Consider the following 115,343-nt stretch of genomic DNA (forward strand, 5'->3'; position numbering starts at 1 on the left):
GCCGGCCTGGGTGGTCCGCGCGCGATCAAGCGGCACTTGCACCAAACGCGTTGGCTTGCCGATGAACTCACTGACCCAGGCACCCGCCGCATCGCCGGCATCGGGAACGCGCAGGGTGTCGCGCCAGATGGTCACCCCGCGCAGATCGGCCTCACCGTCAGGCAACGCAATATCGATCGGTGAATGGTCCGGAGCACTGAGGGTCAAGCCGCCATCGGCATTCCACAACGCCGACAGCTGACTCATTTTCGCGACCGCGCGCTGGGTCAGAAAACGCCCACTGGCCTCATCCACCAACATCCAGCGTCGATCACCGTCCAGTCCCAGCTTGTCCAGGCTGACCTGATTGAGGGTCTCACCCTTGCCGGATTTCAACGGAAAACGATAAAGCGCGCTCAGACGCATGGCCAGCTCCCTGGTGGGTAAAAACGCCACCCTATACGAGCTTGATTGCCGAATCAAAGGCTGATGTCAGACCAGCCCCCTAGTGATGTCAGGCAGGGACTGCGTCGAGCATCAGGCGCTGGCGCACGACGTCGACGAGTTTGTCCGGCTGGAACTTGGAGAGAAAGTTGTCGCAGCCGACCTTCTTGACCATCGAGTCGTTGAAGCTACCCGACAGCGAGGTATGCAAGACCACATAAAGGCCGCGCAAACGGGGGTCATTACGGATTTCGGTAGTCAGGCGATAGCCGTCCATTTCCGGCATTTCCGCATCGGTAAAGATCATCAGCAGCTTGTCGGTCATGACTTCGCCCGTATCGGCCCAGGCCTTGAGCATGTTCAGCGCCTTCAAGCCATCGCTGGCGATGTGCATCTTCACGCCCAGTTGACCCAACGTGTCGCGCAATTGCGACAGGGCCACGTTCGAGTCATCCACCAGCAGCACTTCACGGCCACGAGCACGCTCCAGAACCGGATCGTCGAGTTTGTCGCGCGATACCTTGGCGTTGTATGGAACGATTTCGGCCAAGACTTTTTCAACGTCGATGATTTCCACCAACTGGTCATCGACCTTGCTGATGGCGGTCAGGTAATGCTGGCGACCGGCACTGGTCGGCGGCGGCAGAATGGCTTCCCAGTTCATGTTGACGATGCGGTCCACGCCACCGACCAAAAACGCCTGCACCGAACGGTTGTACTCGGTGACGATGATGGTACTGGTGGGGCTTGGTACCAGCGGGCGCATGCCGATGGCCTGGGACAGGTCGATCACCGGCAGCGTCTGGCCACGCAGGTTGACCACTCCGCAAACAAAGGGATGGCGTTGGGGCATCAGGGTCAGCTTCGGCAGCTGCAGCACTTCCTGGACCTTGAAGACATTGATCGCGAACAATTGTCGTCCGGCCAGCCGGAACATGAGAATTTCCAGGCGATTCTCACCCACCAGTTGCGTGCGTTGGTCTACCGTGTCGAGAATGCCGGCCATTAATGACTCCTGGGCTTGTTCTGATGAATTCACTAAAGGAAGTTATCGGCTGTTTTTGCCGGACCTTGACCCCCAGACAAAATGTCACGATCAGGCATTGATGTCACATTAACATCATGTTTTACTGAGTCCGTGATTTCTCATCTGCTTTTATTCCCTGCGGCGCGACCTCGGTTTGCACGTTAGGTTCCCCTGCGTAAGGGATTCCCCTAGTAACAATCAGGCCCAACCTGATATTCGCAATATCCAATAGCCATTAATGTGACGCCATTCTCATTGCATGAACGGAGTCAGGCTTTTGTGTGCGATCGCAGGTCAGTGGCCATCCACCCTCTCGAGTTCCCCAGCTGGCGCTCAAACCTGCCAGAGCGCGATCTCACGAAGGCTTGCCAGCGCCGAGACACTTATGGTTCTCGTCGGCACACACGACATTCCCTCATTTGACATGACGTTGTGGAGATAAGCATGCCGAACGACACCAAAGAGTGGGCTCAGCGATTTCCGGAGTTTCTCGTCGAGGCTGAAACACTCTTGGCCAAATCCGAGGAGTGCCTGAGTCATTTGCAATTGATCAGCAATGACAAGGACGCCATCGATTGCATGCTCAGCACCCTTCTCAAGCTGTCCAGCAAGGCCGATGCCCTGGCACTGGTGGCGGTCTCGGAGTTCTCGTTGCATATTCATGGATTACTGAGCCAGGCGCAGAACCACATGGACTTGCACGACCAAGCCCTGGACGCGCTCCAGGACTGCTTCACATTAATGGCCTGGCAACTCGAACTCATCGATCAGGCTACCGGCCAGCTCGGTCTCGATGACAGTGAACAGACCTCGCTGATTGAAGCGTTTGCGTTTCAAGTGGGACAAAGTCAGTTTCAGCCGCCCAGCCACTCTAGACCGTTCAGGCTCGTTTTGTTCTCGGAACGGCAAGCTTAAAATTCACCAGCACCTGGCCGTGCTGCGCTGTTTTATCGCCATGACGCTGCCTTATAACTTGATGCGCTCATGTCGCGATTGAATATTCATACCAGTCGACGACCGCTCGAAACACATAGTTATTTCTGTCTCGCCTTCAGGTAGTGCCAGTCAATAAAAACAAAATACTGGCAAACGATATGTTCCTACGATAAGACTCGAAAGTTTTTTCCATTATGGAGCTACCGTCCACACACCCTATTTACTGCCTGTACAGAGCTATATATCCGAACGCGACCAACGGTATCTTAAGTGGTATTATGCCGACCATTAGTTGACGTCAATTAATGACAGAGTGACTCCAGGCGAGCCCATTGAAGGCTGTATTTCGAATACTGCACCGCAGCCATTGAAGGCGACTTTCACACAACGACTTCCACACAGAGACCCGTCAGCCCTTATGGCCGGTCTACCCGCAGCGAACATCCATTGGCTCCATCCGCTATGTACGCCAGCCTCAAGTCAATTACCCAGTGGCCACCCTCCCGAAAAAACGCGCGCCGGTTCACGCTATTACTGTGCATCTGCTCGGCGCTTGGCAGCCTGCTGGTCTACAGCTTGTCCATGCCACTGCCAGTGAGTCTGCTGGTGCTCAACAGTGCAGCGCTGACCTGTGTCTGGGTGGGACATTGCCTCTCGCGCAAATCGATAAAGTTTCAACCTCAAGAACTGGCTGACCGTCTGCTGGAAGTGCAGGAAAACGAACGCCACCGGCTCAGTCGGGAACTGCATGATGACATCGGTCAATTGTTGACCGCCGCAAAACTTCAAAGTGAATGGCTCAAACGTCGACTGCCCGAAGAACTGCAGGGTCAGTGCTCGGTACTCTGCGATACGCTGGACGAAACCCTGACCAAGGTTCGTGACGTCTCGGCCATCCTCAATCCGCGGCAACTGACCAGTCTCGGGCTGGAAGCCAGTCTGCGTGCACATTTACTCAGGACCCTGGCCAATACCTCCGTGAACTGGAGCCTGGAATGCCATCAACGCCTGACGGGCATACCTGAGGAAATGGCGGTGGCAGCCTTTCGAATCACTCAAGAAGCAGTTACCAATATACTGCGTCACGCCGAGGCCAAAAATCTGTTGGTTCGCCTGCAACGCCTGCCTCAGGGCCTGACGCTGTTGATCAGCGACGATGGCCTGGGTTTCACGCCAGCGGCAGATCCTGCTCGCGAGGGGCAACGCGGAATGGCCGGGATGTCTGAACGGATCGATCAGTTAGGTGGCACACTGACCGTGACCAGCGAACCAGGCAAAGGCACTCAAATAGAAGCACTCCTCCCCTGGGCGCCCCGTGCGCTAGAACGGGCCAGTACGAATAAGGTTATGCATTGATTTGTAACTTACTTCTGGTGGACGACCACTCGCTGATCAGGGCTGGCGTGCGCGCTCTGGTGCTGGATATTCCCGGCTATGCAGTAATCGGGGAGGCTAATGACGGCTCGCAGTTGGTCGAGATGGTCGAGCAGCTGTCCCCGGACATCATTCTGCTGGATATTTCCATGAAGGAAACCGGTGGCCTTGAAGCCTTGCAGCGACTCAAGCGAGTACGCCCACAGTGCAAAGTACTCATCCTGTCGATGCACACCGACCCGGCGCTCATCATGCAGGCACTGGAATCAGGGGCTCATGGCTACCTGCTCAAGGACACCACGGCCACCGAACTCGAACATGCCCTGGATGCCTTGCGCAATAACGAACGCTACCTGAGCCCGGCCATTGCCCATACGGTCATCAACCAGGCGCTGACCCGAACCCAGAAAAATCAGACGCAAACCCAGGATTCGCACAACCTGACGGCACGCCAGCTGGAAATCCTGCGACTGATTGTTCGCGGAAAATCCACCCGGGAAATCGCCAATGGGCTGGGTCTGAGTATCAAGACCGTCGAAACCCACCGCTCGCAAATCATGAAACGCTTGCAGATCTACGATGTGGCCGGCCTGGTGCTGTTCGCCGTGCGCGAGCAAATCATCAGTCTGGACGATTAGCTGGATTCGAGACACTCAGCAGCGGCGAGCCCTCGGGCAAATGCACACGCAATGCCGCCGGGCGCGCCGAGAAACGCAGACTATCGCCCTCCAGAGGTTCACCATCAAGGTTGATATAAAGGCCCTCCGAGACTTTGATCTCGACCCATGGCAAGCGAGCTCGCACAAACATGTTGTCGATTCCGAAGCCATCGGTCAGCAAGTCTTTCAAGGTGCCGACCACTTCCTGTGGCGCGGGCAAAATGCTGATATCCAGCAAACCATCGTCAGCCAGCGCCTGTGGGCACAACACATGACCACCGCCAGCCTGTCGGCCATTGCCAATGCCCAATGCCAACAATTCGCCGCTCCAGTGAAAATCCGGCCCCTGCAACTCGCCATAGGCCGCATGCAACTCACTGAAGCGCGATAAACCCGTGAAGAGATAAGCGGCGCCTCCGAGAATTTTTTTCAGATCCTCTGAGGTATTGGCCGTGACCTGGCTGCCAAAACCGCCAGTGGCCATGTTCAGAAAAACCTGCCCGCCGACTTCTCCCAGATCGATGGCTCGCGGGGCAGCCTCCAGTAGGTCCAACGCCTGAGCGGGTTCCAGAGGCACACCGGCAGCGCGAGCAAAATCGTTGGCGGTGCCCAAGGGCAACAGCACCAGACTGGCCTGCGTCGAATGCGCCGCCATGGCTTCGGCGATATCACGCAAGGTACCATCGCCGCCGCCGGCAATCAGCTGCGTATAGCCTGCCGTCAGCGCTTCCTCTACCAACCGCTGCGCATCACCGGCCTCCCAGGTCAGTCGAACAGCCAGTTTCCAGCCCTGCTGGCGCTTGCCTTCGACGGCTGCACGGACCTCCTCGTTGAGTGCCTGCTTGCCATGCAGAATCAACAGCGCCTTGCGCTCGCTCATTTGTGCCACTCCCATATCCGTAATTCCATGGGATATGTTGACCTCGCAGCCCCTCATAAAAGTCGAATTATTTCCAAGGGCAGGAAACGTGAGTCCTACAGAGCGGTATTTTTTCTTACAAAACGTGAGGAATCGGCTCAATTGACCCACCCGGGTAATTGGTACACCGTTGTGCCTCGGTTATCAGTCATCACCCGTTAAATTTACACAGGGATGTGAAAACAATGAATGGAACCCGCTTAAGGGCCTCAAAAAGCGCGAGCAACAACGGCATCGACCACTCGAATGGTTTTAACGCGAGGAGCCAGTTACTCCATGCAAAGCCATGACCTCAGACTACCGGTAACTCCGGTCGCGCCGTTCACCGAAAATCGCGCCAATCATCAGGCTGAACTCAAAAACAGTGCAAAGCCCGCCGGAGAAGTTGATATGGAACCTCGCGTCATTGAATTGGAAACACACCTCAAGTACATCCGAAGAGACATGGATGAAGTCCGGGGCGACGTCAAGTCCATCAAGCACAGGCTTGCCTATTCAGCTGGCGGAACAGCCGTGATCCTGGGACTTCTGGCCTGGATCGCCAACAGCCGCTTCGACCAGGTCGTGACACTTCTGGCACATTAAGGAATGGTCATTGCACGCAGGCCCAATGCGATCAACCGGGCTTGCGTGACAAAAACCAGAGCCTGTATCAGCTCAAGACTTCACTCAACGGGATGAAGCTCACACAATCACCCTCGATCAGCGTACGGTCCTCCAGCACTTCAACCAGACCGTCAGCCCAGGCAGCACTGCGCAGCACGCCAGAGCTCTGATTCCTGTAGAGGATCGCCCGGCCATTCTCCAGACGTCCGCGCAAGTATTCACGTCGGTTGCCAGCCTTTGGCCAGACAAACCCTGCCGACACCTGAAACTTCATGGGCTCAACCTCTTTTACGCCTTGGCGGCGCAAGAGGTAGGGCCTTGCCAACAGAGCAAAAGTCACCAGGGTCGATGCCGGATTGCCGGGTAAACCAATCACAGGCACGCCGCGAAAATGCCCGAACGTCAGCGGCTTACCTGGTTTGATGGCAAGCTTCCACAGAGTCAATTCACCCTCTTCCCGCAAGGCAATGCCCAGAAAGTCGGCCTCTCCCACCGATACGCCACCGGTCGAGAGAATCAGGTCGACATCCTTCAAGTCACCAAGGCGGGCACGAGTAGTCGCTAAATCATCGGGAAGAATGCCGGCATCGATCACCTCACAACCCAAGCGCTGCAGCCAGCTGCAGAGCAGTACTCGATTGCTGTTGTAGATCTGCCCCGGCCCAAGGGCCTGGCCTGGCTCAATCAACTCATCACCGGTAGACAAGACCGCAACACGAACCTTGCGAACCACGTCCAGCTCAGCGCATCCCAGCGATGCCGCCAACCCCTGCTCGATAGGCCCCAAACGCGTTCCGACGGGCAGGATCAGCTCACCAACGGTGGCTTCCTGACCTTGTGGACGGATGTTCTTTCCTGGGGTCATGGTCTCGGTGAAACGTACCCGCTCATCCGCCTGAACCTCGGCGTTCTCCTGCATCTCGACACAGTCGGCACCTGCAGGCACAGGCGCGCCGGTGAAGATTCGCGCACAGGTACCCGGCTTCAAGGGCTCCGGGGCCTGGCCTGCAAAAATCTTCTGACTGACCACCAATGGCTCTCCCGTCCAGTCGGCCAGGTGCAAGGCATAACCGTCCATGGCGCTGTTGGGCCAAGGCGGCAAATCCAGTGTCGAGACCAGGTCAGTGGCCAGTACACGCCCCTGAACCTGCGCCAACGGCAAGCGTTCGTGCTCATGAATCTTCGAGGCGTCAGCCATTTCCAGTAAGCGTGCCAGTGCCACCTCGACAGCCATCAGACTGCCAGTCTTGCCTGGCTTACCCACGGGATTCACAGGGTGCCGCCTGTTTCAGGTGGGCCACGAAATTGCACGGACGGTGACGCGAATCCAGTTGCTCGGCGAGAATGCCGTCCCAACCGGTGCGCACCGCATTGGTCGAGCCCGGCAAACAGCAGACCAGCGTGCCATTGGCCAGACCGGCCAAGGCCCTGGACTGAACCGTCGAGGTGCCGATATCCGCTACCGATATCTGCCGGAACAATTCACCAAAACCATCAACCTGTTTATCCAGCAGGCAACTCACGGCTTCGGGCGTGCTGTCGCGACCGGTGAACCCGGTACCGCCGGTGATCAGCACCACTTGCACGACCTCATCGGCAATCCAGTTGGCGACTTGCGCGCGAATTTTGTAGAGGTCATCTTTAAGCAGTACACGGGCCGCCAGGTTATGACCGGCAGCGCTCAAACGGTCGACGAAGACCTGGCCTGAGGTATCGGTTTCCAGGGTACGGGTATCGCTGACAGTCAGCACCGCGATGTTGAGCGGTGCGAAAGGTACATCAGCCTTGGCTTTCATAGGCTCGTCCAGTTGTAGGAGAAACAGCCCGGTGTTATATCACAGCGCCTCATTTTTTCGCCGCCCCCATGGAGAAGTGCGATGACCTCGAATACACCTCTGGCGCCTTGCTCCATTCTGCTCCTGGCCGGCGGTCGCGGCCAACGTATGGGCGGTCAGGACAAGGGTTTGCTGGATTGGCACGGCGAGCCGCTGATCGCGCATCTGCACCGTAAGACGCGCCCGCTCAGTGATGACCTGATCATCTCCTGCAACAGAAACCTGGAAAAATATGCGCCTTATGCCGATCAGTTGGTCCATGACGACGAAGGCGACTTTCCGGGGCCGTTGGCGGGTATTCGCGCAGGCCTGAAGGCCGCCCGCCACACTCACCTACTGGTACTGCCCTGCGATGTACCACGCATCGATGCCGCGCTGCTCCAGAGCATGCGTGAAACCGCCGGACAGCATCCGGACAAACCGTTGATGCTGCGTCATGGCGAACACTGGGAGCCCTTGCTGTGCATGATTCCCATCGCCCTTTCAGCGGCTTTTGAGACCGCCTGGAACGAAGGTGAGCGCAGCCCGGGGCGCCTTATGCGCAAACTGGGCGCCACAGCCCTGCAATGCCCGGACAACGACGCTCGCCTGGCCAATCTCAATACGCCGGAACTGTTAAGCGCACATCACATTGTGTCAGACTGACACGCGAAGGAACTTGCGCGCGTTGTATACGTCTCAAGCTCAGCAACCAAAAGAATTCCCATTCGGAGACACACTCATGACTCAACGGACCCTCGCCACTTTCATGCTCGCACTGGGCCTTGCGACCCTCGCCGGTTGCGCATCGCCTACAGTGATCACCTTGAATGACGGTCGAGAAATCCAGGCCGTCGACGCGCCTAAGTACGATGAAGAATCGGGCTTTTACGAATTCGAACAACTGGATGGCAAGCACACCCGCGTCAATAAAGATCAGGTCCGTACCGTTAAAGATTTGTAATCTTTACGGCTACAACCAGATACAGAAAAGCCCGCTTTAAAAGCGGGCTTTTTCGTGGCTGAAGAAAAGCAGAGTCGTTAGCCCTGTGATCACCACTGCAAGGTGATAGTGCTTTCGAATTCTCTTTCCTGCCCCGTGACCGGATCGACAAATCGCAGCCCCTGGGCCAACAGCTTCAAGGGGTTGGCATAGTCATCTTCTACGTCCTTGAGCACCTGCGGATAGAACGGATCATTGCAGATGCTGGCTCCCAGGGCTGTCATGTGAACGCGCAACTGATGTTTCTTGCCCGTTACCGGGTACAGCGCATAACGCCAGAGTTCACCGTTTTTTTCCCTGACCTCGACAGCCGTCTCGGTATTGCTGACGCCCGGACCTTCCTGCATGCGAAAAAACGGTTCGCCATCGATAAGTCGACTTTTATGGACCAGCGGGAAGGAGTGTTCCGGCAATGCCCGGGCGATTGCTTCATAGCGCTTTTCGATCTGGCGTGTAGGAAACAAGGATTGATACGCCGACCGACTCTGAGGGTTGGCTGAAAACAGCACCAGCCCCGCCGTATGCCGATCGATACGATGCAACGGCACCAGATGCGGGTTATCCAGTCGACGGATCAGCCGTCGCAGCAATGTCTGCTCAACGTATTCACCCGCGGGAGTCACGGGCAGAAAGTGTGGTTTGTCTGCTACCACCAGATGCTCGTCGGCATAGAGGATCGACTCCACCACCGGGATCGGTTTTTCGTCCGGTACTTCGCGGAAATAATGAATCCGCAGACCTTCCTTGTAAGGCAGGTCCAGGGCGATCGGCAGGCCTTGTCCATCGAGGACACGACCGCGAGCAATTCTGTCCAGCCACTGTTCACGACCGATGGCGCTGAAGTGTTCGCACAGGCAATCGAGTACGGTCTGCCACGGCCCCGGCGGCAAATAAAGCGTGCTGGCCTGGTTATGTGCAGCAGAAAAAGATGAAATGGACATACGGAAAGCTCTAACCCTCAATGCAGGGCGGCATTATCCAACAGTGGCCGGAACGAACCTAGAAGAGAATCCTCAGGCCGGTATCGATTGTGTGCGAGCGGCCGCTTCGGTGAACTCCTTGAGCCAGCGCAGCACATCGACCGCTTCCCAGCGACCCGGATCATAAAGCGCGTACAACAAACCCTGATAGCCCACGACATCCAGCTGTCGGTGATAGCCCGCACGCTGGAACAAGGCTTCGATTTCGGCGAAACAGGTATTGAAATGCAATTTGTTGAAAGGCGTTTTTCCCTCCGTGACCAGGCCATCCAGACGCAATTCGAGGACGGCCTCGCGCACCACGTCCGCCGACATCCGGTTCACGCTGTTCTTCAATTGCTCGACATTGACCAAGGTTCATCCCTCTGACGTCCGGGATCGGCTGCCAAACCCGAAACAGGGAAAAGCATGGCAGGCAATCGGAATAACTGTATACACATACAGTAACCGAATAACCAACCTTTCGCCAATGGATGAAACGAGGATCGCGACGGGTGGGACGTCTTCAGCTGGCGTCACGACTCAGGAACGCTACGACCTGATCCGCATCGAAGGGCCAATCGAGCTCAGCGCCGTTATCAAGACGCCGCAGCACCGGTATACGCAAACCATAGTCTTCGACCCAGTCTTCGTTTTCCGCGATGTCGACCAACTCCACCAACAACCCGTTTTCGACAAAGGGCATCAGAAGTGCTTCGGCGACTTCACAAAGATGGCAACCAAGGGTGCCGAATAGGCGACATTCAGGAGGCATGACGACAAGATCCATCGAAGTAAGCGCTCATTCTAGGCCCGCTATCAAAAGCAGTCGAGCCGATGCCCCATATGTCTGAGCAATGGCTGATTTCAAGAGATTTCGGCAAACTCCTGACGCACATCATTCGCCTCAACTGCCACTTGCGCGATGCTCGCGTTTTTTTTGCCTCTACGCTTGAGTAGTCAGAACCCTCACCGGAGTTTTTTGTGTTCGCCAATCTGTTGATCATCTTCACCTCCTCTCTGGTGGTAATTGCACTGTTCCAGCGTCTGCGCTTGCCACCGGTGCTGGGCTACCTGTGCGTGGGGCTGATGATCGGGCCGACCGCGTTCAACTGGGTGAATGAAAGCGAAGAGTTGCCCGACCTTGCCGAGTTGGGCGTGGTGTTCTTGCTGTTCTCCCTCGGGCTTGAGTTTTCCCTGTCGAAAATGCTCGCACTGCGCCAGGTGGTATTTGGCCTGGGCAGCCTGCAGGTGCTGGGTTCCGGGATGGTGCTGGGAGGGGTGCTGATGCTGTTCGGCATGCCGACCATACCTGCACTGTTACTCGGTACCGGTTTGGCGCTGTCGTCCACCGCCATTGTCAGCAAAGAGTTGGGCAGTCTCGGTGAGCTCTTCAGCCGCCACGGCCAGAATGCCATCGCCGTGCTGTTGTTCCAGGACGTGGTCGCGGTGTTGCTACTGACCCTGGTGCCGGTGTTCGCCGGCAGCAGCGACCAGGCCTGGTATTGGGCGCTGCCATTGACGCTGGGCAAGACCATAGTGCTGTTCGTCGGTCTGCTGCTGGTCAGTCGCTGGTTTCTGCCACGGCTGTTCCATGAAGTCGCCGCATCCCGGTCCGCGGAGCTGTTCGTGCTGTTGGCGCTGGTGATCGTTTTGCTGACAGCCTCGCTGACTCACCTACTCGGCCTCTCCCCGGCCCTGGGCGCCTTTCTCGCCGGCATGCTGCTGGGCGAAAGCCACTACCGACATCAGATCGAGGCGGACATCCGTCCGTTCCGCGACATTCTGCTCGGGGTGTTCTTCGTCAGCATCGGCATGCTGATCGACTTGCGGTTGTTTGCCAGCCACGGCCTGCTGGTTCTTGGCCTGACGCTGGGGTTGCTGCTGATCAAAGGCACCGTGGTCGCGCTGCTGGTCAAATGGCGCGGCAGCGATGTCGAAACCGCCTGGCGCAGCGGCCTGGCATTGGCTCAAGGGGGCGAGTTCTGCTTTGCCCTGATGACGCAGATGCAGCAGAACAAACTGATGCCCGCCGATTTCGGTGGCCTGCTGCTGGCCGCCACGTTCTGCTCGATGCTGGTGACGCCTTTACTGCTGCGCGCCGCTCCCCACCTCGCCACACGCCTGCACCACAAGCCCAACGAAGAAGCCGAACTCGAAGAAATCAGCGCGCTCACCGCAGGCTTGCACAATCACGTAGTGATCTGTGGCTACGGTCGCGTAGGCCAGTCCATCGGGCGCGTCCTGCGTAATATAGATCAACCTTACATTGCGCTGGATACCGACCCGGTGCGGGTTCAGGAAGCAGCCGTCAATGAAAGCTGTGTTCATTACGGCGACTCACGTCGCGGCGAGCTGCTGGTCGCGATCGGGCTGGAACGCGCCAGACTGTTGGTGGTCGCCGTGGACAAGACGGACATCGCACTGTTGATACTCAAGGAGGCACGCCGGTTCAACCCGAGCGTGTCGATCCTGGTGCGCACACGGGACGACAGTCAGTTGGCCGAGTTGAAGGCCGCTGGCGCCAGCGAAGTCGTACCCGAGTTGCTGGAGTCCAGCCTGATGCTCGCCTCCCACGCGCTGATCATGCTAGGCATACCCGGCCAGCAGGTGCGAGACCGGGTCGACCAGGTACGGCGTGACCGCTATCGCCTGCTGCACGGTTTTTACCCCGGTGCCGACGATGAGGAACGGTGATTCAATCCTGACTCACGGCGCCGATCTTATGCACCGACAAGTCCGCGCCGTAATACTCCTCTTCCTGGCTCAGGCGCAAACCAAACAACGCATTGATCACGCCATACACCGCAAAACCGCCGGCTAGCGCCACGATCACACCCAAAGAAGTGCCGATCAACTGGCTGATCAAACTCACGCCCCCCAAACCACCCAAGGCGGTTTGACCAAAGATGCCGCAAGCGATCCCGCCCCAGACACCACACAGTCCATGCAGAGGCCAGACGCCCAGCACATCATCGATATGCCATTTGCCTTGAGCTGCGGTAAAACACCAGACAAACAGTGCCCCGGCGATGGCCCCAGTCACCAACGCGCCCACCGGATGCATCAGATCCGATCCGGCGCAGATCGCCACCAACCCGGCCAATGGGCCGTTATGCAGGAAGCCCGGGTCATTGCGCCCGACAATCAACGCCGCCACGGTGCCGCCGACCATGGCCATCAGCGAGTTCACCGCCACCAGCCCGCTGACCCCTTGCAGGGTCTGAGCGCTCATCACGTTGAAACCGAACCAGCCGACGATCAAAATCCACGAACCCAACGCCAGAAAGGGAATGCTCGACGGTGCGAATGCCACGAGTCGCCCATCGCGATAACGACCTTGCCTTGGGCCGAGCAACAACACCGCCGCAAGTGCCAGCCAGCCGCCCATGGCGTGAACCACCACGGAGCCTGCGAAGTCATGGAAGCTGGCGCCAAAACGCTCCAGCAACCAGGCTTGCAGGCCAAAGTTGCCATTCCAGATCATGCCTTCGAAGAAGGGATAGATGAACGCCACGATCAGCGCCGTCGCACACAACTGCGGCACGAACCGGGCGCGCTCGGCGATGCCTCCGGAAATGATTGCCGGTATTGCTGCAGCAAAGGTCAGCAGAAAGAAAAATTTCACCAGCCCATAGCCATGATCGGCAGTAATCACCGCCGCCGGTTGCATGAAAGTGACCCCGTAAGAAATCCAATAGCCTATAAAGAAGTAGGCCAGGGTCGAAATGGCGAAGTCACTGAGGATCTTCGACAAGGCGTTGACCTGGTTCTTTTGTCGAACCGTACCCACCTCGAGAAAGGCAAAACCGGCGTGCATGGCCAGGACCATGACCGCACCGATAAGGATGAACAACGTGTTGGAGCTATGGACCAGACTGTCCACAGCACTTTGCAGATTTTCCATGGATTGGCAGACCTGAAGGCTGAAAAAAAGCACCAAAGCAGTTCGCGCAGATGGCTGACGCACCAAGTTGCAGCTCATCCAGACCACAGCGCTGATCTGGATGAACCGGTTTGGCGCACAAGACCGCAGCCTCCGCGCGAGTTTTGATTATTTGAGTTAAGGTTTTCCTGAAATCATGCCCAGCAACAGCGCAATGGCGCAGGCTGACGCACCACGACATAGCAAAAGTTGTACCAGTCATTTGTACTGAACCTTCACGCAAGGCTCATACTCGAACGCTTCAGAAGCCACTTACGGAGATCACCAATGGCACGCACCACAGCAAAGACTGCTCAAGAAGTTCTGATGGAAGATTTTCAGACGCTGGTCACCGACACTGAAAGGTTGCTGGAACACACCAAATCCCTGGCTGGCGATCAAGCCGATGAGTTGCGCCAGCAGATCCATGACAGTCTGCTGCGCGCGCGCGAAACCCTGAGATTGACCGAAGACTCTGTGCGCGAGCGCGGCAAGGCCGCTGTCACCGCCACGGAAGATTACGTCCAGGCCAACCCATGGCAATCGGTCGGAATTGCGGCCGGCGTGGGTTTCCTGATTGGCCTGCTAGCCACTCGGCGCTGATATGGCGATCGGCGAATCCGGCCCGTCCGCGACGGGCACCGGCTCATCACCGCGGCGCCTCGGTGCCGCGTTTCTTGGACTGCTGCACAGTCATGTCGAACTGTTCGGCATTGAATTGCAGGAACAAAAAGCACGCACCGTGAGCCTGTTGCTGTTTGCAGGCCTGACGCTGGTTTTTGCCTTGTTGTTGCTGGTGGGCTTGTCGACGCTGGTGTTGATCCTGTTTTGGGACACTTATCGCCTGGCAGCAATTATCGGGCTCTGTGTGTTCTATACCCTCGCCGCGTTGTTCTGTGCGATGCGCTTGAGAGCAGCGATTTTCGATGAATCCTCGCCCTTCCATGGCACCCTGGAAGAGTTGGCCAATGATCGGGAGCGTCTGTTGCCATGAGCATGTCTGAACTTCCCCGCAACAGCTCACGCACGGAAATGCGCAAGGCGCTGATCCGCCTGCGCATGGAAATGCATCGCCAGGAAATTCGCCACGAATCCCAACACCTGTTGCACCCCCTGCAACGGATGCGTGGCATGACGCAAAACCTGCAAGACGGTCTCGGCATCAAACACGCCCCGCTCTGGGGCATCGCGGCCGTGATCGGGTTGGGCTTTCTGACCGGCAAAGGTGCCAAGGGTGGCGGTATCGGCAGCCTGACTCGGCTGGCTCGCCTGGGCGTCACGCTGGGGCCACTGATCAAGCTGATCATGCAGAACTCTTCGCGCAAACACTAATCAGTCTTGTTTGGCTGCATTCTTGCAACACCACCAGGATTAACCTCTTTATCGAGAGGTTAGTCCTGCGTGCCTGTCTGGCGCCCAGGTTTACCCAGAACAAAACCTCACTAAGGAGGTCTCGTGATCGACGGGCAACCGCTCGCCTGCTTTCAGCCGTTCATCGATACCGCCACGGGCCGCATCGCTGGCGTCGAAGCGCTGGGTCGACTGCGTCAGGCCGACGGCCAACTGACCTCGGTAGGACCGCTGTTCGCCGACCCCCGAACCCCCGCCATCGCTTTGCGTCGTCTCGATCGCCAGATTCGCGATGATGCCCTGAGCCGTCTACACGAAGCGCCCCCGGACTGGTTTCTCAGCCTGAACATATCGCCCCGCTGGATCAGTCGCCTGCGCCGGGACCAGGCACTGCCAAGCCTCAAGCAGCTGAGCAGGTATGGCGTCGACGCCCAGCGAATCGTCTTCGAAATCACCGAACTGGGCGGCGACAGCCAGCGTCTGGCCGAAGTCGTGGCCCGCTATCGACAAGCCGGGGCACGGATCGCCATCGATGATTTCGGTGCCGGTTACTCTCAGCTCGATCGCGTGCTGGCCCTGCAACCGGACATTCTCAAGCTCGACATGCGATTGTTCCAGGCCGCCGCGTTGGGTGGCCCCAGCAGCGATGTGGTGAAGGCACTGGCGCAAATGGCGGAGAAAACCGGTTGCTGGATTATCGCCGAGGGCGTGGAAACCGAAGCTCAACTGAATTTTGCCCTGGAGTGTGGTTCACGCTACGTACAGGGCTTTCTGTTCGCCCGTGCGCAAGCTGATTTCTTCGCCACAGATGCCTTTGTCGAGCGCTTCGCGCAATTGCGTCAGCGCTATGTTCAGCAAAAACTGGCTGAGCGCGCTCGCCTGATGATCATGCGCCAGCAACTCAGCGAACTGATGACCATCCTGCAAGCCTGGGCTCAAGCCAGCGCGCCCCTCAGCACCTTGCCGCAACTGGAAGCGTTTCCCTGGTTGTTGCGCTTTTATCAATGCGACCGCCACGGCACGCAGCTGACCCCCAACCTGGAATGGCGCAACAACGGCTGGGAAGCCGATAACCGCTACCTGGGCCATAACTGGTCATGGCGCCCCTACTTTTATCACTTGCTGACCGAGGGTTGGGATGAGCGCCGACTGACGCTTTCCAACACCTACCGCGATGCCACCAGCAATCAGTACTGCCTCACCGCCGGGCAATTTTTCGACAATGGCGAGCGATTGCTACTCATAGATATCGATGCCGCAGGGCTGTAGTTCTTCTTGCAGGGACCGGCGCGAACCGGGAAGCTAGGGCATCAGTCACCTGACGGAGAAACCAGCCTTGGATTGGCAAACCCTGCTTACCCGCGAACGCCTCGGAAAGCCTGTGCATAGCCCGGAAGAACTCGGCCGCAGCCCTTTCCATAAAGACCACGACCGCATCATTTTTTCGGGCGCGTTTCGCCGTCTCGGGCGCAAGACCCAAGTCCATCCGGTCTCCAGCAACGATCACATCCACACGCGCCTGACCCACTCGCTGGAAGTCAGCTGCGTCGGCCGTTCGCTGGGCATGCGCGTCGGTGAAACCATCCGCAGCGCCCTGCCCGACTGGTGCGAGCCGAGCGACCTGGGCATGGTGGTGCAATCGGCTTGCCTGGCCCATGACATTGGTAATCCGCCCTTCGGTCATTCTGGTGAAGACGCGATCCGCCACTGGTTCCAGCAGGCCGCAGGCCGTGGCTGGCTGGATGCCATGAGCGAAGCCGAACGCAATGACTTCCTCAATTTCGAAGGCAATGCCCAAGGTTTCCGGGTGCTTACCCAGCTTGAATACCACCAGTTCGAAGGGGGAACCCGGCTGACCTACGCCACACTGGGCACCTACCTGAAATACCCGTGGACTGCTCGGCACGCCGACTCACTGGGCTACAAGAAGCACAAGTTCGGCTGCTATCAGAGCGAACTGCCGTTGCTGGAACAGATCGCTCATAAACTCGGCCTGCCCCAGCTGGAAGAACAGCGCTGGGCGCGTCATCCGCTGGTGTACCTGATGGAGGCTGCCGACGACATCTGTTACGCGCTGATCGATCTGGAAGATGGCCTGGAAATGGAGTTGTTGGAGTACGCCGAAGTCGAGTCCCTGCTGCTGGACCTGGTGGGCGACGATCTCCCGGAAACCTATCGCCAGCTCGGTCCCCAGGATTCGCGTCGGCGCAAACTGGCGATCCTGCGGGGCAAAGCCATCGAACACCTGACCAACGCGGCAGCCCGAGCCTTCGTCGAGCAACAGGACGCGCTGCTGGCCGGCACGCTGCCTGGCGACCTGGTGGAACATATGCATGGCCCCGCCAAACGCTGCGTCTTGAATGCCAAGGACATGGCGCGCAAAAAAATCTTCCAGGACAAGCGCAAGACACTCCACGAAATAGGCGCCTATACCACCCTGGAAATCCTGCTCAACGCCTTTTGCGGCGCGGCACTGGAGCAACACAACGGTCGCACGCCATCCTTCAAGCACCGCCGCATACTCGACCTGTTAGGCAACAATGCGCCCGATCCTAATGGCCCTTTACACACCTCCTTCTTGCGCATGATTGATTTCATCGCCGGCATGACCGACAGCTATGCCAGTGAAATGGCGCTGGAAATGACCGGTCGTTCAAGCCACGGATAGAAGCCTATCGGTCAGCCGTGTCAGAGACCTTTGAACGGCTGATCGAATGTCTCGACATTCATCTGTATTTCAACGTCAACAGAATCGCCCTACACCCTGTGCAGAGCGGACTGATCGATTGTTCGGCTGTCTCGCGAAATAATTGCACTCCCCCTGCTCGACAGATGACGCATGAAAACACCTATGTTCAAACATGATTGGCGCATCTTGCTGGTGGAAGATCATCCCTTTCAGCTACGAGCGACTCAATACCTGCTCGAGAGTTATGGCTTCACCCAATTGACTGCCACTGACAGTGCCGAAGCCGCCTTGCAGCAAATGCTCAAGGCTGCGCAACCGTTCGATATTCTTCTGTGCGACCAATGCCTGCCCGACCTTCCAGGCCTCGACTTGATCGAATACGCCAGTCACCGGGGGATGATCAGACAGGCAATACTTTTGAGCGGCCTGACATCCGTCGAACTGGACGAGCTTAAAGTAATGGCCTACGAACATGGACTGCCCTTGCTTGGTTACTTGATCAAACCATTGAAACAATCAGACTTCAGAAACTTATTGACCTTGGCCTCACCATAAAAACGCAAAAACCCAAACACACTAGATCCATGACAAAAATAAAGACCCATACCTCTAACTCAATATTTTCAATCTCTTGACTACCCCTCCAAACCTTTGCCCTTCCTCATGCAAAACCTAGTTGACACGTAGTCCTATTCTTCTTCGGCTGTAGGACTTTTCCTGTATTGCCGCTACACCCCCCTCAGTTCATGCGGTGCCTCAACTATCTGAGCTAAGGTGCGCGCTTTATTTGTGCACGTATGGGATTTGATTATGAACTCCGTTTTTATTGTCGACGATCACCCTGTTATCCGCCTTGCCGTTCGAATGCTGCTGGAACATGAAGGTTACAAAGTCGTCGGCGAAAGTGACAATGGGGTCGATGCAATGCAGATGGTTCGCGAATGCATGCCTGACCTGATCATCCTCGACATCAGCATTCCCAAACTGGATGGGCTGGAAGTTCTCTCCCGTTTCAACGCCATGAGCACACCCCTAAAAACACTGGTATTAACTGCACAGTGTCCGACACTGTTCGGTATTCGCTGCATGCAGTCCGGCGCATCGGGTTATGTATGCAAGCAGGAAGACCTCAGTGAACTGATGAGTGCGATCAAAGCGGTCTTATCAGGTTACAACTACTTTCCCAGTCAAGCCTTGAACCCTGTTCGTCGTGACGACGCGCGCTGGTCCGACCTTGAATTATTTAAATCCGTCAACGATCGAGAGTTGATGGTATTACAACTTTTCGCCCAAGGTCGCACCAATAAAGAAATTGCCAAGGGCATGTTTCTCAGCAACAAAACGGTCAGCACTTATAAAAAACGACTCATGCAGAAACTCAAAGCCAAATCCCTGGTTGAACTCATCGATATGGCAAAACGTAACGCGTTAGTGTGAGAAACAGGATGCCCAGCCGTTTGAAGGATCATCTAATACTCATGGCCGCGGGTTTATGCCTGAGCACCTCATTGCTCGCGGCCAAGACAGCCGGCGAACACTACTCCCTCCTCAGTCGCTCGACGGCCGGACACCTGGAAGTCCAACTGGATACCTCACAACGACAATGGGTCAAAGACAAACGTGAATTGATCCTGGGTACATCGGCCCCGGATTATCCTCCTTTCGACCTGACCCTCAGCGGCCACGACTATGAAGGTTTGACCGCCGATTACGCAGGGATCCTCGGCAAGGCCATAGGGTTGCCGATCAAGGTGCAGCGTTTCGCATCCCGCGGGGCCGCAATCGAGGCGCTGGAAAAAGGCCAGGTCGACATGCTCGGCACTGCCAATGGGTTCGAAGCCGACAATGCCGACATTGCCCTGTCCACGCCTTATGCGGTGGATCAACCCGTACTGGTGACACGAGAAGGAGAAACCAGATCGCTGACAGATGGACTTGCCGGCATGCGGCTTAGCATGGTGTATCACTATTTGCCTCTGGATGAGGTCAGGGCGCTGTATCCGAAGGCAATCATCACCTCCTATCCGTCCTACCAGAATGCAATCAATGCGGTTGCCTTCGACCAGGCTGACGTTTTTCTCGGCGACACCATTTCAACCCACTACATGATCAACAAGGGGTATCTGAACAACATCCGCATGGCCAACTTCGGTAAACACGAAGCCCATGGTTTCAGCTTTGCCGTGCAGAAGGACAACCCGAACCTGCTCGCAATCATCAACGTGGTACTCAAGACCATCCCCACCAGCGAGCGAGAAAACATCGCCAAACGCTGGAGTGCCGGCAGCGACATTCTTCTCACCGATCACAAACTGCAACTCAGCCACCGCGAAGAACGCTGGCTGGCACAACATCCGGTCGTGCGCGTCGTGGTCAATGAAGCGTTTGCGCCGCTGACGTTTTTCGACAGCGACGGCAACTTTCGAGGCGTCACGGCTGATCTGCTTGAGTTGATCAGATTGCGCACCGGTTTGTATTTCGAAATCCAGCGCAGCCGAAGCGATGACGAGATGATCGAGCAGATTGCTAACCATCAGGTCGACCTGATCGCCGCCCTGCTTCCCAGCGCCCAACGTGAAACGACGTTGAACTTCAGCCGCCCCTATCTGGAAAACTCCTTTGTGCTGCTGACGCGCAAAGCGGCCGACAGCCCGACAAATCTCACGCAATTGCAGGGCAAACGCCTGGCCATCGCCCAAGGCAATCCACTGGTGGATTACCTGCGCAGCGAATTTCCACGGATCAACCTGGTTGAAACCCCGGATACATTCAGTGCCGTGGAGTTGCTCGCCGAGGGTCAGGCGGAAGGTGCCGTGAACTCACTGGTGATCGCGAACTACTTCATCTCATCGCAGATCTTCGAACAGACGCTTCAGATCACCACCACCATTGGCACCCGACAGGCAGCGTTTTCCCTGGTGACCGGACGCGACGCCAAAGAACTGAATGCCATCCTCGACAAGGCACTGTTGAGCATCACACCGGAGGAGTTGGGCATCATTAACAACCGCTGGCGTGGTTATTCGGCGCCCTTGCAGAATACTTGGCGCAACTATCACCGAGTGTTCTATCAGATCGTTACAGGCGCTGGTGTTTTACTGCTGATATCCGTTGCCTGGAACGCCTATATGAGACGTCAGATAAAGCAGCGTCAGGCGGCCGAACGCGCATTGAACGATCAACTGGAATTCATGCGATCACTGGTCAATGGCACACCTCATCCCATTTACGTGCGTGATCGCCAGGGACTGCTGCAAAGCTGCAACGACAGTTACCTGGAAACCTTCTGCGCGAAACGCGAAGACATCATCGGTAAAGGCGTCACGCAGGGCTGCTTCAGCAACGCCTTCGAAGCACGGGAATATCAGGCGGATTACCAGCGCGTCATGGCCGAGGGTACGCCGCTGATTTTCGACCGTCCGTTGCACATCGACGACCGCAAACTGACGATCTATCACTGGATTCTTCCCTATCGAGACTCGAGCGGTGATGTGCAAGGCATCATTGGCGGCTGGATTGACATCAGTGAACGGCGGCAACTGTTTGATGAGTTGCGGGCAGCGAAAGAGCGCGCCGATGAAGCCAACCGAGCTAAAAGCACCTTTCTGGCGACCATGAGCCATGAAATCCGCACGCCCATGAATGCAATCATCGGCATGCTCGAACTGACACTCAAGCGTATCGATCACCGTCATCCGGATCGACCAGCCATCGACGTCGCGTACCACTCGGCGAAAGACCTGCTGGAACTGATCGGCGACATTCTCGATATTGCGCGCATCGAATCCGGGCGTCTGAGCCTGAGCCCGGAGCGCGTCAATCTGGCTGAAACCGTCGCCTCGGTGGTGCGGATTTTCGACGGGCTGGCCCGGCAGAAAAATCTCGGGCTGCAACTGGAATTCAGCCCTGCCAAACCGGCGACTGATGTCCTGTTGGACCCGATGCGCTTCAAGCAGGTGCTGTCCAATCTGATCAGCAATGCCATCAAGTTTACGCAACAGGGCCAAGTCAGGATCAGCGTAGAGCTGCAGCCGACCGACGAGCCTGAGCGAGTCGACCTGCAATTGCTGGTTGAAGACAGTGGCGCAGGGATCAGCGAGCACGATCAACAGCGGTTGTTCGAGCCCTTCGTCCAGGCCGATAACTCCAGCCAGTCAGCCCGAGGCGGCGCGGGGCTTGGCCTGGTGATCAGCCGCAATCTGTGTGAAATGATGGGCGGCAGCCTGCAGTTGAACAGTCAGCCGGGAATCGGCACACAGGTTCGGGTTTCGCTGAGCCTGGCCACCCTGCCAACGGAACGGATGCCGGAACCTGCCGAGCCGCGAATCCACCCGAGCGCGGTCCCCTTGAACGTGCTGGTGGTCGATGATCACCCGGCCAATCGCTTACTCATGTGCCAGCAACTGGAGTTTCTGGGGCATCGGTTCAACGTCGCTGCGGATGGCGAGGAGGGGTTCGAGGCATGGAAGAATCAGCCATTCGACCTGGTGATTGCCGATTGCAACATGCCAATCATGAATGGATATGAGCTGGCCCGTGCCATTCGCCAACATGAACAGCACCTGCAGCGCTCTCCCTGTACCGTTCTGGGTTTCACCGCCAACGCGCAGCCAGAGGAAAGACAACGCTGCAAACTGGCCGGGATGGACGATTGCCTGTTCAAACCCCTCAGCCTGACGGCCTTGAGCCAATGGGTCGAAGGCATCACGCCGACAGTTCGCGAGCCGGCCTTCAGTCTGGAGGGGCTGCACCTGTTGACCGGTGGCAACCCGACACTGAACCAGCGATTGTTGACCGAACTGCTTAACAGCAACCGTCTGGACCGCAAAGCGTTGCTGGCGTTATCCGAGTCAAAGGGCCGACAGTCACTCCTCGACATTGCCCACAAAATCAAGGGCGCGGCCCGAATCGTCCAGGCCTGCCGACTGATCGACAGCTGCGAAGCGCTCGAACAGGCCTGCAACAACAGGTTCCACCCCGATGAAGTGGCCAATTGCAGCAAGTCCGTGGAGCGCGCCATGCTTGAACTGGAGCAGGCATTGCAACAACAGATGGCACACCATGACAAAAGCACAATGAAGGAGCATTAACTATGCTTGAGGGCTGAGCAGTGTGTTAATCATCATGGAGAAAGCTGCAATGCCCAGCCCACTGCACCCGGATCAACGCCGGTTCCCTTTGCACATCCACATCAGCGTGATGTTCACCTTCCTGTTGTTACTGACCGGGGTGGTACTGGGCATTTTCAACTATCGGCAAACCACCCAGATCATTCTTTCCAGCAGCGAAAAACTCTTCAACCGTATCGAGCAGGATGTCCGCCTGGACCTGCATCGCACCTATCAGCCGATTCGCCATCTGCTGAGCTTGCTGGCGGACAATCCGGCGACCCAGGCGCCCGACCTTGAGCAGCGCCTGGCGTTGCTCAAGCCCTTCAGCCAATCACTCAAGGACAACGCCGATCTGGCCTCGCTCTATCTGGGTTACAGCAATGGCGACTTCTTCATGGTTCGTCCTTTGCGCACCGGCGCCCTGAAAACACTGGTGAAGGCACCAGACAATGCGGCGTATGAGGTGTGGAGCATCGAGCACCCAGGCAGCGATCAGATCCGCTCCCAATCATTGTTTTTCGATCAGAACCTGGCCCTCATCAGCCGTCACGACAACACCGACGAAACTTACGATCCTCGTACCCGCGCCTGGTTCTCCAGTGCCCGCGGCGACCGTGATCAGATCACCACCGAACCCTACCTTTTTTTCTCCACCCACAACGTCGGCACCACACTGGCCCGGCGCAGCGGCGAGCAGGCGGTGATAGGGGGCGACCTCACGCTGGCTGAACTGTCCGCGACACTGGCCGAACATTTGGTGACCCCCAGTACTGAAATTGTGCTGTTCGATGCCCAGGGTAATGCCATCGCCTACCCCGACAGCAGCAAACTGATTGTCGACGAGCAGACGGCCCGGTTGATCAAAGCCGCAGACCTGAGCCCCACACTCGCGGCCCTGCTCAGCAGCCCCCCCAAGGTCAAACGCCTGAACACAGCAGGCCGCCAATGGATCGTGGCGCGCAGCAGTATCCAGGAGGGTGGCCCGCAGGGACTGCAACTGGCGCTGCTGGTGCCTGAGGATGAATTGCTCATCGATGCCTACCGTATGCGCTGGCAAGGCGCATTGATTGCCCTGGCGACGCTGCTGTTGTGCCTGCCGATGGGTTGGCTGACCTCGAGAATCCTGGTCAAACCCTTGCACGCCCTGGTGCAGGAAGCCGATGCGATTCGTAGTTTCGATTTCAATTTTCCGGCCTCCCGTCGCTCGCCGGTGCTTGAAGTCGACCAATTGAGCGTGTCGATGGCGCGCATGAAAGACACCCTGGCGAGTTTTTTCCAGATCACCGACAGCCTGAGCGCCGAGACCCGTTTCGCCCCGCTGCTGCAACGGGTGTTGTTTGAAACCGTAAAGATCGGCCAGGCCCAGGCCGGTCTGCTTTACCTGCGCGAAAGTGATGACGATCGCGTGGAGCCCCATGCGCTGGTCATCAATGGCAGCTCACAGGCATTGCCGTCATTCGCCATTCAAGGACACACGCCTCAGGATCCGCAGAGCCCTCAATGGATGCAGAAATTGTCGAGCGCCAACAATGTCGTCACCAGCCTGGGTTTCGAAGAAGCGGGGGATTTGCAGAAGGTTTTGCTCGCACTGGAGTGCCCACGGGTTCATCTGATCGGTATCCGGCTGCACAATCGTCATAACGAAACCGTCGGGCTGCTGGTCCTGCTGCTGGCCGACAGCGGCACGCAGGACGACCTGGAAAAAATTCGCCCGGACCGCATCGCGTTTCTCCAGGCGGTTTCCGGTGCAGCCGCCGTGAGTATCGAAAGTCAGCGCCTGCAAGCCAAACAGAAACAGCTGCTGGACTCCTTTATTCAACTGCTGGCTGGCGCGATCGATGCCAAGAGTCCCTATACCGGCGGGCACTGCCAGCGGGTGCCGGCACTGACGCTGATGCTGGCGCAGGCCGCTGCCGCCAGTCAGGACCCGGCCTTCAGCAGTTATCAGCCCACCGAAGATGAGTGGGAAACCCTGCACATCGCTGCCTGGCTGCATGATTGCGGCAAGGTCACTACGCCCGAATACGTGGTCGATAAAGCCACGAAGCTTGAGACCCTGAACGATCGCATCCACGAAATCCGCACCCGTTTCGAAGTGCTCAAGCGTGATGCCTGGATCAACTATTGGCAGGCCATCGCCCTGGGAGGTGACGAGCAGCATCTGGCGCAATTGCGCAATGCGAACCTGGCGGCGCTGGATGATGATTTCGCGTTCATCGCCCGCTGCAACCTCGGCAGCGAGGCCATGGCCGAGGCCGATCTGCAACGCCTGAACACCATCGCCCAACGCACCTGGACCCGAACCCTGGATGATCGACTTGGAGTTTCATGGGAAGAGAACCGTCGCCAGGCCCGCACCCCAACGCCGACCCTGCCGATCAGCGAGTCGCTGCTGGCGGATAAACCCGAACACCTGATCGAACGGGCAGACAGCGAACTGATCCCGGCCGACAATCCGTGGGGGTTCAAGCTCGACGTGCCACGCTACAAGTACAACCGGGGCGAGCTCTACAACCTGAGCATCACCCGAGGCACCCTGACCCGCGAGGAGCGTTACATCATCAATCATCACATGGTGCAGACGATTCTGATGCTCAGTCACCTGCCTTTCCCCGGCCACCTCAATAACGTCACGGAGATCGCTGGCGGCCACCACGAAAAAATGGACGGCACCGGTTATCCCAAACGGTTGAAGCGCGAAGACATGAGCTTGCCGGCGCGGATGATGGCGATTGCCGATATTTTCGAAGCGCTGACCGCCGCCGATCGCCCCTACAAAAAAGCCAAGTCCTTGAGCGAAGCGCTGGGCATCATGGCCACCATGTGCCGTGACGCCCACATCGACGCCGAGTTGTTCGGGCTGTTCATCAACGACGAAGTCTACTTGCAGTACGCCAAGCGTTTTCTCGACCCACGACAGATTGATGCGGTCGACCCGTCAAGCCTTCTGATCAAGGCCGGCTTGATGGTCTGATCAGCAGTCGGTCAGACGCAGGAAAATCGCCGCCAGTTGTTCGATACCGGCCTGATCGTCAGCGGTAAAACGCGCGAGTTTCGGGCTATCGAGGTCCAGAACGCCGATCAGTCGACCGTCCTTGACCAGCGGCACTACCAGTTCGCTGTTCGAGGCACTGTCGCACGCGATGTGCCCGGGGAACGCATGTACGTCTTCAACCCGTTGAGTCTGCAAGGTGACCGCCGCCGCCCCGCACACACCGCGACCGAATGGAATCCGTACACAGGCGATCTGCCCCTGAAACGGGCCAAGCACCAGTTCTTCGTTGCGATTAAGGTAGAAACCGGCCCAGTTCAGGTCATCGAGCTGGTTGAACAGAAACGCCGAAAATTGTGCGGCGTTCGCGATAAAATCACGCTCGTCTGCCAGCAGCGATTCCAGCTGTGCCCATAGCATGCCGTAGCCCTCCAGGCCTTGGCCGCTCTTTTGTAAATCGATCATGCCTTGTGCTCCAACAGCTTCAGCCCGACCCAATAGCGGGCAAATTGATACGCGCAACGTCCGTTGCGATTGCCCCGGCCCGTGGCCCAGCGCACTGCGAGGATGTCCAGCTCTTCGTCACGCTGCCACTCAAGGCCGGCCTTGTCGGCCAATTGGCCGATCCAGTGTTCGACGACGTTGAGGAAATGCTCCTGAGTAAACGGATAGAACGACAGCCACAGACCAAAACGGTCCGACAGCGCGATCTTGTCTTCCACCGCCTCACTGGGATGGAGTTCGCCATCGACCCTTTTCCAGTTCTCGTTATCGCTTTCCTTTTCCGGCACCAGATGGCGGCGGTTGGAAGTGGCGTACAGCAGAACGTTGTCTGGCGCCTGTTCGAGCGAACCATCGAGCACGCTCTTGAGCACGCGGTAATCGCCCTCGCCCGACTCGAACGACAGGTCATCGCAGAACAGCACAAAACGTTGAGGCAACTTGGCGATCAGCTCGACCACGCGCGGCAAGTCCGCCAGGTGATCGCGTTCGATCTCGATCAGCCGCAGGCCGCTCTTGGCGTGTTCCGACAGCAAGGCGCGCACCAGCGACGATTTACCGGTGCCACGCGAGCCCCAGAGCAAAGCGTGGTTGGCGGGCATGCCGTCGAGAAACTGTCGGGTGTTGCGGCCCAGTTGCTCCAGTTGCCGGTCAACGCCGATCAAGTCGGTCAAACGCGTGTCCAGGCTGACTTGCAGCGGCAACAGAAAACCGCTGCGCCCCTCGCGCTGCCAGCGTGCGGCCAGGCAGTGCGTCCAGTCGATGGCTTGTCGAGGCGCGGGAAGCAACGGCTCGATACGGGCCAGAACGGCATTGGCGCGTTCAAGAAAAGCATTCAATCGGGAATCCACGTCTTCTCCTCGGGCACGTTCACGGTAATGATGGCGGTACAACGACGAAACACAGCGCCTACACCCCCTATGGGTGTTCTGCGAGAACATCGGTATCCATTGATGATCGACTATGCTTGAGCAGCGAAGGGAAACGGAAGTGGTTCAACATCTCATGGATATCAAGTTCAGCCACCGGCTGTCGTACAAACAGGCCAGGATTACGGTGCTGGCCGGCTTCATTCTGGGCACGCTGCTCAGCCTGCTGCAAATAGGCATCGATTATGCCAGCGAAGACGCCTCTATCAACCGCGAAATACTGTCCTTGCTGGAAATCAGCCATAACCCCGCATCCCGCATCGCCTACAACATCGATGCCGAACTCGCTCAGGAACTGGCCCTGGGCCTGTTGCGCTCCCCGGCAATCATCGGCGCGCAATTGACCGACAACAACAGTACCGTGCTGGCCAGCGTCAAACGTCCGGGTCTGGAAAACAATGACCGGATGATCAGCGACTTCCTGTTCGGCGCCAACCGGCAGTTCGAAGACCGCCTTTACCTGGACCACTTGCCGGACGAATCCCTCGGGACCTTGCGCCTGGAAGTCGATACCTACACCTTTGGCAGTCGTTTCCTGCGCCGGGCCGAAGTGACCCTGCTCAACGGCTTCGCGCGCAGCCTGATTCTCACGGGCATTCTGCTGGCATTGTTTTACGTGATGCTGACCAAACCGCTGGTGCGTGTTATCCGCGAACTCAGCGGCCGTGATCCGCGCAGCGCGGAACCGACGTTGCTGGAGTGTCCAACGGGGCATGAAAACGATGAAATCGGGGTCTTGGTCGAGGTCGCCAATCAGCAGTTCGAAAACATTGCCACCGAAATCCAGCAGCGGCGCAACGCCGAAAACCGCCTGACCGACTACCTCTCGCAACTGGAAAACATCGTCTCGGCCCGCACCGCGGAACTCAAGGCGATCAATACCCGCCTCAGCCAATCCAACGAGGAACTGGAAGTCGCCCGCAGCACTGCCCTGGACATGGCCGAAGCGCGCTCGGTGTTCCTGGCCAACATGAGCCATGAAATCCGCACGCCCCTCAACGGTCTGCTGGGGATGATCGCGCTCTCGCTGGACGGCCCGCTCAATGCCGAGCAGCAGCAACAGCTGTCCATCGCCCATGACTCGGGCAAAGTGCTAGTGGAACTGCTCAACGATATTCTCGACCTGTCGAAGTTCGATGCCGGCCAACTCGAACTCGAACACATTCCATTCGACCTTGGTTCGCTGATCGAAGACACCGCCAACCTGCTGTCCCAGAACGCCGCGCCGAGTGTCGAGCTGGCATGTCTGATCGACCCGCAATTTCCCGCACTGGTGCTCGGCGATCCGACCCGGGTCCGGCAGATCGTCAGCAACTTGTTGTCCAACGCCCTCAAATTCACCCGTTTCGGGCGGGTCGATGTGCGTCTTTCTATGTTCGAAGACGGCGTACGGATCGAAGTCTGCGACACTGGTATCGGCATCGCCCAGGATGCGCAGGTCAAAATCTTCCAGCCGTTCACCCAGGCCGGTGCCGGCATTACCCGGCAATTTGGCGGGACGGGCTTGGGCCTGGCGCTGACTTATAGCCTCTGCGAAGCCATGCAAGGGCGTCTGACAATCAGCTCGGAAGCGGGCTTCGGCAGCCAGTTCTGCGCCGACCTGCCCCTGCCCTGCCATACCCGGGCCATTTCTCCGGCCGCACTGCGGGGCAACATCGTCGCGATTACCGCCGCCAGCAGCGGTCTGGCGGAATTGTTGAGCAGTCTGTTACCCGGCTGGGGGCTCGACTATCAGCAGCGCTCCATCGATGACCGGTTGATCGGTCTGCAGCCGGATGTGCTGATCACTGACTGCCCCGAATGCCTGTTTGGCCTGCGTCCTACCTTCACCGCGCCGATTCTGCTGGTGACCGCTTACGGCAGTTTCCTGCCCGGCGAGCAAGCCAACGCCCTGGCGCCTTTGCAGCAGCAGGCGCGGCCTTTGGCGCGTAACGCGCTTTATCAGGCATTGCGGCGGATCTTGCAGCCGGAACTCACCACGATCAACGGTGCCCGGATCGAAGCCATCTCACCCCAGCGACGCGGACGCATCCTGCTGGTGGAGGACAATCCGGTCAATCAGTTGGTGGCCAAGGGAATGCTCGGAAAACTCGGTTGCGAGGTGAGCGTCGCGGCCCACGGTGGCGAAGCGCTGGATCAGCTTGAGCAGAGCGAATTCGATCTGGTGCTGATGGACTGCAACATGCCAGTGATGGACGGCTATGAAGCCAGTCGGCAGATCCGTCGCAGCGGGCGTTGGCCACAGCTGCCCATCGTCGCCCTGACCGCCAACGCCATGTCCGAAGAACGCGAACGCTGCCGTGCGGCGGGCATGAGTGACTACCTGGCCAAACCCTTCCGCCGAGAAGAACTGGCCGCCCTGCTCGACTTGTGGATACCCACTATGACAGCGCTTTGATTTGCCCCAGCAGGTGATCAAGGCCATCGCGCAGATCATTCAGACGATCAAGATCGACGCCGCTATCGCACAACAGCCGGGCCTTGAGCGGCCCGACCTGATCGCGCAACGCCTTGCCGGCGGGCGACAGGCTCAAATGCACCTCACGCTCATCGCGCGCCGAACGCTGACGCTGCACCATCTGCAGTTGCTCAAGTCGTTTGAGCAGCGGCGTCAAGGTCCCGGAATCCAGCGCCAGGCGCTCACCCAAGGCCTTGACCGTCGGCTGCTCCGGCGCTGCCTCCTGCCATTCCCACAACACCAGCATCGCCAGGTATTGCGGGTAGGTCAGGCCCAACTGATCGAGCATCGGCTTATAGGCACGGATCACCGCCCGAGAAGCCGCATACAGCTTGAAGCAGAGCTGACTGTCAAGCTTCAGCGAATCAACTGACAACGTGTTCATTTGAGCAGGGCTTCGATCTCGCGGCTCAAGTCCTGCGGTTTGGTCGCCGGAGCAAAGCGCTTGACCAACTGACCGTCCTTGCCGATCAGGAACTTGGTGAAGTTCCACTTGATACCTTGGGAACCCAGCACGCCCGGTGCGCGCTTTTTCAGTTGAACGAACAGCGGATGGGCGTCGGCACCATTCACTTCGATCTTCTTGAACAGCGGGAAACTCACCCCGTAATTCAACTCGCAGAACTCGGAAATTGCCCCCTCGTTGCCCGGCTCTTGCTTGCCAAACTGATTGCAGGGAAAGCCGAGCACCACCAAGCCTTGATCCTTGTAGGTCTGCCACAGCTCTTCAAGGCCTTTGTACTGCGGGGTGAACCCGCATTTGCTGGCGGTGTTGACCACCAGCACCGCTTTGCCGGCGAAATCGGCCAGGGTCTTTTGCTCGCCCTTGATGGTGGTGCAAGGGATGCTCAGCAGGTTGTCACTCATGGCACGAACTCCGAATGGAAGAACAAAGACCAAACATAGCGAGCAATTGAATTGTGTGCAATTTAATAAACCAATAGATGCCTGACGCACAACCTCCACCGTAGGAGCTGCCGAAGGCTGCGATCTTTTGATCTTGATCTTTTCGGGACCGCTGAAGATCAAAAGATCGCAGCCTTCGGCAGCTCCTACATGCACATTACATTTGCGACATCAGCAAGATACCGATGCAGATTATTCGCGGGGAACGAGGTCCAGGCACACCGAGTTGATGCAATAACGCAGGCCAGTGGGCGGCGGACCGTCCGGGAACACATGCCCCAGGTGAGCATCGCATGTGGCGCAGACCACTTCGGTGCGGATCATGCCGTGGCTGACATCACGAATCTCGACCATGGCGCTGTCGCCGATCGGCGCGTAGAAGCTCGGCCAGCCGCAGCCGGAATCGAATTTGGTCTTGGAATCGAACAGCGGCGCGTTGCAGCAGATGCAGTGGTAAACACCGTCGACCTTGCTGTCGTTGTACTTACCGGAGAATGGCCGCTCGGTGCCCTTGAGGCGGCAAACGTTATACTGCTCCGGATCGAGCATGGCCCGCCATTCTTCCAGGGTTTTTTCCAACTTTTCCATCATCACACCTCAGCAGCTGAAAAAGCCCGATCTGTACCTTTTCCACGGATCGGGCGGCACGTATGATTGCGCCTCGTCAAACGCCAGTCTGGCAGCCAGACCACGCGCATTCAAACGGATTATGAGTGCCGCCACTCAAGGCGTCAGGCCTGTGTGAATACGCAGGATTACCAGTACGGTCGTTCATACGCCGTCTGGATCGTTCATTTTCGGGAACACATCGCCATGCAGGTCAGCAAATCGAACAAGCTCGCCAACGTCTGCTACGACATTCGCGGCCCAGTGCTCAAGCACGCCAAACGCCTGGAAGAGGAAGGTCATCGCATCCTCAAGCTGAACATCGGCAACCCGGCACCCTTTGGCTTCGAAGCGCCGGATGAAATCCTTCAGGACGTGATCCGCAACCTGCCGACCGCCCAAGGCTACAGCGACTCCAAGGGCCTGTTCAGCGCCCGCAAGGCCGTGATGCAGTACTACCAGCAAAAGCAGGTGGAAGGCGTCGGCATTGAAGACATCTACCTGGGCAACGGCGTTTCCGAGCTGATCGTGATGTCGATGCAGGCCCTGCTCAACAACGGCGACGAAGTGCTGGTGCCGGCTCCCGACTATCCGCTGTGGACCGCCGCAGTAAGCCTGGCGGGCGGCAACCCGGTGCATTACCTGTGCGACGAGCAGGCCAACTGGTGGCCGGACCTGGCCGACATCAAGGCCAAGATCACCCCGAACACCAAGGCACTGGTGATCATCAACCCGAATAACCCGACCGGCGCGGTGTATTCGAAGGAAGTGCTGCTGGGCATGCTGGAACTGGCCCGTCAGCACAATCTGGTGGTGTTCTCCGACGAAATCTACGACAAGATCCTGTACGACGACGCCGTGCATATCTGCACCGCCTCACTGGCGCCAGACTTGCTGTGCCTGACGTTCAACGGTCTGTCCAAGTCCTATCGCGTGGCCGGCTTCCGTTCCGGCTGGATCGCCATTTCCGGTCCGAAACACCACGCACAGAGCTACATCGAAGGCATCGACATACTGGCCAACATGCGCCTGTGTGCCAACGTGCCGAGCCAGCACGCTATCCAGACCGCGCTGGGCGGCTATCAGAGCATCAACGATCTGGTGCTGCCGCAAGGGCGTCTGCTGGAACAGCGCAATCGTACCTGGGAACTGCTCAACGACATTCCGGGCGTGAGCTGCGTCAAGCCGATGGGCGCGCTGTATGCATTCCCGCGGATCGACCCGAAAGTCTGCCCGATCCACAACGACGAGAAATTCGTGCTCGATCTGCTGCTCTCGGAGAAGCTGCTGGTGGTACAAGGCACAGCCTTCAACTGGCCATGGCCGGACCACTTCCGTGTGGTCACCCTGCCACGACTCGACGACCTGGATCAGGCGATTGGCCGGATCGGTAACTTCCTCAAATCCTATCGCCAGTAAGTGGCCTGTCACCGTGCGACGCTGGTTAAAGTCGCACGGTGATTAATTCAGCAACATATCTTTGCACCCTACCCTGCATTGCTGTTTCAAGCGCTGACTGACGACACGTTTCATGCCCGCGCCTAACAACGGCGGGGGCCTGCGACGCTAATTGGCTGACAACGGTTTCCCATGCCTACGTCGGAAATGCCCTTCAAGCCGCTAGACTGTTGCCGTAGGACACAGTTTGAAATAGTCACTCAGTTGAATAGCCCGGTGCAGCACCTTATATACCCCGCAGTACGCTACATATTTAGCACGAGGAGATTTCTACAACCATGATGCGCATTTTGCTGTTTTTGGCCACTAACCTGGCGGTCGTGCTGATTGCCAGCATCACCCTGAGCCTTTTCGGCTTCAACGGGTTCATGGCGGCCAATGGGGTTGATCTCAACCTCAATCAGCTGCTGATTTTCTGTGCGGTCTTTGGTTTCGCCGGTTCCCTGTTCTCGCTGTTCATCTCCAAGTGGATGGCGAAAATGAGTACCAGCACCCAGATCATCAGCCAGCCGCGCACCCGGCACGAGCAATGGCTGCTGCAAACTGTCGAGCAATTGTCCCGCGAAGCCGGGATCAAGATGCCCGAAGTCGGGATTTTCCCGGCCTATGAAGCCAACGCCTTCGCCACCGGCTGGAACAAGAACGACGCACTGGTCGCGGTCAGCCAGGGCTTGCTCGAGCGTTTTTCGCCGGATGAAGTGAAAGCCGTTCTGGCCCACGAAATCGGCCACGTGGCCAATGGCGACATGGTCACCCTGGCGTTGATCCAGGGCGTGGTGAACACCTTTGTGATGTTCTTCGCCCGGATCATCGGTAACTTTGTCGATAAGGTGATCTTCAAGAACGAAGAAGGCCAGGGTATCGCCTACTACGTGGCGACCATCTTCGCCGAACTGGTTCTGGGTATTCTGGCCAGCGCCATTGTCATGTGGTTCTCGCGCAAACGTGAGTTCCGTGCGGACGAAGCGGGCGCGCGCCTGGCGGGTACCAGCGCAATGATCGGTGCCCTGCAGCGTCTGCGTGCAGAACAAGGGCTGCCGGTACACATGCCGGATACGCTGAATGCCTTCGGCATCAACGGCGGTCTCAAACAAGGGTTCGCCCGTATGTTCATGAGCCACCCGCCGCTGGAAGAACGTATCGACGCACTGCGTCGTCGGGGCTGACAGGCTCCGCACTAAAACAGAAAAGGCCCGCAGTGAATGCGGGCCTTTTTTTGTCTGCTTGAATGTTGTGGTGCTCATTCTGGCCCCATCGCGAGCAGGCTCGCTCCCACAGTGGACCGAGTCGCTCAGACGGACGCTGCCTAATGTGGGAGCGAGCCTGCTCGCGATGGGGCCGGTACAAACAACACAAATCTATATGCTGGAAACCCGATAAACCCGCTCTTCAAGCCGCGTGACACCGGCCTCAAGAAACTTCCAGCTCTCACCCAGGACGTCCTGGTCTTCCAGAATCTTCAGCGCCCACAGATTGCCGAACAACCGTTGCACTTCGTCATCAAGCACAGCAAACGGCGGCCCGTCCATTTGCGCCTGGTCGTAATCCAGCGTAATCAAAAGCCCTAAAGAATCCTTCGGCAGAATCCGAATCAGATGAGCCGCGTATTGCGCGCGCATCGCCGGCGGCAGGGCAATCAACGCCGCGCGGTCGTACAGCCCGCTGCAGTCGGCGACATCGCCTGCCGTCAACTCAAAGAAATCGCCACACCACAACTCGATTGAACCGGCACGGTAGACCTTGAACGGCCCCTGCTCACTGACGTCCGGGTCAAATTGATGCTCACTGAAAAAATCCTCCACGGCCTTTTCCGACAGCTCAATCCCCAAGACCTCATGACCTTGGTGCGCCAGCCACAACAGATCCAGACTTTTCCCACACAGCGGCACCAGCACGCGAGCGCCCTCTTCCAGGCTCAGCGCTGGCCAGAACCGTTGCAGATAAGGATTCACTTCCGGCAGATGAAAGCCGATCTGATTCGACGCCCATCGTTTGTGCCAAAACTCCGGCTGCATAATTAACCCCGAAAAATTCGATCAAAAGACCCTAAAACTTATATTAGATTTAGATCAATGATCTGACTGAAGATGGTGCCATCTTACTCTCAGGAGCTCATTCATGTTCCCCAGCCTGTATATCTCTCATGGCTCCCCGATGCTAGCCCTGGAACCTGGCGCCAGTGGGCCGGCCCTTGCGCGTCTGGCCGCGGCATTGCCGAAACCTAAAGCCATCGTGATGGTTTCCGCGCACTGGGAAAGCAGCGAACTACTGGTCAGCGGCAACCCTCAGCCTGAAACCTGGCACGACTTCGGCGGCTTTCCCAAGGCCTTGTTCGAGGTGCAATACCCGGCCCCCGGCAATCCGCAACTGGCAGCGGAGGTGGTCGAGCGGCTGAAGGCCGATGGCCTGCCGGCGCGCATCGCCCCCCAACGACCGTTCGACCATGGCGTTTGGGTGCCCTTGTCGTTGATGTATCCGCAGGCTGACATCCCGGTGGTGCAGGTCTCGCTGCCCACCCGTGGCGGCCCTGCCCTGCAAACTCGCGTCGGCCATGCCTTGGCCAGCTTGCGCGAGCACGGCGTGCTGTTGATCGGCTCCGGCAGCATCACCCACAACCTGCGCGAACTGGACTGGCACGCCGGCCCGGAAAGCGTCGAACCCTGGGCCAAGGCGTTCCGCGACTGGATGATCGAGAAACTCGAAGCGAACGACGAAGCCGCGTTGCACGACTATCGTCAGCAAGCTCCGAATGCTGTGCGCAACCATCCGAGTGACGAGCATCTGCTGCCGCTGTACTTTGCCCGCGCGGCTGGGGGTGAGTTCAGCGTTGCGCACCAGGGGTTCACCATGAGGGCGCTGGGGATGGACATTTATCGCTTTGGCTGACAGGTAGACCGAGTTGTCCCCTTCGCGAGCAAGCCCGCACACACTTGATCTTCAGTGAATTCAGAATTTATGTACGACGCAGATCCAGTGTGGGAGCGGGCTTGCTCGCGAAGGGGGGCGACACGGTTCTCCAGGCAAGACACAAAACAGCAGGCAAAAAAAAACCCCGAACCAGTCGGGGATTTTTTATGTTCGATCAATCAGCTCGAGAGCGGATCAATCTTCGCGGTAGCGACGCAGCTTCAACTGTTTACCGGCAACGCGAGTGTCCTTCAGTTTGGTCAGCAGCTTCTCCAGACCATCTTCCGGCAGCTCGACGAGGCTGAAGCTGTCACGCACCTGGATGCGACCGATGGCTTCACGCGCCAAACCGCCTTCATTCAGGATGGCGCCCAGCAGGTTCTTGGCAGCGATACCATCACGCGCACCCAGCGCGGTACGGCAACGAGCACGACCTTCAGCCAATGGAACCGGAGCACGACGCTCACGATCACCACGGTCCGGACGATCACCGGAACGCTCTGGACGATCGCCACGCGGTGCGTTGTTCGGCACCAGTGGACGTTCTTTCTCGATTGCGGCCAGGGTCAGCGCCTGAGCGTTGGTTGCCTTGCGCAGCAGAGCAGCGGCCAATGCACGCGGGGTGCAACCGATGTCGGCGGTCAGGCGATCCAGCAGATCACCGTGAGTCGATTCGGCATCAGCGACCAGCGGCGACAGGCTGTTGGTCAGTTTCTTGATGCGGGCATCGAGAACGGCCTGGGCATCCGGCAGACGAACTTCGGCAACCTTCTGACCGGTTACACGCTCGATCACTTGCAGCATGCGGCGCTCACGCGGAGTCACCAGCAGCAGTGCGCGACCTTCGCGACCGGCACGGCCGGTACGGCCGATACGGTGAACGTAGGACTCAGGATCGTACGGCATGTCAACGTTGAATACGTGAGTGATGCGCGGAACGTCCAGACCACGAGCGGCAACGTCGGTGGCCACAACGATGTCCAGACGGCCATCCTTGAGGGATTCGATCACGCGCTCACGCTGGTTCTGAGCAATGTCACCGTTCAGCGCAGCGGCTTTGTAGCCTTTGGCTTCCAGGGCACTGGCCAAGTCCAGGGTCGCTTGCTTGGTGCGCACGAACATGATCAGGGCGTCGAAATCTTCCACTTCCAGCAGGCTCAATACAGCCGAGGTCTTCTGGTCAGCGTGAACCAACAGGTGAGCCTGTTCGATCGCGGTAACGGTCTGAGTCTTGGTCTGGATCTTCACGTGTTGCGGATCGCGCAGATGGCGTTCGGCAATGGCACGGATCGACTGCGGCAGGGTGGCCGAAAACAATACGGTCTGACGGGTAACAGGCAGGGCCTTGAAGATAACTTCGAGGTCGTCCATGAAACCCAGTTTGAGCATTTCATCGGCTTCGTCGAGAACCAGGTGGTTCACGGTAGCCAGAACTTTTTCGTCACGACGCAGGTGGTCGCACAGACGGCCCGGCGTGGCGACAACGATCTGTGCGCCATTACGGATTGCTTTCAGTTGTGGGCCCATAGGCGCGCCGCCGTAAACGGCCACAACGGTAACGCCCGGCATTTGCTTGGCGTAGGTTTCGAAAGCGGTTGCTACTTGCAGCGCCAACTCACGGGTTGGCGCCAGGATCAGGGCTTGCGGCTCGCGCTTTGCAGGATCGATGCGGTGCAGGATCGGCAGGGCGAACGCGGCGGTTTTACCCGTACCGGTTTGCGCTTGGCCAATCATGTCGTGACCGGCCATGATGATCGGGATCGATTGCTGCTGAATAGCCGAAGGCTCTTCGTAGCCAGTCGCAATGACGGCTGCAAGAATATTCGGATTAAGATTAAAAGCGGCGAAGCCGCCGGTTTCCTGGGTCATGGGTCTGCCTCTAAGTGCATCCGCAAAGACCCATGCTCCAAAGCTGCGCATGCCGTGTAAGACTCAAGAGTCGCCCTGGCTGCTTTGTCGGCGGGGATTTGCGAAAACGAATGAATGAAAAAGATTCGTCAAGGAAGAGTCCGCTGTGCGGACGTGCAGCCGAAGCTGGCTTCGGGGAATTGCGCTACCTAAACGCGGCCCGGTTAAAGGCCGGCGCGCACTATACCGGAATTCGCCCAAAAAGGGAGCTTTTTTTATCGGAAAAAACCGGCGCATACCGTTGTGTCACGGGCTTTGCGGATAATTGTACGACGGTCTATTTTGCAAAGGCCCGGCCCTGCTGACGATGGCGCTAAAACGGTTCACTCTTGTGACGCAGACCTTCGGTCTGACACCCCCTTCCCCACCCGAGGAAATGTCCTATGAATCAGCCCAGCCCCAGTCGTGTGACCCGTGAACGACACGGTCATGTCCTGATGATCGGCCTGGATCGGGTGGCCAAACGCAACGCCTTCGACCTCGACCTGCTCAACGCACTCAGCCTGGCCTATGGCGAGTTCGAGGCCGACAGCGAGGCGCGGGTCGCGGTGGTGTTCGGCCATGGCGAACATTTCACTGCCGGGCTCGATCTGGTCAGCGCCGGCGCGGCCCTGGCCGAAGGCTGGCAGGCACCACCCGGTGGCTGTGACCCATGGGGCGTGCTCGCAGGCCCCCGGGTCAGCAAACCGGTGATTGTCGCGGCTCAAGGCTACTGCCTGACCGTTGGCATCGAGTTGATGCTGGCCGCCGACATCAACCTGTGCGCCAGCAATACTCGTTTTGCGCAGAAGGAAGTGCAGCGCGGGATCTTCCCGTTCGGTGGCGCCACTTTACGCCTGCATCAGGTCGCCGGCTGGGGCAATGCCATGCGCTGGTTGCTTACTGGCGATGAGTTCGATGCTCATGACGCCTTGCATCTGGGGTTGGTGCAGGAGGTCATGGCCAGCGAGGACTTGTTACCACGAGCCATTGAGTTGGCGGAACGGATTGCCCGGCAGGCACCGCTGGGGGTTCAGGCAACGTTGATGTCTGCCCGGCAGGCGCGCTATGAGGGTGAAATGGCGGCAGCTCAGGCCTTGCCGGCGCTGGTGAAGACATTGCTGAATAGCGAGGATGCCAAGGAGGGTGTGCAGTCGATGATCGAGAAGCGGCCGGGCGTTTTCAAAGGTCTCTGAAGGATGTATTGGCTGTAATGGCCCCTTCGCGAGCAGGCTCGCTCCCACATTTGAACCGCGATTCCATGTGGGAGCGAGCCTGCTCGCGATGAGGCCCGAACAGACAACGACTTATGTCGCCGGCCGAATCGCCTTGATCAACGACTGCAACGAATACCCCAATCGCGGTGCCAGGCCTTCAGCGCGAGCGCTCAGCCCATCCAAATCCAGTTCCTGATCCAGCTCAGACGGCACAATCAGAATCACGTTGCCCTCCTTCACTGGCAGTTCCCAGTAATGCCGGTGATAGAGACCGCGCAACAACGCCGCCCCCAACGGTCGACCATCGTCGGTGGCCCACTGGTTGATCACGAGCCAGCCACCCGAATTCAAACGCTTCTGACAGTTTTCCAGAAAACCCCAGGCCAGATGCCCGACACCCGGCCCGACATCGGTATAGAGGTCGACGAAAATCAGATCGGCCGGTTCAGCCGTATCGAGCAACTCCAGGGCATCGCCGACGCGGATGTACAGCCGCGGATCATCATCGAGCCCCAGATACTCGATGGCCAGGCGCGGCACGTCGGGACGCAGTTCGATGGCTTCGACGTCTTCCAGCGGCAGGAACTTGAGGCAAGCCTGGGTCAGTGTCCCGGCTCCGAGCCCGAGGAACAGCGCGCTTTCGGGCTGTTCGTGGCATAGCGCGCCAATCAGCATCGCCCGGGTGTAATCGTATTCGAGCCAGCTCGGGTCAGCGGTGAACACGCAGCTTTGTTCGATGGCATCACCGAACTCCAGAAAACGGTAATCGGCCACTTCCAGCACGCGAATCACGCCGAATTCATCCTGTACCTCGGCGAGCAGATGCTCGACGCGCTCCTCAGTCATTTCGTCTCCTGATCGTCACCGGGCCCGGCAACGTACTAAAACCGCGGAGTGGCGCGGCAAAAGCGCGATTGTCCGCGAAGCGACGGGAACAGGTCACGCACTAATTGCTGATAACATAACCGTCCGAGCGTAAAACACTAGAGACTGCAATGAGCCAACCCTGGAGCCCTGACAGCTGGCGCGCCCTGCCGATCCAGCAACAACCCCATTACCCCGACGCAGCGCATTTGCTGCACGTCGAGCAAACGCTGGCCAGTTATCCGCCGCTGGTGTTTGCCGGTGAAGCCCGGGAGTTGCGCCGTCAGTTTGCCGAAGTCACCCAGGGCCGGGCGTTTCTGTTGCAGGGCGGCGACTGCGCCGAAAGCTTCGCCGAATTCTCCGCCGCGAAAATTCGCGACACGTTTAAAGTGTTGCTGCAAATGGCGATCGTCATGACCTTCGCCGCCGGTTGTCCGGTGGTCAAAGTCGGACGCATGGCCGGCCAGTTCGCCAAACCCCGTTCGGCCAACGATGAAACCATCAACGGCGTGACGCTACCGGCCTACCGTGGCGATATCGTCAACGGCATCGGTTTCGACGAAAAAAGCCGTGTGCCGGACCCGGAACGTTTGCTGCAGTCGTATCACCAGTCCACCGCGACCCTGAACCTGTTGCGCGCCTTTGCCCAAGGCGGCTTTGCCGACCTGCATCAGGTGCACAAGTGGAACCTGGACTTCATCGCCAACTCGGCGCTGGCCGAGAAGTACAGCCATCTGGCCGATCGCATCGATGAAACCCTGGCCTTCATGCGCGCCTGCGGCATGGACAGCTCGCCGCAACTGCGTGAAACCAGTTTCTTCACCGCCCACGAAGCGCTGCTGCTGAACTACGAAGAAGCCTTCGTGCGCCGCGACAGCCTGACCAACGACTACTACGATTGCTCGGCTCACATGCTGTGGATCGGCGACCGTACCCGTCAGCTCGACGGTGCTCACGTCGAATTCCTGCGCGGGGTGCATAACCCGATCGGCGTGAAGGTCGGCCCGAGCATGAACCCTGAAGACCTGATTCGCCTGATCGATGTGCTCAACCCGGACAACGACCCGGGCCGCCTGAACCTGATTGCGCGGATGGGCGCGAACAAGGTCGGTGATCACCTGCCGCAGTTGATTCGCGCGGTGCAGCGTGAAGGCAAGCAGGTGCTTTGGAGCTCAGACCCGATGCACGGCAACACCATCAAGGCCAGCAGCGGCTACAAGACCCGCGACTTCGCGCAGATCCTTGGCGAGGTGAAACAGTTCTTCCAGGTTCACGAGGCGGAAGGCAGTTATGCCGGCGGCATCCACATCGAAATGACCGGACAGAACGTCACCGAATGCATCGGTGGCGCGCGGCCGATTACCGAGGATGGGTTGTCGGATCGTTACCACACCCACTGCGACCCACGGATGAATGCCGATCAGTCGCTGGAATTGGCGTTTTTGATTGCTGAAACCCTGAAGCAGGTTCGGCGCTAAACCGCATTGACCCCATCGCGAGCAGGCTCGCTCCCACAGGATTGCGCTGTACCTGTGGGAGCGAGCCTGCTCGCGATGGCTTCGGTTCAATCACCACCAATCTGTGCCAATGCCACCCGCAACCGCGCCGCACTCGCCCGCGGGCAATTCAATTGAATCTGCTCCAGCCCCAACCAATCCGCCATCTGCCGCAAATTGACCGCCAACGCCAACATCCCCGCCTCATCCAGCCCCGGCTCTTCCTCATGCACGGCATGCACCGCCAACCGGCTCAACGCCCGCTCGGCCCGCAAGTCGACCCGCGCAGCAATCCGCTCATGGTGCAAAAACGGCAATACATAATAGCCGTAGATGCGCTTGTGCTGCGGCGTATAAATCTCCAGCCGATAACGGAAATCGAACAACCGCTCGGTGCGGCTGCGTTCCCAGATCAGCGAATCGAACGGTGAAAGCAGCGCACTGGCTTCGACCTTGCGCGGCACTTTCGGCTCTGCCAGGCAATAGGCCGGTTGCCGCCAGCCTTCAACCTCACAGACCAACAGATCGCCCTCCTCGACCAGCTCCGCCACGCGCGGCCGGCTGTCTGCAGGGCTCAAGCGAAAATAATCCCGCAGGTCCTTTTCCGTACCGACGCCCAAAGCCGTGGCGGCATGCAGCAGCAGCCCGCGCTGAGCCTCGGCCTCGTTGAGCAAAGGCTGCTGGAGAATCGCCGAAGGAATCACCCGCTCCGGCAAATCATAAAGCCGTTCGAAACCGCGCCGACCGGCCACGGTCACTTCACCGGCGGCGAACAGCCATTCCAGCGCATGCTTTTCCGCGCTCCAGTCCCACCACGGCCCTGCCCGCTCCTGACGGGTCGACAAGCTGCCCGCACCCAGCGCACCGAGTTCCTGAACCGACGCCAAAACGCGGCGAATCGTGTCTTGCTGCTCACGACCGAAGCGCGCCAGTTGCTGGTAAATATCTTCGCCGCGGGTCGCGCGCTGCATGCGCCAGCGCATCAAGGGGTACATCGACAAGGGCAACAAAGACGCTTCATGGCCCCAGTACTCGAACAACGTGCGTCGACGGCCCTGACTCCAGGCAGCCTGGTCAAGCAAGTCGGATGAGTAATTGCCAAGACGGGAAAACAAGGGAAGGTAGTGCGAACGCACCAACGCATTGACCGAATCGATCTGCAGAATGCCCAGGCGCTCGATCAGCCGATTGAGCTGAACCGCTTTGATCGCCGCCGGCGGCTGGCGCCCGTTGAACCCTTGGGCAGCCAGCGCCAGACGCCGAGCCTGTTTGAGGGAAAAAGACAGTGTGGCGGGCATGAGCATCTCCTTGTCTGCTCGCAACCTACCTCACCCGCAAGTGGTTTGTGTAGCGATGGCATCATCATTTATGCATCGGATCATCCCAGAACGGTCTTACCGTCTCATGCTCCACATCCGCACGGCTCACGCCGATATCCTTGAGTGCTTCGTCGCTCAAGCTCGCCAACATTTCACGTTCACGGTGAAGTTCGTACCAGCGACTAAACTTGTGCAGCAGATCGGATACCGCGTGGATTGAGAATTTTTGTTCCGTTACATGCTCGTTGTGACCTTTCATCGTGTAGCCCTCCTTTAGGGATGGCCCAAGTCTCGCGCCAGCGCTAAGATCAATCCAACGAATGTTTCTGATGGCATACATCTCGGAGATTGATGAATGTCCGCCTACCCCAGTATCGACACCGATGTACTGCGCACCTTCGTCGCGATCGCCGATCAGGGCGGTTTTACCCGCGCCGGTGAAATGGTCAACCGCACCCAGTCGGCGGTGAGCATGCAGATGAAACGCCTGGAAGAGGACGTGTTGCAGCGCCAGCTGTTCGAACGCGACGGGCGCCAGGTCAAGCTGACCGCCGAAGGCCAGGTATTGCTGGGCTATGCGCGGCGCATCCTCAAACTCCATAGCGAAGTCTTCAATACCCTGCGCGAGCCGCACATGGTCGGGACCGTGCGCATCGGCACACCCGATGATTACGTTATGCGCTTTCTGCCGGGCATCCTGTCGCGCTTCGCGCAGTTCTACCCGCTGATCCAGATCGAGGTTCACTGCGAATCGACCCGGCAACTGTTGCAGCGCCAGGACCTGGACCTGTCCATTGTCACCCGCGAGCCGGGTAACGAGATTGGCCAATTGTTGCGCAAGGAGCGTTTTGTCTGGGCCGAAGCCCAATGCTTCAGCGCCCATGAGCAGACGCCGCTGCCTCTGGCGATGTTCAACAGTGACTGCTTCTGCCGCCTCTGGGCATGCAACGCCCTGGACGCCATGGGCCGTGACTACCGCATTGCCTACAACAGCTCCAGCCTGTCGGCGTTGATGGCCGTGGTCAGCGCGGGTCTGGCGATCACCGCGCAGCTGGAAAGCCTGATCACACCGGACATGCGCATTCTCGGCGCCAACGAAGACCTGCCGCTGTTGCCGGAAGCCAGCATCATGCTGATCCGCAACCTGAACAACCCTTCGCCGATCACCGAATGCCTGGCCGAGCACATCGTCGAAGGCTTCAAACTTTAAACGCGAGCATCACCGCACAGACCACCAGAAAACCGCAGAACAGCCCGCGCAGGAGTCGCTCCGGCAGTGTGTGGGCAATTCTTACGCCCCAACTGATACTCATCAACCCACCGATCGCCAATGGCAGACCGATCGTCCAGTTCACCTGATGATGCACCGCGTAGGTCATCAGGGTGACGCCCGTACTTGGCAATGCCAGTGCCAGGGACAAACCCTGGGCAACTACTTGAGTGGTGCCAAACAGGCTGGTCAACACCGGCGTTGCCACCACCGCCCCGCCCACTCCAAACAATCCGCCCATGGTCCCGGAAGCCGCGCCGAGCACGCCCAGCCACGGCCAGGAATAGCGCATCTGCGACGAGGCCGGTGCGTTGGTGGTGAACATTCGCATCAGGTTGTAGGCCGACAGCGCGATCAGAAAAGCGACGAAGCCCAAGCGCATGGTTTGCGCATCGATGCCCACCGCCCAGATCGAACCAATCCAGGCGAAGCAAAACCCCATCGAGGCCAGTGGCAGCGCATGCCGCAATTCGATGCGATTGCGCTGGTGATAGCGCCACAGCGCCAGCATCACGTTCGGCACCACCATCACCAGCGCCGTGCCTTGGGCAATCTGCTGATCAAGACCGAACCACACGCCCAGCAGCGGGATCGCGACCAGCCCGCCACCGATTCCGAACAGTCCGCCGAGGGTTCCCAAGGCCGCACCAAAAACCAGATACATCAAAAACTCAATCACAGGCGATTTCCTTTTGTCAGGCTGTTCATCCTACGCAGTCGGCTCTGGCGGGGAAACGCACAGCAACGCACAATGGCTGTGCCAACTTCGCACAAGCGCCAACAAACCATGAACCCCAATCAATTGACCGAACAACTTGGCCTGTTTCTCGATGTGCTGGAAAGCGGTAGTTTTTCCGCCGCGTCCCGCCGCCATCCATTGACGCCTTCGGCAGTGGCGCGACGCATCGACAGTCTCGAAAGCGCGGTCGGCAGCCAGTTGTTCATTCGCAGCACCCATGCCGTGCGCGCTACCCCGGCTGGTCTGGCTTTTGCCGAGCGTGCGCGGCGGATCGTCGCTGAACTGCGCCTGGCCCGGGCGGAAGCGGTGTCTCTTAGCAGTGCGCCGGAAGGCTTGATTCGAGTGGATGCGCCAGCAGCGTTCGGACGGCGACATCTGGCGCCGGTGATTGCCGATTTCCTGACGCTTTACCCTGGTCTCGACGTGCAATTGCACCTGATCGACAGTTTTGTCGACATGCAGGGCTCGAACCTGGGCAAGGTCGATCTGGTGTTGCGTGCCGGGCAGATGGCCGACACCCGGTTGGTGGCCACGCCGCTGGCGAGTATGGTGCGCATTGCCTGCGCCAGCCCCGATTACCTGCAACGCCGTGGCGTGCCAACCGAGCCTGCGCAGTTGATCGACCATGATGGCCTCGACTGGGAAGGCCTGGCTCCGCCGTTCGCCTGGCGCTTCGAGCGAGATGGGCAGATGCATTTGCACCGGCCAGCGCGAATCCGCATGAGCGCCAACAATGCCGAGGCGCTGGTGTGCGGCGCACTGGCTGGGTTGGGCATCGCGCATTTGCCGACCTGGCTGGCCAGCGAATATTTATTACGCGGCGAACTGCTGCCGCTGTTCTGCGAAAACGGTCTGCCAAAACCGGAAAGCACCGGTATTTATGCGTTGCGCCTGGAGCAGCAACCCAGTTCGCGCAGCCGCTTGTTGCTGGAATACCTGAAGACCCGTTTCAGCCCCATCCCGCCGTGGGATCTGGCACTGCAAACCAATCTGGACCGCCACTAGTCCAGAATTATCTGGCGCATTAAAGATTCGCGCGCTAGATTCATGACGATCACTGATCAAGGCTTTGAAATGAACACCGAGCGCAACAACCCGGATAACTGCGACGACCTGCTGCTGGACAATCAAGTCTGCTTCGCCCTGCATTCCACCTCGCTGCTGATGACCAAGGTCTACAAGCCGCTGCTGCAAGCGCTGGGCCTGACCTATCCGCAGTATCTGGCGATGATGGTGTTGTGGGAAAAGGATGGGTTGACGGTCGGCGAAATCAGCACCCGACTGCTGACCGACCCCGGCTCTCTCACCCCACTGCTCAAACGCCTGGAAGCCGAAGGCCTGCTGAGCCGCACCCGCAGCCGTGAAGACGAACGGGTGGTGATTGTCGAACTGACCGAGCAAGGCCGTGCGCTGCGAGACAAGGCGCGGGGCATCCCCCAGTGCATCCTCGGCGCCAGCGGACAAACGCTGGAACAGTTGAAGAAGCTGCAAGCGGATCTTCAAGCGCTGCGTAGTCATCTGCAAGACGGCCTCTAACCTACAAAACACCACCAATCCCTTGTGGGAGCGAGCCTGCTCGCGATAGCGGAGTGACATTTAGCATTGATGTTGATTGGCACACCGCTATCACGAGCAGGCTCGCTCCCACATTTGTTTTGTAGCGCTCTCAAAAATCCGTTTAACCTTGTCCTCGAAAAAAACTCCCCGCGAAAATCCCGCCTCGACAGCTCTAACTCAACACTTTTAATCGCGCGCGTCGATTTCGGGTCAAATTTTCTTCAAAATTTATCTTGCGCACTAAATAATTGCGAGCTACATTCACCTCGCACTTACTTAGCGCGCAAACATTTAGCGCAAAAACACCAAAATCCGAATGAGGCTCACACCATGCAAACTCTCTACACCGCAATCGCAACCTCCACCGGCGGCCGTGACGGTCGTGCGGTCTCCAGCGACAACGTCCTCGACGTCAAACTCGCCACGCCTAAAGAACTGGGGGGTGCTGGCGGCGCCGCGACCAACCCTGAACAACTGTTCGCAGCTGGCTACTCCGCCTGCTTCATCGGCGCGCTGAAATTCGTCGCCAGCCAGACCAAACGCAAGATCCCGGACGACGCTTCGATCACCGCCCATGTCGGCATCGGCCAGATCCCTGGCGGTTTCGGTCTGGACATCGACCTGCACATCAGCCTGCCGGGTCTTGAGCAAGCCGATGCACAAAACCTGGTAGAAGCCGCCCACCAGGTCTGCCCGTACTCCAACGCCACCCGTGGCAACGTCGATGTGCGCCTGCACGTTACCGTCTAACCGCTGATTCCAAGGTCGAACAGGAAATGAATATGAACACTTTCAGCAAAGTCTTGACCGGTACTCTTCTCGCCCTGTCCATCAACACTGCATTCGCAGGCGATGGGGTTGAACACAACACCCAAGCGTTCCTTGACGTGCTGAATGCCGGAACCGGCAAACCGATGGAGCAGCTCACCCCTGCCGATGCCCGCGCGGTGTTGGTGGGTGCGCAGGCCGGGGTAAAACTGACGTTGCCCAAAGCCGATGTCAGCGAGAAGACCATTCAGGTCGACGGCCAATCGATCAGCCTGACAGTCGTTCGGCCGGCCGGGGTCAAAGGCGAGCTGCCAGTGTTCATGTTCTTCCACGGCGGTGGTTGGGTGCTGGGGGACTTCCCGACCCACGAACGACTGGTTCGCGACTTGGTAACGGGTTCGGGCGCGGCGGCGGTGTTCGTCAATTACACCCCGTCGCCGGAAGCGCATTACCCGGTGGCGATCAATCAGGCTTACGCGGCGACGAAGTGGGTGGCCGAGCACGGTAAAGAGATCAACGTCGATGGCAAACGTCTGGCCGTGGCGGGCAATAGCGTCGGTGGCAACATGGCGGCCGTGGTTGCGCTGATGGCCAAAGATAAAGGCACGCCGGCGATCAGGTTCCAGGTGTTGTTGTGGCCGGTGACTGACGCCAGCTTCGAGACGGCGTCCTACAACCAGTTCGCCGAGGGGCACTTCCTCACCAAAAACATGATGAAGTGGTTCTGGGACAACTACACCACCGACGCCAAACAACGGAACGAGATCTACGCCTCACCGCTGCGGGCGACCACCGCGCAACTCAAGGGCTTGCCACCCGCTCTGGTACAGACGGCCGGCGCCGATGTACTGCGCGATGAGGGTGAAGCCTACGCCCGCAAACTCGACGAGGCTGGCGTACCGGTCACGGCGGTGCGCTACAACGGCATGATCCACGACTATGGTTTGCTCAACGTAGTGAGCCAGGTGCCCGCGGTGCGTTCGGCGATGTTGCAAGCGTCTGAGGAGCTCAAGCAACACTTGAAATAAAAAACCTGTGGGAGCGAGCCTGCTCGCGATAGCGGTAGATCAGTCAACATCTTTGTTGAATGTGAAGCCGCCATCGCGAGCAGGCTCGCTCCCACAGGGGTCACTGTTGAGCCTGAAATTGCAGCCACAAAAAAGCCCGACTCAATGGTCGGGCTTTTTCATTCCTGAAGCTGTGCTTATTTAGCACGGCCTTTGTAGGAACCGCCTTCGCGGGTATCGATCTCGATCATGTCGCCGATTTCGATGAAGTCAGCAACCGACAGTTCGGTACCGTTCTTCAGTTTGGCAGGCTTCATCACCTTGCCGGAAGTGTCACCGCGAGCGGAACCTTCGGTGTAGTCAACCTGACGCACGATGGTGGTCGGCAGTTCTACGGAAACCAGACGCTCTTCGAAGAAGATCGCTTCGCAAACATCGGTCATGCCTTCTTCAACGAAAGGCAGAACGGCTTCGATGTCTTCAGCGTTCAGCTCGTACATGGTGTAGTCGGTGGTGTCCATGAACGTGTAGGTGTCGCCGCTGATGAAGGACAGGGTGGCTTCTTTGCGGTCGAGGATTACGTCGTCCAGCTTGTCGTCGGCGCTATAAACGATCTCGGTCTTGTAACCGGTCAGCAGGTTTTTCAGCTTGGTCTTCATGATCGCGCTGTTACGACCCGACTTGGTGAATTCAGCTTTCTGAACCAGCCAAGGATCGTTTTCGAGACGGATCACGGTACCGGGTTTCAGTTCTTTACCAGTTTTCATTGCGAATATCCGAATTTGGATGGGATTTACAAAAATCTAGGCCGCGTATCATATCCAATTTAGGTAAAACTGTACCAGCGCTGCGGCAAGATCAGCCTGCAAGGCTTGTTCCAGACACCATGTCTCGGCATGTTTTTCCAGTTCAGGCCAATGTTTGCGGGTTGATTTCCAGTGATCAGTCATTGTCTCACCTGCATTCCATGCCCGCCATAGACCGCTGATCGCCTCGCCAGCCGGCTCGGACAGGCCTTGGGTGTACAGGGCCAGGAAAGCATCGAGCTTGTCCAGATGGATGTCTTCGTCCTGCCGATAGATGTGCCAGAGCAGCGACCGACCTGCCCATTGGGCGCGGACGAAGGAGTCTTCGCCGCGCACGGCGTTAAAATCGCAGCTCCACAGCAGCAAGTCATATTGATCCTGCCGGACGAACGGCAGCACTTGCACGGTCAAGGCATCACGCACATGCACCGCTCCGGCCTTCAGCCCATCCACCCCGAGCCAACGTTCGACGTCGCCGAGAATCCGGCCTTCGGGCACCAGCAGATGAGTGGGCGTCGAATCGACTGCCATCGCGTCGAGCCAACTGGCCAGCCCGGTATTTTCGTAGGCAAACAACGAGATCAGCTGTGCATTCGGCGCGCGATCAATTCCCAAGCCTTGCAGGAATACTTGCTGAGCTTGCGGGCTTTGCTGAAACTGCCGACGTCGCTCCAGCAATCCTCTTTCACGCAGCAAGCCACCGGTGCCCTTGCGAAACCCCGGGAAGAAAAAGAACTTCTGCACGTTCTTGTACTTCACCGACGGCAAGCCGTGGCAGCCGACGACCCAGTCTTCGGCACTCAGATAATCGAGGTTCATCCACAGCGGCGGTTTTTCCCGTTCGGCCATGGCCTCCATGTAGGCACTCGGCAATTGGCAGGCGAATGCGGCAATGACGACATCAGCGGCTTCAGTGGGTTGCCAGTCGGCCGACCACTGTCGCACTTCGACGCCCTGCTGCCACTGCTGCGCAGCGTTGATATCGATTTGCGGACACAAACGCTCGAAGGCCCGCAGGTCGTCGACCCACAGGCGCACCGCCACTGAATGTTCGGCCACCAGTTGTCGGGCCAGACGCCAGGTCACACCGATGTCGCCGAAGTTGTCGACCACGGTGCAAAAAATATCCCAGCGGATTTTCATTTCAGGCATTCCAGGCTCCCGTTGGCAAAGGCGCCGATTGTCCGCATAAATTACCCCGTGCAGAAGAGCCGACGGAGATTAATCTTCATGCGACAATCGCCACTTGCCCGCGACCCCCGCCAGGAGGCAGTAATGCCCTACCGTCCCAACCCGCGCCGTCCCTTGCCGATCCAGTTTAATGCGCTGCAACTGACCGGCAGCATTGCCCTCGGTTTGTGGCTGGGATTCATCGCGATCGCACTGACTTGCTGGCTCGCCTGGCGCCTGTTATTCAACGAGCAATTGGCGCCCTTGGCCCAGGCGGTGGAACAACTGGTCAAGCCGCCGGTGATTGAGCAACCTGCCCCGCAGAACCCGATGTTCGAACAGTACGAGGACCACCTGCGCAGGAATGAACAGCAGCAACTGGTGGAACAGGCCAGAAGCAGCAAACACAATCTGTCCAATCCAAAATGCCAGTTCTGGCTGCAGCAGAATCAAACTGCGCCGAGCGAAAAAAGCCGCGCCAACGTCCTGCAATTCTGCGATTGATCATGAAGCTCTCTATGCACAAGCCGACCGTCCACCAACTGATTATCGACAAGCTGCGGATCGATCTCGACATCGCCGAGCGAGCCGCGCAAACCGCTTACGAAACCGCGACCCACGAAGAAAACATCGCCGAAAACAAATACGACACCCTGGGGTTGGAGGCGTCTTACCTGGCGGCCGGACAGGCCAGACGAGTGGAAGAAATCAGGCAGTCATTGACCCTTTGCCAGAACCTGACACTGCGGCCTTATGATGATCAGCGCGGTATCGAAGTCGGCGCCCTGCTCGGTATGGAGGACGAAAAGGGGCGCGAACAATGGCTATTCCTGGCCCCCGACGCGGCCGGGCTGAAGGTTGATCTGGTGGGGCAACTGATTACCGTCATCACCCCCCGCTCGCCGCTGGGCAAAAGCCTGCTGGGCAAGTTCGAAGGGGACGAAGTGGAGATTCTGGTGGCGGGCGCTCGGCAACAGTTTTCTGTTACCGAGGTGGTCTAGGCAAGACGATTGACGATTAATGCACCGGCAGTTCGACGCCGTCGAACAGCTCTTCCAGTTCCTGTTTGTTGTGGCACTGAATGGCCTTGGCCATGACTTCGCGGGTCAGGTGCGGAGCGAATTTCTCGATGAAGTCGCACATGAAACCACGCAGGAACGTGCCGCGACGGAAACCGATTTTGGTAATGCTGGATTCGAACAACTCGCTGGCATCGAGCACTACCAGGTCGCTATCAAGCTTGGTGTCGACCGCCATTTTCGCCACGATCCCCACGCCCAGGCCCAGACGAACGTAAGTCTTGATCACGTCGGCGTCGGCCGCGGTGAATACCACTTTCGGCGTCAGACCGCGATGGCTGAAGGCTTCGTCGAGTTTCGAACGGCCGGTGAAACCGAACACGTAAGTCACGATCGGGTATTCGGCCAAGGCTTCGAGAGTCAGCTTCGACAGCTTGGTCAGCGGGTGGCCCTGAGGCACGACCACACAGCGGTTCCAGCGGTAGCACGGCATCATCACCAAGTCGCCGAACAACTCCAGCGCTTCGGTGGCGATGGCGAAATCGACGGTGCCGTCAGCGGCCATCTCGGCGATCTGCATCGGCGAACCCTGGTGCATGTGCAGGGCAACGTCCGGGTATTGCTTGATGAAATTGCTGATCACCGGTGGCAACGCGTAACGCGCCTGGGTGTGCGTGGTGGCGATCGACAGGGTGCCTTTTTTCTCGTTGGAGAATTCCTGGGCGATCTGCTTGATGCTTTCAACTTTGCGCAGGATCTCACCAGCGGTGGTGATGATGCGCTCGCCGGCCGGGGTAACGCGGGTCAAGTGCTTGCCGCTGCGGGCGAAAACCTCGACCCCCAATTCGTCTTCCAGCAGACGGATCTGTTTGCTGATGCCCGGTTGCGAGGTGTAGAGGCTTTGGGCTGTAGCTGAAACGTTGAGGTCGTGGTGCGCCACTTCCCAGATGTAGCGCAATTGTTGAAGCTTCATATGAATCCCTCAAAGCAGGTAGACGCCACGGGCATCAGCGACGATATATAACTATATTAATGGTTTGATTAATAAATCTAGAACTTTTTTATCAAAATGCCATTATTCGTGTCCTAGCGATCCCCTTTGCGCCGACGCTCCATCAGCGGCACCAGATAGACCGGCACCCTGGACAGTTGCAACACGCGCGCAGCTGTTCGGCCCAATGGCGTTTCCGCGCCAGCGCCATGACTGTGACTCCCTACGATCAGCAAATCGACGGAGAGTTTCTGCGCCTGGTCGAGAATCACCTGCGACGGATCGCCCTGCAGCACCCGCACTGCCCGAATCCGTTGCAAATCCTGCTCCCCCTCATCCCCCAGTTCTTCGCGAAAGCTGTCGAGCACCCGCTGCTCGATATTGGCAATTACCGTATTCAGACCCTGACTGTGAAACTCGTTCAAGGCCTGCTCATCGAGGTAACTCTGAAGCACAGATTCGGCGAACAACCCCATTGGCTCAACCGCATGCACCACATACAAGTCGGCATTGAATGTTCGAGCCAGTGCCAACGCATGCTGCATCACAAAAGGTGCATACAGACCGAGGTCGGTGGCATACAGCATCGAATGAATCATAGTGACCTCCTTTAATGCCAACATGGCGGAGATTGATTCAGCTTAGCAGTGCCGTGGCGAGTACGGCGTTCGGCTCCGCGCATCGAACCGCAGCGCTTTAAATCGACGGCTCGTTACTGATGCCATGCGGCACGTGACCGGTGGCGACCACTTCGCGGGCCAGCTCGCAATGGCCGGCCTGATCGTCGAAAAATACGTCGGCGGCAAAGGCTTCGAGAAACGCCGATTTGGTCAGCCCCCCAAGGAACAGCGATTCGTCCAGACGGATGTCCCATTCGCGCAAGGTGCGGATCACCCGTTCATGAGCCGGTGCCGAGCGCGCGGTCACCAGCGCGGTGCGGATCGGACAGGCATCATCGGGGAACTCGCGCTGCAAAAGGTTGAGCGCTGCGAGGAAGCCTTTGAACGGCCCGCCGCGCAGAGGCTCGCGGGCCGACTCGCGTTCGCTGGCCTGAAACGCCGCCAGGCCTCCCGACTGATAGACCCGCTCCGACTCATCGGAAAACAGCACCGCGTCACCGTCGAAAGCAATGCGCAACTCATCGCTGGCGGCGCGACTGGCACCGCCCGACAGAATAGTCGCTGCGGCGAAACCCGCATCCAGCGCACTGCGCACATCGTCGGAATGGGTCGAAAGAAACAGGTCGCAGCCAAAGGCCTTGAGGTACGGATAAGGACTGCGCCCGCCGACAAATGCCGCACGCGAGATCGCCAGGCCATAGTGATGGATCGAGTTGAAAACCCGCAGGCCGGTGTCGGCGCTGTTGCGCGACACCAGGATTACCTCGACCCGGGCACGGCCGAGACGGGCATTCAGGTTCAGGAGTTTTTCGACTAACGGGAACGCATCGCCGGGCTCGAGAATTTCGTCTTCGTGTTCAATCTGGTATTGCCGATAGGCCTCGACACCGCTCGACAGATAAACCTTGTGACTCTCGCTCAAGTCGAACAGTGCTCGCGAAGAAATCGCCAGCACCAGTTTGTCATCTATACCATTGGCCATGCCTTCCCTCTCCTTTGACCGACTCAGTGATGACGTCGGTCGATAAAACTCAAGCTGCGATACAAGACTTCGATTCGCGGTAATTCACATCCCGCCGCCTTCGCCGCGGCCAGTGGCCGAGTGTAGATTGCGTCCAGTTCCAGCGGCCGCTTGTGCAGGAAGTCGTGGTACATGCTCGGCCAATAATCGGGCATTTTCTCGGTCATCATGAACAGATAATCGGCGTAACCCGGCGGCATGTCGTGACCACAGGCCTTGGCCCCCTGAACCACTTCGGCCATCAAGGCCTGAATCAGGGCGCGGCTGTCGGCATCCGCCATTAACGGCGTGGTGCTGGCCCCAAGCAGAACCGACAGGCCGTTGTAGGGAATATTCCAGACCAGTTTCTGCCAGCGCGCCTGATGCAGGTTCGGCATGGCTTGGGCGTCGATGCCGGCGGCGCGGAACAGCCCGGCGCCCTCCTCGACGATGTTCATGCGCGCCTGTTCATCGGCGGCGGGGCCGCTGTGGTAGCCGACGTTCACGGCACCGAGCGCCTGATGGGTAATGACCCCTGGGCCGGCGCGATGGACGCAGATCAGACAGAGCCCACCGAGCAGGTGCAGCGAATCGGGGAGCAACTCGCGCAGACTGTCTTCGACGTCCAGGCCATTTTGCAGCAGCAGCACTTTGGCATCAGGCGCCGCGGCTTGAATAATGGCCGGTGCCAAATCCGCGTTACTGGTGGTCTTGGCGCCCACCAATAACCAGTCACACGGCGGCATATCTGCAGCCGACGAATAGGCCTGGACCGGGTTCAGGACCAGCGGGCCCAACGACGCATGATCAAGATGCAAGCCGCGTTCGGCCACCGCTGAAAACTCACTGCGCAACAGGAAATGCACATCGAAGCCGGCACGCGCCAGCATCACTCCATAGAAACCACCGATCGCGCCGGTCCCGATAATGCCGATTCTCGGCTTGACCACTGTGTCTGTCATGGCAACTCCTCTGCTTGTCGACTCAGCGCCTGACCCACGGCCTCATTGAGCGCCGTGCGGGTCAGACGCGACTGTAGCGCCCCGAAGAACTCACCGTCGCGCACCACAAACAGCGCCGGCAAATGAAACACCCGATAACGCTCGACCACCCCGCCATTGTTTCCGGCATCGATCCAGCACAGTCGATCGACCGCCAGATCGAACCTGGGCAGTTGCTCACGGGCAAAACGGCAACTGGCGCAGCCGACGCTGGTAAAAATCACCAGGGAAATGCCGCTCATCGCCAGCAACCGTTGGTCGGCGTCGAAATCGGTCAGTTCCGATTCAACCACTATACTGGGAGAAACGATGTCAGATGGCCGACACAGGGAGTCCGTGTTCATGGGACGTTATCTTCCTCATCCTGACGATGTACCCGTCGAATTAACGTTGCTCAAACATGAGTGCATTTCGCGGCAACAGCTGCACACTATCAGCCTCGGCGGCATGGCTTGCAATTACCACCGCGCGTGGCGACGAGGCACCGCACTAGAAGTGCGCATGCCGACCCTGAGCACCACAATCTGTTACCTGGGCTATGTGGCCTGGTGCCTGCGACGAAAACGCGGCTATCTGGTGGGCATCGCTTTTATCGACGAACAGACCCTGTTCAGTGCGCGAATGGGCGAGCAGGTTTGCCAGATCGAACGTTACTGCCGTCAGCACGAACCCCAAAGCGAACAGCTGAACAACCAGACCCTGGCCCTCGAATGGGTCCAGTTGCACGCAGACGAGTTCTCCCACGACACGGTTCGCAAGGCATTTGCATAGCCTGCGCGGGATTAAACCGCTGTCTGCCCATTGTCGAGCCACGGTGTAACGCGCTAAGGTTCAGCTCCCCGACGCGCTTAATTTGCTGTGCTCCGCCGCGCGGGTTCGCTGGCGGCCGGCACCCGTGACCTGACGAGTAAACGATGGCTGATTTACCGATCAACGACCTTAACGTCGCCTCCAACGAGACCCTGATCACTCCCGATCAGCTCAAGCGTGATATCCCTCTGAGCGACGCTGCCCTGCGCACTGTCACCAAAGGCCGCGAAGTCATTCGCAACATTCTTGATGGCACCGACCACCGCCTGTTCGTCGTGATCGGGCCGTGCTCGATCCATGACATCAAGGCCGCCCACGAATACGCCGAGCGCCTGAAAGTGCTCGCAGCCGAAGTGTCCGATACTTTGTATCTGGTCATGCGCGTGTATTTCGAGAAGCCACGCACCACCGTCGGCTGGAAAGGCTTGATCAACGACCCGTACCTGGACGACTCGTTCAAGATTCAGGATGGTCTGCACATCGGTCGTCAGTTGCTGCTGGACCTGGCCGAGATGGGCCTGCCGACCGCGACCGAAGCCCTCGACCCGATCTCCCCGCAATACTTGCAGGACCTGATCAGCTGGTCGGCGATCGGCGCACGCACCACCGAATCCCAGACTCACCGTGAAATGGCTTCCGGCCTGTCCTCGGCTGTCGGCTTCAAGAATGGCACCGATGGCGGCCTGACCGTGGCCATCAACGCCTTGCAATCAGTGTCCAGCCCGCACCGTTTCCTGGGTATCAACCAGGAAGGTGGCGTGTCGATCGTCACCACCAAGGGCAACGCCTACGGTCATGTGGTGTTGCGCGGCGGTAATGGCAAACCGAACTACGATTCGGTCAGCGTCGCGCTCTGCGAGCAAGCGCTGAACAAAGCGAAGATCAAGCCGAACATCATGGTCGACTGCAGCCACGCCAACTCCAACAAGGACCCGGCCCTGCAACCGCTGGTGATGGAGAACGTCGCCAACCAGATCCTCGAAGGCAACCAGTCGATCATCGGCCTGATGGTCGAAAGTCACCTGAACTGGGGCTGCCAGGCGATCCCGAAAGACCTCGCCGACCTGCAATACGGTGTGTCGATCACCGATGCCTGCATCGATTGGACCGCCACCGAAAACACCTTGCGCAGCATGCACGCCAAGCTCAAGGATGTGCTGCCGAAACGCGATCGCAGCTGATCGCCATTTCGTTTCACGCATAAAAAAACGCCAGGCTTAAACCTGGCGTTTTTTTATGCGTTCGCTTTATTCACAGCTTGGAGGCATGCCGTGCGTGACGCTCCATGTAGCGCTCCACGTAGGAACACGATGGAATGACCGTGTAGCCCATTTCCTCGGCGTATTGCAGTGCCTGCTCGGTCAACGCCGCCGCGATGCCGCGACCACGCAGCGCGTTGGGCACAAAGGTACGATAAATATCCAGGGTCTGTTTTCCCAGATCCATATAGGTCAGGTAGGCACGATAACCGTCCACAGTGGTCTCGAACTGATGACCAGCCTGGTCATGGTGGATGGACAACGCCTCGCTCATCACTACTCCTCGCGGGTCTTTAATTCTGACCCCTACCTTACCGATGTTTTTCCGGCGAAGGAACATCTACGCCACCCCGTGCCTGAATGGACACCGAGAGAGCAACACCAATCTCGCGAAACCGAGCACGTATCAAATAGTAGGCACCATTGGCAGAAATGCTCAAGGGACGCTCGTCATGCTGGCAGGCGGGTGTTGCCTGGGGTAATGCAGGGGTGGCTCGAACGGGATATTCCCGAGTTCAGGCCTGAACATTGCCGGATATTGAGACATAAGACGAGCGCCCTTTGTTTAAGTCACCTCAACATGGATAAAGATATGAGGACCGCTGCGCAAAATTCGAACAAAAGTGTGGACGATTCCATCTAGACAGACTTTAGTCGAGACTGAAAAACAGCTGCCGGCACCGGGAACTTTTCCTCGGCGGCTCGCTCAGCTCGGGCCTCGCAGCTGGATATTTTTTATACAATGCAGTTAAAAGTTGCTCGAAAAAGAATCAACGCCTACAATTTTTTTTGCTTCTTGCTCTACGTCAGTTTACTTACTACAAGTAATGGGTAGTATGTACGCCGGCTATTTCCTCACTCTGAGGAGACAGCTACTTAATAGAAAGTCCTTGAAGGGGAACACGATGAACAACGTTCTGAAATTCTCTGCTCTGGCTCTGGCCGCAGTTCTGGCTACCGGTTGCAGCAGCGTATCGAAAGAAACCGAAGCACGTCTGACTGCTACTGAAGACGCAGCAGCTCGCTCCCAGGCTCGTGCAGACGAAGCTTACCGTAAAGCTGATGAAGCTCTGGCTGCTGCTCAAAAAGCACAACAGACTGCTGACGAAGCTAACGAGCGTGCTCTGCGCATGCTGGAAAAAGCTAGCCGCAAGTAATAGTCCTTCGGGATTGTTATCAAGCCGACCCATTTTTTTGGGTCGGCTTTTTTATTGCCCGCCGTTTCTGCAGGCCATAAAAAACCCGCCGACGCGGCCTGCGTCGGCGGGTTGCTTTAACGCTTACTGCTGCAGGTCGATCGGCGCACTCGATACCATCGGTGCCGACGCATTCGGCACGGCGATTTCCACCGGCAGACCATCTTCAGCGGCAACGACGTCACGCACAACATCCCAGTTCATGCGCAAGTTGTTGGTGATGTCCTCACGCTTGAGCATCGCATTGATCACTGCGGTGTGCTTGTCGACTACCGAAGGGTTGCCCTTGTCGTCCAGCGGCGTGTGCGCTTCCAGATAAACCTTGCCGCCACTGAGGCCGAACTTGTACGGGTCGTTGAGGATGCGCACCGACGTCCCTACTGGCACCATGCCAGCCATTTCCAGCACGTTGTTGTTGAACATGCGGAAGCAACCGTGGCTGGTGCGCATGCCGATACCGAACTTCTTGTTCGAGCCGTGGATCAGGTAGCCCGGAGTGCCCAGCGTGAACTTGAACGGCCCCAGCGGGTTGTCCGGGCCGGCCGGCACCACATTCGGCAGTGGATCGCCATCGGCGGCGTGCTCGGCCTTGATCGACGCTGGAGGCGTCCAGGTCGGGTTCGGTGTCTTCGCGACGATGCTGGTGTGGGCAATCGGCGAGCCCCAGCCTTCACGGCCGATACCCAGCGGGAAGGTGTACACCACGTTCCGGCCTTTCGGGAAATAGTAAAGACGGTATTCAGCCAGGTTGATGACGATGCCTTCGCGCGGGCCTGGCGGCAGGATGAAGCGTGTCGGCAGCACGATTTCGGTACCTGCGCCCGGCAACCATGGATCAACACCAGGGTTGGCCGCGACCATTTCCGAATAGCCCAGATCGTAGGTGGTGCCAAGGTCGGCGAAGGTATCTTCGTACTTGGCCTTGATCACTTGCACCTGGCCGATGATGTCTTCACCAGGGGGTGGCAGGGGTAGCTCCAATGCTGCTACCGGACCCGCGACACAGAGGGCGGCAAGAGACAGGCAGCGGGTGACGGCGGGAAAGCGCGGCAACATCCGGAAAATCCTTCGCATGATCGACAAGGGTATAAAAACGGGATTGTACACCGCCGCCCGTTATTTCGGGGAGACGTAAAGACCTGTGGTTGGGGGGATCGGCGGTGAGGGGACTTACCTGTGGGGAGCTTGTCTGTGGCGAGGGAGCTTGCTCCCGTTCGGCGGCGTAGCCGTCGTAAAACCGGTAAATGCGTTCTGACTGCAGAATCCCAATTTAGGCCTGCTTCGCAGTCCAGCGGGAGCAAGCTCCCTCGCCACAGGGCCCTAAAGCTCGAACCGCAACTCGGGCCAGATCGGCGAGGTGCCGCGTTTTTGCGATTCCAGAATGGCCCGGCACAGCGAGCACAGACGCTGGTCCTGGAACACTCTACGGTCGACGCTCGACCAGCGCGGTTGCGCCGGTAACAGACTGCCGCACAAGGTTCGGTCCGCCGAGCCGCCCAATTCCAGCTGACGGGTCACCAGATGCACCCGCACTTCCTGGCAGGCGAACAGATCCAGCTGTTCGTCAGGCTCGATCAGTTGGTAGGCAAAAAGGGACCAGGCAGGACGCGGCATCGGGGGCTCCAAATCGGGGGCGCCACCTTAGCCGAAACACCGCCACTAGAAAAGCGTCAAAGCAGCGGTTTCAGTGTCGGCCAGACATTTTCCAGCAACTTGTCCTGAGCCGCCGCAGCCGGGTGCAGGCCATCGCCTTGCATCAGGTCCGGATGACCGCCCACACCGTCGAGAAAAAACGGCACCAGCGGGATCTTTTTCTCGTTGGCTACCTTGGTGAAAGCCTCGGCAAATGCCTGGGTGTAACGCGCACCGTAGTTAGGTGGCAGTTGCATGCCCAGTAGCAATACCTTGGCACCACTGGCGCGGGAGCTGTCGATCATCGACGCAAGATTTTGTTGCAATTGTGTTGGCAGCATTCCGCGCAACCCATCGTTGCCCCCCAACTCGAGGATAACCAGCGCAGGCTTATGCTCTGCAAGCAGCGCCGGCAGGCGCGCCCGGCCTCCGGCACTGGTGTCGCCGCTGATGGATGCATTGATCACTTTATCGTCGAAACCTTCGCGCTTGAGCCGTTGCTCGAGCAATGACACCCACCCCAAGCGGGTATCCAGGCCGAAACCGGCGCTGATACTATCGCCAACGATCAGGACTGTACCCGCCGCTGCGTTCTGGGCCATGCACATCAAGGCCAGGCCAGCACTCAAAAACCACACTCGCATCGGATTCTCCATGGGCGCAAGCATTCTCACCGCGAAGAACCTCAGCAAAGTGGTTCCGAGCGCGGAAGGTGAACTGACTATCCTGCACGAACTCAGCCTGGAACTGAACAAGGGCGACAGCCTGGCCATCGTCGGCGCTTCCGGTTCCGGCAAGTCCACCCTCCTCGGCCTGCTCGCCGGCCTCGACCTGCCGAGCAGCGGCGAAGTCACCCTCGCCGGGCAAGGCCTGAGCAATCTCGATGAAGACCAGCGAGCGCGTATCCGCGCCGAGCACGTGGGGTTTGTCTTTCAATCATTCCAGTTGCTCGACAGTCTCAACGCTTTGGAAAACGTCATGCTGCCGCTGGAACTCGATGGCCGCAAAGACGCCCGCGAGCGGGCTACCGAACTGTTGCAACGGGTCGGTCTGGGCCAACGCCTGACCCACTCACCGCGCCAGCTTTCCGGTGGCGAGCAACAACGCGTAGCGATTGCCCGGGCGTTTGCCGCCGAGCCCGATGTGCTGTTCGCCGATGAACCCACCGGCAACCTCGACAGCCACACCGGCGAGCGCATCAGCGATCTGCTGTTCGAACTCAACCAGGAAAGCGGCACGACCCTGGTGCTGGTGACCCACGACGAACGCCTGGCACATCGCTGCCGGCGCCTGATCCGCCTTGAAGCCGGCCTGCTGGTCGCCCCTCTGGAGCCTTGATGGCACGCTTGCCGCTGTTGCGCCTGTTCAGTCTCGCCATCCGCCAACTGCTGCGCGATGCCCGCGCCGGTGAGTTGCGCGTGTTGTTCTTCGCCTTGCTGGTGGCGGTGGCGGCAAGTACCGCCATCGGTTACTTCGGTGCCCGCCTGAACGGCGCCATGATGCTGCGCGCCACCGAGTTTCTCGGTGCCGACCTGGTGCTCGAAGGCAGCTCGCCGGCGCGACCCGAACAGATCAGAAGCGGCACGGAGCTGGGCCTTGAGCACGCTCAGGTGGTGGAGTTTTCCAGCGTCATCGCCACTGACAACGGCATTCAGCTGTCCAGTATCAAAGCCGCCGATGACGTCTACCCGTTGCGCGGCGAACTGAAAAGCGCCCCAGCACCCTTCGCGCCGGAAGAACCCGGTGGCGGCCCGAAACCCGGCGAAGCCTGGGTCGAAGCGCGACTGCTGACCGCACTGGACTTGAAGATCGGCGACAGCATCGATGTCGGCATGAAAACCCTGACGCTGGCGCGAGTGCTGACCTACGAACCGGATCGCGCCGGTAATTTCTACAGCCTGACGCCACGGGTGCTGATCAACCTCGGCGACCTTGAGGCCACCGGCGTGGTGCAACCCGGCAGCCGGGTCAGTTACCGCGAACTCTGGCGCGGCAAAGCCGAGGCGCTGGAAACCTATCGTCAGCTGATCAAGCCAGGCCTGGCGGCCAACCAACGCATACAGGATGCCCGGGACGGCAACCGACAGATCGGCGGAGCCCTGGGCAAGGCCGAACGTTATTTGAACATGGCCAGTTTGGTGGCGGTTCTGCTGTCCGGCGTGGCGGTGGCGTTGTCGGCTACACGTTTCGCCACTCGCCGATTCGATGCCAGTGCATTGCTGCGCTGCCTGGGCCTGTCCCGTCGGGAAACCATGGTGCTGTTCAGTCTGCAACTGACCGTACTCGGACTGCTCGCCAGCATCAGCGGCGCCCTGCTCGGCTGGCTGGCGCAGCTCGGGCTGTTTGCACTGCTGCGTGATTTACTGCCAACCGATGTTCCACCGGGAGGCCTGTTCCCGGCCATCGCCGGAATCGGCACCGGGCTGGTCGCGCTGGCCGGGTTCGCCCTGCCGCCACTGGCCGCATTGGGTCGAGTGCCGCCACTGCGCGTGTTGCGTCGCGACATGTTGCCGATTCCGTCCAGCACCTGGATTGTTTATGGCGCGGCATTGGGCGCCCTCGGCCTGATCATGTGGCGCTTGAGCCTGGACCTGTTACTGACCTTCGCCCTGCTCGGCGGCGGTGTGATCGCGGCACTGGTACTGGGCGGCTTGCTGTTGCTGCTATTGAAAAGCTTGCGCCGGATGCTCGCGCGCGCCTCATTGCCATGGCGCCTCGGGTTGGGCCAACTGCTGCGCCATCCACTGGCTGCGGCGGGTCAAGCCCTGGCCTTCGGTTTGATTCTGCTGTCCATGGCATTGATCGCTTTGCTGCGTGGCGAATTGCTCGACACCTGGCAAAACCAGTTGCCGAAAAATGCCCCGAATTATTTCGCCCTGAACATTCTGCCGGCGGACAAACAGGCCTTTACCGATCGACTGATGGAGTTGTCGGCACAATCGGCGCCGCTATACCCGGTGGTACCGGGACGGTTGATCAGCATTAATGGCGAACCAGTGCAGGACATCGTCAGCAAGGATTCGGCCGGCGATCGAGCCATTCAACGCGACCTGAGCCTGACCTGGGCGGCAGACCTGCCGGCGGGCAACAAACTCACCGCCGGCAATTGGTGGGACCAGCAACCTGCGGATGAAATACCCGGCGTGTCGGTGGAAGGTAAAGTCGCCGAAAGCCTCAAACTCAAGCTCGGCGATCACATGGTGTTTACCGTCGGCGGGGTCAATCGGGAGGCGAAAGTCACCAGCCTGCGAGAGATCAACTGGGATAACTTCCAGCCGAACTTTTTCATGATCTTTCAGCCCGGCACCCTGAAGGACTTGCCGGCGACCTACCTGACCAGTTTCTATCTGGCGGCCGGTCACGATCAGCAGATCGTCGACCTGTCCCGCAGCTTTCCGGCAGTGACCATTCTGCAAGTCGAAGCCTTGCTGGCGCAGCTGCGCAGCATCCTCGCTCAAGTCACCCTGGCGGTGGAATACGTGCTGTTGTTTGTGCTGGCGGCGGGGATGGCGGTGTTGTTCTCCGGGTTGCAGGCAACGCTGGATGAACGCATTCGCCAAGGTGCATTGCTGCGAGCGCTGGGTGCCGAACGACAGTTGCTGGTCAGGGCCCGGCGGATCGAGTTCGGCCTGCTCGGCGCGGTCAGCGGGTTGTTGGCGGCACTGGGTTCGGAACTGGTGAGCCTGGTGCTCTACCGCTACGCCTTCGACCTGCCCTGGCACCCGCATCCGTGGCTGTTGGTGTTGCCGCTGATCGGCGCCGTACTGATCGGCGGTGCCGGTGTGTTCGGCACGCGCCGCGCCTTGAACGCCAGCCCCCTGACAGTCTTGCGCGAGGGTTGATAAACTCAAGCGCTCTGATCTCACGTATACAACCACAAGAAGTCGCCATGAGCCGTTATCGCCCTCCCCGCACCGCTGGCACCGCGCTGATCACCCCCGAAGGTGAAGCGCGGATGCGGGCCGAGTTTCATGAACTCTGGCATGTGCGCCGACCGCAAGTGACGCAATCGGTCAGCGAGGCGGCGGCACAGGGCGATCGGTCGGAAAACGCCGAGTACACCTACGGCAAAAAGATGCTGCGCGAGATCGACAGTCGCGTGCGCTTTCTCACCAAACGCCTGGAAGCGCTCAAGGTGGTCAGTGAGAAACCCAGCGATCCGAACAAGGTCTACTTTGGTGCTTGGGTCACAATTGAAGATGAACACGGCAAGGAGTCGCGCTATCGCATCGTCGGGCCGGATGAGCTGGATTTGAAACAAGGCCTGATCAGCATCGACTCACCGTTGGCGCGCGCCCTGATCGGCAAGGCGCTGGACGCCGAAGTTCGGGTCCAGACACCGACCGGTGAACAATGCGTGTATATCGTGGCGATCGACTATTTTTGAGCCGCAGCGCCATGAATCTCAGCGACGGGTAATCAACCCCTGACGAGCCACGCGAGTCAGCTGCCTGATCACTTCAGGCGCATCCTCGGCGTTGGGCGCCAGAATTACCGCCAGATCGAAACTGTCGTTGGCAAACCGTGCCAGTGACTCGCCGTCGTCGACAAACTGAATCAGGAAGGCAGCAGGCCCACCGGTACGACGTGGCCAGCCATCGAGGTAACGCAAAAGCGTCGGCTGATGTTTACCGCCAAGCAGGATTTTTGGATTGCGCTGGGTGAGGTGTGCCGTGATCGGCGCGGGGCGTACAACGGGGCTTAATGCATTCATTGTGTCGTGTCTCTGCCTCAAAAGTCTGCATGGCAGGTGAGAGGCAACACCGAACCAGCGCTTTAGCGGTATTTCGAAGCCTGTTTCAAGCTTCTATCGGCAACTGAATGAGTCACCTGGCGCCCCGCAAGTAGCTGTTTAAATCGGCGCATGGGCAGCATCCTAGAGAAGCTGACCGGACAGTGTCAAGAATCACCAGCAACAAAAAAGGCCTGCACGGTGCAGGCCTTTTTTGTTGAACCAGAGCGGTCAGTTGGTGATGGCGCGGTCGACCGACAGCTTGCCTGCACCTTCGATCAGCACCGCGAGGCTGCCACCGAGCAAAGCCAGGGCGAATTCATAACCGTTGTTAGCCATGAACAGACCGTTGCTGATATGCACCGTGAAGATAGCCACCAGCGAAAGGAAGGTCAGCCCCAGCGCTGCCGGGCGTGCCAGCAGGCCGATGATCAGTGCCAGACCGCCGAAGAACTCGGTACCACCCGCCAGGATCGCCATCAGGTGACCAGGTGCCAGCCCGATGCTTTCCATGTACTGCGCGGTGCCGGCAATGCCGTAGCCGCCGAATGCACCGAAGAGTTTCTGTGAGCCATGGGCCGCGAAGATGATGCCGACGAAAATACGCAGAATCGTCAGACCGTAGCCCGCGCGGGTGAACAGTACCTTGTTGATCAGAGTGCTCATGCTGTGTCATCCATTGTGAGTGTGTGTTGGTTGGCCGCTATATTAATCAGTAAAACTCATGTTAAAAGCGCAAAAAACGCACCATAACTATCAGTTTAGTCGATCATTTCCGTGAGGCCACTTTTTGCCCCTGGGGCTCCAACGACTCCCGCTCCCGATCGAACGCCAAGTAATACTTGTTCACGCTATTAACATAGCTGACAGCCCCCATTCCCACCTGCTCCATGGCGATGCGCTCGACCTGGAAAAACCACTGATTAGGATTCAAGCCACGTCGTCGGGCTTCGGCGCGCATCCCTTGAACCCGCTCCGGTCCCATGTTGTAGGCCGCCAGCACGAATGCCATGCGCTCGCGCTCATTGAGTTTGGGGCTGGCAAAAAACTTGCGGCGGATCATCGCCAGGTACTTGGCCCCGGCCTGCACATTGGCGTCGAGGTTCTGAATATTACTGACACCAACCCGTTGCGCCGCGGACGGGGTGATTTGCATCAGGCCGGTGGGGCCGCTACCGCTTCTGGCGTTGGGTTGCAGCGCCGACTCCTTGAAGGCCAGCGCCGCCAGATTCAGCCAGTCCATGCCTTGGGCTTCAGCGTGTTTTTGCAGCACCGGTCGAAGTTTTTCCAGACGCTGCCGATCCGCCTTGGCCAAGGGATAATGCACTTGATACAAACGTCGATAGATCCGCAAGAACGCCGCATCCTGGTCCGATGGCTTCTTGTAGGTGGTCAGGAAGCGATCGATGCTCGAACGCAGCATCGAGGCGTCGCGGCGCACGAACCAGTATTCTTCGCCTGGTTCGCTGATAAGAACCTGACGATCAAAGCGCAATTTAGGCAGAATCTTGCCCCAGCGTTCGGCAATCGGTTGCTCGACAATCGTCAGATGAAAGATCCCGCCCTGGACCATTTCCAGCACGTCCTCGACCGCCAGGCTTGGATCGACCCACTCGATCTTTACCGCAGGCAATTTGTGCAGCGCGAGTTTCTGATTGATCTGACTGACCGCATCCCCCGCGGCACTGCCGGTGGGCAATGCCAGGGTTTTACCTGAGAGTTGTTCGAGACGGGTGTAACGTCGTTCGCCTTTGATCCCCACCAGCAGCAACGGCACATTGCTGGCAATCGGTTGACTGGTGCTGACCGCGAGGCCCGATTGCGGATCAAGCAATTCCCCCGGCGCGACCAGATCACCCTCCCCGCGCTGCAACGCGCCGAGCAGTTGATCCTTGGCTTTGGGAATGATCTTGAGGGTGATTTCCTGGCCATCGCGGGCATGGCCATTGAGGTATTGTTCGAAAGCCCGCAGGCGGTGGTATTCGACACCGATGGCCTGGCCCTGGACTTCACCAGAGCTGTTGCGGCTCTGGTTGACCAACACCCGCAACACGCGACTGCTGCGAATCTCCGCCAGATCGCGGACCTTGGCCGCGGGCACGGCTTGCAACGGCCCGGCCAGACGCGCAACCGCCGGCATTGGCAGCAGCAACGAACAACACAGCAGTAACAAAACCGAGGGACGAATCATCCACTCTCCGGAAAGAATACTGGCCGACCTCATGGGTGATTTCATGATGTCGAGCGACAGAAACAGAGCGCTTGAAGCGCTGATAAAGTGCGAGAGAGTGGCACAGTGATAGCAAATCCACCAATCCGACCTGTCTCGCGGCCTCAACAGACAGCTTTAACTGGTTGTAGTTCTTGGTTTTTCTTATAAATCTACAGCTCTGATATGCTTTCCGGCCTTTGGTCCGAGGTAGCACCATGCAACTCATCGATATCGGCGTCAACCTGACCAACCCCAGTTTCGCCGACAAACACCAGGCTGTACTCGACCGTGCCTATGCTGCCGGAGTCTGCCAATTGGTGCTCACCGGGACCAGCGTCGAGGGCAGCGAACAGGCCCTGGAGTTGCGCCAGCAGCTGGACGAAAGCGCTCAACGGCTGTTCGCCACGGCCGGTATTCACCCACACTCGGCCAGCGACTGGAACGCCGACAGTGATCAGCGTCTGCGCAGTTTGCTCAAGGAGCCAAACGTGGTGGCAGTGGGTGAATGCGGCCTCGATTTCAACCGTGACTTCTCGCCCCGCCCGCAACAGGAAAAAGTCCTCGAAGAACATCTGGCGATGGCGGTCGAGCTGCAATTGCCGGTGTTCCTGCATGAGCGCGATGCCAGCCAACGATTGCTGGAGATCCTGCGTGACTACCGCGACCAGTTGCCGGCCGCGGTGGTGCACTGCTTCACCGGTGAAAAAAAGGCGCTGTTCAGCTACCTCGACCTGGATTTGCACATCGGCATCACCGGCTGGATCTGCGATGAGCGTCGGGGCACGCACCTGCATCCGCTGGTCAAAGAGATTAAACGCGGGCGCTTGATGCTCGAGAGCGACGCGCCGTATCTGCTGCCCCGCAGTCTGCGCCCCAAGCCGAAGAACGGTCGCAACGAGCCGGCGTATCTGACTGAAGTGTTGCGTGAGGTGGCGTTGCATCGTGGGGAAAGCCAGGAAGACCTGGCAAACCACACCACAGCATGCGCACGGGCATTCTACGGGTTGCCTTCGATTCCCCAATAACCACAAACCCCCTGTGGGAGCGGGCTTGCTCGCGAAAGCGGCCTGTCAGTCACATTGATGTTGGATGTGCCGCCGTCTTCGCGAGCAAGCCCGCTCCCACATTGGGACTGCGGAGGATGTTGACCCATATCAAGAGTCGAAGCCCTGAATAGCGGCACAATGCTGGCACCTTGCCAAAACTGTTTCCGCTATCAGAGAAGACCTCCATGGGTGCCTGGCTTAGCAACATCTCGCTGAAATACAAATTCTGGGCAGTCAACGCCGTCGCCTTCGTCACCACCCTGTTGCTGGTGCTATACGCCGTGCAGCTCGAACAACAGGCCCGCAGCCATGCCGCCCAGGCGTCAACCCAAGCCCTGGCGCGGTTGCTCAATGCCTGGCCTGCCGGGCAGCCGCTGCCCAAGGCCGATAACCTGCTGACCTTCAATCGCGGGCAGGCGCCGTTGCTGAACGGGCAACCGCTGCTGGAGCTGACCGATACCAACGGTTGGACCGAAATCAACACCATGCCGCTGTTCGGTGAAAACCCGTTGATGGGCGCCGAGGTATTCACTCGCCCTGACGGTCAACAAGCCGCGGTAATTGCCTATGGCCCGAGCCTGAGCCAAGTGTTCGGCGAACGCTTCACCCACTACGCGGTAGCGGTGTTCATCCTGATGCTGGCTATGCTCGGTGCGTCGCAACTGTTGATCCGCTTTCTGCTCAGCCAGCTCAACACCTTGAAAGACGTGATGCTCCACGTCGAGAAAACCGGTGACCTGTCGGCCCGTGTGCCGCTGGCTTGCAAGGATGAAGTCGGGCAGATGGCCAACGCCTTCAACGCCATGCAGGCCGGTTACCAGCGGGTGGTCAACACCGTCGCCAGCACTGCCCGGCAATTGGATGTCGGCGCCGCGCGGCTGGCTTCGAGCATGAACGAGGTGCGTCACGGCATGCTCGGTCAACAAAGCGAAACCGATCAGGCCGCTACGGCGATCAACGAAATGACCGCCACCGTCCATCACATCGCCCAACACGCCGGCGCCACCCGCGACCTCTCGCAAACCGCCGATACCCTGGCGGGCAGCGGCCAGGAAGTGGTCACTCGGGTGCAGAAATCGATTGGCGGGTTGTCCACCGGCGTACAGCAAACGGCCGAGATGATTCAGCGTCTGGCCGAGGACAGCCAAAAGATCAACGGCGTGGTCAGCGTGATCCACAGCATTGCCGAACAGACCAACTTGCTGGCCCTTAACGCCGCCATCGAAGCGGCCCGGGCCGGTGAAATGGGCCGCGGGTTTGCGGTGGTCGCCGATGAAGTGCGTAACCTGGCCAAACGCGTCCAGGCGTCCACCGACGAGATCACCACCATGGTTTCAGCGCTGCAAGCCGGCACTCGCGACGCGGTGGACTTCATGCAGGAAAGCACGTACAAGGCGGACGATTGCATGCAGCAGGCTCAGGAAGCCAGCATGGCCCTGGCCGAAATTACCGGTGCGGTGGCGCAGATGCGTGAAAGCAATACGCAGATCGCGGTGGCGGCCGAGCAGCAGAGCCATGTGGCGGAGGAGATGAATCGGGCGGTGGTGAGCATTCGCGACGTGACCGAAAACACCGTGCAACAGACCGTGAATTCGGCGATCACCAGCAATGAATTAGCGATGTTGGCTGGGGAACTGAGCAAGGCCATCGGGCAGCTCAAGCTTTAGAGATTGCTAAAAGATCGCAGCCTGCGGCAGCTCCTACGGGGGACTGCGATCCGTGTAGGAGCTGCCGCAGGCTGCGATCTTTTTTGCCCATCACACCTATCATGTCGATAGCCAGCCTTGATTCGCCGACGGCTTTCGCCAGGCCTATTCTTCATTCAAGCGCCTCAACGAATCAAAGGATATGCATCATGGGCAAACGTCATCCCAACCTTCCCGCCTGGCAATGGCGAGCGTACCCGCATAATCACCAGCACCCGACCAATCTGGTGTTGCACCTGATTGCCGTGCCGCTGTTCATCGTGGCGTTTTTGCTGATGGTCTCGGGGGTGTTCAGCCTGGATCTGGCGAGCATCGCGATCGGTGTCATCGGCCTGCTCGCCGCCCTGGGCCTGCAACGCCAAGGTCACCGCCTGGAGGCGCAAGCCTCCGAGCCGTTCAGTGATCGCAAAGATGCGGTATCACGCTTGCTGGTCGAACAGTTCCTGACCTTCCCACGGTTTTTCTTCAGTGGAGGTTGGTGGCGCGCCTGGCGTGAACGCCACCGTCGTCGTCACTGATCAGGCGAAAATCGTTACAGTCTGCCGGCTCATGGCGATCAACTGACCGTCTTCGCTCCACAGTTTTGCGGCGGCGTGCCCGTAGCCGTCAGCGGCATACTCGATTTCCACCAGATACTTGCACCAGTCCAGCGTGCTCAATGCGAGCAACGGCTGGACGAATTCGATGGTCCAGGTCAGCGTGCTGCCTGCCGCCGGTTTCTTCAGATGCGACAACAAGGACGGCGGCCAGGCGTCAACCAGCGCCAGAATATGCGCCTCGTTGACCACCTCGTCCTTCACCTCTCCCCGCAAGCGCACCCAACCGCCCATTTCGCGGGAGGTGTTGCCGGTGAACGGCAGGCCACCGATGCTCCAGCGCATTGCCAAATGACGCATGAATTCCGGGGTCACCCCTTTGATATAGGGCATTTCCTGGCAGTCGTCCCAGTGCTTCATCTCGGGCGCAGCGTTGGCCGTGACCGCCACTTCGGAAGGTCGCGAGGCGCCGAAGCTGCCCTGGACCAACGTCACCACTTGCCCCTTCTGCATCGCCCGGCCCAGTACCTGGCTGACGGCTTTGCCTTCGCGCAGCACATCGACTTCAAAACTGACCGGCACATCGGGCTCGACCGGGCCGACAAAGGTGATTGCCAGCGAGCGCACCGGACGATCCGCCGGAACTTTTGCGCGCATGGCTTCGTATTGCAAGGCGGCTATCAGCCCACCAAAACTCGCTCGCCCCTGACCCCATTCGGCTGGAATAGACAGCTCCTGCGGCTGACTGCGAACAGCGTCGAGCAGATCGGAAAAGTGCATGGAAACCTCAGAGGCAGGAAAATGGATGGAACGATCTTAACCAGCCCGCAAAGCCGACACAGCGCTTATTCCGGCCAAAATCACTGACAGATGAGCCGCGTCTGGCTGAAACAAACTAATGTGGGAGCGAGCCTGCTCGCGATGAGGCCATGACATTCAACATTGATGCTGGCTGTCATGCCGCCATCGCGAGCAGGCTCGCTCCCACATTTGATCTTTAGGGTTTTCAGGATTTGAAGCAGGCGGCACTGAATTTGTCGAGGACGCGGTCGGCGCGCTCTTCGGCCTTGGCCAAGGTGGTTTTCCAGACCGCGACACACGGCTGCAAATCGGGCTCTTCTTTGGCGCGGTCCAGCCACTGCCAGCTGTCGTGCCAATCACCCAAAGCAGCCTGTGCCGATTTCAGTCTGGGCAGGGCCGCTTCCGGCAAGCGATCCAGTTCGGGGTAGGCTTCGATGCCATAGCGCACGCGTTTGATCAGCAGGCGCAGGCGATGGCGGTCATGGGCGGGATCATGCAGGGCCTGGTCGAGTTTCTTCCATTGTTTGCCCAGGCGTTTTTCGATGCGCTTGCGCAAACCCTTGAGCAAGCCCTGACGTTGGGAAGCCCGCAGGAAACGCGGAAAAGCGTCGAGGATCATCAGCATCTGCGCCAGTTCCGGGCTCGCCGCCACGAGGGGATAAGCCTCGGCCATCCGCACCATGCGCCGTTGTGCGGCCTCGGGTTGATCGTGCTCGAGCAAGTACGCCGCCAGCACTTCGCGATCGCGCAACGGCGTGGTCAGGTCACCGACCCGGGATGCCGCCGCTTCCAGTTGCTCGACCCCGGGCAAACCGCGCAAGGGCCGCAGAAGGCTGCGCAAACGCCGCACGGTGGTGCGTAGATCGTGCAGCGCTTCAGCGTCGGTACGAGCACTCAAGCGTGCCTGACAGGCGAGCAGGCGAATGTCCAGGCTCAGCACACGAGCCACCAACCGATCAACCAAGGCAGACATCGCTTGCTCCCTGAATCGAATTCCCCCATTGGCTATAGCATGCTTCAGCGACCGGCGCGAGACTCACGAATGTAGAAGCGCGCCTTCTCGGCCTTCTTGGTACAACCCTCGTATGCTTCGAACTGCTGCTGGGTCTTGGCACCGGTCAGCAACGACAGCGCCTTGGAGTAGCTGACGGTCCCGGCAAAGCCCTCGACCTTGGCCAGGTCCAGCTCATGCCAGGCGGCGTCGAGCTGGCTACCGCAGCTGTCACGGTAAGCGGTTTTACCGGCACAACCGGCGAGTGCCAAGGCAATCAACGGCACACAGATCCAGGCTTTCATCACTCACACCTCAAAGATAATAAACAGTCGTGCAGCTAAGACGGCCTGGCGCGTGAAAAGTGCCTTGGACCCGCAGTGGAAACTATAGCGCTCGCGAGGATACCCATTCGCCTTTATTGAGTGTCAAAAAACGACGCTATCGCCTCGCCGAACGACCATAGCGATTGAAGCTTGCCCCTCGATAGGTGCATTGTTGAACCTTGTCAGAGAGGTCGATTCATGAAAAAGCGTGTCGCACTGGTGTTAGGCTCGGGTGGCGCCCGGGGCTACGCCCATATCGGCGTCATTGAAGAGATCGAACGGCGCGGCTACGACATCGCCTGCATCGCCGGTTGCTCCATGGGCGCGGTGGTCGGCGGGATCTATGCCGCCGGTAAACTCAACGATTATCGCGACTGGATCGAGAGCCTGGATTACCTCGACGTCTTGCGTCTGGTGGACGTCAGCTTTCGCCTGGGCGCAATTCGCGGGGAAAAAGTCTTCGGGCAGATCCGCAAGATCGTCGGCGAGATCAACATCGAAGACCTGCGCATTCCCTACACGGCCGTGGCCACGGACCTGACCAACCAACAGGAAATCTGGTTTCAGGAAGGTTGCCTGCACCAGGCCATGCGCGCCTCGGCGGCGATCCCCAGCCTCTTCACCCCGGTGATGCAGGGCAATCGAATGCTGGTGGACGGCGGTATTCTCAACCCGTTGCCGATCGTGCCGGTGGTGTCGAGCCATTGCGACCTGATCATCGCGGTCAACCTCAACTCCACCAACCAGCGTCACTATCAACTGCCGGTGATCCAGCGCCCGGCCGCGTTCAAGACCCGCTTCGACAGCCTGATCAACTCGCTGGGCTCGAAATTGCCCTTCCGCCGCAAACAGGCCGAACAATTGCTGCTGCTGGAGAAGGAAGCGTTGATGGCAGAAGCGGCCGAGATTAATCCGTGGATCGAATCCGCCGAGCCCGAAGGCCAGCAACCGGCGGCGGCCCCGGAAAGCAACGGCGCACCGAAATCCGCCACCGGGTCGTTCATTATCGACAACGTCGGGCCGGCGTCCTTGCTGGATTTGATCAACCAGAGTTTCGAGGTGATGCAGACGTCATTGGCGCAGTACAAGATTGCCGGGTATCCGCCGGATATCCTGATCAACGTGCCTAAGCGGGTGTGCCGGTTTTTCGAGTTCTACAAGGCGCCGGAGTTGATCGCGCTGGGGCGCGAGATTGCGCGCGATACGCTGGATCGGTATGAGAATGAGCGGGAGTCTTGAGGTTCTCGGGTGAATCAAAGGCCCCATCGCGAGCAGGCTCGCTCCCACAGTGGATTTAAGTGATACACAAATTTTGTGACCACCGAAGATCAAATGTGGGAGCGAGCCTGCTCGCGATGGGGCCAGATAATCCACCACAAAAATTAAAGGCTACCCTCACTCAAAAGCCGATACCCCACCCCCGCTTCGGTGACGATGAACCGTGGCTGAGTCGGATCATCCGCCAGTTTTTGCCGCAGGTGCCCCACCACAATCCGCAGATAGTGGCTGTCCTCGGTATGGGTCGGGCCCCAGATGTCCTTGAGCAATTGCTGCTGGGTGATGACCCGTCCCGGATGCCGCGCCAGTTGCGCCAGTACCGCATATTCCTTGCGCGTCAGCGCCACTTCGGTGCCGTCCAACAGCACCCGGCGATAAGCCAGGTCCACGGTGAGCGGACCGAAGCTGAGCGCCGCTTCCTGGGCCTCACCCGTCGGCGCCTGACGCAGCAAGGCGCGCACTCGGGCCAGAAACTCCTGGATGCCGAACGGCTTGGTCACGTAGTCGTTGGCGCCGCCATCCAGGGCTTGTACTTTTTGCCCTTCGCTGGCGCGCACCGACAGCACCAGTACCGGCACCGTCGACCACTCGCGAAACTCGCGTAGCACCTGTTGGCCGTCCATGTCCGGCAGGCCGAGGTCGAGCACCAGCAGGTCGGGTTTGTTCAGCGCGGCTTGGGCCAGGCCTTCCGTGCCGGTGCCGGCCTCCAGCACTTTGTAGCCTTGGGAGGCGAGGCTGATGCGCAGGAATTTGCGAATCTGCGGTTCATCATCGATGACCAAAATGGTCGCGGTCTGGCTCATGAATTCATATCAACACAAAGAAGTGGCAAGAGTAGCGCAGGCGAGTTCAGGCTTCACTGTCCAATCCTGGCTGAGTCTGCAGCGGCAGGTGCAACGTGATGCAGGTGCCGCGTCCTTCGATGCCATCGGCGACGCTGATCCGCCCGCCATGAGCACCGACCATGCCCTGACAGATCGCCAGCCCCAAACCGGTGCCCTGCCCGCCGCGATCACCGCGAGCGGCGGTGTAGAACATGTCGAAAACTTTCGCCCGTTCCTCCTCTGGAATCCCTGGCCCCTCATCGCTCACCGAAAAAAACAGCTCGCTGTCATTGACCCCGGCACACAACTCAAGACGCCCGTGGGGCGGTGAGAATCGCGCGGCGTTTTCCAGCACATTGACCAGCGCTTGCTCGATCAACGCGGCATGCACATAGAGCAGCGGCAGTTCGGCCGGCACCTCGGTAATGACTTGCAACGACGCCAGTACCGCGCGCAGACGATTGAGCGCACTGCCGACGATGTCTGCCGGCGACACCCAATCGCGCGCCAGCTTCAGGGCGCCGTGACCGAGGCGAGTCATGTCCAGCAGGTTTTGAATGTAACGATCCAGCCGTTCGGCTTCATCGCGGGTGCCTTCTAGCAGTTCGCGGCGGTCCTCCAAGGGAATCGCCTCGCCAAGCGCCAGCAGGCTGTCAATGCTGCCGCGCATGGAAGTCAGTGGCGTGCGCAAATCGTGGGACACCGAGGCCAGCAACGCGCTGCGCAGTTGCTCGGTTTCACCATGCAAGCGCGCCGCCTCAAGGTCATCGGCCAGTTGTGCGCGGGCCAACGCCTGGGCCAGCGGTTGGCTCAGTGCGGTCAGCAGGCGCCGACGCTGGCCGCTCAGGGTCTGACCTTCTTTGGCGCACACACCGAGCAGTGCCAGCGGCCCATCGTCCACCGACAACGGCCACCACCACCAGCGCCCGAACGGCAAGGTGCCGGTGCCCGCGCCGGCCGGTTGGTCATGTTGCCAGGCCCAATCGGCGGCGGCGCGCTCGGCTTCGGAGAACTCCAGCGGCCCACCGGTTTCGACTTTCCAGCCGTTTTGGCCATCGCGATTGAGCAGGCACAGTTTCAGGTCAGTCCAGCCATTGAGGTGCTGGGCCGCAGCGCTGACCACGGCCTGACGGTCGGTGGCGGCGGTGAGTTTGCGCGACAGGTCGAGCAGTTCGCTGGTTTCTTCCTGGGTGTCGCGCAAGGCCTGCAATTGTCGCCGTTGTCGCGCCGCCAGGTTGCCGGTGAGGGCCGCCATCAACAGGAAGAACAGCAAGGTCAGCACGTCTTCTTCACGCTGGATGCTGAAGGAGAAAGTCGGCGGAATGAATAGAAAGTCATAGGTCAGAAATGACAGCGCCGCGCAGGCCAGCGCCGGGCCGAGGCTGCTGCGCACCGCCACCAGCAACACCGCCGCGAGGAACACCAGCGAGATGTTCGGCAATGGCAGAGCACTCGCCACCGCCCAGGCCAGGGCACTGGCGAGCACCGTCGCCAGCAGCGCCAACGCGTAGTCGAACCAGACCAACGATTGCGCCGAGTGTTGGCGCGGTTGATGCTGTTCGTGATCGCTGTCGAGCACGTTGATTTCCAGCCCGCGAGCATCGCGCAGTAAACGTGAGGCCAGACCGCCACCGAACAACCGTCGACGCAACCGCTGGCGGGACTGTCCCACCAATATCAGACTGGCTCGACGTTCGGCGACGTGCTGGATCAAAGTTTTCACCACCTCACCGGCGCGCAGCAACACCACTTCCCCGCCGAGGCGTTCGGCCAGTTGCTGAGCGTTTTGCAGGCGCAGGCGCGACTGCTCGTCGCGCACACGGCCGTTGTCCACATGCACCAGGCTCCACGGCAAATGCCGGCGCTGGGCCACACGACTGGCGTGACGCACCAGACGTTCGGCCTGAGCATCGCCATCGACCCCTACCAGCAAACGACCGCGCACGGCCGGCGCGGCCTGCCCCAACTGGCGATAACCCTGCGCCAGATCGTCATCGACCTGAGCCGCAGCGGTTTGCATCGCCAGTTCGCGCAAGGCGGTGAGGTTGGTCTGGGTGAAGAACGCATCGATGGCCGCCCGCGCCTGCTCTGGCACGTAGACCTTGCCGTCGCGCAGACGCTCCAGCAACTCACGCGGCGGCAGGTCGATCAGCAGCAACTCGTAGGCTTCTTGCAACACCCAGTCCGGCAGGGTTTCGCGAACCTGTACGCCGGTGATGCCGCGCACCTGATCGTTGAGGCTTTCCAGATGCTGGACGTTGACCGTGGTGAACACGTCGATGCCGGCGGCCAGCAATTCCTGGATGTCTTGCCAGCGTTTGGCGTGACGACTGCCGGGGGCATTGCTGTGGGCCAGTTCGTCCACCAGCACCAGTTTCGGTTTGGCTTTGATCAGACCGTCGAGGTCCATTTCTTCGAGCATCACGCCGCGGTATTCCGAGCGCACCAACGGCTGCTGCGGCAAGCCGGCCAGTAGCGCTTCGGTTTCGGCGCGACCATGGGTTTCGACCACCCCGGCCATGACTTTCACACCCTGGCGCAGTTGAGTGTGGGCGGCCTGCAGCATGGCGTAGGTCTTGCCCACCCCTGGCGCTGCGCCAAGGAACACCTTGAGCCGGCCACGGCCATCGCGGGGCAGGTCTGCTAACAGCGCGTCGGCGCGGCCGGAGTTGCTCATGCTTGGGGATCTCTTTTTTTCAGATGTTGATGTGGTGCCTGCGAAGCCGTCATCGCGAGCAGGCTCGCTCCCACAATTAGATAGCTGTCGTATAGATAGCTGTCGTATGCACAAATTTGTGGTCAATGAAGATCCCCTGTGGGAGCGAGCCTGCTCGCGATTGGCCGCACCACCGATCTACAACTTTTCCAGCGCCCTATTCAGCGCCAACACATTCACTACCGGTGGCCCCACCAGCGGCTGCTCGATGTGCGCGTCCATTAGTTGCTCAAGCGTAGACACTGGCAGATTGCGCGCTGCCGCGACTCGCGCCAGTTGATAGGCAATCGCGGCCGGTGGCAAGTGCGGATCGAGGCCGCTGCCGGAGGTGGTCAGCATGGCCAACGGCACCGGACCCTGCCCTGGCACCTGCAATTTATTGGCCTCGTCGATAACCCGAGTGCCCAGCGCTGGATTGCTTGGCGAGAGGTTGCTGGCGCTGCTCGACACGGTGGCAAAGGCACCGGCCGATGGCCGTGGATGGAACCAGGCGTCGCCGACGAAATCCTGGGCGATCAGCGACGAACCGCGGACCTTGCCGTCGGTGTCGCGCACCAGGCTGCCGTTGGCCTGGTCAGGGAAGGCGACCTGGGCGACGCCGGTGACCACCAAGGGGTAAGCGACGCCGGTGATCAGGGTCATCAGCACCAGTAGGCTCAGGGCCGGACGTATCAGTGTGGACATTTCAAAATCCTCGAATTCAGTGGAGACACACACATCACCTGTGGCGAGGGAGCTTGCTCCCGCTCGGCTGCGCAACAGTCGTAAACCCGGCAAATGCAGTGTGCCTGAATACATACGGTGGACTGGTTTGGGGCCGCTTCGCAGCCCAGCGGGAGCAAGCTCCCTCGCCACAAAAAAGCCCCTACTCCAGCGACAGCCGTCAAACCAGATGCAACGCCGTCAACAGCATGTCGATCGCCTTGATGCCCACGAACGGCACCAGAATCCCGCCCAGCCCATAGATCAGCAGATTGCGCCGCAGCAACGCCGCCGCGCTCACCGCCTGCACCCGCACACCGCGCAGCGCCAGCGGAATCAGCACCACAATGATCAACGCGTTGAACACAATCGCCGACAGGATCGCGCTCTGCGGACTGCTCAGGTGCATGACGTTGAGCACACCCAGTTGCGGGTAGATCGAGGCGAACAACGCCGGCAGGATCGCGAAATACTTGGCCACGTCGTTGGCGATGGAAAAGGTCGTCAGCGCACCGCGGGTCACCAGCAATTCCTTGCCGATTTGCACCACGTCCAACAGCTTGGTCGGATCGCTGTCAAGGTCGACCATGTTCGCCGCCTCACGCGCTGCTTGCGTACCATCGTTCATCGCCATGCCGACGTCCGCCTGGGCCAGGGCCGGGGCGTCGTTGGCACCGTCGCCGCACATGGCGACCAGGCGCCCGTCGTTCTGCTCGTGACGAATGCGCGCCAGTTTTTTCTCCGGCGTGGCTTCGGCCAGCACATCATCCACGCCTGCTTCGGCGGCAATCGCGGCGGCGGTCAGCGGATTGTCACCAGTGACCATGACCGTGCGAATCCCCAGCTTGCGCAGCTCGGCGAAACGCTCACGGATGCCAGGCTTGACCACGTCCTTGAGGTGGATAACACCGAGCAATTTTCCGTCAACGCAGACCAGCAACGGCGTGCCGCCACTCTGAGCAATCTTGTCGATTTCCCGGGACAGAGGCGCGGCCAGATCGGCGCGTTTCAGGCCGACGAAGGTCAGCAGCGAATCCACCGCACCTTTGCGATAGACCCGGCCCTGATAGTCGACACCAGACAAGCGGGTTTCAGCGCTGAACGGCACAGCGGTCAGTACATCAGCGGACGGCTCAGGTTGCGGGTGAAGACCGCGCAGGTAGTCGACGATGGATTTGCCTTCAGCCGTGTCATCGGCCAAGGAGGCAAACAACGCGCCCTCGGCCAGTTCCTTGGCAGTGACACCAGGCGCGGCATAGACCGCTGAGCAGCGACGGTTGCCGAAGGTGATGGTGCCGGTCTTGTCCAGCAGCAGGACGTGAACGTCCCCCGCCGCTTCCACGGCGCGACCGGACTTGGCGATCACATTCAGGCGCACCAGACGGTCCATCCCGGCGATACCGATGGCCGACAACAAACCGCCGATAGTGGTCGGAATTAGCGTGACCAATAACGCCACCAGGAACACCAGCGGCAGGCTGCCGTTGGCGAAGTGAGCGAACGGTTGCAGGGTCACCACTACCAACAGAAAGATCAGGGTCAGGCCGATCAGCAGGATATCCAGCGCCACTTCGTTGGGGGTTTTCTGGCGTTTGGCGCCTTCGACCAGCGCAATCATGCGGTCGAGAGTCGACTCGCCGGGGTTGGCGGTGATGCGCACCAGCAGCCAATCGGACACCAGTCGGGTGTTGCCGGTGACAGCCGAGCGGTCGCCGCCGGATTCGCGAATCACCGGCGCCGATTCACCGGTAATTGCCGCTTCGTTGACCGCCGCGATACCTTCGATCACCTCGCCGTCACCGGGGATCATCTCCCCCGCTTCGACGCGCACCACATCGTCCTTGCGCAGACTCGTCGCGGGCACCACTTGAAAGCTGCCATTGGCGCTTTTGCGCCGGGCACTCAAGCCTTCGCTGCCGGCCTTGAGGCTGTCGGCGCGGGCCTTGCCGCGACCTTCGGCCAGCGCTTCGGCGAAGTTGGCAAACAGCACGGTGAACCACAGCCACAACGCGATTTGCGCGGCGACGAAAGTCGGCACGGCGTTGTCGGGAATGAAGCACAGCACCGTGGTCAGAATCGCGGTCAGTTCGACCACCAGCATCACCGGCGCACGCTGCAACTGCCGTGGGTCGAGCTTGACGAACGCTTGCACCAGCGCCGGACGCCAGAGGGCCGAGATCGCGGTTTTCGGTTGTTCCGGCGCCTTGACGACGGCGGCTTTAGTTGCGGGCATATTCATCATCAGCTCCTCAGAAGCCTAAACTCAGATGTTCAGCAATCGGACCCAACGCCAGCGTCGGTAAGAACGTCAAACCACCCACCAGCAAAATGGTCACGGTCAATAGCGTCACGAACAGCGGGCCATGGGTCGGAAAGCTGTTCTGGCCGATCGGCGCGGTTTTCTTCATCGCCAGGCTGCCGGCCAGGGCCAGAACCGGGAGGATGTAACCGAAGCGCCCGATCAACATGCCGAAGCCCAGCATCAGGTTGTGGAACGCTGTGTTCGCCCCAAATCCAGCAAACGCCGAACCGTTGTTGGCACTGGCCGAGGTGTAGGCATAAAGCAACTGACTGAAACCGTGAGCGCCGGGGTTACTCACCGCCGCAACCGGGCCTGGCAGGCTGGCGGCAATCGCGCCGAGCACCAGCACACCCACCGGCATCACCAACAAGGTCACCACCAGCAGCTGAACTTCCCGGGCTTGCAGTTTCTTGCCGAGGTATTCCGGAGTACGGCCGATCATCAACCCGGCGAGGAACACCGCGATCAGCACGTTGAGCAACATGCCGTAGAGCCCGGCGCCGACGCCACCGAAGATCACTTCGCCGACCATCATGTTGATCATCGCCACCATGCCGCTCAGCGGGTTGAGACTGTCGTGCATGCCATTGACCGAACCGTTCGACGCCGCAGTGGTAGTCACCGACCACAGCACCGTGGCGGTGGTGCCGAAACGCGCTTCCTTGCCTTCCAGCGGCGCGGTCTGTTCGACGGCGACGTTGGCCAGGGTCGGATTGGGTTGGTATTCAGCCCACAGCGACGTCGCGCCGCCGATCAAAAACAGCGCCAGCATGCAGGCGATGATCGCGCGGCTCTGACGCAGGTCTTTCACGTAATGGCCGAAGGTGAACACCAGCGCCACCGGGATCAGAATGATCGAGGAGACTTCGAACAGGTTGCTCCAGGCTGTCGGGTTCTCGAATGGATGCGCCGAGTTGACGCCGAAGAAACCACCGCCGTTGGTACCCAGTTGCTTGATGGCGATCTGGCTGGCAGCCGGGCCGAGCGGGATCACCTGATCGACGCCTTGCATCGTCACGGCGTTCACGTAGTGGGCGAAGGTTTGTGGCACGCCCTGCCAGACCAGGAACAGCGCCAGCAGCAGGCACAACGGCAGCAGGCCGTAGAGGGTGGCGCGGGTCATGTCGACCCAGAAGTTGCCCAGGGTCTTGGTGGATTTGCGACCAATGCCGCGACACAACGCGACCAACACAGCGAGCCCGGTGGCGGCGCTGACGAAGTTCTGCACGGTGAGGCCGACCATCTGACTCAGATAGCTGAGTGTCGCTTCGCCGCTGTAGGACTGCCAGTTGGTGTTGGTCATGAAGCTGACGGCGGTGTTGAACGCTTGAGTCCACTCCTGACCCGGCAGGTTTTGCGGGTTCAGCGGCAAGTGATCCTGGAACAACAGGATCGCAAACAGCAGCAAAAAACCCGCGAGGTTAAAGGCGAGCAAGGCCAAAGTGTATTTCTGCCAGCTCTGTTCGGCCTGCGGATCAACGCCGGCCACTCGATAGCAACCACGTTCCACCGGCCCGAGGATCGGCGAAAGCCAGGTGCGCTGCCCTTCCATCACCTTGTAGTAGAAGCGCCCCAGAAACGGTGCCGGGATCAGCACCACGGCGAAGAAGGCGAGGATCAGCCAATAGTCATAACTGTGCATAGCCGCTCCTAGTTCCGGTCCGCGCGCAACAGCGCAACCAACAGATAAATGAACAGCCCCACTGCCAGTAGCAGTGACACTCCGTCCAGAACGCTCATGGAAGTTCTCCGTGTTACGGCGTATTGCCGCGTGTGGAGTGATTGTCTGCAGGGAGGCTGTAAAGGCGCGAGATCGAGGGGTGGGGCGGGGCATAAAGAATGCGTAAAGAGTGGGTTTATGCCGGGGTTTCGGTGGTGTTCGGGCGGGCCTCAATCGCGAGCAGGCTCGCTCCCACATTGGAATGCCGTCGTCCATACAACGCCGAACTCCTGTGGGAGCGAGCCTGCTCGCGATAGCGCCAGAACAGGCGTCGACGCCCCTAACTGGAGCACAAAAATCACCCATCCAGCCGCGAACATCCCCGATACGACAGCTTTCAGCGCTTTACGACGCTCAACTGCAAAATGGCACGCCCGCTGCACACGCCCTCCCCCGAACTTTCCAAACCGTTCAGGGAGCAACGCATGAACACACAACTCAAACCCACGCTGGGCACGCTGCATCTGTGGGGTATCGCGGTCGGGCTGGTGATTTCCGGTGAGTACTTCGGCTGGAGTTATGGCTGGGGCGTAGCCGGGACACTTGGCTTCCTGGTGACCTCGTTCATGGTCGCCACCATGTACACCTGTTTCATTTTCAGTTTCACCGAACTGACCACCGCCATTCCCCATGCCGGCGGTCCCTTTGCCTACAGCCGCCGCGCCTTTGGTGAAAAAGGTGGATTGATTGCCGGGCTGGCGACGCTGATTGAATTCGTCTTCGCCCCACCGGCGATTGCCCTGGCCATCGGTGCCTACCTGAACGTGCAGTTTCCGGCCCTCGACCCGAAACACGCGGCGGTCGGCGCCTACATTGTGTTTATGGGCTTGAACATCCTCGGCGTGAAACTCGCCGCGACCTTCGAGCTGGTGGTCTGCGTATTGGCGGTCGCCGAATTGCTGGTGTTCATGGGCGTGGTCGCCCCGGCGTTCAGCTTCAGCAACTTCGCCCTCAACGGCTGGGCCGGTTCTGATGTGTTCGGCGCGCCAGCGATTGCCGGGATGTTCGCGGCGATTCCGTTTGCCATCTGGTTCTTCCTGGCCATCGAAGGTGCAGCCATGGCTGCCGAAGAAGCCAAGGACCCGAAACGCACGATTCCCAAAGCCTACATCAGCGGCATCCTGACCCTGGTGCTGCTGGCTATGGGTGTGATGTTCTTTGCCGGCGGCGTCGGCGATTGGCGCACCCTGTCGAACATCAACGATCCGCTGCCGCAAGCCATGAAAGCCGTGGTCGGCGAAAGCTCCGGCTGGTTGCACATGCTGGTGTGGATCGGCCTGTTCGGTCTGGTGGCGAGTTTCCACGGGATCATCCTCGGCTACTCGCGGCAGTTCTTCGCCCTCGCCCGGGCCGGTTACCTGCCGGCATCCCTGGCCAAACTGTCGCGCTTCCAGACCCCGCACCGGGCGATCATCGCCGGTGGCGTGATCGGCATCGCGGCGATCTACAGCGACGGCCTGATCAACCTCGGCGGCATGACGCTGACGGCAGCGATGATCACCATGGCGGTATTCGGTGCGATCGTGATGTACATCATGAGCATGCTCAGCCTGTTCAAACTGCGCAAGACCGAACCGAACCTGGAACGCACCTTCCGCGCGCCTTGCTACCCGTTGGTGCCATTCATTGCGCTGGTGCTCGCGGTGGTTTGTCTGGTGGCGATGGCTTGGTTCAACACCTTGATCGGGTTGATCTTCCTCGGCTTCATGGCAGTGGGTTTCGTGTACTTCATGCTCACCGCGCAATTGCGGGCCGATGCGCCGGCGGATGCGATGTTGACCGGGCTCTGACTTCACACACCGCGCCTGCAAGGATGTACGGCGTCTACGGCATATCAGGCATAGAATGGAACCACTGCGAAAATTAATCGCTCAAAGTGGTATGCACGATCGGTCGGCGAAAACCGCCAATCGGCCTGCCCTCAAGGAGAGCTCTATGCCCTGGTATGCCTGGTTGATTCTGATCGTTGCCATCGGCTCGATCGTTGGCGGTTTGATGATGCTGCGCGACACTGCCAACAAGGTCGAATTGACCGAAGAGCAACGCAAACGCGTCGCCGAACGCAATGCGGAAGCGGATGCCAAGGATGCGCAGGACCGCTAGCAAACAATTGTGACGAGGGAGCTTGCTCCCGCTGGGTCGCGTAGCGGCCCTTGAGGTCCCTCGCACATTTTTTGCGCCCGCTGCGCGGTCGAGCGGGAGCAAGCTCCCTCGCCACAAACCGTTTCTATTTTTCCCAATCCGCCTTGGCAATGTGCAAGCCATGCAGCCCTTTGTAAGCCGCACGCTCCGTCTGGCTCCAGCCTTCAAGCATCGACTCCTCCAACCGATAAATCTCCACCCCCAGCGGACGACACACACTCAGCGGGTCCTGCGCATCCGGCCCCCACATGGCCAGTGACAAATCACCACCCGGGCAAGTCGACAGCGCGCACAGCAAATCAATCTCGGCAAAGAACTCCAGATAATCGCCCTTCTGCGCCGGGCAGGCTTTCATGAAGTACATGTCGTCGTGGTTCAGACCGGTACACTGGAAAATGTTCAGCACATCATGCACGTCAAACTCGGTCAGGCCATGGGGCAACACTGCGCGAGTCAAATTCGAGTGACAGTGATGATGGAAGTCCTCGCCCGTGAGCATTTTGTTCACATATGGATCACACCGCGTCCCCAGCAAATCATGCAAACGCCCGCCATGTTCGTCGATACCGTACCCGGCCAGGCTATCGTCGGTGATGGTCACCAGCGGCCGTAAAAAGGGCAGGTTCGACCAGAGCCGGTCATGGGTGCTGACATGCGCCCCTTGCAACTGCCGGGTCCGCGCTGCCCACAAGCGTTCGCGCGGGTCGTGGGCATTCCAGACATTGAAGTCGCCGACTTGCGGGCCGACAGGGGTCGTGACCCTGAACACATGCCCCGCCGGCACATTCCAGGCGCGACCGGTGCGGATCGGCACCTCGAACTGTTCGATCAGCGTGCGCCCCTCTTTGTTGTCTCGGACTCTCTCGTAGAAAGCCGTGTCTACCTGCAAGGCCGAGCCTTTGCTGACTTGATAGGCCGCCGGATAGTCTTTGTACATGGCACAAATCCTCGATCAGTGATGGGAAGAAGGGGCAAGTATCTGCAACAGGAGGTGTTCGGAGTCGTCGAGATAAAGGCTCATGGCGTCCCCAGCCGCGCGTTTGTCGCCATCGGCTAGCAAGTCATGAATCTGTCGGTCACGCGCCAGCCAGGGCGCCTGAAAACGTGATTCGTCGGGAGCGGTGCAAAACACCAGGCGCAATTGCGCGACGACGTTGGTGAAGAACTCATCGAACAATGGACTGCGCAGCAATCCGACGATGTGTTGATGAAATGCCAGGCTGTGGGTGCCGACCGCGCGCCAATCCTCACGCTCCCGGGCCAGCTCGGTGGCCTCCAGGGCTTCAAGCATCCGGTCGGACTGATAATCACGCAGCGGCTGACAGGTGCTGATGGCTTGCAGTTCCAGGGTGCGACGGACCTTGAACAGATCGCGCACATCATCAGCCCCCAACCTGCGCACCATCACCCCCTTGTTGCGGACATAACGGGTCAGCCCTTCCTGCCCCAGACGGTGCAACGCCTCGCGAATCGTGTTTCGCGAGGCGTTGTAAGCCGACACCAGATCGTTTTCCACCAACGCCATGCCGGGCAGCAAACGACCGCCAATGATGTCAGCGCGTAACTCCAATGTGATGTGGTCGGCCAGGGACAGTCCGCTGTTCATACTCAATGCCTCGTGATTGTTCAACAATCGTCAGCAAATGAGTAATCACTATTCGTGCCATCGCCTGTCGTGAACTAGTCCTCCCAATATTTGAACAACACGCTGGCGTTCACGCCGCCAAATCCGAAGCCGTTGGACATCGCGTACTCGATCGTCATTGGCCGCGCCTGACCATGAACAATGTCCACGCCTTGGGCGGCTGGATCCGGGTTGTCGAAGTTGAGCGTGGCCGGCACCACCTGATCACGGAGTGCCAACAGCGTAAAGATCGCCTCGATCCCGCCAGCGGCGCCGAGCAAATGCCCGGTCGCGGACTTGGTCGACGTTACCGCTATCTTGTTGTCCGAGCCGAACAGCGACTTGATGGCCGCCAATTCCCCGAGATCGCCAACCGGTGTCGAAGTTGCGTGAGCATTGAGATGTTGCACCTGTGCCGGCGAAATGCCCGCCTGAGCCAACGCCAGCGACATCGCCCGACGCGCACCGCTGCCATCTTCAGGTCCCGCGGTCAGGTGATAGGCATCGGCACTGGTACCGTAACCGACCAGCTCGGCCAATGGCTGAGCGCCACGCGCCAAAGCATGTTCCAGGGATTCGATCACCAGAAGGCCCGAACCCTCGCCCATCACAAAGCCATCGCGACCACTGTCGAACGGTCGCGAGGAGCGCTCCGGGGTGTCGTTGTAACCGCTGGACAAGGCTCGAGCCGCCGCGAACCCGGCGAGGCTGACACGATCGATCGCCGCCTCCGCACCGCCACACACTGCAATATCCGCCTCGCCACATCGAATCAGCCGTGCCGCGTCGCCAATCGCCTGAACCCCGGCCGCGCACGCCGTTACCGGAGCCCCCAAAGGGCCTTTGAAACCGTGCTGGATCGACACATGACCCGCGGCGAGATTGACCAGAAACGAAGGAATGGTGAACGGCGACAAACGTCGCGGGCCACGGTTGTCGGTGGTGCGCACCGCATCGGCAATCGCGCCGAAACCACCCACGCCCGAGCCAATAATGGTGGCAGTACGTTCCTGGGCGCTGGTGTCCTGCGGTTGCCAACCGGCCTGTTCCAGTGCCTGACGCGCCGCCTCCATGGCAAACATAATGAAGCGGTCCATCTTCTTCTGCTCTTTGGGCGGCGTCGCTCGGTCCGGATCGAAACCCGCCTCGGGATCTTCCGCCAGGGTTTGCACCGCACCGCCGACCTTGGCCGGTAAATCGGCAACCACTTCGTCCGGCAACACCCGCAACCCCGAGCGCCCGGCCAGCAAACGCGCCCAAACCTCTTCGACGCTGCTACCCAACGGCGACACCAGGCCCATACCTGTGACTACCACTCGACGATTACTCATAACGCAAATACCTCAAGCCGATTCAATGGCGCCTCACTTGTAACGCGTGGCGGCCGTGCTTCTGGACAGATTCGGCGCCATCGCATGACGCGCCGCTACATAGGACTCCCACTCAGAGAGATTCGGCAAGGAAGGAATGGTGATCAACTCACCCTGGTCCAGACCCGACAATGCCGCGTCGACCATTTCCCCCGCTTCCATCACCATCTCCGCCGGAATCTGGCTTGCATCGATACCGGAGCGCTCTAAGATTTCGGTGCGTGTTACGCCCGGCAACACCGCCTGGACCTGGACCCCGGTGCCCGCAAGCTCCGCGTTCAACGACTGAGTCAGGCTCAACACATAAGCCTTGCTCGCGCTGTACGTCGCATTAAACCGCTCCGGAAACAACGCCACCACGGATGCAATATTGATGATCGTCCCGCGACCGGCCTTGGTAAAACTGGCCGCCGCCGCCGAGGCCAAGCGCGTCACTGTGGTGACGTTCAGCTGAATCAACCGCTCCATCTGATCCATGTCTGCGTTGGCCAGCAACCCATCTGCAGCAACTCCAGCGTTGTTCAGCAACAGGCTGATACTCGAATCGCTGCGCAAACGCTGCTCAAGCTTCAACACATCATCCTTTTGCGTCAGATCCGCCTTCAGCACCTCCACCTGAACACCATGCTCGGCGCGCAACTTGCTCGCCGCGGCCTCTAGCCGTTCCTGATCACGGGCCACCAGCAATAAATCAAAACCACGCGCCGCCAACCGCTGCGCGTAAACCGCACCGATGCCGGAAGATGCGCCGGTGACAAGGGCCGTACCTTGGGTCTGGACAGAATTCATGACTGTGCTCCTGAGAGGAATGCCGGAGGGAAGGCAAGCGCCTGAGAATCAGGGCGCCTCCGCGAATTACGAATTTATTATAGGCATAATTTAATCGCCGTATGATAGCCGTAATTTTTTTCATTCCGATGAAAGCAGCCAATCGCTCACTGCGGCAATATGCAAAAAAGGCCGGTCAATGACCGGCCTCTTGGTGTGGATTTACAAGCTTAGTTCACTTCCAGCTTATCGCGATTCTTGTCCAGAATGGCTTTGCCGATCCCTTTCACTTCCAGCAATTCGTCGACGGACGAAAATGGCCCATTACTCTCACGATACGCAACAATCGCCTTGGCCTTCGCCTCACCAATCCCGGACAACTCGCGCTGCAGAGTCGGCGCATCGGCCCCATTGAGATCGACCTTACTCGTTTGAGCCTTGCGGCAACATCCAGCATCAAGGGTGCCTTGGCAGCCTCTGGCGCAGCCGTTGGCGCAGCAATGGCCGCAATAGAGGCGCTGGTGAGCAGGGCAAAAACCAGAGAGTAGAAATAGCCAGTACGCATAAGTGAAGCTCCATGACATCGATTGAGAAAGCAGCTTTCCGAAGCTGCCCCCTAAACTTAGGCGATGGGATAGAGCTGTCAAAAATGTGTCCGTTACAGGATGTGAAACAATCAGGGCTCGAGACGGCGTTGCTGGTGGATCCAGTCCACAATCTCGCCATCGGGGGTATAGCCACTGACCGTTTCGCGCAGGAGCTGGCGCACGCGGGAGTAGTCGTCCTGCTCGACCGCCAATAACAGCTCAGTCAAACGCCCCTTGAGCATGTCCCAGGGAAGATGGTCTTCGTTGGCGGTCATGATCATCGGATGTGGCGTCGCTGCGACGTTATCCCCAATCAGCAACTCTTCGTAAAGCTTCTCGCCCGGACGCAGCCCCGTGAACTCGATCGAAATATCGCCTTGGGGATTTCGCTCGGAGCGAATGCTCAAACCGGACAGGTGAATCATCTTCTCCGCCAGCTCGACAATCCTCACCGGTTCACCCATGTCCAGCACAAACACATCGCCTCCCTGCCCCATGGAACCGGCCTGAATCACCAGTTGCGCGGCTTCGGGAATGGTCATGAAGTAACGGGTGATCTTCGGGTGCGTGACCGTCAGCGGACCACCGGACTTGATCTGACTGTGAAACAACGGAATCACCGAACCGGACGACCCCAACACATTGCCAAAACGCACCATGGTGAAACGGGTTTTGTTGACCCGGGATACATTGGCCTTGTCACCAAACAGTACAGGGGCGATTTCACGACTGAGGGCCTGAAGGGTCAACTCCGCCAAGCGCTTGGTGCTGCCCATGATGTTGGTCGGACGAACGGCTTTATCGGTGGAGATCAACACAAAGTTGGCCACCCCCGACTGCAACGCTGCCTGAGCCGTGTTCAATGTGCCGATGACATTGTTGAGCACGCCCTCAGCAATATTGTGCTCGACCATCGGCACATGCTTATAAGCGGCCGCGTGATAGACGGTATCCACGCGCCAGGTCTTCATCACATCGAGCAGTTTGTGCGGATGACGGATGGAGCCCAGGATAGGCAGCAACTTGACCGACACTGACTCACGACAGCCGCGCTGCTCCAACTCCGACAGAATGCTGTAAAGGTTGAACTCACTGTGTTCGAACAGAATAAGCGTGGTCGGGCCAAGGGAGAAAATCTGCCGGCACAGCTCCGAACCGATCGACCCGCCAGCGCCAGTGACCATCACTGTCTTGCCTTTGATGCAGCGCTCAAGCAAATCAGCCTGGGCTGGCACAGCATCACGGCCCAGCAAGTCAGCGATATCCACTTCCTGAATGTCTTCAACCTTTACCCGCCCGCTGGCCAGATCGGTGAAGTTCGGGACGCTTCGTACGTGAAGGGGGTAAGCCTCCAGCAGATTGAGAATTTCCCTGCGTCGTGCACGGGTAGATGACGGCAGGGCCAGGAGGATTTCCTGTGCGCCAGTCACGTCGATCATCTGTTGGATATGTTTGGGTTTGTAGACCTGGAGGCCTGAGATAGAGCGATCGGCGATGCTTGGGTCGTCGTCGATGAATGCCACGGGGCGCATCACTCGGCCCATGCGCAACGCAGCAACCAACTGATTGCCTGCGACGCCTGCACCGTAGATGGCGACCTTGGTAAGGCCGTCGTCGCGGCTTGTGAACGGCACGTGCTGGGCGGTGGTGAACCAATCGCCCATGAAGTACTGGCGCATGCACAGGCGCAGACCGCCGATGATCACCATGCTCAGCCACCAATAGTTAAAGATGATGGAGCGCGGAACGACAGTTTGGTGGTTGCTGTACCAATAGACGACGACTGCAAGGATCAGCGATGACAGGCTGACCGCCTTGACGATTGCGATCAGCGCATCATTGCCGAAATAGCGCATGACGGCGCGATACATACCAAAGCGTATGAAGAGCGGGATAGCGATAATCGGGGCGCAGGCGAAGAGCCAGAAATGGACCCTGAGCGGGTTGTACATATCGTCTATGCCGAGGCGCACGATGAAGGCCAGCCATAAAGCAACCCACACCAAAATCACATCGGTGGCGACCTGTATCAGCCTTTTTTGCCTACGAGGCAAACCCAGCAAAACTGTCCGCACTTTATCCATTCACGCATTCGAGCACGTAGCTCCCTCCTTCACACAGTCGTCGACCGGCATTGTAACCTCAATACACGAATGATCAGCCGAATACTTGTCCGATACTACCCAGTCGCGCTGGTCCGTTTCCAACGTTTCAGTACGAGCATTTTGTGGAAAGCATAGCTACAATTCATCGAATGGCCGAAAGTAAGACGTTCTTGAATTTGCGAATTGAAGACCTTCAGCATGATGCCGATAAGCCATGACTGGACACACATTCATTGGTCTAACGAGGCGGTGAACCAGATCACTTCCAAATCCCTGTGCTCCTGATCCGATATTGGTCAATTTATAACGAGACAACATGTCCGAAAATCTTATAGCTCACTCGCAAACTGTGGATATCGAGCGCCGCAGCGCTATAAAAAGTCAGCGCCCTATTGTGATTTGGCTAACGGGCCTGAGTGGGGCTGGCAAATCATCCATTGCGAATGCCTTGGAGCTGGCACTATGCGATGCAGGCCGTCATACCTATTTGCTTGATGGTGACAATGTTCGGCTTGGACTCTGCCAGGACTTAGGGTTTAGCGACGTCGATCGTGTTGAAAACATACGACGTATTTCAGAAGTAGCAAAATTATTCATTGATGCGGGGCTGATCGTCATCACGGCGTTCATATCGCCATTCATACGCGACCGCGCCCTGGCCCGCGACGTGATTGGCGAAGATAGTTTCATTGAAGTTTTCATCGATACGCCGCTGAGCGAATGCGAGCGGAGAGACCCTAAAGGCCTTTATAAAAAAGCCCGAGAAGGACTGATAAAGAACTTCACAGGTATCGACTCTGGTTATGAGCCGCCATTGAATCCACACATCAGGATCAATACGTTAGAGGACGATCTTGAGACAGCGGCACAGCGCATTATCGACTTTCTTAATAAGCAGCCGTCAAAATGAAAACGTTAGTCATCATTGGTGCAGGGTTCAGTGGAACAGTCGCCGCCATAGAGTTTTTACGTTCTGCTCCACCCGGCGCCAGACTCATAATCATCAACAGATCTGGAGCCGTTGCACGCGGCCTGGCCTACGGCACCAACAGTTCAAAACATCTGCTGAACGTACCCGCTGGCAATATGAGTGCATTGGCGGACAAACCTGACTCTTTCCTACAGTACTGCCAGTCTTTGTTGCCAGATACAACATCAAGCTCTTTCGTCTCCAGAAAACTATACGGAAACTATTTAGCATCACTTCTGGACAATACCGAACTCAACGCAAAAGGGAATGTTGCCATCGAGCGGATAACGGCTGAAGTCAAAAGCCTGACCCCTCATGAGCACGGGGCACATATTGAATTGTGCTCAGGCGAAAAGATATTTGCCGATCAAGTAATCTTAGCGTTTGGTCATTTTCCACCGCGTACCCCTGCCGTACTTCAGGACTTACTCGACTCTTCCAGCTACATGGAAAACCCTTGGAACGGCCCAGTCTCTCTCCCCGAGAATCCACACGCGTCAGTTTTGTTGATTGGGGGTGGCCTCACTGCTCTCGATGTCATTTCCAGCCTGAGACAAGTATCCAGTACCGGTCAGATTTATATGCTGTCTCGTCGTGGTCTTCTGCCATTGGCGCACCGGACGACTAAAAGTGCATCGCAAGCGCCCGCTTCATTTCACGATGAACTACTGAATGCAGCCCCCACCGCCCGGAGTTATTTACGCTCCATCAAGGCACAGATAAAGTCCAGCGCAGCATCCGGCACCAACTGGCGAGACATTATCGCGGCCGTGCGCCCTATTACATCCAGTCTGTGGAAAAGGCTTCCCGAGCATGAACGAAGCAGGTTTTTACGCCACGTACAACCTTACTGGGATGTTCATCGCCACCGAGTAGCGCCAGAGACTTACAAGCATTTCGATGAAGCGCTGAAACTTAAAAAAATCGTGCCGATAGCCGGTCGAATCAAGTCCATTGAACTCCACAATGGCAAACCACTCGTCTCCATCCAGTCACGCGGCACACAAGACGTCAAGACAATACCCGTTGACCGCATCATAAACTGCACGGGCCCTAATTCGAACCCAAACTTAATAGAAGAACCGCTGATACAGCAGCTTATTAGCGACGATCTGATTTCTGTCGACAGCCTGGGCTTGGGGCTACTGGTGGATAATCAGTTGGCGGTCAAAAGCAAAGACGGGACCCCTTCCGAGTGGCTGAGTTATGTCGGCCCGATGCTGAAAGCCAACTACTGGGAAGCAACGGCGGTACCCGAACTACGTCTCTACGCCTCAGCACTTGCCAGAAAAATATCGAATAAATTCAGCAACCTGTAAGGTCCATTTGTGAATAGCCCTACCGCCCCTGATACAGCAGACATCTTCGGCGGTGGGCTGCAACATCACCTCGAAGAATCAGGAACCCATCAGATAATGAAAGCTGTACTTGTACTCGGCGACTCCCACGCCTTGGTTTTCAGCTCTGAACAAATGAAAACATTGTTTCCTGAGTACTCATTTGAAGTGACGTCCGTTGGCGGTGCCACGGTCTCCGGATTAAAAAATCCAAACGCCGTCACCCAGGCAATGCCGCAATATATGTCGGCACTGGAAACAACCACGGCGAACACCGTGATCGTGATGCTTGGCGAGGTGGATACGGGCTTTGTGATTTGGTACAGAGCTCAAAAACATGGCAGCTCCGTAGAGCAGATGCTTCAACAGGCTCTCGAAAACTACCAGAAGCTCTTATTGGATGTGGCGAGCAGATTTCACGTTATATGCGTCAGCACTCCTCTTCCAACCATCCGAGACAACATGGATTGGGGGGAAGTGGCCAACCTGCGAAAAGAAGTGAAAGCGTCACTCTCGGATAGAACATTACTCACCATAAAGTTCAACAAACTCATGGAAGCCTTTTGCATCCGAGAAGGCATAAGCCACTTGAACTACGATAGCGACTCTATGGATGAGAGCGGCACGCTGAAATCATCACTTCGCAACCCAAACCCCAATGATCACCACTATGATCCCTCTGCCCATGCACTGATGATTGAACCCCTCCTGAGCCCGGTGCTCAATCAGTACACGAGCCTCAAGCAAAAGAGTTTCGACAATCTTGATACCGCAGATGAGCAAACACCTGAAAAGCGCTCCTTCCTTCGTAGACTATGGGTTTCACTTTTCTGCAGACAATAAAAAATCGCTCAGTGGCGATTTCCCGGGGCCTCTCATTGTTCTTCAGTGAAGGCGCTGACCGTGATTGCCAGCAGCTGGAATGGCCTTTGGAGGTCCATTCCAGCTGCTGGTTTTCAACGTTTCAGGCAGAGGCGATGTGTTGAACTCTACGCCACATCCCCAGCCGGCTGTTTTTCAGTCGATTCTCGAAGCCGGGTTTTCCAGCAACCACATCGAAAACTGCTCCACACCCTGTTCGAAGCTCACGGTCGGAGCCCACCCCAGCGCGTGTTTTGCACGGTCTATATTTAATACGCTGACCGGCACATCAAAGCCTCGGCCCGACAAGTATTTGCGGTTGGCGACTCGCCCGGTGATCTTTTCGATCGTATCAAGCACTTCATTCAAGCTGTGCCCATAACCTGAACCAATGTTGAATACATGCTCTTGCCTTGATGGCTCAAGAGCCACGAGCAGGGCTTGCACGACATCGGCAACATGGATGTAATCACGAACGACGGAGCCATCACCCCAAATCTCGATAGGTTCATCACGCAACACCTTACCCAGGAACACGGCTACCGCACCCTGGCTCGCGTGAGTGCGCTGACCTTCACCGAAGGGATTAGCCAAACGTAAAACGGTGTAGTCCAGGCCATGTAGACGATGGAAAAGCGCCAAGTACTTTTCGATCGCCAGTTTCGCAATCCCATAAGAGCACACAGGATCTGTTGCGTGCGTTTCGGGGATTGGTACCTGGATTGGATCACCGTAAACGGTGCCACCCGATGAAACGAAAATCACCTTCTTGACGCCTGCCTTGAGTGCCAACGTCAACAAACGAATCGTCGCGACTAGATTGCTTTCCACATCAAAAACGGGGTCCGCATTTGAAGACTTCGGTAATGTAGTCGATACCAAATGGTAGCAAATATCGCAATCTTGCAACGCTTCGCTTATATCAGCTTCGCTGGTGAAGTCGCCTTCATACAGCTCGAAACCAGGATGCTTCGCGTGAGTGTCTCCAAGCGCGACAACATTCGGCCGATCGAAACAACGTACGGCATGCCCCTGATCGAGCAATGCGTCGATCAGATGGGTACCGATGAAGCCTCGCCCGCCCAATACCAGCGACCGTACTGATTTTCCAGCCAAGCTGTTCTCGGATTTTTTCAACGTTTGCCTCCAATGCAGCAGGTTCGATCTACCGCTTCGCCAGCAGTGGCCCAAGTCACCTTGTGGCTGCCCTCGACCTGATCGCGCCTAGCAAGTACTTCAAATTTAACAGCAATAGTGGCGCACCGTAGCAGGTACCGAAACGCCAGAGAGTTAGACAGCCAGCATCAAAAAGCTCTCAACTGACTTCCGCCAGCTTCTACGTTCCACGTCACGATCATTCGTAACCTTCCCTCCCCCCTCTCAACACCGCCATACGCCTGATAAATACCAACAGGCGTGCTGACCGTGCTGAGACGGCAGCCTCAACCTTTAAATGACTGACTTTACCGACTGCATCAACTTCGCTTCGATGTCTCGTTCGAACAGACGTACATACTGAGCAGCTACAGCGTCGATTCGATAACGGCTTGAAACATCTTTCACCAATGCCAGGGCATGCTGGTGCTTATTCTTGTCGGTTGCAAAAGCGGCAATGATTTGCGCAGCTTTCTCGATCGGGATTTCCCAATCCTCCAGACAGAGCACCTCTCCAGCGACCTCATTTTCTATGGTAAGCATGTTTCTGATGTCGCCCACGTCGGAGGCGATGTACGGCTTGCCGGCAAAGAGACAGTCGACAATCGTCAGAGGAAAACTCTCGGACTTGAACTTGGTCAGCATGATGCCCATATCCGCCGCCGCATAGTGACCGACGGCGTTATCGCTGAAACCAGCCAAATAGACGAACTCAGGTACTCCAGCCTGACAGTACCCATCGTAGACCGGTCCGTTCCCGACCAGTATCAGACGGATGTCCCGCCCCGAGATAACCCGCGCTCTCTCGACGGCCTCAATAGTTTCGTCCCATCCCTTGTCAGGAATCGCACGGCTGACACAGCACAGTACAAATGCGTCTTCGGGTATACCCAGTTGCACTCGTGGAATGGCAACAACCTTTGGAGGTTGTAATCCGTTTGGCACTTTGACAAACCGATCGGAAGGTTTGTCATACAGCGAAAAATTCGAGAAGGGAACAAGGTTCTTCTCGGCGGTATAGACCCAAGTGCTCACGCTATTATCAGCCGTACGAAGCTGCTCCTCAGTCACGCCAAAGGCATCCTCATGCTCAATCATCCCGTGCAGGGACGCGACATGAGCACCCAACTCGGAGAAAACATCCGGCACATGTAGCGGGTACCGCTGGATGTGCCACTGATGGGTATTGAGTGCTTCGACCCCAAAATCGCGGATGATAGTCTTCACTGCATCTACTTCCGAGGTTTCGACAAGCGGAACATCGGTCCTGAGCATGTTGCGAATACCCTCTTCACGCAAGGTCAAGCCCGCACTCAGCAAGAATACAGAAAGCCCTTGACGCTTGAACTCGTTGGCCAACCGGATAGGAAGGATCTCGGCTCCACCAGGATAGAAACCGATCGTCGAAACCATAACATTCGGCTTTCGGTTTGCGCGGGCCTGCAGGATCGCGTCTTTATCGTACCAACGCAGAAACTCTTCGTTAGAATTCCCAACATAGTGGTCGTAAAGTCTTTTACTCCCCTCTTCACAGCGCTCAAGAACAGAAAGCGGCACGTTATACAGCGCCTGTACGGTCTGACTCGAGATCCCGAGTTCACGGTAGAAAATCTCTTTCCTGTAGGTACTCTCGGCAGCGCTGCCTTCATAACGGCGGAAGAAGTTTGTCCCTTCAGTGGAGTAGGCAATCTTGCCACCCCGAAGAATGTGAAGGTAGAAAACCCAGTCGCCTGCAACACGCATCGACAACCAGGATTCGTCTTCCAGCAGAGGTAGATTGGTAGGACGCTTGAAAATCGTGCCGCTGGCGTTAGGAATCGTGTTCTTGATGCCCAGCCCCGTGCGCACTTCGTTGTGAGCGGTTTCTACGTAGGAACTTCTCCACTTTTCAGCGCATTCCAGATCGTAAACATACCTATGGAACTCATCCTCCATGACGACTTCGTCACTGCTGACAAACTCGCATTTTGAATAAGCAAGCATTACGGCTTCATCTTCAAAACAACGGACAAGTGCTTCCAGAAAGTGCTCATCACAGTAGTCATCGCTTTCAGCAACCCAGACCAGATCCCCGGTCGCTGCCTTGATGCCCTTGGCCCACTGACGGAAAACACCACCCGAATTGGTCTCGTTGAACAACTTCACCGTCACGTCAGGGAAGTCGGCCGCGTATTGACTCAGTACCGCGCGACTTTGATCGGACGAACAGTCATCCATCAAAATGACTTCAATATTCTTGTACGTCTGCCCGTAGATGCTATCCAATCGACGAGGCAGGAAACGCTCGTGATTGTAGTTCGGCACAATGACCGACACTTTGGGCATGATCGTATTTGATTTGATATCCAGCAGTGCGCGAGTCGTTTCATTCACACGACCGAAGCCGCCCACTCGATCAGGCTCAAGGAAAAGGCCCTGCGTCCAATCGTTCCAGGCGTTCACGAACACAAGACGACGATCTTCAGCGTGGGTAGCCCTTGCACCGGCAATCGCCGCATCAAGCCAGCGACGATATTCTCTGGCGTTAAAACGCGTATAAACGAGCGGAGAATTTGGTTTCAGTGCGGTTTCATCGCGTCCAAGCGTAATGGCGTGAAAGACCGGACTGGATTGAAGTTGAGTACTTTGCGCCCGCAACACGCCTTGCGAAGCAACGACGGAATACGGAACGGCAGCAATACCATTCTTCTCCTGAGGTACAAAGACGCCTGTTTCTCCTGGCACGGGAGCGGCAGGAAGATCAAGGACGGCATCACACAGACTTACCAGAGTCTTGTCCAGCTCCCCCGCACCTGCTTGCGACAACTGACCGATCAGATAAACACTGATGCCAAGGTCGAACAGTTGACTGCGCAGCTGACGAAGCGCATCCGCATCTGTCTGTACGTTGCCAGGTATCCCGACCACAACCACGGAACGACCGTCGATTTGCATGCACCGCTTATCCGACACCGCAGGCAACAGCGCGGCGGCCAAAGACCCTTGAAGACCTTTAGGATGCAAATCTGTCTGGGCGCAGAACGTGAAGTCGATGCCTGGATGCGCGATAAACACATCCAGCGGCTGGACCGATTGAACTGCATTGGTGTCAACATTCAGCTTAAAGCAGAAGCCATACACGCCATGACGCTTTGCAAGCTGCGCCTGTTTGTCCAGAACCTCCCAGTCCAGCGGATCGTAGAAACCAAACTCCTCATGAGGAACCAGCAGTTGCGAGTTGCCTTTAGACGCCGGCTTGGCGCTACGCAACGCATCCCACGCAGGAGACGTATAAAATGCGAGCAGTTTGATGTCGCTAGTCACTTCGCCAAATCGAATGTCTTTTTCATAACGAACGACCGCGTCAGGCACTGCGATCCGCTGCTCCGACGCACCGGCGACAACGTAGTGCCATAACGGGTTGACCCCGGCACTGCTGATATCTTTATAGGTGTTCAGGTACGAAAGGGTATCGAAGTCAGGAGAAGGATTTCGGCCGTCGAACCAACCCTCTTCGCAATAGTGTCTGATCGGATCGATAGAAGCATCGAGCTCGGTGTACATCGCAAAATAGAACGACTCATCGAAAAGCCCGGACTTTCTGATCACGTCGACCTGCGCGTCAACTACAGCCTTGGGAACAGGTATGCGCACGGGTTGTTCGACTGCTTTCGGCTCAAGTGCCACAACAGATTGCGCGTGTGGCGCACTCGACTTCACTACTTTGGGAGCAGAATGGGAGGCGATCGAACGCCCTTCCACTTGACCGCACCTGAGATAGTGGACCAGCGGATTCACTCGCGCAGCGGCAACATCCGGGTTATCGAAAAGATACTTCGAGGTACTGAACAGGGCAGAAGGATTACGGTTTTCCCTCCATCCATGAAGCATATAATGCTTGAGCGGATCGATGCCTTGATCTCGAACGTCAGGGTTGCTGGTCAGATAGTAATCTGCATCAAACAGAAAGCTATCGCGCACCAGTTGGACTGTTGCCTTGTTAAAGAAATCGCGTCGAACCCTCAAGACTTCAATGATCTTGCCCAGTGAAGGAACGCTCATCGGCCGTACGGCCCGACGGGCAATGCGACCGACCCCGCGCAAAGGCGAAGTGACGCGCCAGGAGCGGGAACCCAGAAGCTGATTGAGTTCCTGCTTCAACGAATGAACATCGGTTTCTTTTTCCAGCACGATGCGCACGATTTCGTTTTTCAGGTTCCCAATTTCACCTTCACGCTCGATGATGATGTGTTTGAGGTTGGTGACCTGCCCATCACGCTCGCCGACGACATGATTGAGATGGGAAATCTGCCCTTCGCGCTCAACCACCGCGCGATTGAGAACGTCAACGTTTTGGGTTTGACTGTTAATCGCGCCTTCGTGTTCGATAATGGCACCTTTGAAGGCACCCAGTTGAGCTTCAAGCTCCACGACAGTATGCCGGAGACTGGCGATCTGACCTTCTCGCTCGACAACACTTTGTGTCAGGCCGGCGATTTGCCCATCACGTTCAATAAGTGTGTGGCTAAGGTTTGCGATCTTCTCGTCATACTCAACAACACTGGCGTTGAGGTTCAGATGGTCGACCTGCCCCTCCAGATCGACCACGCTGTGGTTGAGTTGAGCAATCTCAGTCTCACGCTCGACAACCAGATGACTGAGACGGGTGATCTGCACATCACGCTCGCTCATGGCAAGGTTGAGACTCGCGATTTGCGCCTCAAGCCCCGCGACAGTTTGTGTCAGAGTGGAAATCTGAAGCGTGCGCTCTCCCAGGCGTTGATGACGCCCTCGAATCAGCTTGATTGCCCGCAGTGCCAACTCCAGTTCTTGCTCGGAGAAGTGCTCTTTTGACTGCGGCAGCTGCGTGTCATACCCAAAAACATCAAAGTCTTCAGCATACAAAGTCCGGATCAAACTTGCGCTGCGCTCTGTCACGAACTCTGGCAGGTAGGGAATCAGACTCTCGTTCGCTCGACGCTCGGCAAAAGGATCGGGAACATACTCACCCAAGCGCTCCGACAGCGCTTTACTAAGCTGTTCCGAGTCTTCGATCTTGACCAGTTTGGAGTAGTTGATCAAATCCGGCCTAAGCAGGACGGCTTGCGGCGTCCAGTGCTGATCCCAATAAGAAGGGGCCTCCTGACTGGCGAGATGCTCCAGAAAACCTTCAAAGGCCAACGCGATGTCATCTGCATTTCTTAACGGTTGATGAAAGAAATCCCGCTGAAGATAAGGCCCAATCTGCTGCGGCTCTTGCAACAGCAATTTTGATTGCCAAGCCGAAAAAATTCGCTTGTAAGGGTTTCTGACGACAGCAAATCGGAAGTAAGAATCGGAGGTCAGCGCCTCAGAAAGCTCTTCTGAAGAAAGACCGGTAAGGTGTGGTGCCACTTTATGCAACTCATGAACAACCTGATCCGGATTACTTTCTGCACTATCAGTGATATTGCTCAATGCTTTCGAGCAGCCCTCTAAAGAAGCAAACCACCATTTGAGAGATGTGCATGCAACTTTTGGCGTACTAACGTAGAACAGCTTGTACTGCTCCGAACGATAGCTATTCCACTGGAGATAGTTGAATACTTTCTTTTCGTCGCTCGGCGGCCAATCACTAATATTTAGCATATACGTCAAAAGATCCTATGAATGTGCTGTCATACAGCACCAAACTTCCAAGCTAATAAATTAACTGCACAAGTCATTACGCTTGTGCCCGTCCTGAGCGACCTCATCGCCATCAAACCGAACGCTGTCGGGGCAACCGGCCCCGACAGCCCACTTCCTAAATCGTGGTTTTTCGGCCAATTTCCGACTGAGGCGCGCTCGACATCAAGTCCACATACCCAAATGAATTCAACTTTTCACCCGGAATTACCCGAAACATGATTGCGTCCATGATGCGGTGGGCACAGCTCGGTTCCTGGGTCGACCAAACGCCGCCACCGACAAAATAGACACCTGGCAGTAAATGCATCCGGAACGAAAATTTCACGTTGAAGGTGTTACCGGCACTGACGCGTTCAAAGTACGTACCGTCTTCGGGAAACCGCTGACCTGTAATAACGGCTCCAGAGACGTTACGAATGTGTATCCCCCAATAAGTACCAGCGAAGTCCTCCATGAAGTGGCCCGCCACTTCGATCTGATACGTTTTACCAGCCTGCAGCACATTTACCACATGCCCATCCGCATCCAGGATGGAGATCTTCTTGATCTCGGCACCCTGGGTTGGATAGATCGCGGTGGTTTCCGGAACAAGTCCCGAATCAAATGCATCGCTGGGGGCGTGCTTTGTCTCGACGGGCAACAACGCGACCTTATCGGTATCGACAGCCCCCCCCGAGCGATCTGCTGTGGTGTACAGCTCAACGAGTCGTTTGTACTCTGCTTCCGGTGCATAGATGAGTTTCTGGTAAGCACGCACGGCTTCTGGAGCAGCGCCGTACATGAGCCGGACACCATGATCGAGCAGCAACGTTCTGTCGCACAGTTCAATGATGCTGGGCGCCGAGTGCGACACGAAGAGAATCGAAGTACCGTTGCGCTTCAGCTCTTCCATACGAGCAAAGCACTTACGCTGAAACTTCTCATCGCCGACTGCGAGTGCTTCATCGACAATAAAAATATCCGGATCAATCATCGCTTGAACGGCAAACGCCAAACGAACGACCATCCCGCTGGAATAGCTTTTTACCGGTTGTTCAATAAAATCACCGATGTCAGCAAAGGCAGCAATTTCATCGAAACGCTGGTCGATTTCTTCCCTTGCCAAACCAAGTACTGCGGCGTTCATGTACACGTTATCGCGCCCGGTGAACTCAGGGTCGAAGCCTGAGCCCAACTCCAGCAACGCAGCAATGCGACCGTTGGTCTGGACGCTGCCAGTGGTCGGGTTCAACGTACCGCAAATCATCTGCAGCAGAGTGGATTTACCACTGCCGTTACACCCGATGATCCCGACCGTTTCGCCCTTTTTCACTTCGAAAGAAACATCCTTCAAAGCCCAGAACTCGCGATAGAACTGACTGGACTGCATGCGCAAAGCGCCCTGCATGCGAGGCACGATAAACTGCTTCAACCGGTCACGGGGCTGATCATAGATTTCGTAGCACTTGCTAAGGTTCTCGACCTTGATAGCGACTTCAGAGGACATCAGCAAATCCCTTACGTGTTTTCTGGAACCAGGCAAAACCCAACCAAGCGATGCAGGTGGTGACTACCCAATAGATTCCCAATATTTCAAAGTCCGGAAGTTTTCCCCAGAAAAGAACATCGCGCGCCATCTCAATCGCAGGTGTCAGCGGGTTGAGGTAGAGCAAATGGCGATACGCCTCGGGCAGTGCCGTCGCGGGGTAGAAAATAGGGCTCAAGAACATCAGAACTGTGGTCAGAATACCGATAAATTGTGAAACGTCGCGCAGGTACACACCCAACGAGGCCAATGCCCAGCTAACCCCCATAATGAACATGATGAAAGGGATGACGATCAGTGGCAGGTAGAAGGCTGTAGCGTGCGGCATTCCGAAAAATATTCCGTAAGCGGCAAACCATACGCCCAAGCTAATGGCGGCATGGAACAACGCAGACCCCAATACCACGACGGGCAGAATTTCGAGGGGATACACCACTTTCTTGACAAAATTGACCTTGCCAAGAATGAGACCGGGGGCTCGGTTAATACACTCGGCAAACAGGTTGAAAATGATCAATCCCGCAAACAGGATCAGTGCGAATTCGGTTTTCGAATCACTGTCTACGCTCCACCGGGCCCGGAGTACCGCGCTGAACACAAAGGTGTATACCGCAAGCATCAGTAGTGGATTGAAAAACGACCAAAGCAGGCCCATGGCCGAACCACGATACCGACCTAGGACCTCCCGGATCGTCGACGCTTTGATTAACGCTGTGTTACGCCACAGGCTGGCGAACATTTCCAAAGGATTGGCAGAAAACTGGCGCATCAGGCAAAAACCTCAGCAGTAAATGGTGCGCTGCGTACATCATTGGCAGCAAGCGATGGGGCTATACCCAATGGAGTGGCATGGAAGGTTTCAAGGGAGATGCCTCGTTCCTCAACGCAGGACTTGAGGCAGCTCGGCATGACGTCGAACATAGCAAGGGGAGTTCCATTCATTGGTGCAGTGTTTCCTTAAGCGCACAGCGAGTATTGCCAGTAACAGTGGACCACCAGCGCTCAGTCAGACTGCCCGGTTCGCCTGCAGCGCGTACCGACAACCATAGTAAAAAGAGAGCCAAATCAAGCATGAACGACTACCCGATGCGAGTCCGTCAGAGGCCTGTGCGACGGACGATGAAGACCTTATCGGCGAAAATAGCCAAGGACTGAAACCCTAACCAATAAACTGCAAAAATGGACACCCTGACGTTAGTCAGCGATGTCGAAAATCGTCAATTTTTGCCAGCCTCAGGGCCGCCAAGCTGGAAACGTTGCAGTAAACCCAAGGCTTCAAAGCCGGCAAAGCTGTGGGCATTATCCTGTCAGATGATAACATTCAAACCCACACAGAAACACGAAAAATCCTACTTGCTCCGTCCCTCAGACACCTGCAATAGACCTTCAGCGTGATCGAAAAAGGCTCCTGCCGAGAGGTAAATGAGTGGTTTTGAGCTTCTAAAAACACCTCGGTACTGGCGACGGTATGAACGACCATGTTCTGTCGCCAGGCTGCCGTACTTCATGCTTTATAGTCTGCGGCTCTCCGCTGCATCGATTGCGTGGAGATGAAAATCGCCAGCGACTCCACGAAAATGGCCAGTCAGCCTACCCCCCTCAAAAAAAGACAAAAAAAAGCTGCCTGAAAAGGCAGCTCATTTCTACGTGCAATGCATCAAGCCAATTAGGCTAAATATAACCCTCACAAGACTTCACCGCCCGGTTCTTGGCAATAAAGTAGGCTTCATGCAGTTGTTTATGCCTACTCAGCCTTACTTTTGGATCCGCAGGCGTCCTGAACAACGATGTCGTTTTGGGCACGTAACAGAACTCATTTTTATACCCATAACGCAACCAAAGATTCCAATCCTCGAGGTTACTCATATCGGTCTCGAAACCGCCCCGCTTCAGATATAGGTCTCTCTTGAAAAGAAGGGACTGTATGGGGATGAAGTTATGATCAAGCAGCACATTGTAATCGTATTCATGCTTGAAGGAATCGTGAGTCTCATGACTGACTTCCGTATACCGCCCATTCGTATTGTCAGTGACTGTGCCGACCTCCATTGCCAACGAGTAAGCCGCAACGGCGGTGTCATTCTTCAGCAACGCCGCAACAAGGACCTCGACGTGATCCGAAAAAAGCAAATCGTCGTCGTCAAGAAACATACAGTATTTGCCTTTGGCGACCTCAAGACCGTAGTTGCCTGTCACCGAACGTCCTACTTTCTCCAGACCATAGAAGCTGACGCTTCGCCCTTCTGCGGACGGTACCTCAGAAACGAGAGCTTTCATCGTCGAGCCACCGTCCTCGACCACAATTAACTCAATATTGCGGTACGTTTGGTTGAACACAGACATGATGGACTGCCTCAGGAACTCGTCCCTCTTCTGATAGGTACGAGTCACGATGGTGACCAAAGGCTGTTCAACGAAGGGGTCACCCACGCGCCAGAAAGCACCGTCTCTGATCATTTCATAATCAAAGCCCCTGAAAGGAAAATAAGCATCCTTATCCGGACCTTTACCACCGAGAAAATAAGACGCTTTCTTTGTGAGCTGAGCAATATTACGCATCAGATCCCGGCGAGAGCCTGGGTATGCTTGTGGCCGCATAAACAGTAAGAACTGTAGAACGATACCGCCCCACTTATCGGTCAGCCTACCATAACGCAATCTAATATAAGCATTGGCCAAAGTGCTGCCGGCATACTGAATCGGCTTCACATGATTCTCATGCTCATAGGTGTAATGGTAAACGACTGCTGAAGGGCAATATTTCAGACGATAGCAATAAGATCTAAACCGATAAGAAAGCTCGACATCTTCTCCATACATGAATATCTGGCTTTCATACCCGCCGACCTTAACGTAGGCAGACCGCCTGATTAAAATGCACGCATGTGAAGACCAATTGGTTTCCAGCGTCACCGGATCATAATACTTCGGATGCTCATATGGGGCCTGCCTCAACTCCCAGGATGCGACATTTTCCTGACCGTCTGACAAAGCGCTGGAAACTATCTTCTCAATGGAGTTATCCGCGAAAGTAATATCAATATTACTGACCAAAAAATACTCTGCATCGCCTTGCCCGATAGCCCTATCATGGCCCGCACCAAAACCTACGTTATCTCCCCGCAAAACCTCAAAGCCGGCCAACTCCGCACCCAGCGTTACTTTCCAGCGCTCCAGTGCTTCGACTGTGCTATCGCTAGAGCCATTATCGACAAAATAGAGGTTCAACTTTCCAAGGGGATAGCTTTGAGATTGCAGTGACTCAAAAAAACCATCGACCCACTTGACGCTATTATAGGTAACGATTGAAACATCAACGACAGGTTGAGCAGAGACTGTCGGCGCTACCAAAACATGAGAAAAACGACGATCCGTAATGACCTGTATCGCCTTGATATTATCTTTTGAATATATAACGGAAAGAAGCTTCACACGTAATGATTTCGAGTAAAGACCTATCCGAACACGAATACTCGCCAAAAAAGGAAACTTCTGATAAAGCGGCCGAAGGACCGACTTCGGACTCGACACAAGTCGACGCAGCCCCGCGAAGCAGCGCTTTACAAATGATATTATGGAATGCCCCATACCGAATACTTCATCCTTTAAAAACGAATTTTTTTCTTCTGAATTCCCAAACTTTGAACCCGTCACCTGCAAGGCATCAAGTTGCGCCTCGACTTCAAAAAGCTGGTCCTTCACCTGAAAGAGCTCTTCATTCAACAATGCCAGATCGGCATTAATTTCTTTATTCTTTGATTCAAGCCATGAAATATAAGATTGTTGGCGATAACTTTCCAAATCAGGATCGAAGCGGTTTCTTTCAAAACCCGGTTCACTGGCATGCCCCAGTCGAGCAAGATGAGCTGACGGCTCGCAGAACTGAGCAGCAGAAAGAAAGTACTGCGTCTCGGCAAAGTCCAGAATGAAAGCTCTGAGCGCTGACGAACACACACTATCTGTTTGGTGAGCTTGCCAAACAGACATCAAATCTGCGGGCTCCCGAACATCGATAGTCAACCCCAACCCTGAATAGGGAGCCAGTCCCAGGACGTAAACAGGTTTGCCGGCCAGAGCGGCCTCAAAACCGGCGGAGGAGTTGAGGGTAAAGACAACATCCGCGGCGGCGATCAAATCAGAAATATTATCCTCTTTGCCGGCGACGAAGACATGTTCCGGCAGCGGTGGGATAGAGTCCAACGGATGCGGTTTGACGATGATTTTTAAGCCTGATCCCGAGATAACATCCGATACATGCTGAACATAATCAGCCATGCTCGAATAGGGAGACCCCATGATTACATTGGAGTCATCCTGAACCTGCAGCAGAACCAAAGCATTGGGTTCCCTGACGCCACCCTGGTACTTATAACGGTCCTCCAGTGCCCTTAACCGGTCAACACATCCACTATTGTCGTAGGTCTGCACCCTCTCCAGATAGGCAGCAAACTCCGCCCTGAAGGCACTTCGAGCATTCACGCCCTGCGGATCCGAGTAGTAACCCATGGCATTAGGTTCTCGTAACATGCCCAGCTCATTAAAAATCAGAGGAATCGTATGAGATGAACAAATCCTGTCCAGCGAACCGTCGTAATTCCAACAAAAAACGAGATCTGGATCTAGCTCACTTACCATGCGGCGAACAAAATCGTCGTGATAAGAAACCGCCTCCTTCTTGAGTATTGCTGTCCAGTCGCTCAGCCAATCAACGTCAGGTCCATTGGGGTAAACACACGAGAATGTCGCTGGACTTACCCATTGATGAGCAAATACACCGTACTCGTTTTTCAGTTCGTCAGAGCCGACAAATATGCACTCCCAGCCTTCACTGGCAAATTTGTTCGCCAGCGGCAAATACACATCGACAATACTGCTGAACAACGTCGGCCGCCCTCTTAAAACCAGGGGCAGTGTGTAGAACACAACCTTCTTGAATTTTCGCTGCGCCACCCGCACGGCAGGACTGCCCGCGGCAATGCTTTGCGGCTCAATATTAAATTTTACAACCGAGTTCGCTGCGACTACTACTCCCTTACCCACTACCGCTCCCGCCAGAACTGAGGCATTTGCACCAATCCAGGCATCATCCTCAATAATCACCTCGGCCAACTTCAGACCCTGATCCTTGATAGATATTTTGCGATCATAACGATGGGTAGAAGAAGTTATGGAAACGTTAGGCGCGATCAACACATTCGCACCGATAGTTACCTTTCCACTTCCGTTGATCCACGCCCCGTAGTTAACCACGGTTCCGGATGAGATACTTAAAAAACCGCCTGCCCCGCACTCAATAACGACATTGTCGCGAATCTGCACGTCGTCGGCGATAATACAAGTTGCTGTATCATCAACATAAAACTTTACCGTTTCGGCAATGAGCGCGTTACCAATCTTCAGCATAGCGTTAAGCAACCTTCACAACGTTTACGGTTGACGGACAATAAGCCACGCCTACAGCCTGACGACCACCAGACACACTCATTTTTCTCAAGGGCCAACGCTGATCCAGCTCAACACGCTCGCCATCGAGACTGGCCATACCGATATACAGAAAGTACTCACCGGGCGCGACATTCAGCGAATAGGAAAAGCTAACCTTATACGCCCCTTCCTCGAAGCTTATTTCACCGCCAGCCAAAAGAGTATTATCACCCGCCACGTCGACACCTTTAGCGTTTCGTAACGAATAACCAATCACAACATTGCTAAACTCAGCCCGAGACTGAATATAGCAATTCATTATAACTTCATCCATAGGTTCGAAATGATTCGTTGGGACTCCCGCAGCATCAAGAAAATCAACCGCATTGATTTTTGCTTCTCCGGAGCCAAATCTCACTTCTGAAATATCACCCAACTCTTTCTCGTAAGAAACATCAACATGCAGCTCCTCAGCTAGCCCCATTGGCGATGGACCCGCATTACGGATATTTTTTTCATAATTCTTGGTGGCCGACAAAACGTCGGCACTGTAATCAATTATGCGACCGGCCTGCATTACAATGACTGCTTGGCAAAACCGAATAACTGACTGAGTATCATGAGAAACAAAAAGTATAGTCGTACCGCGCTCCTGCATATACTTCATTCTAAGCATACACTTAAGCTGGAACCCTGCATCCCCTACACTCAGCGCCTCATCAACAATAAGCACATCGGGATCAACATTAATTGCGACAGAAAAGGCCAGCCGCGCAAACATGCCACTGCTGTACATTCGAACAGGCTGATTGATAAATTCGCCAATATCTGCAAATTCCGTGATTGCCGAAACACGCAGTTGCATTTCCGCGTGACTGTAGCCCATCAAAGTGCCTTGAAAGTAGATGTTCTCCATCCCGGTATAGTCGGGATTGAAGCCGGCCCCCAACTCCAATAACGAGGCTACCCGGCCAAATACTTTAACGTCACCGCTTGTCGGCGTGAGAACACCGGTCAAAATCTTGAGCAACGTACTCTTGCCTGCTCCATTCTTTCCTAATATACCAACGGTCTGCCCTTTCTTGACCGTGAAGGAGACATCCGAGAGAGCATGAAAATCATGATGCCGAGGTTTCCCGAACAAAGACAATGCCTCAATCAATCTATCAACAGGCTTGTCGTACAGTCGATAAAGCTTACAGATATTGCTGGCAACAATGGCGTCCTCGAATACTTCAGTCATCACAAAACATCCGCAAAGTGAGGTCTTAATTTTTTGAACGTCCGCAAACCTACCAGCATGAGAACAGTCAGAACAATCCAGAACACAATCGTTTGCTCCAGACGATCCCAAAACCAGACACCCCGAATGAGTGAATCCCTGAATCCCTCAACAATATAAGAAAACGGATTAAATTGAAGATATTTTACAGCCTTGCTCTGCATGGCGTTGATATCCCAGAAAACGGGAGTTAACCAGAAACCAAACTGTACCGCCATGGAAACCAACTGACTCAGGTCAGGAAAGAAGATAACAACCGAACTGGTGATCCAGGCTATCGCCAACAACAAAGCAAACAAACAGACAATATAATAGATGACTTGAAGCCAGTAGATCGTTGGCGTATAGCCATAAACCAAAAACAAAAGAATCAGTATGCAAACAAAAAAAATGTGAACCATCAACGCCGAACCCAGCTTCACCAACGGCAGCAATGAAACCCTAAATACTATCTTCTTTACCAGAAAACTATTTTCTTTCACCGACGAGCATCCTGAGTTCAATGCCTCGACGATAAAAAACCAGGGCACCAGGCCACAAACCAACCACAAGACAAACGGAAAATCGTTTTGAGCGGCCGCCTTGAATCCAAACTGAAATACGAACCACAAAATAACAGTAGTTGCTACAGGCTGAATAAAAACCCACAAAATACCAAGGTAATTTGTCAGGTATCTTGCACGAAGGTCATTGGCTATCAAACTCAACAAGACCCTTCGATCCCGTGCAAACTCTCTGAATATGCGCATCAAACTATTCCTTCGAGATAGACACCCAACAAGGTCATCAGCCAACAATCGAAAGGCCTACAGACAGTCAGCAGCCTTCTGTTTCCTTTAATCCGTGATTCAGAGAAACGACCAGGCTTGACACTCGACCGTTATCCCTCTTCCCTGCACAACTGAGCGGGACACCCTATCACTGTAGCCCGAAAAATCAGAATCTTATCCGCAGGGTAGGCCTACATCGGCCAAGCGCCCCCGCTCATGCCTCCAACTCATAAGCCCTCCTCACCTGGGAGATCTGTTTCGTTAGGATACGGACTTTTAATGGGCGAAATATGTAAGAATTCTGAAAAGGTCGTAAGAAAAGTCCTAGAAAAATCGACCTGCAAAACAGCAGACATTACTTTGCCGGCTCCAACATTCCGGCCTGGTATTTGTATGCGATCAGGAGCAGTGGAGTGTAGGCAATGATCAGCGCGGCAACACCTGGAATCAAACCGGTTCCGACAGCGACCGCCAGCGGCGCGAGCCATAACAGATTTATTGCCAGGACAGCATAAACAACCGTTTTATGATTTCCGTATTGTCGAGATGCATATTGATAAGCGTGGCTGCGATGGGCTTCATAAATTTTTTCGCCACGCAGTAGACGTCGCATCAGCGTCCAGGTGGCATCTACAATGAACACCCCCAAGAGAATCAGCCAGCACCAAAGCAACTCGGGTACTTTTGTAGCGGCAATAATGGCCAGTAAGCCCACCGTCAGCCCGAGAAAACCGCTGCCGGCATCTCCCATGAAAATTCGCGCAGGGGGGAAGTTCCAGCAGAGAAAACCCGCAACAGAGCTTGCCAGTACCCAAACCACCCAGCTCAGCTCCTGATGTCCACTCAGCCAATAGACCAGACACCCTGACAAGCAAACAGAAATGGCCTCAACACTGGCCAGTCCATCGATACCATCCATAAAGTTGTAGAGATTGAGCATCCAGACCAGAAAGACTGCGAACAGAATGGTTGCGAACCAGTTCAAGTTGAGCAGCACACCAAAAAAAGAGATCTGCGGCCCACCACCCAACCAGAACAATGCCCAACCCGCGGCAACGAAATGCCCCAGCAGACGCCATCGCGCAGCGATGTGACCATGATCATCAGCAAAACCTAAAGCGGCAACCAACGCTCCCGCCCCCAATAGCCCTGCAAACACCGACAGGTCTATTAAGTCGAGGTAATACAACACAGGTAATGCGAGCAGAAATGAAACGACTATCGCCACTCCGCCGCCTCGCGGAGTAGGCAGAGTGTGGGAGCTACGTAGATTTGGAATATCGATCAGGCTATTTGCCAACGCATAACGCCGTAAGACATAAGTCAAAAATAGCGACACGATGAATACTGCACTAAGCAGCCAACAGAAATTCATTTTTTTAGAGTATCCAGATAGTGATCAGCCGTCTGACGTAATGCTCTGGTCATCGTGACGGGAGGAGACCAACTCAAGAGGGTTTGAGTTCTGACGATATCGACCTCAAGAGAATCGAATAAGCGCTGGGCTATCACCTTTTTTCCGAGCACCGACAAAACACCCTTCAACATCCAGACAGGTACTGGAATCAACAGCGCCGGCTTTCCGAATGCCCTGCCAATGCATTGCAATAGCTGCGTTGTTGACAGGTCTTCGCCATCACTTACCAGGAACGTATTATTCGCCGCTTCAGGGTGATCGACACACTTGATAACCAGATCCACAAGGTTATCTACCGCAACAAAACTTCTTCGATTATTTATGGCACCTAATGGCAGCGGAACTCTTTTATTCAGCCAACTCATCATACTTAAAAAGTTAGCCCTTACTCCCGGACCATAAACCAGTGGCGGACGAATAATCACCACTTCCATGCCGGTATCAAGGCTGATTTGCCGCAGTGCGTCCTCTGCTTCCAGCTTGGAGATACCATAAGGATCGATCGGTGCCGGAGGATCATCGAATTTGAAGGGGTTGCCCGGAACGGTATTCTCGCCGTTCACCTTGATCGAGCTGATGTAAATGAAGCGCTTCACACCTGATTCAGCAGCCTTGCGAGCGAGACTTACTGTGCCATCCACGTTGATCTTACGAAACTCCATCAAGGCGTCAGTCGCAGACTCCTTCATCACATGCACCCGCGCGGCACAGTGAATGACTACCTGAACATCGTCCAGTACTGGCAGCCTTGAGTTATTTCCCAGACTGAATGGCACGACTCGGCAAAGTCCGCCAAGGCGTGAAGAGCCGCGAACCGCAGCCACTGGCGTGAGCTTCCTGTCCAGTAACAGCCTCAAAACCACGGCTTCGCCGACAAAGCCGGACGCACCAGTCACTAGAACTTTCGGTCCTTTCATTTGGTTTTTTTTCCGATCATTGCGGTAGCCCAGCAAATCAGAAAGAAAAACAACTTGTCCCGCAACCGCCGCCGACACTTCCAGGCACTGAACGAAAGCAGCATCAATTGCATACGCCCAAGCCGAAACCAGCGCCGAACAAAAGGATCGGTTTCCTTGCCTACAAGCGCCGTGATGAGTTGTACCTGCGAAAACCACCAACCGTCATGAATGGTTTTGTAGCGCATGAATAGCGAACCAATCCCGATATTCGCGCCTACCTGGTTACTTTCGTGCTGACGATATTGCATAGCCGGTACCGGATCGGTAAACCACTTGAAACCATGGCTGCGAGCGAATGCATAGATGTACCAGTCATGTAGACTGACGCCCTGAAGTTCTTGCCAATGGGCAAGCACCGAGGTCTTGAGTTGCATCGCCAGTTTTTTGTTCAGAACATAGGTGCAGCCGGGCCCCGCAGCTTCGAAAAGATAATCCCAGGTTACCTGTGGCTGCGCCTTGTCCAACAAGTGGGTCTTGCCATTCTGCCAGAACGCTGTGACATTGCTCGAATAGCCATCCACCTCTCGCGCGCAAATCACCTCACTCGCCCGCTTGAGCTTGTCACTATGCCAAACGTCATCCTGATCGGAGAAAGCGATGAGGTCGTACCCGTCAAAGTCGACATCGCGGATAAGCCTGAAGAAGTTGCGCGAGGCGCCACCGAAACTACCGACTACCGGCAACAGAACAATGCCTTGATGGCAATTAGCGAACTCAGCACACCAGACTTCAGTTCCATCCGTAGAAGGATCGATACTGATATATACGGTTACGTCGACTGTTGATTGGCTGAGGATCGAGGCCAACTGCTCCTCGATCCACTGCATGCCATTGTAGGCAGCCAGCAAAACCGCAATCTTGGGAGATTTTACTGGCATGCCATTCCTGCTTGCATGGTTTGAACACTGGAGAGAAAGATAACGCTCTCGTCTTAACGAGAAGGCGAATCCAGTAGCTTCTGCAGATACTGACCATAGCCAGTCTTCTTCAGCGCATCAGCTTGAGTACCCAACTGCTCGGCAGTAATCCAGCCATTGTGATAAGCGATCTCTTCCAGGCACGCCACTTTCAGACCTTGGCGCTGCTCAATGGTATGCACGAAGTGACTGGCTTCCAGCAGCGAATCATGGGTACCGGTGTCCAGCCAGGCGAAACCACGACCGAGCATTTCGACGTTGAGGGTCTTCTGCTCAAGGTACACACGGTTAACGTCGGTGATTTCCAGCTCGCCACGTGGGGATGGTTTGATGCTCTTGGCGATCTCGACAACCTGGTTGTCGTAGAAGTACAGACCGGTCACTGCGTAGCTGGATTTTGGCTTCAGCGGCTTCTCTTCGATGCTCAAGGCACGGCCGGTAGCGTCAAACTCGACGACACCGAAACGCTCTGGATCCGATACGTGATATCCGAATACAGTCGCGCCACGCTCTTGAGTGATGGCGGAACGCAGGTTTTCCGAGAAGTGCTGACCGTAGAAGATATTGTCGCCAAGGATCAGGCAGCAAGGATCTTTGCCGATGAATTCTTCGCCGATGATAAAGGCTTGTGCCAGGCCGTCCGGGCTAGGTTGCTCGGCGTAAGTCAGCTTGATGCCGTACAGGCTGCCGTCACCCAGCAGTTTTTGGAAACTTGGCAGGTCTTCAGGGGTGGAAATAATCAGAATTTCGCGCATACCGGCGAGCATCAGCACCGACAGCGGATAGAAGATCATTGGCTTGTCGTAGATCGGCAGCATCTGCTTGGACACGCCGAGGGTCAACGGATGCAGACGCGTGCCCGAGCCGCCAGCGAGGATGATGCCTTTACGATTTGTCGTGGTCATTTATTCAGGACTTCCATAAGCATTCGGGTGACACCACTTTGCCAATCCGGCAAGTGTAGAGAAAAATTGTCGCGCAACTTCTGAGTGTTCAACCTTGAATTCAGAGGGCGGCGCGCCGGTGTTGGGTAGGCGGTTGTGTCTATTGGATTGACCGACGTGACGGCGAGTTCTTCACCGTTGGCCTTGGCAAAACCGATCACATGGCTGGCATAGCCGTGCCAGGACACTTCGCCGGCGGCCGCCAGGTGATACAGGCCTGCCAGTTCAGGACGTTGCATGACTTGCTGAATGGCCAATGCCGTCACGTCGGCAATCAGATCCGCGCCGGTCGGGGCGCCGATCTGGTCGGCGATAACGTTCAGGGTGTCGCGGTCCTTGGCCAGGCGCAGCATGGTTTTGGCAAAGTTGTTGCCGCGCGCGCCATAAACCCAGCTGGTGCGGAAGATCAGGTGCTTGCAGCCCGAGGCAGTAATCGCTTGCTCGCCGGCCAGTTTGCTCGCGCCGTAGTGATTCACCGGGGCGACGGCATCTGTCTCTTGCCATGGCTTCAGGCCTTCACCGCTGAACACGTAGTCGGTTGAGTAGTGAATCAGCCAGGCGCCCAGGGACGCAGCTTCTTCAGCCATGACCTGACTCGCCTGACCGTTCACACGCTCGGCCAGCTCAGTCTCGGACTCGGCTTTATCGACGGCAGTGTAGGCCGCTGCGTTGACGATGACCTCGGGCTTGAGCTGACGGATCGTCGCGCGCAGTGCATCGAGGTCGGACAGGTCGCCGCTCAAACCATCGACCGGGTGACGGTCCAAGGCGATCAATTCACCCAGCGGCGCAAGGGAGCGTTGCAGCTCCCAGCCTACCTGGCCATTTTTTCCCAACAGGAGGATTTTCATGCTTTATCCGAACGATCCGTGTAGTTCTGGTCGATCCATTGCTGGTAGCTGCCGCTCTTCACGTGAGCCACCCATTCAGTATTGTTGAGGTACCACTCGACGGTCTTGCGAATGCCGGTTTCAAAAGTCTCTTCCGGCGTCCAACCCAGCTCGCGCTGAATTTTGCTGGCGTCGATTGCGTAGCGCTGGTCATGGCCCGGGCGATCCTGAACGTAGGTGATCAGGCTGGCATGTGGACGATGAGCGGAATCCGGACGCAGTTCGTCGAGCAGCGCGCACAGGGTATGCACCACTTCGATGTTTTGCTTCTCATTATGGCCGCCGATGTTGTAGGTCTCGCCGATCACGCCTTCGGTCACAACTTTGTAAAGTGCGCGGGCGTGGTCTTCGACGTAGAGCCAGTCACGGACCTGGTTGCCTTTGCCATAGACCGGCAGCGGCTTGCCTTCCAGCGCATTGAGAATGATCAGCGGGATCAACTTCTCAGGGAAATGGCACGGACCGTAGTTGTTCGAGCAATTGGTGACCAGGGTCGGCAGACCATAAGTACGAGCCCAGGCGCGAACCAGGTGATCGGAACTGGCCTTGCTGGCCGAGTACGGCGAGCTTGGCTGATAAGGAGTGGTTTCGGTGAAGAGGTCTTCCGGACCTTCGAGGTCTCCGTAGACTTCGTCGGTGGAAATATGGTGGAAGCGGAAGTTGGCTTTACGCGCATCATCCAGTGCCGCCCAATAATGGCGTGCAGCTTCCAGCAAGGTGTACGTGCCGATGATGTTGGTCTGGATGAATTCAGACGGACCGGAAATCGAGCGGTCAACGTGGGACTCTGCGGCCAGATGCATGATGGCATCCGGTTGGTGTTCACGCAGGACACGGTCCACTTGATCGCGGTCGCAGATGTCGACGCGCTCGAACACATAACGCGAGTTCTGGCTGACTTCGGCCAACGATTCAAGATTACCGGCATAAGTCAGTTTATCGACGTTAACGACAGAGTCGTTAGTGTTGGAAATGATATGACGAATGACTGCCGAGCCGATAAACCCGGCGCCGCCGGTAACTAGAATTTTCACGCGAAACCTTACCCTTAAGTTGCTGACAGGCCCGCCAATCGCGCACTGTCAAATCCATGAATGCAAAAGCCATCAAAATCAGCCGTGGCTTCTGACAGAGTCAGTCTGAACCGATGCGGGAACACCCCAATCAGCCAAGCGCAGCATTTTACAGCTTAATGAAGGTTTTACTAATGGATATGGACAAGCTGCGACACAAACTCGATACGCACAAGGTACTTGTCGCCGTCAGACAAGGCGCTTGCGTGAGGCTCTGGCCGTACGTCCCAGAAACCAGCCGAGAATCGGCCCGATCACCATGCCAACCAACAGCGCAATCAGCATGATCAGTGATACTGGCAACTGTGGGCCCGACCAGCCCAGGAATAGCAGCGACACGCCTTGCTGGTTCTCAAGAACGAACGCCAGGATCGCTAGAACGAGCAACAGGACAAATACAGCGAGAAGTACGCGCTTGAGGTTATGCATCAGCGGTTCCTTGAAGTGCAGCAACTGTCAAAGCCCTTCCTCCTCGTCCTCGTTCACGCGATCGCGCAGTTCT

At 57.3% G+C, this 115,343-nt stretch carries 107 protein-coding genes and 1 pseudogene (2 of these 108 cut by a window edge); 44 read left to right on the forward strand and 64 right to left on the reverse strand.

Annotated elements, in window-relative coordinates; translation table 11 throughout:
- Together BK662_RS08235 and BK662_RS08240 are read right to left on the reverse strand one after the other, a co-directional pair.
- Positions 1-405: the 5' portion of an MOSC domain-containing protein gene (locus BK662_RS08235; protein WP_123357667.1), read on the reverse strand. 399 nt of this gene lie to the left of the window's left edge; only the first 405 of its 804 coding nucleotides appear in the window; its start codon is at positions 403-405; the stop codon falls past the left edge of the window.
- An 88-nt stretch (positions 406-493) separates the two neighbouring features.
- Positions 494-1,429, reverse strand: a complete 936-nt coding sequence (locus tag BK662_RS08240) for a chemotaxis protein CheV (protein ID WP_030132292.1) — start codon at positions 1,427-1,429, stop codon at positions 494-496.
- A gap of 465 nt (positions 1,430-1,894) precedes the next feature.
- Here BK662_RS08240 and BK662_RS08245 point away from each other — a divergent pair, with 465 nt between their 5' ends.
- From BK662_RS08245 to BK662_RS08255, 3 genes are all read left to right on the forward strand, one after another.
- Positions 1,895-2,365 carry a hypothetical protein gene (locus BK662_RS08245; RefSeq protein WP_123357668.1) on the forward strand — a complete coding sequence of 157 codons (471 nt, stop codon included), beginning with the start codon at positions 1,895-1,897 and terminating at the stop codon, positions 2,363-2,365.
- Positions 2,366-2,848: 483 nt separating this feature from the next.
- Positions 2,849-3,742, forward strand: coding sequence for a sensor histidine kinase (locus tag BK662_RS08250; RefSeq protein WP_123357669.1), 894 nt, complete (start codon positions 2,849-2,851; stop codon positions 3,740-3,742).
- On the forward strand, positions 3,739-4,398 hold the full coding sequence (locus BK662_RS08255) for a response regulator (RefSeq protein ID WP_123357670.1): 660 nt from the start codon (positions 3,739-3,741) through the stop codon (positions 4,396-4,398). The genes BK662_RS08250 and BK662_RS08255 overlap by 4 nt, the downstream gene beginning before the upstream one ends.
- On the opposite strand, the gene yegS is transcribed toward BK662_RS08255, so the two are convergent.
- Positions 4,382-5,299, reverse strand: a complete 918-nt coding sequence (yegS, locus tag BK662_RS08260; RefSeq protein WP_123358121.1) for a lipid kinase YegS — start codon at positions 5,297-5,299, stop codon at positions 4,382-4,384. The two genes, BK662_RS08255 and yegS, sit on opposite strands and share 17 nt — an antisense overlap.
- Before the next feature lie 315 nt (positions 5,300-5,614).
- Here yegS and BK662_RS08265 point away from each other — a divergent pair, with 315 nt between their 5' ends.
- On the forward strand, positions 5,615-5,923 hold the full coding sequence (locus BK662_RS08265) for a hypothetical protein (RefSeq protein ID WP_123357671.1): 309 nt from the start codon (positions 5,615-5,617) through the stop codon (positions 5,921-5,923).
- 67 nt (positions 5,924-5,990) lie between these two features.
- Here the strand turns inward: BK662_RS08265 and BK662_RS08270 are convergent, their stop codons facing one another.
- Both BK662_RS08270 and moaB read right to left on the reverse strand, forming a co-directional pair.
- The gene (locus BK662_RS08270) at positions 5,991-7,217 is read right to left on the reverse strand and encodes a molybdopterin molybdotransferase MoeA (protein ID WP_123357672.1); all 1,227 of its coding nucleotides are present in this window, start codon (positions 7,215-7,217) and stop codon (positions 5,991-5,993) included.
- The gene (gene moaB, locus BK662_RS08275) at positions 7,201-7,740 is read right to left on the reverse strand and encodes a molybdenum cofactor biosynthesis protein B (protein ID WP_007895059.1); all 540 of its coding nucleotides are present in this window, start codon (positions 7,738-7,740) and stop codon (positions 7,201-7,203) included. Before moaB ends, BK662_RS08270 begins: the two co-directional genes overlap by 17 nt.
- Positions 7,741-7,821: 81 nt before the next feature.
- Here moaB and mobA point away from each other — a divergent pair, with 81 nt between their 5' ends.
- Together mobA and BK662_RS08285 are read left to right on the forward strand one after the other, a co-directional pair.
- Positions 7,822-8,424: a molybdenum cofactor guanylyltransferase MobA gene (gene mobA, locus BK662_RS08280; protein WP_123357673.1), complete on the forward strand. Its 603-nt coding sequence runs from the start codon at positions 7,822-7,824 to the stop codon at positions 8,422-8,424.
- A 76-nt stretch (positions 8,425-8,500) separates the two neighbouring features.
- Positions 8,501-8,722 (forward strand): YgdI/YgdR family lipoprotein, encoded by a 222-nt coding sequence (locus BK662_RS08285; RefSeq protein ID WP_007895056.1) that lies wholly within the window; start codon positions 8,501-8,503, stop codon positions 8,720-8,722.
- An 89-nt stretch (positions 8,723-8,811) separates the two neighbouring features.
- Here the strand turns inward: BK662_RS08285 and BK662_RS08290 are convergent, their stop codons facing one another.
- From BK662_RS08290 to BK662_RS08300, 3 genes are all read right to left on the reverse strand, one after another.
- Positions 8,812-9,702: a pseudouridine synthase gene (locus BK662_RS08290; protein WP_123357674.1), complete on the reverse strand. Its 891-nt coding sequence runs from the start codon at positions 9,700-9,702 to the stop codon at positions 8,812-8,814.
- 72 nt (positions 9,703-9,774) lie between these two features.
- Positions 9,775-10,095: a hypothetical protein gene (locus BK662_RS08295; RefSeq protein ID WP_007895054.1), complete on the reverse strand. Its 321-nt coding sequence runs from the start codon at positions 10,093-10,095 to the stop codon at positions 9,775-9,777.
- 151 nt (positions 10,096-10,246) lie between these two features.
- Positions 10,247-10,495, reverse strand: a complete 249-nt coding sequence (locus BK662_RS08300; RefSeq protein ID WP_095055481.1) for a glutaredoxin family protein — start codon at positions 10,493-10,495, stop codon at positions 10,247-10,249.
- Positions 10,496-10,704: 209 nt separating this feature from the next.
- On the opposite strand from BK662_RS08300, the gene BK662_RS08305 reads away from it, so the two are divergent.
- Positions 10,705-12,417: a cation:proton antiporter gene (locus BK662_RS08305; RefSeq protein ID WP_123357675.1), complete on the forward strand. Its 1,713-nt coding sequence runs from the start codon at positions 10,705-10,707 to the stop codon at positions 12,415-12,417.
- 1 nt (position 12,418) lies between these two features.
- Here BK662_RS08305 and BK662_RS08310 read toward each other — a convergent pair whose 3' ends face one another.
- Complete coding sequence (locus BK662_RS08310; protein WP_123358122.1) at positions 12,419-13,627, reverse strand: ammonium transporter; 1,209 nt, start codon at positions 13,625-13,627, stop codon at positions 12,419-12,421.
- Between the two features lie 306 nt (positions 13,628-13,933).
- On the opposite strand from BK662_RS08310, the gene BK662_RS08315 reads away from it, so the two are divergent.
- From BK662_RS08315 to BK662_RS08355, 9 genes are all read left to right on the forward strand, one after another.
- Positions 13,934-14,248 carry an ElaB/YgaM/YqjD family protein gene (locus tag BK662_RS08315; RefSeq protein WP_008009371.1) on the forward strand — a complete coding sequence of 105 codons (315 nt, stop codon included), beginning with the start codon at positions 13,934-13,936 and terminating at the stop codon, positions 14,246-14,248.
- A 1-nt stretch (position 14,249) separates the two neighbouring features.
- Positions 14,250-14,639: a phage holin family protein gene (locus tag BK662_RS08320; protein WP_007895049.1), complete on the forward strand. Its 390-nt coding sequence runs from the start codon at positions 14,250-14,252 to the stop codon at positions 14,637-14,639.
- Positions 14,636-14,977, forward strand: coding sequence for a hypothetical protein (locus tag BK662_RS08325; RefSeq protein ID WP_123357676.1), 342 nt, complete (start codon positions 14,636-14,638; stop codon positions 14,975-14,977). Before BK662_RS08320 ends, BK662_RS08325 begins: the two co-directional genes overlap by 4 nt.
- Positions 14,978-15,100: 123 nt before the next feature.
- Positions 15,101-16,264 carry an EAL domain-containing protein gene (locus BK662_RS08330; RefSeq protein WP_123357677.1) on the forward strand — a complete coding sequence of 388 codons (1,164 nt, stop codon included), beginning with the start codon at positions 15,101-15,103 and terminating at the stop codon, positions 16,262-16,264.
- A 67-nt stretch (positions 16,265-16,331) separates the two neighbouring features.
- Positions 16,332-17,663, forward strand: coding sequence for a deoxyguanosinetriphosphate triphosphohydrolase (locus BK662_RS08335; RefSeq protein ID WP_123357678.1), 1,332 nt, complete (start codon positions 16,332-16,334; stop codon positions 17,661-17,663).
- A 171-nt stretch (positions 17,664-17,834) separates the two neighbouring features.
- Entirely contained in the window at positions 17,835-18,239 is a 405-nt protein-coding gene (locus tag BK662_RS08340; RefSeq protein WP_123357679.1) for a response regulator, read from the forward strand.
- Positions 18,240-18,494: 255 nt separating this feature from the next.
- On the forward strand, positions 18,495-19,121 hold the full coding sequence (locus tag BK662_RS08345) for a response regulator transcription factor (RefSeq protein WP_123357680.1): 627 nt from the start codon (positions 18,495-18,497) through the stop codon (positions 19,119-19,121).
- An 8-nt stretch (positions 19,122-19,129) separates the two neighbouring features.
- The gene (locus tag BK662_RS08350) at positions 19,130-22,774 is read left to right on the forward strand and encodes a transporter substrate-binding domain-containing protein (protein WP_123357681.1); all 3,645 of its coding nucleotides are present in this window, start codon (positions 19,130-19,132) and stop codon (positions 22,772-22,774) included.
- Positions 22,775-22,823: 49 nt separating this feature from the next.
- Complete coding sequence (locus BK662_RS08355) at positions 22,824-25,769, forward strand: HD domain-containing phosphohydrolase (RefSeq protein WP_123357682.1); 2,946 nt, start codon at positions 22,824-22,826, stop codon at positions 25,767-25,769.
- On the opposite strand, the gene msrC is transcribed toward BK662_RS08355, so the two are convergent.
- Entirely contained in the window at positions 25,770-26,252 is a 483-nt protein-coding gene (msrC, locus tag BK662_RS08360; protein ID WP_123357683.1) for a free L-methionine (R)-S-oxide reductase MsrC, read from the reverse strand.
- Positions 26,249-27,139 carry an ATP-binding protein gene (locus BK662_RS08365; RefSeq protein WP_123357684.1) on the reverse strand — a complete coding sequence of 297 codons (891 nt, stop codon included), beginning with the start codon at positions 27,137-27,139 and terminating at the stop codon, positions 26,249-26,251. The genes msrC and BK662_RS08365 overlap by 4 nt, the downstream gene beginning before the upstream one ends.
- 154 nt (positions 27,140-27,293) lie before the next feature.
- Here BK662_RS08365 and BK662_RS08370 point away from each other — a divergent pair, with 154 nt between their 5' ends.
- A complete protein-coding gene (locus BK662_RS08370; protein ID WP_123357685.1) occupies positions 27,294-29,615 on the forward strand; it encodes a hybrid sensor histidine kinase/response regulator in 2,322 nt (773 codons plus the stop codon).
- On the opposite strand, the gene BK662_RS08375 is transcribed toward BK662_RS08370, so the two are convergent.
- The 3 genes from BK662_RS08375 to msrB form a co-directional block, all read right to left on the reverse strand.
- The gene (locus tag BK662_RS08375) at positions 29,599-30,060 is read right to left on the reverse strand and encodes a MarR family winged helix-turn-helix transcriptional regulator (protein ID WP_123357686.1); all 462 of its coding nucleotides are present in this window, start codon (positions 30,058-30,060) and stop codon (positions 29,599-29,601) included. The genes BK662_RS08370 and BK662_RS08375 overlap by 17 nt on opposite strands.
- Positions 30,057-30,542 (reverse strand): glutathione peroxidase, encoded by a 486-nt coding sequence (locus BK662_RS08380; protein ID WP_008009392.1) that lies wholly within the window; start codon positions 30,540-30,542, stop codon positions 30,057-30,059. Before BK662_RS08380 ends, BK662_RS08375 begins: the two co-directional genes overlap by 4 nt.
- Before the next feature lie 231 nt (positions 30,543-30,773).
- Positions 30,774-31,169 (reverse strand): peptide-methionine (R)-S-oxide reductase MsrB, encoded by a 396-nt coding sequence (msrB, locus tag BK662_RS08385; protein WP_123357687.1) that lies wholly within the window; start codon positions 31,167-31,169, stop codon positions 30,774-30,776.
- Positions 31,170-31,394: 225 nt separating this feature from the next.
- Here msrB and BK662_RS08390 point away from each other — a divergent pair, with 225 nt between their 5' ends.
- Together BK662_RS08390 and htpX are read left to right on the forward strand one after the other, a co-directional pair.
- Complete coding sequence (locus tag BK662_RS08390; RefSeq protein WP_052964158.1) at positions 31,395-32,606, forward strand: pyridoxal phosphate-dependent aminotransferase; 1,212 nt, start codon at positions 31,395-31,397, stop codon at positions 32,604-32,606.
- 317 nt (positions 32,607-32,923) lie between these two features.
- Complete coding sequence (htpX, locus tag BK662_RS08395) at positions 32,924-33,811, forward strand: protease HtpX (RefSeq protein WP_007895034.1); 888 nt, start codon at positions 32,924-32,926, stop codon at positions 33,809-33,811.
- Positions 33,812-34,003: 192 nt separating this feature from the next.
- Here the strand turns inward: htpX and BK662_RS08400 are convergent, their stop codons facing one another.
- Positions 34,004-34,660 carry a thiopurine S-methyltransferase gene (locus tag BK662_RS08400; protein ID WP_123357688.1) on the reverse strand — a complete coding sequence of 219 codons (657 nt, stop codon included), beginning with the start codon at positions 34,658-34,660 and terminating at the stop codon, positions 34,004-34,006.
- A gap of 103 nt (positions 34,661-34,763) precedes the next feature.
- Here BK662_RS08400 and BK662_RS08405 point away from each other — a divergent pair, with 103 nt between their 5' ends.
- Positions 34,764-35,531, forward strand: a complete 768-nt coding sequence (locus tag BK662_RS08405; RefSeq protein ID WP_123357689.1) for a DODA-type extradiol aromatic ring-opening family dioxygenase — start codon at positions 34,764-34,766, stop codon at positions 35,529-35,531.
- 216 nt (positions 35,532-35,747) lie between these two features.
- Here the strand turns inward: BK662_RS08405 and BK662_RS08410 are convergent, their stop codons facing one another.
- Positions 35,748-37,421 (reverse strand): DEAD/DEAH box helicase, encoded by a 1,674-nt coding sequence (locus BK662_RS08410; RefSeq protein WP_123357690.1) that lies wholly within the window; start codon positions 37,419-37,421, stop codon positions 35,748-35,750.
- Positions 37,422-37,843: 422 nt separating this feature from the next.
- Between BK662_RS08410 and BK662_RS08420 the strand changes: the two genes are divergently transcribed.
- On the forward strand, positions 37,844-38,635 hold the full coding sequence (locus BK662_RS08420; RefSeq protein WP_123357691.1) for a crotonase/enoyl-CoA hydratase family protein: 792 nt from the start codon (positions 37,844-37,846) through the stop codon (positions 38,633-38,635).
- Between the two features lie 111 nt (positions 38,636-38,746).
- Here the strand turns inward: BK662_RS08420 and BK662_RS08425 are convergent, their stop codons facing one another.
- Positions 38,747-39,502, reverse strand: coding sequence for a spermidine synthase (locus BK662_RS08425; RefSeq protein WP_123357692.1), 756 nt, complete (start codon positions 39,500-39,502; stop codon positions 38,747-38,749).
- 149 nt (positions 39,503-39,651) lie between these two features.
- On the opposite strand from BK662_RS08425, the gene BK662_RS08430 reads away from it, so the two are divergent.
- Positions 39,652-40,998, forward strand: a complete 1,347-nt coding sequence (locus BK662_RS08430) for a class II 3-deoxy-7-phosphoheptulonate synthase (RefSeq protein ID WP_123357693.1) — start codon at positions 39,652-39,654, stop codon at positions 40,996-40,998.
- 86 nt (positions 40,999-41,084) lie between these two features.
- Here BK662_RS08430 and BK662_RS08435 read toward each other — a convergent pair whose 3' ends face one another.
- Both BK662_RS08435 and BK662_RS08440 read right to left on the reverse strand, forming a co-directional pair.
- Positions 41,085-42,314, reverse strand: coding sequence for a winged helix-turn-helix domain-containing protein (locus BK662_RS08435; protein ID WP_123357694.1), 1,230 nt, complete (start codon positions 42,312-42,314; stop codon positions 41,085-41,087).
- 64 nt (positions 42,315-42,378) lie between these two features.
- Positions 42,379-42,594 (reverse strand): DUF1127 domain-containing protein, encoded by a 216-nt coding sequence (locus BK662_RS08440; RefSeq protein WP_032835366.1) that lies wholly within the window; start codon positions 42,592-42,594, stop codon positions 42,379-42,381.
- 96 nt (positions 42,595-42,690) lie between these two features.
- On the opposite strand from BK662_RS08440, the gene BK662_RS08445 reads away from it, so the two are divergent.
- Entirely contained in the window at positions 42,691-43,545 is an 855-nt protein-coding gene (locus BK662_RS08445) for a LysR substrate-binding domain-containing protein (RefSeq protein ID WP_007899911.1), read from the forward strand.
- Here the strand turns inward: BK662_RS08445 and BK662_RS08450 are convergent.
- On the reverse strand, positions 43,535-44,269 hold the full coding sequence (locus tag BK662_RS08450; protein WP_123358124.1) for a sulfite exporter TauE/SafE family protein: 735 nt from the start codon (positions 44,267-44,269) through the stop codon (positions 43,535-43,537). The genes BK662_RS08445 and BK662_RS08450 overlap by 11 nt on opposite strands.
- A 123-nt stretch (positions 44,270-44,392) precedes the next feature.
- Between BK662_RS08450 and BK662_RS08455 the strand changes: the two genes are divergently transcribed.
- The 4 genes from BK662_RS08455 to BK662_RS08470 all read left to right on the forward strand — a co-directional run bounded on the left by BK662_RS08455 (position 44,393) and on the right by BK662_RS08470 (position 47,697).
- On the forward strand, positions 44,393-45,349 hold the full coding sequence (locus tag BK662_RS08455) for a LysR family transcriptional regulator (protein ID WP_123358123.1): 957 nt from the start codon (positions 44,393-44,395) through the stop codon (positions 45,347-45,349).
- Between the two features lie 69 nt (positions 45,350-45,418).
- Complete coding sequence (locus tag BK662_RS08460) at positions 45,419-45,880, forward strand: MarR family winged helix-turn-helix transcriptional regulator (protein WP_123358125.1); 462 nt, start codon at positions 45,419-45,421, stop codon at positions 45,878-45,880.
- 351 nt (positions 45,881-46,231) lie between these two features.
- Positions 46,232-46,651 (forward strand): organic hydroperoxide resistance protein, encoded by a 420-nt coding sequence (locus tag BK662_RS08465; RefSeq protein WP_123357695.1) that lies wholly within the window; start codon positions 46,232-46,234, stop codon positions 46,649-46,651.
- A 32-nt stretch (positions 46,652-46,683) separates the two neighbouring features.
- Positions 46,684-47,697 (forward strand): alpha/beta hydrolase, encoded by a 1,014-nt coding sequence (locus BK662_RS08470; protein WP_123357696.1) that lies wholly within the window; start codon positions 46,684-46,686, stop codon positions 47,695-47,697.
- Positions 47,698-47,873: 176 nt separating this feature from the next.
- On the opposite strand, the gene BK662_RS08475 is transcribed toward BK662_RS08470, so the two are convergent.
- Both BK662_RS08475 and earP read right to left on the reverse strand, forming a co-directional pair.
- Complete coding sequence (locus tag BK662_RS08475) at positions 47,874-48,443, reverse strand: elongation factor P (protein ID WP_007943632.1); 570 nt, start codon at positions 48,441-48,443, stop codon at positions 47,874-47,876.
- Between the two features lie 48 nt (positions 48,444-48,491).
- Entirely contained in the window at positions 48,492-49,634 is a 1,143-nt protein-coding gene (earP, locus tag BK662_RS08480) for an elongation factor P maturation arginine rhamnosyltransferase EarP (protein ID WP_123357697.1), read from the reverse strand.
- Positions 49,635-49,757: 123 nt separating this feature from the next.
- On the opposite strand from earP, the gene BK662_RS08485 reads away from it, so the two are divergent.
- On the forward strand, positions 49,758-50,156 hold the full coding sequence (locus BK662_RS08485) for a hypothetical protein (RefSeq protein WP_123357698.1): 399 nt from the start codon (positions 49,758-49,760) through the stop codon (positions 50,154-50,156).
- Positions 50,157-50,170: 14 nt separating this feature from the next.
- Positions 50,171-50,653: a GreA/GreB family elongation factor gene (locus BK662_RS08490; RefSeq protein WP_123357699.1), complete on the forward strand. Its 483-nt coding sequence runs from the start codon at positions 50,171-50,173 to the stop codon at positions 50,651-50,653.
- A 16-nt stretch (positions 50,654-50,669) separates the two neighbouring features.
- On the opposite strand, the gene cysB is transcribed toward BK662_RS08490, so the two are convergent.
- The 5 genes from cysB to BK662_RS08515 form a co-directional block, all read right to left on the reverse strand.
- Positions 50,670-51,644, reverse strand: a complete 975-nt coding sequence (gene cysB / locus BK662_RS08495; RefSeq protein WP_007899921.1) for an HTH-type transcriptional regulator CysB — start codon at positions 51,642-51,644, stop codon at positions 50,670-50,672.
- A 113-nt stretch (positions 51,645-51,757) separates the two neighbouring features.
- Positions 51,758-52,261 (reverse strand): universal stress protein, encoded by a 504-nt coding sequence (locus BK662_RS08500; RefSeq protein ID WP_123357700.1) that lies wholly within the window; start codon positions 52,259-52,261, stop codon positions 51,758-51,760.
- Positions 52,262-52,358: 97 nt separating this feature from the next.
- A complete protein-coding gene (locus BK662_RS08505) occupies positions 52,359-53,264 on the reverse strand; it encodes a 5'-nucleotidase (RefSeq protein ID WP_123357701.1) in 906 nt (301 codons plus the stop codon).
- A 23-nt stretch (positions 53,265-53,287) separates the two neighbouring features.
- Positions 53,288-54,244: a putative 2-dehydropantoate 2-reductase gene (locus BK662_RS08510; protein ID WP_123357702.1), complete on the reverse strand. Its 957-nt coding sequence runs from the start codon at positions 54,242-54,244 to the stop codon at positions 53,288-53,290.
- Positions 54,241-54,627 carry a thioredoxin family protein gene (locus tag BK662_RS08515; RefSeq protein ID WP_123357703.1) on the reverse strand — a complete coding sequence of 129 codons (387 nt, stop codon included), beginning with the start codon at positions 54,625-54,627 and terminating at the stop codon, positions 54,241-54,243. Before BK662_RS08515 ends, BK662_RS08510 begins: the two co-directional genes overlap by 4 nt.
- Between BK662_RS08515 and BK662_RS08520 the strand changes: the two genes are divergently transcribed.
- Positions 54,626-55,054, forward strand: coding sequence for a PilZ domain-containing protein (locus tag BK662_RS08520; RefSeq protein ID WP_123357704.1), 429 nt, complete (start codon positions 54,626-54,628; stop codon positions 55,052-55,054). The genes BK662_RS08515 and BK662_RS08520 overlap by 2 nt on opposite strands.
- Positions 55,055-55,197: 143 nt before the next feature.
- Positions 55,198-56,274, forward strand: coding sequence for a 3-deoxy-7-phosphoheptulonate synthase (locus BK662_RS08525; protein ID WP_008009435.1), 1,077 nt, complete (start codon positions 55,198-55,200; stop codon positions 56,272-56,274).
- Between the two features lie 70 nt (positions 56,275-56,344).
- Here the strand turns inward: BK662_RS08525 and BK662_RS08530 are convergent, their stop codons facing one another.
- Complete coding sequence (locus BK662_RS08530; RefSeq protein WP_123357705.1) at positions 56,345-56,626, reverse strand: GNAT family N-acetyltransferase; 282 nt, start codon at positions 56,624-56,626, stop codon at positions 56,345-56,347.
- A 631-nt stretch (positions 56,627-57,257) separates the two neighbouring features.
- Here BK662_RS08530 and BK662_RS08535 point away from each other — a divergent pair.
- Positions 57,258-57,509, forward strand: a complete 252-nt coding sequence (locus tag BK662_RS08535) for an outer membrane lipoprotein OprI (RefSeq protein ID WP_003172710.1) — start codon at positions 57,258-57,260, stop codon at positions 57,507-57,509.
- Positions 57,510-57,632: 123 nt separating this feature from the next.
- Here BK662_RS08535 and BK662_RS08540 read toward each other — a convergent pair whose 3' ends face one another.
- From BK662_RS08540 to BK662_RS08550, 3 genes are all read right to left on the reverse strand, one after another.
- The gene (locus BK662_RS08540; protein ID WP_123357706.1) at positions 57,633-58,604 is read right to left on the reverse strand and encodes a L,D-transpeptidase family protein; all 972 of its coding nucleotides are present in this window, start codon (positions 58,602-58,604) and stop codon (positions 57,633-57,635) included.
- A 264-nt stretch (positions 58,605-58,868) separates the two neighbouring features.
- Positions 58,869-59,162, reverse strand: a complete 294-nt coding sequence (locus tag BK662_RS08545; protein ID WP_003226812.1) for a hypothetical protein — start codon at positions 59,160-59,162, stop codon at positions 58,869-58,871.
- A gap of 56 nt (positions 59,163-59,218) precedes the next feature.
- A complete protein-coding gene (locus tag BK662_RS08550) occupies positions 59,219-59,824 on the reverse strand; it encodes an arylesterase (RefSeq protein WP_123357707.1) in 606 nt (201 codons plus the stop codon).
- 10 nt (positions 59,825-59,834) lie between these two features.
- On the opposite strand from BK662_RS08550, the gene BK662_RS08555 reads away from it, so the two are divergent.
- Genes BK662_RS08555 through greB form a run of 3 tightly spaced genes read left to right on the forward strand, consistent with a single transcriptional unit; the run spans position 59,835 to position 63,567 of the window.
- Positions 59,835-60,518 (forward strand): ABC transporter ATP-binding protein, encoded by a 684-nt coding sequence (locus BK662_RS08555; RefSeq protein WP_007899869.1) that lies wholly within the window; start codon positions 59,835-59,837, stop codon positions 60,516-60,518.
- A complete protein-coding gene (locus BK662_RS08560; RefSeq protein WP_123357708.1) occupies positions 60,518-63,022 on the forward strand; it encodes an ABC transporter permease in 2,505 nt (834 codons plus the stop codon). The genes BK662_RS08555 and BK662_RS08560 overlap by 1 nt, the downstream gene beginning before the upstream one ends.
- 47 nt (positions 63,023-63,069) lie before the next feature.
- A complete protein-coding gene (gene greB, locus BK662_RS08565) occupies positions 63,070-63,567 on the forward strand; it encodes a transcription elongation factor GreB (RefSeq protein ID WP_123357709.1) in 498 nt (165 codons plus the stop codon).
- An 18-nt stretch (positions 63,568-63,585) separates the two neighbouring features.
- Here greB and BK662_RS08570 read toward each other — a convergent pair whose 3' ends face one another.
- From BK662_RS08570 to BK662_RS08580, 3 genes are all read right to left on the reverse strand, one after another.
- Positions 63,586-63,894, reverse strand: a complete 309-nt coding sequence (locus tag BK662_RS08570; RefSeq protein ID WP_123357710.1) for a class I SAM-dependent methyltransferase — start codon at positions 63,892-63,894, stop codon at positions 63,586-63,588.
- Between the two features lie 249 nt (positions 63,895-64,143).
- Positions 64,144-64,578, reverse strand: coding sequence for a DoxX family protein (locus tag BK662_RS08575; RefSeq protein ID WP_007899846.1), 435 nt, complete (start codon positions 64,576-64,578; stop codon positions 64,144-64,146).
- 103 nt (positions 64,579-64,681) lie between these two features.
- Positions 64,682-66,103, reverse strand: a complete 1,422-nt coding sequence (locus BK662_RS08580; protein ID WP_123357711.1) for an MltF family protein — start codon at positions 66,101-66,103, stop codon at positions 64,682-64,684.
- A 236-nt stretch (positions 66,104-66,339) separates the two neighbouring features.
- Here BK662_RS08580 and BK662_RS08585 point away from each other — a divergent pair, with 236 nt between their 5' ends.
- The 3 genes from BK662_RS08585 to BK662_RS08595 all read left to right on the forward strand — a co-directional run bounded on the left by BK662_RS08585 (position 66,340) and on the right by BK662_RS08595 (position 69,394).
- Positions 66,340-67,149, forward strand: coding sequence for a TatD family hydrolase (locus BK662_RS08585; RefSeq protein ID WP_123357712.1), 810 nt, complete (start codon positions 66,340-66,342; stop codon positions 67,147-67,149).
- A 206-nt stretch (positions 67,150-67,355) separates the two neighbouring features.
- Positions 67,356-68,837, forward strand: a complete 1,482-nt coding sequence (locus BK662_RS08590) for a methyl-accepting chemotaxis protein (RefSeq protein ID WP_123357713.1) — start codon at positions 67,356-67,358, stop codon at positions 68,835-68,837.
- A 188-nt stretch (positions 68,838-69,025) separates the two neighbouring features.
- The gene (locus BK662_RS08595; RefSeq protein WP_123357714.1) at positions 69,026-69,394 is read left to right on the forward strand and encodes a DUF962 domain-containing protein; all 369 of its coding nucleotides are present in this window, start codon (positions 69,026-69,028) and stop codon (positions 69,392-69,394) included.
- Here the strand turns inward: BK662_RS08595 and BK662_RS08600 are convergent, their stop codons facing one another.
- The 3 genes from BK662_RS08600 to BK662_RS08615 all read right to left on the reverse strand — a co-directional run bounded on the left by BK662_RS08600 (position 69,395) and on the right by BK662_RS08615 (position 71,509).
- Positions 69,395-70,192 (reverse strand): acyl-CoA thioesterase, encoded by a 798-nt coding sequence (locus BK662_RS08600; RefSeq protein WP_123357715.1) that lies wholly within the window; start codon positions 70,190-70,192, stop codon positions 69,395-69,397.
- A gap of 226 nt (positions 70,193-70,418) precedes the next feature.
- Complete coding sequence (locus BK662_RS08610; RefSeq protein WP_123357717.1) at positions 70,419-71,186, reverse strand: CHAD domain-containing protein; 768 nt, start codon at positions 71,184-71,186, stop codon at positions 70,419-70,421.
- Positions 71,187-71,230: 44 nt separating this feature from the next.
- Complete coding sequence (locus BK662_RS08615; protein ID WP_123357718.1) at positions 71,231-71,509, reverse strand: hypothetical protein; 279 nt, start codon at positions 71,507-71,509, stop codon at positions 71,231-71,233.
- A 219-nt stretch (positions 71,510-71,728) separates the two neighbouring features.
- Between BK662_RS08615 and BK662_RS08620 the strand changes: the two genes are divergently transcribed.
- Positions 71,729-72,769 carry a patatin-like phospholipase family protein gene (locus BK662_RS08620; protein ID WP_123357719.1) on the forward strand — a complete coding sequence of 347 codons (1,041 nt, stop codon included), beginning with the start codon at positions 71,729-71,731 and terminating at the stop codon, positions 72,767-72,769.
- 143 nt (positions 72,770-72,912) lie between these two features.
- Here the strand turns inward: BK662_RS08620 and BK662_RS08625 are convergent, their stop codons facing one another.
- The 6 genes from BK662_RS08625 to kdpF all read right to left on the reverse strand — a co-directional run bounded on the left by BK662_RS08625 (position 72,913) and on the right by kdpF (position 81,092).
- Positions 72,913-73,611, reverse strand: a complete 699-nt coding sequence (locus BK662_RS08625; RefSeq protein ID WP_123357720.1) for a response regulator — start codon at positions 73,609-73,611, stop codon at positions 72,913-72,915.
- A 46-nt stretch (positions 73,612-73,657) separates the two neighbouring features.
- Entirely contained in the window at positions 73,658-76,309 is a 2,652-nt protein-coding gene (locus BK662_RS08630) for a DUF4118 domain-containing protein (protein WP_123357721.1), read from the reverse strand.
- A 177-nt stretch (positions 76,310-76,486) separates the two neighbouring features.
- Entirely contained in the window at positions 76,487-77,032 is a 546-nt protein-coding gene (kdpC, locus tag BK662_RS08635; RefSeq protein ID WP_123357722.1) for a potassium-transporting ATPase subunit KdpC, read from the reverse strand.
- A gap of 199 nt (positions 77,033-77,231) precedes the next feature.
- Positions 77,232-79,289: a potassium-transporting ATPase subunit KdpB gene (kdpB, locus tag BK662_RS08640; protein ID WP_123357723.1), complete on the reverse strand. Its 2,058-nt coding sequence runs from the start codon at positions 79,287-79,289 to the stop codon at positions 77,232-77,234.
- Between the two features lie 10 nt (positions 79,290-79,299).
- On the reverse strand, positions 79,300-80,994 hold the full coding sequence (gene kdpA / locus BK662_RS08645) for a potassium-transporting ATPase subunit KdpA (RefSeq protein ID WP_123357724.1): 1,695 nt from the start codon (positions 80,992-80,994) through the stop codon (positions 79,300-79,302).
- 8 nt (positions 80,995-81,002) lie between these two features.
- Positions 81,003-81,092 (reverse strand): K(+)-transporting ATPase subunit F, encoded by a 90-nt coding sequence (gene kdpF, locus BK662_RS08650; RefSeq protein WP_007899818.1) that lies wholly within the window; start codon positions 81,090-81,092, stop codon positions 81,003-81,005.
- Positions 81,093-81,497: 405 nt separating this feature from the next.
- On the opposite strand from kdpF, the gene eat reads away from it, so the two are divergent.
- Together eat and BK662_RS08660 are read left to right on the forward strand one after the other, a co-directional pair.
- Positions 81,498-82,862 (forward strand): ethanolamine permease, encoded by a 1,365-nt coding sequence (gene eat, locus BK662_RS08655; protein WP_008006002.1) that lies wholly within the window; start codon positions 81,498-81,500, stop codon positions 82,860-82,862.
- Positions 82,863-83,007: 145 nt separating this feature from the next.
- Positions 83,008-83,175, forward strand: coding sequence for a DUF2897 family protein (locus tag BK662_RS08660; RefSeq protein ID WP_008006000.1), 168 nt, complete (start codon positions 83,008-83,010; stop codon positions 83,173-83,175).
- Between the two features lie 124 nt (positions 83,176-83,299).
- On the opposite strand, the gene BK662_RS08665 is transcribed toward BK662_RS08660, so the two are convergent.
- The 6 genes and pseudogenes from BK662_RS08665 to BK662_RS08690 all read right to left on the reverse strand — a co-directional run bounded on the left by BK662_RS08665 (position 83,300) and on the right by BK662_RS08690 (position 89,647).
- Complete coding sequence (locus BK662_RS08665) at positions 83,300-84,151, reverse strand: urea carboxylase-associated family protein (RefSeq protein ID WP_123357725.1); 852 nt, start codon at positions 84,149-84,151, stop codon at positions 83,300-83,302.
- Positions 84,152-84,166: 15 nt separating this feature from the next.
- A complete protein-coding gene (locus BK662_RS08670; protein ID WP_123357726.1) occupies positions 84,167-84,820 on the reverse strand; it encodes a GntR family transcriptional regulator in 654 nt (217 codons plus the stop codon).
- A gap of 74 nt (positions 84,821-84,894) precedes the next feature.
- Positions 84,895-86,169, reverse strand: coding sequence for a beta-ketoacyl-ACP synthase II (fabF, locus tag BK662_RS08675; RefSeq protein ID WP_123357727.1), 1,275 nt, complete (start codon positions 86,167-86,169; stop codon positions 84,895-84,897).
- 33 nt (positions 86,170-86,202) lie between these two features.
- Positions 86,203-86,997 carry an SDR family NAD(P)-dependent oxidoreductase gene (locus BK662_RS08680; protein ID WP_123357728.1) on the reverse strand — a complete coding sequence of 265 codons (795 nt, stop codon included), beginning with the start codon at positions 86,995-86,997 and terminating at the stop codon, positions 86,203-86,205.
- 209 nt (positions 86,998-87,206) lie between these two features.
- A pseudogene (locus tag BK662_RS08685) lies at positions 87,207-87,541 on the reverse strand (ComEA family DNA-binding protein).
- Between the two features lie 111 nt (positions 87,542-87,652).
- Positions 87,653-89,647 carry a polysaccharide biosynthesis protein gene (locus tag BK662_RS08690; RefSeq protein WP_123357729.1) on the reverse strand — a complete coding sequence of 665 codons (1,995 nt, stop codon included), beginning with the start codon at positions 89,645-89,647 and terminating at the stop codon, positions 87,653-87,655.
- A 337-nt stretch (positions 89,648-89,984) separates the two neighbouring features.
- Between BK662_RS08690 and cysC the strand changes: the two genes are divergently transcribed.
- The 3 genes from cysC to BK662_RS08705 are packed head-to-tail and all read left to right on the forward strand — an operon-like array spanning position 89,985 to position 92,818.
- On the forward strand, positions 89,985-90,578 hold the full coding sequence (gene cysC / locus BK662_RS08695; RefSeq protein ID WP_123357730.1) for an adenylyl-sulfate kinase: 594 nt from the start codon (positions 89,985-89,987) through the stop codon (positions 90,576-90,578).
- Complete coding sequence (locus BK662_RS08700; protein WP_123357731.1) at positions 90,575-91,957, forward strand: FAD/NAD(P)-binding protein; 1,383 nt, start codon at positions 90,575-90,577, stop codon at positions 91,955-91,957. Before cysC ends, BK662_RS08700 begins: the two co-directional genes overlap by 4 nt.
- A 9-nt stretch (positions 91,958-91,966) precedes the next feature.
- On the forward strand, positions 91,967-92,818 hold the full coding sequence (locus BK662_RS08705) for an SGNH/GDSL hydrolase family protein (protein WP_259695889.1): 852 nt from the start codon (positions 91,967-91,969) through the stop codon (positions 92,816-92,818).
- Between the two features lie 174 nt (positions 92,819-92,992).
- Here the strand turns inward: BK662_RS08705 and BK662_RS08710 are convergent, their stop codons facing one another.
- The 15 genes from BK662_RS08710 to ihfB all read right to left on the reverse strand — a co-directional run.
- Entirely contained in the window at positions 92,993-93,973 is a 981-nt protein-coding gene (locus tag BK662_RS08710; protein WP_123357732.1) for an NAD-dependent epimerase/dehydratase family protein, read from the reverse strand.
- Between the two features lie 312 nt (positions 93,974-94,285).
- On the reverse strand, positions 94,286-99,598 hold the full coding sequence (locus BK662_RS08715; RefSeq protein ID WP_123357733.1) for a glycoside hydrolase family 99-like domain-containing protein: 5,313 nt from the start codon (positions 99,596-99,598) through the stop codon (positions 94,286-94,288).
- Between the two features lie 157 nt (positions 99,599-99,755).
- On the reverse strand, positions 99,756-101,126 hold the full coding sequence (locus BK662_RS08720) for an ABC transporter ATP-binding protein (RefSeq protein ID WP_123357734.1): 1,371 nt from the start codon (positions 101,124-101,126) through the stop codon (positions 99,756-99,758).
- Positions 101,116-101,934, reverse strand: a complete 819-nt coding sequence (locus BK662_RS08725; protein WP_123357735.1) for an ABC transporter permease — start codon at positions 101,932-101,934, stop codon at positions 101,116-101,118. Before BK662_RS08725 ends, BK662_RS08720 begins: the two co-directional genes overlap by 11 nt.
- 902 nt (positions 101,935-102,836) lie before the next feature.
- Positions 102,837-106,568, reverse strand: coding sequence for a glycosyltransferase (locus BK662_RS08730; protein WP_123357736.1), 3,732 nt, complete (start codon positions 106,566-106,568; stop codon positions 102,837-102,839).
- A 4-nt stretch (positions 106,569-106,572) separates the two neighbouring features.
- The gene (locus tag BK662_RS08735; protein WP_123357737.1) at positions 106,573-107,832 is read right to left on the reverse strand and encodes an ABC transporter ATP-binding protein; all 1,260 of its coding nucleotides are present in this window, start codon (positions 107,830-107,832) and stop codon (positions 106,573-106,575) included.
- Positions 107,832-108,620, reverse strand: coding sequence for an ABC transporter permease (locus BK662_RS08740; RefSeq protein WP_123357738.1), 789 nt, complete (start codon positions 108,618-108,620; stop codon positions 107,832-107,834). Before BK662_RS08740 ends, BK662_RS08735 begins: the two co-directional genes overlap by 1 nt.
- Before the next feature lie 376 nt (positions 108,621-108,996).
- Positions 108,997-110,016, reverse strand: a complete 1,020-nt coding sequence (locus BK662_RS08745) for an MraY family glycosyltransferase (RefSeq protein ID WP_123357739.1) — start codon at positions 110,014-110,016, stop codon at positions 108,997-108,999.
- Positions 110,013-110,975, reverse strand: coding sequence for a UDP-glucose 4-epimerase family protein (locus BK662_RS08750; protein WP_123357740.1), 963 nt, complete (start codon positions 110,973-110,975; stop codon positions 110,013-110,015). The genes BK662_RS08745 and BK662_RS08750 overlap by 4 nt, the downstream gene beginning before the upstream one ends.
- Positions 110,972-111,895, reverse strand: a complete 924-nt coding sequence (locus tag BK662_RS08755; protein WP_123357741.1) for a glycosyltransferase — start codon at positions 111,893-111,895, stop codon at positions 110,972-110,974. Before BK662_RS08755 ends, BK662_RS08750 begins: the two co-directional genes overlap by 4 nt.
- 53 nt (positions 111,896-111,948) lie before the next feature.
- Positions 111,949-112,839, reverse strand: a complete 891-nt coding sequence (rfbA, locus tag BK662_RS08760) for a glucose-1-phosphate thymidylyltransferase RfbA (RefSeq protein WP_123357742.1) — start codon at positions 112,837-112,839, stop codon at positions 111,949-111,951.
- Positions 112,836-113,729: a dTDP-4-dehydrorhamnose reductase gene (gene rfbD / locus BK662_RS08765; protein ID WP_123357743.1), complete on the reverse strand. Its 894-nt coding sequence runs from the start codon at positions 113,727-113,729 to the stop codon at positions 112,836-112,838. The genes rfbA and rfbD overlap by 4 nt, the downstream gene beginning before the upstream one ends.
- Positions 113,726-114,802, reverse strand: coding sequence for a dTDP-glucose 4,6-dehydratase (gene rfbB / locus BK662_RS08770; RefSeq protein ID WP_095055846.1), 1,077 nt, complete (start codon positions 114,800-114,802; stop codon positions 113,726-113,728). The genes rfbD and rfbB overlap by 4 nt, the downstream gene beginning before the upstream one ends.
- 228 nt (positions 114,803-115,030) lie before the next feature.
- Entirely contained in the window at positions 115,031-115,270 is a 240-nt protein-coding gene (locus BK662_RS08775) for a LapA family protein (protein ID WP_123358126.1), read from the reverse strand.
- Between the two features lie 27 nt (positions 115,271-115,297).
- Positions 115,298-115,343: the 3' portion of an integration host factor subunit beta gene (gene ihfB / locus BK662_RS08780; RefSeq protein WP_003369729.1), read on the reverse strand. It continues 251 nt past the right edge of the window; only the last 46 of its 297 coding nucleotides appear in the window; its start codon lies off the right edge, out of view — the gene reads right to left on this strand; the stop codon is at positions 115,298-115,300.

It is taken from the genome of Pseudomonas frederiksbergensis, from assembly GCF_003732275.1.
GTDB lineage: Bacteria > Pseudomonadota > Gammaproteobacteria > Pseudomonadales > Pseudomonadaceae > Aquipseudomonas > Aquipseudomonas frederiksbergensis_H.

What these genes read in the sequence shown, in the direction of transcription:
- BK662_RS08505 (WP_123357701.1), bottom strand. Translation starts at nt 53,264, where the DNA reads ATGGCCAATGGTATAGATGACAAACTGGTGCTGGCGATTTCTTCGCGA.
- BK662_RS08420 (WP_123357691.1), top strand. Translation starts at nt 37,844, where the DNA reads ATGAATCAGCCCAGCCCCAGTCGTGTGACCCGTGAACGACACGGTCAT.
- BK662_RS08475 (WP_007943632.1), bottom strand. Translation starts at nt 48,443, where the DNA reads ATGAAAACTGGTAAAGAACTGAAACCCGGTACCGTGATCCGTCTCGAA.
- BK662_RS08595 (WP_123357714.1), top strand. Translation starts at nt 69,026, where the DNA reads ATGGGCAAACGTCATCCCAACCTTCCCGCCTGGCAATGGCGAGCGTAC.
- msrB (WP_123357687.1), bottom strand. Translation starts at nt 31,169, where the DNA reads ATGGAAAAGTTGGAAAAAACCCTGGAAGAATGGCGGGCCATGCTCGAT.
- BK662_RS08575 (WP_007899846.1), bottom strand. Translation starts at nt 64,578, where the DNA reads ATGAGCACTCTGATCAACAAGGTACTGTTCACCCGCGCGGGCTACGGT.
- BK662_RS08290 (WP_123357674.1), bottom strand. Translation starts at nt 9,702, where the DNA reads ATGTCCATTTCATCTTTTTCTGCTGCACATAACCAGGCCAGCACGCTT.
- kdpF (WP_007899818.1), bottom strand. Translation starts at nt 81,092, where the DNA reads ATGAGCGTTCTGGACGGAGTGTCACTGCTACTGGCAGTGGGGCTGTTC.
- cysB (WP_007899921.1), bottom strand. Translation starts at nt 51,644, where the DNA reads ATGAAGCTTCAACAATTGCGCTACATCTGGGAAGTGGCGCACCACGAC.
- BK662_RS08435 (WP_123357694.1), bottom strand. Translation starts at nt 42,314, where the DNA reads ATGCCCGCCACACTGTCTTTTTCCCTCAAACAGGCTCGGCGTCTGGCG.
- BK662_RS08730 (WP_123357736.1), bottom strand. Translation starts at nt 106,568, where the DNA reads ATGCTGAAGATTGGTAACGCGCTCATTGCCGAAACGGTAAAGTTTTAT.
- greB (WP_123357709.1), top strand. Translation starts at nt 63,070, where the DNA reads ATGAGCCGTTATCGCCCTCCCCGCACCGCTGGCACCGCGCTGATCACC.
- BK662_RS08570 (WP_123357710.1), bottom strand. Translation starts at nt 63,894, where the DNA reads ATGAATGCATTAAGCCCCGTTGTACGCCCCGCGCCGATCACGGCACAC.
- BK662_RS08625 (WP_123357720.1), bottom strand. Translation starts at nt 73,611, where the DNA reads ATGAGCCAGACCGCGACCATTTTGGTCATCGATGATGAACCGCAGATT.
- BK662_RS08620 (WP_123357719.1), top strand. Translation starts at nt 71,729, where the DNA reads ATGAAAAAGCGTGTCGCACTGGTGTTAGGCTCGGGTGGCGCCCGGGGC.
- BK662_RS08390 (WP_052964158.1), top strand. Translation starts at nt 31,395, where the DNA reads ATGCAGGTCAGCAAATCGAACAAGCTCGCCAACGTCTGCTACGACATT.
- BK662_RS08580 (WP_123357711.1), bottom strand. Translation starts at nt 66,103, where the DNA reads ATGATTCGTCCCTCGGTTTTGTTACTGCTGTGTTGTTCGTTGCTGCTG.
- BK662_RS08540 (WP_123357706.1), bottom strand. Translation starts at nt 58,604, where the DNA reads ATGTTGCCGCGCTTTCCCGCCGTCACCCGCTGCCTGTCTCTTGCCGCC.
- BK662_RS08590 (WP_123357713.1), top strand. Translation starts at nt 67,356, where the DNA reads ATGGGTGCCTGGCTTAGCAACATCTCGCTGAAATACAAATTCTGGGCA.
- earP (WP_123357697.1), bottom strand. Translation starts at nt 49,634, where the DNA reads ATGCCTGAAATGAAAATCCGCTGGGATATTTTTTGCACCGTGGTCGAC.
- BK662_RS08740 (WP_123357738.1), bottom strand. Translation starts at nt 108,620, where the DNA reads ATGCGCATATTCAGAGAGTTTGCACGGGATCGAAGGGTCTTGTTGAGT.
- BK662_RS08525 (WP_008009435.1), top strand. Translation starts at nt 55,198, where the DNA reads ATGGCTGATTTACCGATCAACGACCTTAACGTCGCCTCCAACGAGACC.
- BK662_RS08600 (WP_123357715.1), bottom strand. Translation starts at nt 70,192, where the DNA reads ATGCACTTTTCCGATCTGCTCGACGCTGTTCGCAGTCAGCCGCAGGAG.
- BK662_RS08530 (WP_123357705.1), bottom strand. Translation starts at nt 56,626, where the DNA reads ATGAGCGAGGCGTTGTCCATCCACCATGACCAGGCTGGTCATCAGTTC.
- mobA (WP_123357673.1), top strand. Translation starts at nt 7,822, where the DNA reads ATGACCTCGAATACACCTCTGGCGCCTTGCTCCATTCTGCTCCTGGCC.
- yegS (WP_123358121.1), bottom strand. Translation starts at nt 5,299, where the DNA reads ATGAGCGAGCGCAAGGCGCTGTTGATTCTGCATGGCAAGCAGGCACTC.
- BK662_RS08300 (WP_095055481.1), bottom strand. Translation starts at nt 10,495, where the DNA reads ATGCCTCCTGAATGTCGCCTATTCGGCACCCTTGGTTGCCATCTTTGT.
- kdpC (WP_123357722.1), bottom strand. Translation starts at nt 77,032, where the DNA reads ATGTCCACACTGATACGTCCGGCCCTGAGCCTACTGGTGCTGATGACC.
- BK662_RS08690 (WP_123357729.1), bottom strand. Translation starts at nt 89,647, where the DNA reads ATGGATAAAGTGCGGACAGTTTTGCTGGGTTTGCCTCGTAGGCAAAAA.
- BK662_RS08425 (WP_123357692.1), bottom strand. Translation starts at nt 39,502, where the DNA reads ATGACTGAGGAGCGCGTCGAGCATCTGCTCGCCGAGGTACAGGATGAA.
- BK662_RS08750 (WP_123357740.1), bottom strand. Translation starts at nt 110,975, where the DNA reads ATGAAAGGACCGAAAGTTCTAGTGACTGGTGCGTCCGGCTTTGTCGGC.
- BK662_RS08380 (WP_008009392.1), bottom strand. Translation starts at nt 30,542, where the DNA reads ATGAGTGACAACCTGCTGAGCATCCCTTGCACCACCATCAAGGGCGAG.
- BK662_RS08715 (WP_123357733.1), bottom strand. Translation starts at nt 99,598, where the DNA reads ATGCTAAATATTAGTGATTGGCCGCCGAGCGACGAAAAGAAAGTATTC.
- BK662_RS08720 (WP_123357734.1), bottom strand. Translation starts at nt 101,126, where the DNA reads ATGTCCTCTGAAGTCGCTATCAAGGTCGAGAACCTTAGCAAGTGCTAC.
- cysC (WP_123357730.1), top strand. Translation starts at nt 89,985, where the DNA reads ATGTCCGAAAATCTTATAGCTCACTCGCAAACTGTGGATATCGAGCGC.
- BK662_RS08670 (WP_123357726.1), bottom strand. Translation starts at nt 84,820, where the DNA reads ATGAACAGCGGACTGTCCCTGGCCGACCACATCACATTGGAGTTACGC.
- kdpA (WP_123357724.1), bottom strand. Translation starts at nt 80,994, where the DNA reads ATGCACAGTTATGACTATTGGCTGATCCTCGCCTTCTTCGCCGTGGTG.
- msrC (WP_123357683.1), bottom strand. Translation starts at nt 26,252, where the DNA reads ATGATCGATTTACAAAAGAGCGGCCAAGGCCTGGAGGGCTACGGCATG.
- BK662_RS08545 (WP_003226812.1), bottom strand. Translation starts at nt 59,162, where the DNA reads ATGCCGCGTCCTGCCTGGTCCCTTTTTGCCTACCAACTGATCGAGCCT.
- BK662_RS08265 (WP_123357671.1), top strand. Translation starts at nt 5,615, where the DNA reads ATGCAAAGCCATGACCTCAGACTACCGGTAACTCCGGTCGCGCCGTTC.
- BK662_RS08410 (WP_123357690.1), bottom strand. Translation starts at nt 37,421, where the DNA reads ATGACCCAGGAAACCGGCGGCTTCGCCGCTTTTAATCTTAATCCGAAT.
- BK662_RS08405 (WP_123357689.1), top strand. Translation starts at nt 34,764, where the DNA reads ATGTTCCCCAGCCTGTATATCTCTCATGGCTCCCCGATGCTAGCCCTG.
- BK662_RS08325 (WP_123357676.1), top strand. Translation starts at nt 14,636, where the DNA reads ATGAGCATGTCTGAACTTCCCCGCAACAGCTCACGCACGGAAATGCGC.
- BK662_RS08445 (WP_007899911.1), top strand. Translation starts at nt 42,691, where the DNA reads ATGTCCGCCTACCCCAGTATCGACACCGATGTACTGCGCACCTTCGTC.
- BK662_RS08745 (WP_123357739.1), bottom strand. Translation starts at nt 110,016, where the DNA reads ATGAATTTCTGTTGGCTGCTTAGTGCAGTATTCATCGTGTCGCTATTT.
- BK662_RS08700 (WP_123357731.1), top strand. Translation starts at nt 90,575, where the DNA reads ATGAAAACGTTAGTCATCATTGGTGCAGGGTTCAGTGGAACAGTCGCC.
- BK662_RS08725 (WP_123357735.1), bottom strand. Translation starts at nt 101,934, where the DNA reads ATGCGCCAGTTTTCTGCCAATCCTTTGGAAATGTTCGCCAGCCTGTGG.
- BK662_RS08520 (WP_123357704.1), top strand. Translation starts at nt 54,626, where the DNA reads ATGGGACGTTATCTTCCTCATCCTGACGATGTACCCGTCGAATTAACG.
- BK662_RS08370 (WP_123357685.1), top strand. Translation starts at nt 27,294, where the DNA reads ATGGATATCAAGTTCAGCCACCGGCTGTCGTACAAACAGGCCAGGATT.
- BK662_RS08315 (WP_008009371.1), top strand. Translation starts at nt 13,934, where the DNA reads ATGGCACGCACCACAGCAAAGACTGCTCAAGAAGTTCTGATGGAAGAT.
- BK662_RS08350 (WP_123357681.1), top strand. Translation starts at nt 19,130, where the DNA reads ATGCCCAGCCGTTTGAAGGATCATCTAATACTCATGGCCGCGGGTTTA.
- BK662_RS08555 (WP_007899869.1), top strand. Translation starts at nt 59,835, where the DNA reads ATGGGCGCAAGCATTCTCACCGCGAAGAACCTCAGCAAAGTGGTTCCG.
- BK662_RS08340 (WP_123357679.1), top strand. Translation starts at nt 17,835, where the DNA reads ATGAAAACACCTATGTTCAAACATGATTGGCGCATCTTGCTGGTGGAA.
- htpX (WP_007895034.1), top strand. Translation starts at nt 32,924, where the DNA reads ATGATGCGCATTTTGCTGTTTTTGGCCACTAACCTGGCGGTCGTGCTG.
- kdpB (WP_123357723.1), bottom strand. Translation starts at nt 79,289, where the DNA reads ATGAATATGCCCGCAACTAAAGCCGCCGTCGTCAAGGCGCCGGAACAA.
- BK662_RS08450 (WP_123358124.1), bottom strand. Translation starts at nt 44,269, where the DNA reads ATGTATCTGGTTTTTGGTGCGGCCTTGGGAACCCTCGGCGGACTGTTC.
- BK662_RS08775 (WP_123358126.1), bottom strand. Translation starts at nt 115,270, where the DNA reads ATGCATAACCTCAAGCGCGTACTTCTCGCTGTATTTGTCCTGTTGCTC.
- BK662_RS08560 (WP_123357708.1), top strand. Translation starts at nt 60,518, where the DNA reads ATGGCACGCTTGCCGCTGTTGCGCCTGTTCAGTCTCGCCATCCGCCAA.
- BK662_RS08660 (WP_008006000.1), top strand. Translation starts at nt 83,008, where the DNA reads ATGCCCTGGTATGCCTGGTTGATTCTGATCGTTGCCATCGGCTCGATC.
- BK662_RS08735 (WP_123357737.1), bottom strand. Translation starts at nt 107,832, where the DNA reads ATGACTGAAGTATTCGAGGACGCCATTGTTGCCAGCAATATCTGTAAG.
- BK662_RS08490 (WP_123357699.1), top strand. Translation starts at nt 50,171, where the DNA reads ATGCACAAGCCGACCGTCCACCAACTGATTATCGACAAGCTGCGGATC.
- BK662_RS08400 (WP_123357688.1), bottom strand. Translation starts at nt 34,660, where the DNA reads ATGCAGCCGGAGTTTTGGCACAAACGATGGGCGTCGAATCAGATCGGC.
- BK662_RS08630 (WP_123357721.1), bottom strand. Translation starts at nt 76,309, where the DNA reads ATGAGCAACTCCGGCCGCGCCGACGCGCTGTTAGCAGACCTGCCCCGC.
- BK662_RS08510 (WP_123357702.1), bottom strand. Translation starts at nt 54,244, where the DNA reads ATGACAGACACAGTGGTCAAGCCGAGAATCGGCATTATCGGGACCGGC.
- BK662_RS08310 (WP_123358122.1), bottom strand. Translation starts at nt 13,627, where the DNA reads ATGGAAAATCTGCAAAGTGCTGTGGACAGTCTGGTCCATAGCTCCAAC.
- BK662_RS08610 (WP_123357717.1), bottom strand. Translation starts at nt 71,186, where the DNA reads ATGTCTGCCTTGGTTGATCGGTTGGTGGCTCGTGTGCTGAGCCTGGAC.
- BK662_RS08250 (WP_123357669.1), top strand. Translation starts at nt 2,849, where the DNA reads ATGTACGCCAGCCTCAAGTCAATTACCCAGTGGCCACCCTCCCGAAAA.
- BK662_RS08550 (WP_123357707.1), bottom strand. Translation starts at nt 59,824, where the DNA reads ATGCGAGTGTGGTTTTTGAGTGCTGGCCTGGCCTTGATGTGCATGGCC.
- BK662_RS08245 (WP_123357668.1), top strand. Translation starts at nt 1,895, where the DNA reads ATGCCGAACGACACCAAAGAGTGGGCTCAGCGATTTCCGGAGTTTCTC.
- BK662_RS08455 (WP_123358123.1), top strand. Translation starts at nt 44,393, where the DNA reads ATGAACCCCAATCAATTGACCGAACAACTTGGCCTGTTTCTCGATGTG.
- BK662_RS08500 (WP_123357700.1), bottom strand. Translation starts at nt 52,261, where the DNA reads ATGATTCATTCGATGCTGTATGCCACCGACCTCGGTCTGTATGCACCT.
- BK662_RS08665 (WP_123357725.1), bottom strand. Translation starts at nt 84,151, where the DNA reads ATGTACAAAGACTATCCGGCGGCCTATCAAGTCAGCAAAGGCTCGGCC.
- fabF (WP_123357727.1), bottom strand. Translation starts at nt 86,169, where the DNA reads ATGAGTAATCGTCGAGTGGTAGTCACAGGTATGGGCCTGGTGTCGCCG.
- BK662_RS08535 (WP_003172710.1), top strand. Translation starts at nt 57,258, where the DNA reads ATGAACAACGTTCTGAAATTCTCTGCTCTGGCTCTGGCCGCAGTTCTG.
- BK662_RS08515 (WP_123357703.1), bottom strand. Translation starts at nt 54,627, where the DNA reads ATGAACACGGACTCCCTGTGTCGGCCATCTGACATCGTTTCTCCCAGT.
- BK662_RS08470 (WP_123357696.1), top strand. Translation starts at nt 46,684, where the DNA reads ATGAACACTTTCAGCAAAGTCTTGACCGGTACTCTTCTCGCCCTGTCC.
- BK662_RS08240 (WP_030132292.1), bottom strand. Translation starts at nt 1,429, where the DNA reads ATGGCCGGCATTCTCGACACGGTAGACCAACGCACGCAACTGGTGGGT.
- moaB (WP_007895059.1), bottom strand. Translation starts at nt 7,740, where the DNA reads ATGAAAGCCAAGGCTGATGTACCTTTCGCACCGCTCAACATCGCGGTG.
- BK662_RS08485 (WP_123357698.1), top strand. Translation starts at nt 49,758, where the DNA reads ATGCCCTACCGTCCCAACCCGCGCCGTCCCTTGCCGATCCAGTTTAAT.
- BK662_RS08585 (WP_123357712.1), top strand. Translation starts at nt 66,340, where the DNA reads ATGCAACTCATCGATATCGGCGTCAACCTGACCAACCCCAGTTTCGCC.
- BK662_RS08345 (WP_123357680.1), top strand. Translation starts at nt 18,495, where the DNA reads ATGAACTCCGTTTTTATTGTCGACGATCACCCTGTTATCCGCCTTGCC.
- BK662_RS08460 (WP_123358125.1), top strand. Translation starts at nt 45,419, where the DNA reads ATGAACACCGAGCGCAACAACCCGGATAACTGCGACGACCTGCTGCTG.
- BK662_RS08465 (WP_123357695.1), top strand. Translation starts at nt 46,232, where the DNA reads ATGCAAACTCTCTACACCGCAATCGCAACCTCCACCGGCGGCCGTGAC.
- BK662_RS08285 (WP_007895056.1), top strand. Translation starts at nt 8,501, where the DNA reads ATGACTCAACGGACCCTCGCCACTTTCATGCTCGCACTGGGCCTTGCG.
- BK662_RS08430 (WP_123357693.1), top strand. Translation starts at nt 39,652, where the DNA reads ATGAGCCAACCCTGGAGCCCTGACAGCTGGCGCGCCCTGCCGATCCAG.
- rfbA (WP_123357742.1), bottom strand. Translation starts at nt 112,839, where the DNA reads ATGACCACGACAAATCGTAAAGGCATCATCCTCGCTGGCGGCTCGGGC.
- BK662_RS08320 (WP_007895049.1), top strand. Translation starts at nt 14,250, where the DNA reads ATGGCGATCGGCGAATCCGGCCCGTCCGCGACGGGCACCGGCTCATCA.
- BK662_RS08615 (WP_123357718.1), bottom strand. Translation starts at nt 71,509, where the DNA reads ATGAAAGCCTGGATCTGTGTGCCGTTGATTGCCTTGGCACTCGCCGGT.
- rfbD (WP_123357743.1), bottom strand. Translation starts at nt 113,729, where the DNA reads ATGAAAATCCTCCTGTTGGGAAAAAATGGCCAGGTAGGCTGGGAGCTG.
- BK662_RS08440 (WP_032835366.1), bottom strand. Translation starts at nt 42,594, where the DNA reads ATGAAAGGTCACAACGAGCATGTAACGGAACAAAAATTCTCAATCCAC.
- BK662_RS08755 (WP_123357741.1), bottom strand. Translation starts at nt 111,895, where the DNA reads ATGCCAGTAAAATCTCCCAAGATTGCGGTTTTGCTGGCTGCCTACAAT.
- BK662_RS08680 (WP_123357728.1), bottom strand. Translation starts at nt 86,997, where the DNA reads ATGAATTCTGTCCAGACCCAAGGTACGGCCCTTGTCACCGGCGCATCT.
- BK662_RS08375 (WP_123357686.1), bottom strand. Translation starts at nt 30,060, where the DNA reads ATGAACACGTTGTCAGTTGATTCGCTGAAGCTTGACAGTCAGCTCTGC.
- BK662_RS08355 (WP_123357682.1), top strand. Translation starts at nt 22,824, where the DNA reads ATGCCCAGCCCACTGCACCCGGATCAACGCCGGTTCCCTTTGCACATC.
- eat (WP_008006002.1), top strand. Translation starts at nt 81,498, where the DNA reads ATGAACACACAACTCAAACCCACGCTGGGCACGCTGCATCTGTGGGGT.